Source organism: Micromonospora sp. DT63, assembly GCF_049841615.1.
GTDB lineage: Bacteria > Actinomycetota > Actinomycetes > Mycobacteriales > Micromonosporaceae > Micromonospora.
This window is the reverse complement of sequence record NZ_JBNCKQ010000001.1, coordinates 732437-845466: the sequence shown is the minus strand read 5'-3', so window position 1 is coordinate 845466 and position 113030 is coordinate 732437. Positions and strand designations below refer to the sequence as shown.

Below are 113030 nucleotides of genomic sequence, written 5' to 3'. Positions count from 1 at the left end.
TGGTGCACGAGCACCAGGTGCCCGGAGCGTGGCCGCACCCCGACCCGGCCGCGCTCGCCGCGCTGGCCCGGCTGCTCGCCGCCGCGCCGGACGACGCAGTGGTGCTCGTCGACGGCCTGATCGCCTCGGCCGTGCCGGACCTGCTCGCCCCGCACGCGACACGGCTGCGCCTCGTCCTTCTGGTGCACATGCCCCTGGACGACGAGGCCGAGGGCCGGGCGCTGGCCACCGCGCGAGCCGTCGTCGCCACCAGCGAGTGGACCCGCCGTCGCCTGCTGGCCCGCCACCGGTTGCCGGCCGACCGGGTCCGGGTCGCGCCGCCGGGGGTGACGCCCGCACCGCCGGCGCCCCCCGGCTCGGCAGCCGGCCACCGGCTGCTCTGCGTCGCCGCGGTCACCCACCACAAGGGCCACGACGTGCTCGTCGACGCCCTGTGCGTGCTGGCCGAGATGCCCTGGACGCTGGTCTGCGCCGGCACGCTGGCCCGGGAACCCGAACTGGTGCACCGGCTGCGCGACCGGCTCGCCGGCGCCGGCCTGTCGGAACGGGTCCGGCTGGCCGGCCCGCTGACCGGCCCGGCGCTCGACGCCGCGTACGCCGCCGCCGACCTGCTGGTGCTGCCGTCGCGGGGCGAGACGTACGGGATGGTCGTCACCGAGGCGCTGGCCCGCGGCGTGCCGGTGCTGGCCACCGAGGTGGGGGGCCTGCCCGAGGCGCTGGGCCGCGCCCCCGACGGTGACCTGCCCGGGCTGCTCGTGCCGCCGGACGACCCGGCCGCCCTGGCCGGGGCGCTGAGCTGGTGGTGGGGGGACGACGAGCTGCGGGCGCGGCTGCGCCGGGCCGCGCTCGCCCGGCGCGACACCCTGACCGACTGGCCGGTGACGACCGCGCGCCTGGCCGCTGTGCTGGAGGAGGTGGCGGGATGACCGTCGAGGAGACCCTGCCGTTCGCCGACTGGCTGCGTCTGCGCGAGCCGGCCGACGCGGCGGCCCGCGCCGAGGACCTGGTGGACGCCGTGCGGCCCCGACTGGCCGGCGGCGATCGGATCGTGATCCACGACCTGGGCAGCGGCACCGGCTCGATGAGCCGCTGGCTCGCGGCCCGATTGACCGGGCCGCAGCACTGGGTGCTGCACGACCGGGACGCCGACCTGCTGTCCCGGGCCGCCGACGGCATGGCCGGGGTGACCGCCGCCGACGGAGCGCCGGTCACCGTCGACACCCGCTGCGGCGACCTCACCCGGCTCAGCGCCGCCGACCTGTCCGACGGCGCGCTGGTCACCGCGTCCGCGCTGCTGGACATGCTGACCGCCGAGGAGGTCGAACGGGTGGTCGCCGCCTGCGTCGACGCCGGCCGTCCCGCCCTGTTCGCGGTCTCGGTGACGGGCCGGGTCCGGCTCACCCCGCCCGACCCGCTCGACGCCATCGTCGAGGAGGCGTTCAACGCGCACCAGCGGCGTACCGTCGACGGCCGCCGGCTGCTCGGCCCGGACGCGGCCGACGCCACCGCCGCCGCGTTCGCCCGCCGGGGCGTGCCGGTGCGGGAGCGGCCCAGCCCGTGGCGGCTCGGCCCGGAGCAGGCCGACCTGGCCGCCGAGTGGTTCCGCGGCTGGCTGGACGCGGCCTGCGAGCACCGCCCGGAACTGACCGGCGCAACCCGGGCGTACGCCCAGCGCCGGCTCGCCGACGCCGCCGCCGGCCGGCTCGGCGTGCTGGTCGAGCATCGGGACCTTCTGGCCGGCGGATGAACCGTCGACGCCCTGGGTACGTGCACTAGAGAGAGTGAACGATCTTCAGGGAGGACCGGCGTCGATGGTGTGGGCCTGGGCACGAGTGGTCGGCGGGGTGGGCCTGCTCGCCGCCCTGCTGTGGCAGGTGGGCGGCGGCCCGTTCCTCGCCGGCGTACGGCTGATCAACGCGCCGGCGCTGGCCGCGGCCCTGCTCATCGGTGTGCTCACCACTGTCTGCGCGGCCTGGCGGTGGAGCCTCGTCGCCGGCGGCCTCGGCGTACGACTGCCGCTGGCGACAGCGGTGGCGCACTGCTACCGGGCGGTGTTCCTCAACGCCACGTTGCCCGGCGGGGTGCTCGGGGACGTGCACCGGGCGGTACGCCACGGCCGCGACGCCGGCGACGTCAGCCGGGGCATCCGCGCGGTGGTCTGGGAGCGTACCGCCGGTCAGGTGGTCCTGGTGGCTGTCGCGCTGGTGGTGCTGGCGGCGTTCCCGTCGCCGGTGCGGCCGTACCTGCCGGCCGCCGCCGGCCTGCTGCTCGCGCTCGGGCTGGCCGTCGTGCTGCTGGCGCGGCGCCTGCCCGACGCCGGCCGGTCCCGGTGGGCCCGCGGCGTCCGCACCGCGGTGGCCGACGTGCGGTCCGGGCTGCTGGCCCGGCGGACCTGGCTCGGCGTGCTGGTCGCCTCCGCAGTGATGGTCGCCGGGCACCTGGCCACCTTCCTGCTGGCGGCACGGACCGCCGGTTCGGACGCTCCGCTGACTAGGCTCCTGCCCCTGACCCTGCTCGCCCTGCTCGCCATGGGCCTGCCCCTGAACGTCGCCGGGTTCGGCCCCCGCGAGGGCGTGGCCGCGTGGGTGTTCGGCGCGGCCGGACTCAGCGCGGCCGAAGGTGTCGCCACCGCCACCGTCTACGGCGCACTCGTGCTGGTGGCCAGCCTGCCCGGCGCGGCCGTGCTGCTCGCCCGCCGGGCCCGCAATCCCACCACCACTCGGGAAGCCGCCTTGCGCGGTGGCTGTTGAGTCGTGGTGAGACGGTACGCGTCGCCGTCCCCCGACGGCGCCGGACAAAGGAGTCCCATGCCCGAAGCACTGCCGGTCGCCACGGTCCGTACGCAGGTCACGGTGCCGTTGGCGTTTCCCGACGGCTACACCACCACCGTCCGGGTGTTCACGTTCAAGGGCCTCATCGACGGTCGGGAACACCTCGCCCTCGGCCTGGGCGACTGGGCCGGGGCGCTGGACCGGCTCGCCGCCGGTGGCGAGCCGCCGCTGGTCCGCCCGCACAGCGAATGCCTCACCGGCGACGTGTTCGGCAGCCAGCGCTGCGACTGCGGGCCGCAGCTGCGCGAGGCGGTGCAGCGGATCGCCGAGACCGGCGGGTTCCTGCTCTACCTGCGTCAGGAGGGCCGGGGCATCGGCCTGTACGCCAAGCTCGACGCGTACGCCCTGCAGGACGCCGGGCTGGACACCTACCAGGCCAACGTAGCGCTGGGCCGGGGCGAGGACGAGCGTGACTACAGCGCCGCCGCGCAGATGCTGGCCACCCTCGGCGTGCCGCGCGTGCGCCTGCTCAGCAGCAACCCGGACAAGGCCGAGCAGTTGACCCGGCTCGGCGTGGACGTCGTCGAACGCGTCCCCACCAGCATCTTCCTGTCCCCGGCCAACGCCGAGTACCTCGCGGCGAAGGCCGCCAAGGCGGCGCAGGTCGAGGCGGCGGAGGCTGAGGCGGCGGAGGCCGAGGCGGCGCAGGTCGAGGCGGCGCAGGCGCCGGCGCCGGCGGGTCGTACCCCTGACGGGCCCGTCTCCCGATGAGCTGCCGGCCGGCGTCGCCACGGCCGTACGTGCTGCTGAGCTGTGCCACCAGTATCGACGGGTACATCGACGACGCGTCCGAGCAGCGGTTGCTGCTGTCCAACGAGGATGATCTCGACCGCGTCGACGCGGTCCGGGCCAGTTGCGACGCGATCCTGGTCGGTGCCGCCACGGTCCGCCGGGACGATCCCCGCCTGCTGGTGCGGTCCGCGTCCCGCCGGGCCGAGCGGGTGGCGTGTGGGCGGCCCGCCTCGCCCACGAAGGTGACCCTGACCGCCCGGGGAGACCTCGACCCGACCGCCCGGTTCTTCACCGCCGGCGATCCCGACCGGCTGGTCTACTGCGCCAGCGGAGTACTGGACAAGACCCGCGAGCGGGTCGGTCGGCTGGCCACCGTCGTCGACGGAGGCGACCCGGTCGACCTCGCCTGGATCCTCGCCGACCTGGCGGCGCGGGGCGTGCGCCGGCTGATGGTCGAGGGGGGCGGGACGGTGCACGCCCAGTTCCTCACCGCCGGTCTCGCCGACGAGCTGCACCTGGTGGTCGCCCCGTTCTTCGTCGGCGACCGCCGGGCGCCCCGGTTCGTCGGGGAGGGGAGCTTCCCCTGGCACCCGGGACGCCGCGCCCGACTGGCCGAGGCCCGCCAGATCGGCGACGTGGTGCTGCTGCGCTACGCGCTCTCCGACCGGTGCCGCGATGCCTGACGGCGGCGCAGCAGGTACACGATCGCGCTGAGCAGGAAGAGCGCCGCGCTGAGCACCAACCAGCGCACCAGGTACGGGCGCTGGGTCTGGCCGGTGGCCGCCTCGTGGGTCGTCTCGCCCCAGCGCAGGATGCCGGGGGAGTAGACGACGAACAGCAGCGCCGTGCCGAGCGCCGGCACCCGCAGGTGGTTGAGCAGCGTGACCCGGTCGCGTACCACCGCGCGCAGCACCCGGTCGACGCTCGCGTACACCGGGAACAGCACCAGGTCGTGGGCGATGACCGCGCCGACGAACCAGAGCAGCATCCGGCCGAACGTCGCCTCCTGCGCCAGCCGCAGCGCCACCCAGCCGGCGAGCACGATGACCGCCGTGACCAGGACGAAATGCCACGGCGCGGCGCCGTAGGCGGCGCGCAGTCGGCCGGCCCGTCCCGCGGTCGGCCTGTCTCGTCCCGTGGTCGGCCCGTCCCGCTCAGCCATCGGCCTGACCCCGGAAGTCGATCTCGGCGACCCACTTCGTGCAGTGCACCCCGGGCAGGGCCGGCACGATGACCCGAGCCGGGTAGCCGTGGTCGGGGGCGAGGTCGACGCCGTTGACCCGCAGGGCGAGCAACGAATCCGGATCGAGGATCTGGTTGGGGGCGAGCACCGCCGTGCGGAACAGCCCGGCCTTCTCCAGCGACGACACGCGCGCCGAGGCCGGGTCCGCGACACCGGCGAGCGCGGCCAGGTCACGAAGACGGACGCCGGTCCAGGTCTGCCGGGTCGACCAACCCTCCACGCAGGAGATGGGTAGGTCGGCGGTGTGCTGCGCCATGGCCAGCAGGCCGGGCCGGTCCAGGGTCACGGTCCGGCCGCCGCCCCGCAGCGTCAGCCGCCAGGACGCGTCGGTCTGCTCGGGGCGTACGCCAGCGGCGGCGACGGTGCGGTTGACCGGGAAGCCGTTCGGCCCGGTGCCGGGCTGTCGGCCGCGGGGCAGCAGCAGCGCGGTGCGCCGCAGGGGACCGTCCAGGCTCTGCCCGATGGTGACGACGGCCAGCAGCAGTGCCCCTCCGCCGACCAGTCCGACCGCGCCGCGCCGGCTGACCGTCGCCGGCGCGGGTTCGGCGGCGACCAGGCCGTCCGGGTCGGGCGGTTCGGGTCGGGTCGCGGCGCGCGGGGTGCGCAGCTCCGTGCCCAGCGGGCGGGACCGCAGCGCGGTCACCAGCCGGGGAAACTTGATGATCACGTGCGCCACGAAGGCGCCCGTGAAGATCCACGCTCCGAAGTAGTGGGCGGTGTAGAAGTCGAAACCGAACACGTACGAGTACTGGATGTTGAGCAGGCCGGTGGCGATCTGGAACAGGATCCCGCCGACCAGCAACAGCAGCGTCAGCCGTTCCAACACCTGGGCCAGGGAGCGGGCCGGCGGCCAGTCGAACAGCTTCGGCAGCACCGACCACAGCTTGCCCAGCACCACCGGGACGAGCACGATGCCGAGCGTCACGTGCAGCCCCTGGGTGACCCGGAACAGCCACGACGGCCGCGTCGGCCAGTCGAACGCGGGCAGCCGCAGCCAGCCCACGTTCGTCGGGAACGCCTGGTCGAACTGCGGGCCGTAGGCGGCGTAGTCGAGCAGGCCGGTGATGATCACCAGCGGCAGCGCCACCAGCAGCACCGAGCCGTAGACGGCGGTGAGCCAGGGGCCGCGCAACGGGCTGCGCCAGCTTCGTTCGACGGCGTCCACACCCGGTGGGGCGTGCTGCGCCAGGCCCCGCCAGAACCGGCGCGGAGCGCCGTAGCCGTCCGCGTCCGTTGCCCGGGTCCCGCTGCCGCTCGGGCCGGGTCTGCTAACCGGCACCCGCTGCCCCTTCCTCGCCGTCACACGCCTTGTCGTCCACACCGCTCGGCCCGGCCGGGCGCGTGGGGCGGCGGCGGGCACTGCCGGCAGGTTAGACCGCAGGGGTACGGCCGGGCCGGGTTTACCGCATTACCGAACGCTTACCGGGGCGCGGGGACCCGCCGAGCTGTTGCGAACTCCTTACGGGTCCGCCGAACCGGCCCGCCGGGCGTCCCGTCCGCCCTAGCGTGACCGGCATGCGCGTACTGGTCACCGGCGCGGCCGGGTTCATCGGGTCGCAGGTCGTCGACCTGCTCGTCGAGCAGGGCCACGAGGTGGTGGCGCTGGACGCGCTGCTGCCCCAGGCGCACGGCGGTGAACTGCCCACCTGGTCACGCGGGCACCACGTGGTCCACGGCGACGTCCGCGACGGCCCCCTGCTGGACCGGCTGCTCGTCGGCGTGGACGCGGTCTGTCACCAGGCGGCGATGGTCGGCCACGGCCTCGACCCGTCGGACGCCCCCGACTACGTCACGCACAACGACTACGGCACGGCGGTGCTGTTGGCGGCGCTGCACCGGGCGGGCATCGGCCGGTTGGTGCTGGCCAGCTCGATGGTGGTCTACGGCGAGGGGCGCTACGCCTGCCCCGAGCACGCCACGGTGCGCCCCGCGCCCCGCCGGTCCGAGGACGTGACAGCCGGCCGGTACGACCCGACCTGCCCACACTGCGGCCGAGGACTCGATCCGGTGCTCGTGCCGGAGGACGCGCCGCTGGAACCCCGCAGCACGTACGCCGCCAGCAAGCTCGCCCAGGAGCACCTGGCCGCAGCCTGGGCCCGGCAGACCGGCGGCGCGGTGTGGGCGCTGCGGTACCACAACGTGTACGGCCCCCGTATGCCCCGCGACACCCCGTACGCCGGGGTGGCATCGATCTTCCGGTCGGCGCTGGCGGCCGGCGTGGCGCCCCGCGTGTTGGAGGACGGCCGGCAACGGCGGGACTTCGTGCACGTCACCGACGTGGCGCGGGCCAACCTGCTGGCCCTGGACAGCAGCGCGCCGCCCGCCACGCTGGTGCCGGTGAACGTCTGCTCGGGCGAGCCGCACACGGTCGGGGAGCTGGCCGTCACCCTGGCCGAGGCGATGGGCGGGCCCGCCCCGCAGGTGGTGGGCGGGGCCCGCGCGGCCGACGTGCGGCACGTCGTCGCCGACCCTCGCCGGGCCGTGGAACTGCTCGGCTACACGGCGCGCGTCGGCTTCGCCGAGGGTGTGGCCGGCTTCGCCACCGACCCGCTCCGGGAACCAGCCGCAGTCGCAGGCTGACCGACCGCCGCCGCTGGCGCCGCCCTTCACCGCCGCTGACTGACCGCCTTCGGCCGCACCCCTCCGCTGCCCGCCGCCGCTGACTGATCGCCCTCGGCCGCACCCCTCCGCTGCCCGCCGCCGCTGACTGATCGCCCTCCGCCGCCCCGCCGCCGTCCGTCGTCCGTCGTCCGTCGTCCGCCGTCCGCCGTCGAATGATGCGCGCGGTGGTGGTGGTGCTTGCGGCGATCGGCGCGCGCCGAGGCGGGACCGACAATGAGCGTGATGCCTGTGAGTCATCTTGATGACTCACAGGCATCACGCTCAGCCGGGTGGCCGGGTGGCCGGGCGCGGTGTGGCCGGACGGCGGCGCTGGCTGCCGGGTGGCGGGGTGGCGGGGTGGCGGGGTGGTTGGGCGCGGTGTGGCCGGGCCGCGGCGCTGGCTGCCGGGTGGCCGGCGTGGCGGGATTGCCGCGTGGCGGGACGGTGGTCTGGTGGTGGGGTGGTGGGGCGCGGTGTGGCCGGGCGGCGGCGCTGGCTGCCGGGTGGCCGGCGTGGCGGGATTGCCGCGTGGCGGGACGGTGGTCTGGTGGTGGGGCGCGGTGTGGCCGGGCCGCAGCGCTGGCTGCCGGGTGGCCGGGCAGCAGGATGGCGGGCTGGTGGGGCGTGGCGCGGCCGGGCCGCGGGGCTGGCGGTCGGGTGGCCGGCGTGGCCGAGTGGCGGGCGTGGCTGGGTGGTCGGGGTGGCCGGGTGGTCAGGAGACCGTCCAGACCAGGTGGTTGACGGCCAGGGCGGTGAGCGCCTGCGCGGCCAGCCACCAGCGCCGGGACCCCGTCTCCAGGTGGGCGGTGGCCACCAGCAGCCACACCACGAACGGCAGCCAGATCCGCTCCACCTCGGCCTTGCTCAGCCCGGACAGGTCCGCACCGAGGACCGCCACCAGGGCGGCCAGCGGTAGCAGCACAGTGGGCCCGGCTGCGCGTACCGCTGCTGCCGCAGGCATGGCCAGCCGGCCGACGGCCCGCCACCCGCTCGCGGCCGCGCCCGGCCCGAAGCGCGGCCCACCCGGCGCCGGCCCGCCCGCCGGGGTGGGGGCGGCAGCCGGCAGCGCCGCGCGCAGCCCCGGCCACGGCGACCGTGCGCCCGACAGCACGCGGCGCAGCGCCGGCCCGAGCACGGGCCCGGCGCTGAGCAGCAGCGCGGCCAGGTTGGCCCACACCCAGTAGGCGTACGGACGGTCGGCGGCCCAGCCCTGGTAGTACCGCTCGACGACCAGCTGGTAGCCGACCCACCAGTGAAAACCCGCCGCGCTGAAGGTCGCGATCACCGCCGCGACCCCGACGGCGGCGGCGAGCAGCGCGCCCCAACGGTGCGTACGGCGCAGCGTCACCACGGCCAGCGCGAGCACACCGACCAGGAGAAACCCGTACGACAGGTACAGCGCGAACCCGAGCAGTACCCCGCCGGCCAGAGCGGCGACGCGGCCACGGACCGCCAGCAGCGCCAGGCCGGCCGCGACCACGGCGGCGAAGATGCCGTCGGCCGAGGCGCCCACCCAGACCGCCCCCGGCAGCAGCACCAGGAACGGGAGCACCGCTCGGGCCGCGTCGGGTGCGCCGAGCGCCCGCAGGGTCACCGGCACCGACACCGCGACAGTGGCGCCGAGCAGTACGCAGGCCAGCGCGGCGGCGGCGCCTCCGCCGAGGCCGATGCGGTCCAGCCAGACGAAGATGAGCAGCGCGCCCGGCGGGTGCCCGGCGGTGTGGGTGGACCACGCGTCGGGTTGGAAGTCGACGATCCGCCCGGCGAAGCCGGCCAGCATCGCCGGGATGTCGGTCACCCCGGGGACCTCGTGCAGGTACTCGGCCTGCGGGGTGAGCCGCCGGGTCAGCCCCGCCGTCCAGCCGTCCACCAGGGCCAACGACAACGTCCAGACGACAGCGGTCGACCACGCGGCAGCCAGCAGGACACCCCACCGGGCGGTGCGCGCCCACCGGGCTCCCCAGCCCACCACCGCGACGGCCAGGGCCAGTGCGGCGGGGCTGCCCCAGCCGACGTGCGGCCGCCACGTCGCGTACAGGGGGGCGGCGTCGGCGTGCAGCCCGGCGCCACGCGCGTTGAGCAGGGCACCCACCAGCACGGCGGCGGCGAGCAGCGCCGCCTCCACGCCCAGCACCAGAAAGTCCCCGGCCCGGCGGCGGGGCGGGGTCCGCCCAGGGGCGGCGGCGAGAGCGGTGGTCGAGGCCATGACCACCGGACGGTACGGCGACAGCCCGCCTCCGCGCTCGCCAATCGGCGGCCCGTCACCGGACGGTAAGAAATGCCCAGGTGGTAAGGGTTCGGTAAGCACATTTGCGCCTCCACCGCGGGCTTGCCGTCCTAGCGTCGGCGGTATGCCGACTGAGATCGACGTGGTGCTGCCCTGCCTGGACGAGGCGGCCGCCCTGCCCGGCGTGCTCACCGCGCTGCCGCCCGGCTACCGGGCCATCGTGGTGGACAACGGCTCGCGCGACGGCTCGCCCGAGGTGGCCGCCCGGCACGGCGCCCGGGTGGTGCACGAGCCCCGGCGCGGCTACGGCGCGGCGGTGCACGCCGGCCTGGAGGCCGCCGATGCCGAGGTGGTGTGCGTCCTCGACGCCGACGGGTCGTTCGACCCCACCGAGCTGCCGGCCCTGGTGGCGCCGGTGCTGGCGGGCACCGCCGACCTCAGCGTGGGCCGGCGACGCCCGGTCGGGGCCGGGGTGTGGCCGTGGCACGCCCGCGCCGGTACGGCGCTGGTCGCCGCGCTGCTGCGCCGTCGGGGCGTACCGCTGCGGGACCTCAGCCCGATCCGGGTGGCCCGCCGCGAGGCGCTGCTCGACCTCGGCGTCACCGACCGGGCCTTCGGCTACCCCCTCGAACTGCTGATCCGGGCCGCCGCCGCCGGCTGGCGGATCCACGAGCTGGACGTCACCTACGCGCCCCGGGCCGTCGGCACCCGCTCCAAGGTGTCCGGTTCGGTGCGGGGCACCCTGCGAGCGACCCGTGACTTCGCCGGCGTGCTGCGCACCGTGGAGGGCCCCCGGTGACCGTTCTGCTGGTGGTCGCCAAGGCGCCCGTCGCGGGGGCGGTGAAGACGCGGCTCTGCCCGCCGGCCACCCCGGCGCAGGCGGCCCGGATCGCCGCCGCAGCGCTGCGCGACACCCTCGACGCCGTCCGCGCCACCCCCGGTGTCACGCCGGTGCTGGCCTGGACGGGCCGGCTGACCGAGGCGGAGGACGCCGACGCGTTGACCGCCGCGCTGGCCGGCTGGTCGGTCCTCGACCAGCGCGGCGTCGGCCTGGGCGAGCGGCTCGCCAACGCGTACGCCGAGGTCGCGGCGGCGTACCCGGGACGGCAGGTACTCCAGATCGGGATGGACACCCCGCAGGTGACGCCGACCGGGCTGGCCGCGGCGGTCGTGCGGCTGGGTGCCACCGACGCGGTGCTCGGCCGGGCGCGCGACGGCGGCTGGTGGTCGCTCGGGCTGCGCGATCCCCGGCACGCCCGGGTGTTGCGCGACGTGCCGATGTCGACGCCGGACACCGGCCACGACACGTGGGCGGCCCTGACCGCACGCGGCCTGCGTACCGCGCCGCTGCCGGTGCTGCGCGACGTCGACGAGTGGTCCGACGCCCTCGCGGTGGCCGTCGAGGCGCCCGAGGGCCGGTTCGCCCGACAGGTCGCGGCGGTCCGCTTCGCCCTGCTGCCGGGAGGTCGTCGGTGAACCCCGTCGACACCGCCCCGATCGAGACGACGTCGACGAGATCGCCGGCGCGGGGGCACGACGGGTCGGCGGCGGGCACGGTGGCGGATCCGTTCGCTGCCGCCCTCGCCGACCGTGCGGCCCGAGGACGGTGGCTGGTGCACGGCGACGGTGTCCGCAGCCGGCTACCGGTGGACCGCTGGCACGGACCGGCCGAGCCGGCGGTCGTCGGCTTGGTCGACCGGTGTGCCGGGCCGACCCTCGACCTCGGTTGCGGGCCCGGGCGGCTGACCGTGGCGCTGACCAGGGCCGGCCGGACGGCGGTCGGTGTGGACGTCTCCGCGACGGCGGTACGGCTGACGCGGGCCCGGGGCGCGGTGGCGGTGCACGGTGACCTGTTCGAACCGCTGCCCGGCGAGGGCCGGTGGGCACACGCGGTGCTGATCGACGGGAACGTCGGCATCGGCGGCGAGCCGGTGGCGCTGCTGCGCCGCTGCCGGGAACTGCTCGCTCCAGGCGGCACGGTGCTGGTCGAGCTGGAGCCGCCCGGCGCGGGGCTGTGGCAGGGCCTGGCCCGGGTGGCCGCCGAGCAGCGCGCCGGCCGGATGCTGCTCGGCCCGGCCTTCCGCTGGGCCCGGCTGGACGCGCGCGCCGTGCACCCGGTCGCCGACGCCGCCGGGCTGGCGGTGCGGGACGTGTTCCGGCGGGGGCGACGCTGGTTCGGTGAACTGGCAACGGGCCGCTGACGCCGCGGGCGTCAGGCCGCCGGGAGGCGGACCACGAATCGGCAGCCGCCGACGACGTTCTGCACGTCCACCCGGCCGCCGTGGGCCTCGACCAGCCCGCGCACGATCGCCAGCCCCAGCCCGCCGGAGCCCTCCCCACCGGAGCGCGGCGTACGGGCCGGCTCACCCCGGAACGCCACGTCGAACAGCCGGGGCAGGTCGTCCTCCGGAATGCCACCGCAGGTGTCGGCGATCGCCAGCCAGGCGGCGTCGCTCTCACACCCGGCGTCCACCCGCACCGTGCCGTCGCTCGGCGTGTAGTGCACCGCGTTGAGCAGCAGGTTGCCCACGACCCGGGCCAGCTCGGGCTCGCTGGCCAGCACCGTGGGCCAACCCGACTCGGCGGCCACCAGCCGGATGCGGCGGGCCTTTGCCAGCGGCGCGGTGCCGGCCAACGCGTCGGAGACCACCTCACCGAGCGGCACCGCCGACAGGGTCAGGCGCAGCGCCCCGGCGTTGATCCGGGACAGCTCGAACAGGTCGTCGACGAGGCGGGTCATCCGGTCGGTCTGCAGGCGGATCCGCCGGTGGTACTCGGCGACCGTCGCCGGGTCGTCGACCACCCGGTCCTCCAGCGCCTCGGCCATCGCCCGCAGGCCGGCCAGCGGCGTCCGCAGGTCGTGTGACACCCAGGCCACCAGGTCCCGGCGGCCCTTCTCGACCCGCCGTTCCCGCTCCCGGGCCTGGGCCGCCCAGACCGCGGCCACGGCCAGTCGACGCCCGAAGTACCAGCCCACGCCGAGGCTCACGACCGCCGCCGCGGCGACCGTGAGCAGCACCACCTGGAGGTCGTGCGGAGACAGGAACATCGCCTGGGCGACCACCACCACCCCGGCCACCACGGCGGCCACGGTGACGGTGAGCAGGACACAGACGTGCACGGTGATCGACCTGTGGCGCAGCATCCGCAGGGCTGCCGCGCCCAGCAGGCCCACGCCGAGCGCGGCCGTGAGCGCCGCCCCGAAGATCAGCGCCAGGTCACGCATCGGCCGGCTCGTACCGGTAGCCGACGCCCCAGACCGTGACGATCCGTCGGGGTTCGGCCGGGTCGTCCTCGATCTTCTCCCGCAGCCGCCGCACGTGCACGGTCACCGTGGACTGGTCGCCGAAGTTCCACCCCCACACCCGTTCCAGCAGCTCGGTGCGTTTGAACGCTCGCGTCGGGTGCCGCATCAGGTGTGCCAGCAGGTCGAACTCGCGCAGAGTCAGGGCCAGCTCGCGGCCGTGCAGCCGGGCGATCCGTGGCCCGGTGGCCACCTCCAGCCCCGCGTCGGCCAGCAGTTCGGCCGCCGGCGCGGCCGGCTCACCGGCGCGGCGCAGCACCGAACCGACCCGCAGCACCAGCTCCCGCGGCGAGAACGGCTTGCCCAGGTAGTCGTCGGCGCCCAGTTGCAGGCCGAGCACCCGGTCCGCCTCGTCGCCGCGCGCGGTCAACATGATGATGGGTACGCCGTCCGGCCGCTCCCGCAGCCGCCGGCACACCTGCAACCCGTCCAGCCCGGGGAGCATCAGGTCCAGCACGACCAGGTGCGGCGGCCGGTCCTGGACGGCCTCCAGAGCGGCCAGACCGTCCCCGACGTGGCTCACCTCGTACCCGGCGTGTTCCAGGTAGCGGCACACCACGTCGCTGACGGTGCGATCGTCGTCGACCACGAGCACCCGCTGCGCCACCGGCCACCTCCCGGGCCAGCCTAGCCAGCGGAGCCGACGGCCCCGAGCCGGGAGATCTTGCGGTTCGATTACGTCCCGGCCGCCCCACCACGGCCGATCTGTCGGTGCGACGCGGCGACCGCACCGACCGATCGGGCCGGCGGCATGGACTGCGTACGATGCGGGGCTGAGTTTCCCTCGTCGCGGCGGAGGTATCGGCAGATGGCAGGCCAGCACGAGGGCTACGCCCTCGGTGTCGACCTCGGTACGTCCAACACGGTCGCCGTGCTGCGGTGGCCGGACGGGCGGACCCGTCCGCTGCTGATGGACGGTCAGCCGGTCAGCCCGTCCGCCGTGTACGCCGACCCGGACGGCACCCTGCACGTCGGGATGGACGCCCGGCGGTTGGCGCAGGCCGACCCGGCCCGGTTCGAGGCGAACCCGAAGCGGCGGGTGGACGAGCCGACCGTGCAGCTCGGTGACCGCGCGTACGCGCCGGCGGAGCTGCTCGCCGCGGTGCTGACGGCTGTCGGTCGGGCCGCGGTGGACGCCGTCGGCTTCCTGCCTCCGGCCGTGCTCACCTGCCCCGCTGCCTGGGACGACACGCGCCGGCAGGTGCTGGCCGACGCGCTGCTGCGGGCGGGTTGGCCGCAGGCTGCCGAGCACACCCTCGCCGGGCCGACGCCGCCGGGCACCCGGCTGCTGCGCGAGCCGGTGGCCGCCGCCCGCTACTACACGCAGGTGCTGCACCGGCCGGTGCCGGTCGGCGGCGCGATCGCGGTGTTCGACTTCGGCGGCGGCACGCTCGACGTCGCGGTGCTGCGCAACGAGGGCGCCGACCCGTGGGGTGACTCCGGCTTCCGCGTGGTCGCCGACGGCGGCCTGCCCGACCTGGGTGGACTCGATCTGGACGCGGCGCTGGTGCGGCGGGTGGGCGAGCTGCTCGGCGAGCGGCACGCCCGACGGTGGGCCCGGCTGGTCCGGCCGTCGGATGCGGCGCAGCGCCGCGACCAGGTCCGGCTGTGGGACGAGGTGCGCGGTGCGAAGGAGACGCTGTCGCGTTCAGCAGTGGCCCCGGTCGCGGTGCCGGGGGTGGCCGAGGCGGTGCGGTTGACGCGGGAGGACGTCGAGCGGGTGGCCGCGCCGCTGCTGCACCGGGCGGTGCAGCGGGCCCGGGAGGTCATCGCCGCGGCCGGCCTGCGCCCCGACCAGCTCGCCGGGTTGTTCCTGGTGGGCGGCTCGTCGCGGATTCCGCTCGTCGCTCGGATGCTGCACGCCGAGCTGGGGGTGGCGCCGACGGTGCTGGACCAGCCGGAGCTGCCGGTGGCCGAGGGCGCGCTGACGGACCTGCCGCTGCGCCGAGCGCTGCCGGCGTACGCGGGACCGCAGGCAGCTGCGCCCGCGCTGCCCGTACCGTCATCGGCCGGCCCGCCCGCCCCGGCCGCGCCGGCCTTCGCGGGTCCGCCTGCGCCGGCTGCGGCGTCGAGCGCGCCGACCGTACCGTCGCAACCCGGGCCGGCGGCGGCCCGGCCGGGCGGCCCCGGCTGGCCGCCGGCGCTCGCGCCGACCGTGCCGGAGCCGCCGGGCGCCGGGGGCACGCTGGTCGGCGCGGCGAATGCCACGCCGACGCCCACCCCGCCCGGCGGTACGACCTGGCGGCGGGCCCGGTGGGTGGTGCTCGGGGCGGTGCTCGCCCTGGCCGGGGTGGCCACCGCGGCCACGCTCTACCTGCTGCGGGACCGCTACCCGGACCTGGAGTTCGGAACGCTGCGCGAGCTGTCGAGGGTGCCGGCCGGCGCCGAGCGGCCCGGCGGCATGTGGACAGCGGTGCTCGGCGACCGGGCCTACCTCGGGTACCCGCTGCCGGACGACCGGCTGGAGGTGATCGCCGTCGACACCGGCACCGGCGACGAGCTGTGGCGCCGGCAGACCGGTGTCACCGCCGACGACTGGGCCGGCCTGGTGGCCGTACCGGGGGCGGTCGCGGTCCTCGCCGACGCGCCGGGCGACAGCACGCCGCGTGAACTGGCCGTCCTGGACGCCCGCTCCGGCGCCCAGCGCTGGCACCGGGCGGTCCGCGGTGACGACGACGTCTACTTCTCCGACGACACCGCAGTGCTGGTGGACCGGGCCGCCGGGCGACTGGTCGGCCTGAAGCTGGGCGACGGCACCGACAAGTGGAACAGGCCCAACCCGCGTGACCAGTACGGCGGCGCGCGTACCGTCGTCCGGCCGGTGGGCACCGACGAGGCGGCGGGTGGGCCGGCGTACCTCGACGGCGGCGCCCGCGACCCGTGGACGGGCAAGGGGCGACGGCTCGTGCAGATCGGGGCGGACCGGTCGGCGCGGCTGCTCGACATGTCCTCCGGCTCGGTGCTGCGCGAGTGGGGCAACGTCGCCGACCTCGACGACCTGGTGGTGGCGCACGAGGACCGCCTGTACGTGGCCCCAACCGACGGCGGGTACCAGGTGCTGGCGTACGACCTGGGTTCCGACGCGGCGCCGGTGGTCCTCTACCGGGCCGGGAACGCGGAGTACCGGCCGAAGGCGCTGGTGGCCTGCGGCGAGCGGCGGGCCTGCCTGGTGCAGGTGCGCAACAGCGAGGCCGAGCGCACCGAGGTGGTCGCGGCGACCGAGGGGAAGCCGGCGATCTCCTGGTCGGCGCCGGGCGCGACAGGTCTGGTCCCGGTCGGCGAGCAGGTGCTGACCCAACGGGAGTACCCGAAGGCGACAGTCACCCTCTTCGACGCCGCCGGCAAGGCGGTGCTGACCGACCGACCCGGCGTGGCGGCCCGACTGGACGCCGGCAACCTGCTCGTCTTCGCCGAGCCGACCAGCACGGTGGCGGACAACCGCAGCGTGGCCGGCGTGTGGGCCGAGTCGGGCGACGTCGACGAGTTGGGCCAGCTCGTCGACGTGCGCAGCGCGTCCTGCTCGTGGAACACCCGGGTGATCGCGTGCGGGGCGGACAAGGACTTCGTGCTGTACCGGTTCACCGACGACTGACCGCCCGCGGGACGGCGGTCAGGCGCGGACGATGTCGGTGCCGTCGACCCGTACGGGGATCTCGGTGAGCCCCCGGCTGGCGGGCCCGCCCAGGCGGGAGCCGTCGCCGACCGCGAACGTGGAGTTGTGCGCCGGGCAGGTGATCACTCCGTCGCGCGGTGCGCCGACCCGTACGCCCTGGTGGGGGCAGGTCGCGTCGTACGCGGTGAAGGTGCCGGCCTCGGCCTGGACGACCAGGACCCCGTCGACGACAGTGCCGCCGCCGACCGGCACGTCGCCGGTGCGGGCCAGGACGGTGCCCGGGGCGGCAGCCGCCCGGTCGGCCGAGCTGTCGCCGGCACCGCAGGCGCTCAGCAGCCCCGCCGCGCCGAGTGCGCCGGCTCCGGTCAGCAGCGTCCGCCTGCTCAGGCACCAGCGCTTGTCGCGGAGGAACTCCTGTCCGTCGTACACCCTCGTCACCTCTCTCGTCGGCGGCCCGGACGCCCGGGCGGCGTCGCCGGTGGTCGGCGGCGGTGTGGCCGGGCGGGTCCGATGGTCGCGGGCCCAGCCTGCCGCACGCGCCTGAACGTGCGGTGGGACGAACCTGGATGGTGACTGGGTGCACAGCGGGCCGTCGACGACGGCCCTTAGGATGCTCCGGTGATTCTTCGGGGTACGGTCCGCGCCGATCGTCCGCTGGTGGTGCTCGCGGTGGGGGAGGAGGCCCGCTACCTGCCGCCCGACCTGCCGGTGCTGCTCACCGGCATGGGCAAGGTCAACGCCGCCAGCGCGGTCGCGGCGATGCTGGCCGCGGGCCCGCGTCCCAGCCTGCTGCTCAATCTGGGCACGGCCGGGGCGCTGCGCCAGGGGTGGGCGGGCATCCACGAGGTCGCCACCGTGCTGCAACACGACCTGGACACCGACCTGCTGCGCACGCTCACCGGCGAGACCTACGGGGCGCCGCTGGCCCTGGCCGCCGAGGGGGCGGTGCTGGCCACCGGCGACACGTTCGTGGCCGACGACGACGCGCGGGACCGGTTGGCCCAGCGTGCCGATTTGGTCGACATGGAGGGGTACGCGGTGGCCTGGGCCGCCGCCCAGGCCGGTGTGCCCTGCCGGCTGATCAAGCAGGTCAGCGACGAGGCGGGCGACGGCGCTGCCCGCACGTGGCGGGAGTCGGTGGACGCCTGCGCCCGGGACCTCGCCGACTGGGCCGGTCGGCACCTCGCCTGACCGACGAGGGTCGTCCGGCCCGGCGGGTCATCGTGGTCGGAGCCCGCGCGTGGTTTCCCGGTCGCCGGCACCGGGGATCAGGACGTGCCCGGCCAGCGCGAGGGCCACGATCGCGGTGACCAGCACCGGTGGCCAGCCGCCGGCCCAGGGCAGCAGCAACAGGGGCAGCAGTTGCGTCGCCACTCGCCGCCACGGCACGTGTGAGGACAGCAGGTAGGTGAACAGCGCGCGGCCGAGCACGAACACCAGCGGTCCGCCGATGATCAGCATCAGCCACCGTGCCGGGGTCGGTCCGGTCGGCCGGTCGACGACCAGGTCGAAGGAGGCCGCCGTGACGGCCACGCCGACCAGCAGCACCAGATGGGTGTACGGAGCGATCCGGGTGGACCTGCCGGGCACCGACGCGGCAGCGGTCTCGAGCAACTCGCCGGCTCGGAAGACGTAGATCTGCCAGAGCAGCAGCATGATGGCGAACGCGCAGAGCAGCGAGGTGACCCGGAGGCGGTCGAATTCGCTGCGACTGACCTCCAGGGTGGGCACCAGGATGATGTCGCCGAGGGCCAGGATGACGAACTGCTGGTACCGCTCGCCCAGGTGTGCCGTGGTCCGGTTGTACTGGTCGAGCGGCACCCGGCCGAGCCGCGGTGTGGGATAGCGCGCCGCCGCGGAGAGCAGGTCGATCGCGATCGCGATGATCCAGATCCACCACCGCGCGGTTTCCGCCAGCGCGCCGATGATCCAGAGGACACCGGACACCAGGAACCAGAACAGGAACCGGGTGGCGCGCGCCATGGCCGCGTGGTGCTGCTGCCGGTACAACGTGCTGACCAGGACGATGCCGCGTACCACGTGGGTGCCGACGTAGGCGAGCGCGAAGACCATCGCCTGCCCGGTGGTGATCATCGGCAGCGATGCCGCCATCCCCACCGAGCCGACCATGGCGATCATCAGGATGGCCTGGATGGGGCGCTGCTGCGGGTCGTAGAACTCGGTGGTGGTGGTGGTGACCGACCAGGTCCACCAGATGGCCGTCAGCATCAGCAACGCCGCGCCGCTGTGGGCCCAGGACTCCTGGTCGGCGAGGAGCTTCGAGGTCTGCGCGAGCGCGGCCACGAAGACCACGTCGAAGAGCAGTTCCAGCAGCGTGGCCCGGGTCGACCCGTCCAGCCGGCGTACCAGCGCCCCGGTGCCTCCGGTGGTCATGCCCGGCCTCCCGCCGTGTCTTCGAGGATTATCGGCGGCCTTGGCGCGGGTCGTCCCGGGATCGGCGATTCCCACCGGTCGGGGAAGAGGACGACCGGAGGTTGCCTCGGCGTCGGACGCCGGGCGATGCTTTACCGCATCCATCAATCTCGATCTCTTCGGAGGTTCGGATGCGCCGCTCCCCGTTGGTCGCCCTCGTCCTGACCGTCCTGCTGCTCGTCGCGCCCGGCGCGGCGCAGGCTGCCGTCCCCGACCGGGCCGCCGCGCCCGCCGCCGACCCGGCCGCCCTGCTGACCGGGGTACGCACCGCGGGCACCGCCTGGGGCCTCGACCCCGCAACCGGCCGGATGACAGTCACCGTCGACGACACCGTGGCCCCCGGCGAGCTGACCGTGCTGCGGGCGGTGGCCGACCGGGCCGGTGCGCTGCTGCGCCACGAGCCCGGAACGCTGCGTCCCCTGATCGCCGGTGGGCAGGGCATCTACGGCGGCGGCGCGCGCTGCTCGCTCGGCGCGAACGCGCGCAGCGGCAGCACCTACTACGTGATCACCGCCGGCCACTGCACCACCGCCGCCGCCACCTGGTACGCCGACAGCGCGCAGACCACGGTCCTCGGCACCCGTACCGCCACCAGCTATCCCGGCGACGACTACGGGCTGATCCGCTACACCGGCCGGATCGCCCACCCGAGCGCCGTCTACACCTATCCCGGGCTGCTCACCATCAACGGCCCCGGCACCGCGTACGTCGGTCAGGCGGTGTGCCGCAGCGGCGTCACGACCGGGGTCCGCTGCGGCAGCGTCACCGGCCTCAACCAGACCGTCAACTACGCCACCGGCGTGATCTACGGCCTGATCCGCACGAACATCTGCGCCGAGGCGGGGGACAGCGGCGGCCCGCTGTACGTGGCGTCCACCGGCACCATCCTCGGCATCCTCTCCGGGGGCAGCGGCAACTGCACCTCCGGCGGCACCACCTACTACCAGCCCATCGCCGAGGTGCTGGCCGCGTACGGGCTGACCCTGCCCTGACCTGCGTTGCGCTCAGCGCAACGGGTTGCTCGGCTGGCACAACGCGCCTAGGCTCGGCGGCGCCCCGGACCCTTCCCCGAGGACGTGTGCCGCCATGTCGAGCAAGCCCCGACCCGACCCCGCTGCCGCCCCGGCCGGCTCCCCGCCGGCCGAGGTCGTCACGGTGGGGGAGACCATGGTCGTGCTGTGCCCACCGCCGGGCGAGCCGCTGGAGCACGCCGGGCGGGTCGCCGTCTCGGTCGGCGGCGCGGAGTCCAACGTGGCCGGTTACCTGGCCCGCCTCGACCACCGGACGACCTGGGTGAGCCGCGTCGGCGACGACCCCTTCGGCCGAGCCGTCGTCCGACACGTCGCCGACGCCGGCGTCCGCGTCGACCTGGTGGGTGTGGACCCGGCCGCCCCGACCGGCCTCTACCTCAAGGATCCGGGCCCGACGAGCACCGCCGTGCACTACTACCGGGCGGGCTCGGCCGCGTCCCGGATGGACGCGAGCGCGCTGGCCGACCCACGGCTGGCCGGCGCGCGGGTGCTGCACCTGTCCGGGATCACCCCGGCGCTCTCCGCCTCCTCCCGGGCGCTGGTCGAGCACGCGGTGACCGACCGGCCGCTGCCGGGCGCGCTGGTCAGCTTCGACGTCAACCACCGGGCGCGGCTCTGGCCCGCCGAGCGGGCCGCGCCGGTGCTGCGTGACCTCGCCGACCGCAGCGACCTGGTCTTCGTCGGCCAGGACGAGGCGTACGCCCTCTGGGGCGCCGCCGACGCCGCCGCGGTACGCCGGCTGCTGCCCGGCCCACGGACGGTGGTCGTCAAGGACGGCGCGGTGTGCGCCACCGCCCTGTCCCGCGACGCCGCACCGGTGATCGTCGCGGCGCCCCGCGTGTCGGTGGTGGAACCGGTCGGCGCCGGAGACGCGTTCGCCGCCGGCTACCTGGCCGGGCTGCTGCGCCACCTCGACCCGGAGCGGCGCCTGCGCCTCGGCCACCTCGTCGCCGCGCAGGCGCTGGGCAGTGCCGGCGACAACGCGCCGTTGCCACAGTGGTCCTGGTTTCAGCGGCTGCTCGACGGCCCCTGGTCACCACCCGACCTGACCCGCGTGCCGGCGGAGGGCTGAGGTGTCCGAGGGCGTCGACCGGGCGATGCGCGTGCTCGAACTGCTGGCGCGCGAGCCCGCGCAGCTCGGTGGTGTGGCCGCCGACCTGGGCGTGCACAAGTCCACCGCGCTGCGACTGTTGCAGACCCTCGAGTCGGGCGGCTTCGCCCGCCGCACCGACGGCGGCTGGACTGTGGGCCTGCGACTGATCGACCTCGCGCAGCAGGCACTGGACTCCCTGGACGTACGCGCGGTGGCGCGTCCCCACCTGGCGGCGCTCGGCCGGGACTGCGGGCACACCATCCACCTGGCACAGCTGGTCGACGACGACCTCGTCTACGTGGACAAGATCGAGGCCCGTGGTCAGGTGCGGATGTACTCCCGGATCGGCCGCACCGCGCCCCTGCACGCCAGCGGGGTCGGCAAGGTGGTCCTCGCCTATCGCCCGCAGCTGACCCGGCTGGTCGAGGGCGCCGCGCTGCGGGTGTACACCCCGGCCACCATCTGCGACCCGGCCGCCCTGCGCGCGGAGCTGGCGGCCGTCGCCGAGCAGGGCTGGGCCGCCGACGACGGCGAGTTCGAGCCACTGATCACCTGTGTGGCCGCGCCGGTGCGCCAGGCCGACGGATCGGTCAGCGCGGCGGTGTCGGTGACCGCCCCGACGGTGGTGGCCACCCTCGCCGACCTGCGCCGCCTGCTACCCCGACTGCTGGCCACCACCCAGCAGATCTCCCGTGACCTCGGATGGAGTGGACCATGACCACAGCGGACTTCGCGCACATCTTCGGCGGTGCCCGGGTGATGGCGATCCTGCGCGGCCTGCCGGTCGCCGAGACCGTCCGGCTCGCCGAGCGCGCCTGGGACCTCGGCATCCTCGTGGTGGAGGTGCCGGTGGCCACCCCGGACGCGGTGCCCGCCCTGCGCGCCGCCGTCGAGGCGGGCGCGGCGCGGGGCCGGATCGTCGGCGCCGGCACCGTGCTCGACGCCGAGCAGGTCGCGGCGGCGGCCGACGCGGGCGCAGGCTTCACCGTCGCGCCCGGTCTGGACCTCACGGTCGCCGACGCCGCCGCCGCCCGGGGCCTGCCGCACCTGCCCGGCGTGGCCACCCCCACCGAGGCGCAGCAGGCGCTGCGGCACGGCCTGACCTGGCTCAAGGCGTTCCCCGCGATCTCCCTCGGGCCGGCCTGGTTCCGGGCCATGGCCGGCCCCCTGCCGCAGCTGCGCTTCGTCGCCACGGGCGGCCTGGACGCGGGCAACGCCGCCGCGTTCCTCGACGCGGGCGTACGCGTGGCAGCCGTCGGATCAGCCCTGGCAGACCCGACCCAGCTGGACCAACTGGCCAAACTGACCACCCACCACCCCTGACCCCCACCCCTCTCCCCGCGCCGATCTTGCACTTTCTGTCCCCACGAAAGCCGTGAATCGGGATAGATCGACGACAGTAAGTGCAAGATCGGCGGGGGAAGGCGCGGAGGGAGGGGCGCGGAGGGGGTGGCGGGGTTGCGTCATGGCGTCAACGCGCCTGGGGGCGGCGGGGTACGGGGGGTGGGCGTTGCCGTGATGCTGTGCTGCGTACCGCTCCTCGACACAAAGAGGTCATCGTGGCTCTGTCTTCCAGGCGCCGCCGATCCGGGCTGATCGCCCTCGGTGCCGCCCTCACACTGGCCGGCGGGTTCACCCCACCCGGCACGGGGGCGTCGGCCGCCCCGCCGAACAACCCGGCCCGCCCCGTCGGCCAGCCGCCGGCAGCGCCGGGCCGGGCGTCCACCGTCACCCTGATCACCGGCGACGTCGTCACCGTCACGACCGCGGCCGACGGCAGCACCGTCTCGACCGTCCGCCGGCCGGACGGCAGCACGCCGACCTTCCACCGTACGGTGCTCGACGGCGACACCTACGTCTACCCGGACGCCGCGCTGCCGTACGTCACCGGCGGTCTGCTGGACCGCAAACTGTTCAACGTCACCGACCTCATCGCCGACGGGTACGACGACGCGCACTCGGACGCGTTGCCGCTGATCGTGACGCTCACCGACGCCGCGGCCCGCGCCCGCACCCGGCCCACCGTGGACGGTGCCGAGCTGGTCCGGCCGCTGGACAGTGTGCGGGGCGCCGCGCTGACCCGCCCGCGTGGCACCGCCGAGAAGTTCTGGGGCGCGCTCACCACCGGCACGGCCCGCCGCGCCGGTGCCGCCCCGACGCTCGCGGGCGGCATCGCCAAGGTCTGGCTGGACGGCCGGGTGCACGCCGACCTCGCCGAGTCCACCGCGCAGATCGGTGCGCCGGCCGTCTGGGCCGGGGGCAACACCGCCGCCGGTGTCGACGTCGCGGTGCTCGACTCCGGCGCGGACGCCGAGCACCCGGACCTGGCCGGGCAGATCACCGCGTCGAGCAGCTTCGTGCCCGAGGAGCCCGACATCCTCGACTACAAGGGACACGGGACGCACGTCGCGTCGACGATCGCCGGGACCGGCGCCGCGTCCGGTGGTGTCGAGCGGGGCGTCGCTCCCGGCGCCCGGCTGCACGTCGGCAAGGTGCTCAACAGCGAGGGCAGCGGGCAGGACTCGTGGATCATCGCCGGCATGGAGTGGGCCGCCCGTGAGCAGAAGGCCCGGGTCGTCAGCATGAGCCTGGGCGGTGAGGCCACCGACGGCAGCGACCCGATGAGCCAGGCGGTCGACCGCCTCAGCGCCGAGACCGGCGCGCTCTTCGTGATCGCCGCCGGCAACAGCGGCCCGGCGAGCATCGGCAGCCCGGGCGCGGCGAACTCCGCGCTCACCGTGGGCGCCGTCGACTCCACCGACCACCTCGCCGACTTCTCCAGCCAGGGTCCGCGCGCCGGTGACGGTGGGCTCAAGCCCGAGATCACCGCGCCCGGCGTGGACATCCTGGCCGCCCGCTCCCACCAGGTACGCGGGTCCGGGGACTACACGCTGATGAGCGGCACGTCGATGGCGACGCCGCACGTGGCGGGCACGGCCGCGCTGGTCGCCGCCGCGCACCCCGACTGGACCGGTCAGCGCATCAAGGAGGCGCTGGTCAGCACCGTCAAGGCCACCCCGGACTACACCCCGTACCAGGCCGGCGCGGGCCGGGTGGACGCGGTCGCCGCCGTGCACGCCACCGTCTTCGCCACGCCGAGCGCCTACTCCGGCTTCCAGGCGTGGCCGCAGCAGCCCGGCGGGACTGTCGACCGGACGGTCACCTACACCAACACCGCCAGCACGCCGATCACGCTGACGTTGTCCGTCGACGCGCCGACCGCGCCGGCCGGCCTCTTCGCCCTGTCGGCCGACACGGTCACCGTGCCCGCCGCCGGCACCGCGACGGTGACGCTCACCGCGGCGTACGACCGGCTGCCGGTCGAGAAGCAGGTCAGTGGCGCGATCATCGCCACCGACGGCGCCGGTACGGTGCGCGGTCGCACCCTGATCGGGGCGGGCAAGGAGGGCCAGCGGCAGAACCTGACGCTTGTCGCGAAGGACCGGGACGGCAAGCCGCTCGCCGGCAAGGTCATCCTCACCACCGACGGCCTGTTCACCGCCGTTGACCTGCCCGAGAGCGGCACCGCGACGCTGCGGCTGCCGGTGGCGAACTGGTCCGGTTGGCTCACCACCGACGTGCGCGGTGTGCACGGGCCGCGCTCCAAGGGCATGGCGATGCTCGGCTTCACCGACGTCAACCTGAACACCGACCGCACCGTCACCCTGGACGCGCGGGCCGCCCGCCAGGTGCGCGCCGAGGTGCCGCAGGAGGCCACCGCCACCGCGCTGCGGATGGACATCCACCGGTCCACCGCGAACGGCCTCACCGAGAGCCAGGTGCTGCCCGACGACTCGTACGACAGCATGTGGGCGCTGCCGACGGGCCGCGCCGTCACCGACGGCGAGTTCGAGTTCGGCGCCCGGTGGCGGCTGGAACAGCCGGCGCTGACCGTGGCGGCCGGCGGCCGGTCGTACGACGATCTGCTGGTCAAGCGGGCGACCCCCGCACTGCCGGCGGGTCGCCGCCAGATGGACGCGGTGTACGTCGCCGACGCGTCGGCGGCCGGGCTGGCGAAGCACCCCGTCCGGGACCGGGCGGTGGTTGTCCGGCGCAGCGACACCGTGGACATCGCCGCCCGGGCGCAGGCCGCCGCGGCGGCCGGGGCGACGCTGCTGCTGGTGGTCAACGACGGCGTCGGCCGGCTCCAACCGTGGGACGAGGCGGCGTGGAGCCCGGAGAGCCCGGCCCCGGTGACCGTGGCGACGCTCGGCGCCGACGAGGGCGACCAGCTCATCGCGGCGCTGGAGCGCGGCCCGGTGCGGCTGACCGTCGACTCGCACCCGGAGACGACCTACCTGTACGACGTGGCGCACCACTGGAGCGGCGCGGCGCCGGCCGACCCCACCTACCGGCCGACGAAGCGGCAACTGGCCCGGGTCGACGTGGAGTTCCGCAACTACCGGCAGGGCAAGGCGCTGGAGTTCCGCACCGACGTCTGGCGGGGTTGGGCGTCGAGCAACCAGGAGCCCGCCCCGGCGCAGGGCCGGCGGACCGACTGGGTGAGCGCCGACCAGCGGTGGGTCGACGACGCGTTCATCGCCGGTGAGACCGGCCAGCACCTGATGGCGGTGGCCACCTACCCGGCGGACCGGTCGAGTCGGGTCGAGTGGTTCGGGCCGATCCAGCGGCCCCGGATGGGCGGGGGTTACGTGCCGGTCCGGTACCTGGACACCGTCTACCTGCCCGCGCCCGGCTGGGGCGACGGTGGTGGGCACATCGGTGAGGCGTACGCCAACTTCGACATGGTCAACCGGACCACCCTCTACCAGGGCGACAAGGAGCTGAACTGGGGTAACGCCGAGTACCTGCAGGTGGGCGGTCTGCCCGCGCAGCGGCTGCCGTACCGGTTGGTGGTGGAGAACGACAGGGCGGCGTGGACCAACCCGTACTCCCGGCAGACCCGCACCGAGTGGGGCTTTCGCTCGGCGGCCACCGGCGCGGAGTCCTCGGAGGTGCTGCCGATGATCCAGCTGGACTACCAGGTGGCCATCGACCGCGACGGTACGGCGTCGCGGCGGGTGCCGCTCACCGTGGTCGCCTCCCACCTGCCCGGAGTGTCGGGCACGGTGGGCCCGGTGACCGTCGAGGTGTCCTACGACGACGGCAGGACCTGGCAGAAGCCGCGGCTCACCCGCCACGGCGACGGTTGGCGTACCACCCTGGACGCCCCGGCGAAGGCCCGCTTCGTGAGCCTGCGGACCAGCGCGCGGGACACGGCCGGCAACACCGTGAGCCAGAGCATCACCCGGGCGTTCGGTCTGCGGTGAGGGCGGCCGGCCGCCGGTCGGGGTGCCGCACGCATCCCGGTCGGCGGCCGGCGTCGTCGCGGGCTCAGTCGGCGGTGTGGCTCAGTCGGCGGCGGTGTGGCTCAGCCGGTGCCCTCCGGGCGGTCGAGGAAGTGCAGCCGCGCCTGCTTCTCGGGCAGGTCGATCACCGGGCCGGCCCGGAACCCGCTGCGCAGGAGCCGCCGCAGCATCCGGTCGTTGCGGACGTCCGGTTCCATCACGACCCGCAGTCGGGTCGGGTCGGTGAAGACGAACTCCAGGATCGCGCCGAACAACGCGCCGGTGAAACCCCGCTCGACGCTTCCCGGGGGCCCGACGAGCAGGTGGACGCCGATGTCTCCGGGGCGCACCTCGTAGCACCCGCCGACCGGATCGGCTCCCGGCTCGTACGTCTGCACCAGCGCCGCCGGCACGCCGTCGCGGTGCGCCAGGTACGCGTGGTGCGTGGTGAGCGAATCCAGGTACGCGTAGATCTCCCGCACCCGCTCGCGGCTGGCCTCGCGCATTCCCCAGAACCGGGCCCGCTCGGTCGTGACCCAGCCGTGCAGCAGGTCGGCGTCCTCGTCCGGGCGCACCGGGCGGATGGTGACCACCCCGAACCCGGGGACGTCGCGCCGGTGGTGCTGACCGTCAGTGCTCATCGGTCTCCTCGGTGAGGCGGTCCCAGTCCGTGGTGACCGGCAGCAGTTCGCCGGCCAGCCACGCGGGCTGCTGGTCGTCGTGGTGCGGATCGCCGGGCACGCCGCTGGCGCCCAGCGGGACCACCCAGCGGCTGTCCTGGCGGCGGGCCAGGTCCCAGACGAACCGCGCGGCCGGCCCCCGGAAGCACGCGTGGGTGACCCCGGGCACGCTGGAGGTGGCCAGCACGCAGTCGTGGTCGCCGTCGAGGCGGGGACCGGGTGTCGCGTCCGGGTCGGGCAGCGCCCGCCAGGCCGCCAGCCGGTGCAGGTCACCCCAGGGCACCGGGCCGGCCGCCGCGGCGGCGACCTCCTCGGCCGCCGCGCGTACCTCCGCCGCCGGGTCCACGCCGGGCAGCGACCTGCCGGCGAGCAGGTGCTCCAGCGCGTAGCCGACCCGCGGCGTCAGCGCCAACCAGGGCGCGAACACCTCGGGGTACGCGGGCGGCTCGGCCAGCGTGGCCAGGGCCGGGTGGGCGGCGATCCGCCGGACGACAGCGGCCCGCAGGAGGGCGAAGTCCGCCGCGTCGGTGCTGTCGGCGCTCATCCGGCGGTCCCAGCGCAGCAGCCGGTCGCGCAGCGCGGCGGCGGCGGGGCCGAGCCCTCCCAGCCCGTCGAGCACCGCGAGCAGCGGTCCGGCCGAGCCGAGGTGCGTGTCGGTGTGCACGGCGGGCATCTGCGTGGCCGTCCAGTCCCGGCCCGCGTCGAGCAGCTCGGTGATCCGGCGCGCGCGGTGCCCGGCGGCGAACTCGACGCCGAGCGGCGCCGCCAGCCCCCGCTCGTTGGCCATCACCGCCCGGCCGGTCACCTCGGCGCGGGGCATCGGCGCGTGCCAGCCGCGCCAGGCGTACGCGGCCTCCCAGGCCGGGACCACCCGGCGGCAGTTGTCCGGGTGCCGCAGCGGCACCACCCCGGCGACCCGGTGCAGCAGCCCGCCGGCGGTGTCCGCCGCCTGCACCACGTTGACCGGCTCCACCCAGTGCCGCAGGGCGTTGTCCACATCGGACACGGTGCGGGCACGCAGGAGCTCCGGTAGCGCCGCGAACCCCAGCTCGCCGCGCACCCGGGGCGGGTAGCGCAGGCTCACCGCCGTCTCGTCGTCCGGCCCGCCGGCGATCACCGGCCCCCGGTCGGTCTCCACCACCTCCACCTGGACCGGGTCCGCGCCGGCCACCTCGATCGTCTCGACGTGGACGTGCGCCTCGCGCCAGCCGTCCGGGCCGAACGCCTGCACCCCGGTGTCGTGCCGGCGCAGCCGCTCGGCGTAGACGTCCTGGTAGTCGGCCATGGCGTTGGTGATCGCCCACGCCACCGCCTGGGTGTGGCCGAAGTGCGCGATGCCCGGGACGCCGGGCACGGCCAGGCCGACAACGTCGTACTCCGGGCAGGCCAGCCGGATCTGCTGGTAGACGCCCGGGTCCTCCAGAATCCGGTGTGGGTCGCCGGCGAGCAGCGCGGCGCCGGTAGCGGTGCGGGAACCGGCGAGCAGCCAGCCGTTGCTGCCGGCGACGGCCGGCCCGTCGGTGGCGAACACCTCGACCGCCGCCGGGCCGAGGCACCGTGCGACGTGCTCGCGCCAGAGCTTGCCGGGGAACCCCGCGAACAGGATGTGGTGCCCCAGCCACACCGCGAGCGGCGTCCACGGGTCCCACCGCCCCGGGGTCAGGCCGGTGGCGGCGAACTCCGGCGCGCGGGCCGCCCCGGCGGCGAGGCCGGCGTTCACCCCGTCCACGTACGCGCCCACCCATTCGGCGGTCGCCGCGTCCAGGTTGGCGTGGCAGCGGCGGGCGGTGTCGTCGAGCCGGACCTGGCGGGCGAACCGGTCCCAGGCGAGCGCGTCGACGCCGAGGAAGGCCGCGCTGGTGCCCGCCGACCGGTGCCGCTCCACCTCGATCTGCCACGCCCGGTCGTACGCGGTCACCCGACCCTGTGCCGTCGCGAGGGCGAGCGGGTCGTCGGCGCGTACGTGCGGCACGCCCCACCTGTCGCGAAAGAGCCGCGTGCTCATGCCGGCTCGGTCGCGCGTCGACGGGCTGCGGGGACGACAAGCGGGGTGCCCGTCTCCGGGTCGTCGATGACCCGGCAGGGCAGCCCGAACACGTCGGCCACCAGATCGGCGGTGACCACCTCGCGGGGATCACCGGCGGCCACCACCCGCCCGTCACGCATCGCGATGAGGTGGGTGGCGTACCGGGCGGCGTGGTTGAGGTCGTGCAGCACCGCGACCAGCGTACGGCCCTGCTCCTCGTGCAGCCGGGCGCACAGGTCCAGGATCTCGATCTGGTGGGCGATGTCGAGGTACGTGGTCGGCTCGTCGAGCAGCAGCAGTGGTGTCTGCTGGGCCAGTGCCATGGCGATCCAGACGCGCTGGCGTTGGCCGCCGGACAGCTCGTCCACCGGCCGGTCGGCGAGGTCGGCGACCCCGGTGGCGGCCATCGACTCGTCGACGATCCGTTCGTCCTCGCGCGACCACTGCCGCAGCAGACCCTGGTGGGGGTAGCGGCCCCGGGCGACCAGTTCGGCGACGCCGATCCCGTCCGGCGCGATCGACGACTGCGGCAGCAGGCCGAGGGTGCGGGCGACAGTGCGGGCGGGCTGGTCGTGGATGTCCCGACCGTCCAGCAGCACCGCGCCGGCGCTCGGGCGCAGCATCCGCGACAGCGCGCGCAGCAGCGTCGACTTGCCGCACGCGTTCGGTCCGATGATCACCGTGAACGACCGGTCGGGCACCGCCACGGTCAGATCCTCGGAGATGGTGCGCCGGTCGTAGGCGAGGGTCAGCGCGGTGCCGCCGAGGCGGGATGTCATGGGGGCTCCTTCGAAAGGGGTGTTCACAGCCGGCCCGCCCGGCGTTCGACGGCCAACAGCCAGACCAGGTAGCCGCCGCCGAGCACTCCGGTCACCACGCCGACCGGCAGTTGGTGTCCGCTGAACGCGCGTTGGGCCAGCAGGTCGGCGCCGACCAGCAGGGCCGAGCCGACCGCCATCGAGGGCAGCAGGTTCGGGCCGGGCGCCCGGGTCAGCCGCTTGGCCACGTGCGGCGCGACGAGCGCCACGAACGACACCGGGCCGGCGGCCGCCGCCGCGAACGAGACCAGCAGCACTGCCGCGGCGAGCAGCACCAGGCGCAGCCGGCGGACCGGCACGCCGAGCGCGTTGGCCGTGTCGTCGCCCAGCTCCATCATCCGTAGCGCCGGGGCGCAGGCGACGAGCAGCAGCGGCGCCAGCACTGCGGTGACGGCGAGCAGCGGCCCGGCGTTGGCCCAGCCCCGCCCGTCCAGGCTGCCGGTGAGCCAGAGCACCGCGCGGGCGGCGTCCATCAGCGGGGCCCGGGTCAGCAGGTAGCCGTTGACGCCGGTGAGGATCGCTGCGACTCCGATGCCGACCAGGACGAGCCGGTAGCCGTGCACGCCGCGTCGCCAGGCGAGCGCGTAGATCAGCAGGCCGGTGGCGAGCCCGCCGACGACCGCGGCGCCGGCCAGGGCCAGGCTGCCGCCGCCCAGGACGACCACCACCAGCGCGCCGGTCGACGCGCCCTGGGTGAAGCCGAGGATGTCCGGGCTGCCCAGCGGGTTGCGGACCAGCGACTGGAAGACCGTGCCGCCCAGCGCCAGCGCGGCGCCGACCAGCAGGGCGGTGACCAGCCGGGGCAGGCGCAGCTCGGTCACGATGAACTGCTCCGCCGCGCTGCCGCCGCCGGTCAGGGTGCGCAGCACGTCGGTCGGGCCCATCGGATAGTCGCCGCTGCCTATCGCGACCAGACCGAGGCCGGCGGCGAGCACCGCCGCGCCGACACCGACGGCCAGGGCGCGGGGGCGGAACCGGACCGACAACCCACCGGGGGTACGGATCACCGTCACCTCGCGGCTCCCATTCGCCGTGCGCGACTGCTGGTGCGCGCGCTCACGGGTGCGCCACCCGTCCCCGGGTGACCAGCCACAGAAAGAGCGGGCCGCCCAGCACTGCGGTGACCATGCCGACCTGGAGTTCGCCGGGGCGGCCGAGCACCCGGCCCAGCACGTCGGCGCCGAGCAGCAGCACCGGCGCGAGCACCGCGCAGTACGGCAGCAGCCAGCGCAGGTCGGGCCCGGTCAGCGCGCGTACCAGGTGGGGCACCAGCAGGCCGACGAAGACGATCGGGCCGCAGGCCGCGGTCGCCGCGCCGCAGAGCAGGGTGACCGCGACGATCACTGCGGCCCGGATCAGGGCCGGTCGGGCGCCCAGGGCCCGGGCCGCGTCGTCGCCGAGCGCGAGGGCGTTCAGCGGACGGGCCGCGCCGAGCGCGACGAGCAGGCCGACCAGGATGAACGGCGCCACCCGGGTCACGGTCGCGGAGTCCGCGCTGGCCAGCGAACCGACCGTCCAGAACCGCAGCCGGTCCAGCGAGGCGGTGTCCAGCAGCATGACCGCGCTCACGAACGAGTACAGGGTGGCGTTGAGCGCCGCGCCGGCCAGCGCGAGGCGGGCCGGGGTGGCGCCGCGCCCGCCGCCCACGGCGTAGACCAGCGCGGTGACCACTGCGGCGCCGAGCAGCGCGAACCAGACGTACCCGCCGATGGCGGTGACGCCCAGGAAGGCGGCGGTGGCCACGGCGGCCGACGCGCCCGCGTTGATACCGAGCAGCCCGGGGTCGGCGAGGGGGTTGCGGGTGAGTGCCTGCATCACGGCGCCGGCCACTCCGAGCGCCGTGCCGGCGAGCAGCCCGAGCAGGGTGCGGGGCAGGCGCATCCGGTGCACCACCGCGTACTCGGCGGCGTCGCGGTGCAGCAACCCGGACCAGACGTCGGCGAGCGGCAACGACTTCGCGCCGACCGCGATGCTGAGCACCAGGATCACGCCGAGCAGCGCGACGGCGCCGAGCAGGCCGGCGGCGCGGGCCGCCCGGTGTCGCTTGGGGTGAGGAGCCGTCGACCGGTCCGGCACGGAGGGTGCCGGTGCGGTGACGGTGGGTGTGGCGTCCAGTGTGGGCTCCGGGGGTGTGGCGACACGGCGAACCGCTGTTGACAACAAGCGAGGTTAGGCTAACCTAACCCCGCAGTCCCGGTCGACCCCGACCTTCCCTTGATCGAAAGACGACACCATGCCCGATGCACTCTCCGCCCGTCGCCTCTCTCGTCGTGGCCTGCTGGCCGCCGGCGGTGCCGCCACGCTGGCCGCGCTGCTCGCCGGCTGCGGCAAGGATGACGCCGCCAAGCCCGCTGGCAACAGCAACGCTGGCGGCCCCTGGTCGTTCACCGACGACCGCAACAAGAAGATCGAGGCGGCGGCCCGCCCGACGCGCGTGGTGGCCTTCACGGGAGTGGCGGCAGCACTGGTCGACTTCGGTCTCGACAAGCAGCTTGTCGGGGTGTTCGGGGAGACCAAGCGGGCCAACGGCACCGCCGACCCGCAGGCCGGCGACCTGAACATCGAGGGCGTCGAGATCCTCGGCAACGTGTGGGGTGAGTTCAGCCTGGAGAAGTACGCGGCCCTGCGCCCCGACCTGCTCGTCACCCACATGTACGACCCGGACGCCCTCTGGTACGTGCCGGACGAGAGCAAGGACAAGATCCTGCCGCTCGCGCCCAGCGTGGCGGTCACCACCGCCCGGGTGCCGATGACCAAGCCCATCGAGCGGTACGCCGCCCTGGCGCAGTCGCTCGGCGCCGACCTCTCGGCCAAGAAGGTCACCGACGCGAAGACCCGCTTCGACGCCGCCGCCGACGCCGTCCGCCAGGCCGTCAAGGCCAACCCGGGCATCAAGGTGATGGCCTGCTCCGGCAGCCCCGACCTGTTCTACGTCTCCAACCCCAAGATCAGCACCGACCTCATGTACTTCGCCGAGCTGGGCGTCGACATCGTGGTCCCCACCAAGCTCGAGGCCGGCGACTACTTCGAGGCGCTCAGCTGGGAGAACGCCGGCAAGTTCCCCGCCGACCTGATCCTGCTGGACAACCGCAGCACCGCCCTGCAACCCAAGGACCTCACCGCCAAGCCGACCTGGCAGCAGCTGGCCGCCGTACGGGCCAACCAGGTGACCCCGTGGGACGCGGTGCCCCGCTTCTCGTACGCCGGCGCCGCGCCGCTGCTGGAGAACCTCGCCACCGCCATCCGGAACGCGAAGAAGGTCAGCTGACGCCATGAGTACCAGCACCGTCGAACCCGTCGCCCTGCAGTACCGCTTCTTCGCCGCGCACGTCGTGCGGGCCCGACAGGTCGGCGCCTCGCTGATCCGGGTCACCTTCGGCGGCGCGGAGCTGACCGGCTTCGCCGGCGGCGGCCGGGACCAGAGCGTCTCGCTGTTCCTGCCGCAACCCGGGCAGGACGCCCCGGTCGTCCCGGTCGAGCGGGGCGAGGACTGGTTCGGCGCGTGGCGGGCCCTCCCGCCGGACGTCCGGGCGGTCATGCGCTCGTACACCATCCGGGAGCACCGCCCGGCGGCCGGCGAGGTGGACATCGACTTCGTCGGCCACGGCGGCACCGGTCCCGCCTCCCGGTGGGCCAGCCTGGCGGGGTTCGGTGACCGGGTGCTGCTGCTCGGCCCGGCGGTGTACGACAACCGCAGCGTCTGCTTCCGCCCGCCGGACGACACCGACCTCGTGGTGCTGGCGGCCGACGAGACGGCGTTGCCGGCCACCGCCGGGATCCTGGCCTGGCTGCCCGCCGGCACCCGGGTGCGGGCCTGGATCGAGGTCCCGGACGCCGCGGACATCACCGACCTGCCCACCGAGGCCGCTGCGGAGATCCGCTGGATCGTGCGCGGCAGCACCGCACCCGGCAGTGACCTGCTGGTCAGCGCGCTGCGCGCCGCGCGGCTGCCCGCCGGCACCCCGTACGCCTGGATCGCCGGCGAGTCCGGCGCGGTGCGGGCGCTGCGCCGGCACCTGGTCGGCGAGCGCGGCTTCGACCGTCGACGGGTGACCTTCGCCGGCTACTGGCGGCGCGGGCGGTCCGAGGAGGACCTGCGCGCCGAGGCGCTGGCCGGCGCCACCGCCTGAGTAGCGACTCACCACACACGCAGCACGGCCCCCGGCGCGGACGCGCCGGGGGAGGGTTCCGGCTGCCCATCGTCGAGAACGTGGAGGACATCTTCGTGACCGTGCCGACGTACCCCGTCGAGACCGACCCGCCCGTGCCGGCCGGGGCGCAAGCCGCCGCACCACCGGTGCCGACCGGCGCGCTGCCCGCGGCCCGGGCGCAGCTGCTGCACGACGGCTCGGTCGAGCAGTACCGGCGGGCGATCGCCGACGGCGTCGACCGGGTCGCCCGCCGGGTCGCCACCGTGGACCGGCCCGTCACCGGCATCGCTCCGGCCGAGCTGGCCTCCCTCGTGAGCACCGTCGACCTGGACCGGCCCCTTGGCGACGCCGGCGCGGCCCTGGACGAGCTGGAGGACGTCTACCTGCGCGACGCCGTCTGGTTCCACCACCCGCGCTACCTGGCCCACCTCAACTGCCCGGTGGTCATCCCGGCGCTGCTCGGCGAGGCGGTGCTGAGCGCGGTGAACTCCTCCCTGGACACCTGGGACCAGAGCGCCGGCGCCACGCTCATCGAACGTCGACTGATCGACTGGACCGCCGCCCGGGTCGGCCTCGGCCCGGACGCCGACGGCGTGTTCACCAGCGGGGGCAGCCAGTCCAACCTCCAGGCGCTGCTGCTGGCCCGGGAGGAGGCGTGCGCCGGCGCGACCACCCCGGCGGCCCGCACGGAGCTGCTGCCCCGACTGCGTGTGCTCACGTCCGCCGCCGGGCACTTCAGCGTGCAGAAGTCGGCCAAGCTCCTCGGCCTCGCCCCGGACGCGGTGATCGCGGTGCCCACCGACGCGCAGCGGAGGATCCAGCCCGCCGCCGTCCACGACGAGATCGCCCGGTGCCGGCAGGCCGGACTCGTCGTGATGGCCGTCGTCGGCACCGCCGGCACCACCGACTTCGGCTCCATCGACCCCCTGGCCGAGCTGGCCGGGATCTGTTCGGCGGCCGGCGTCTGGCTGCACGTCGACGCCGCGTACGGCTGCGGGTTGCTCGTCTCGTCGACGCGCCGGCACCTGCTCGACGGCATCGAGCGGGCCGACTCGGTGACCGTCGACTACCACAAGTCGTTCTTCCAGCCCGTCAGCTCCAGCGCCCTGCTGGTCCGCGACCGGCGGGCGCTGCGGCACGCCACGTACCACGCCGACTACCTCAACCCGGCGCGGATGGTGCAGCAGCAGATCCCCAACCAGGTCGACAAGAGCCTGCAGACCACCCGGCGGTTCGACGCGCTCAAGCTCTGGCTGACCCTGCGGGTGATGGGCCCGGACGCGCTCGGCGCGCTCTTCGACGAGGTGGTCGACACCGCGGCCGTGGCGTGGCAGCTCGTCAGCGAGGACCCGCGTTTCGAGGTGGAGACCCCCTCGCAGTTGAGCACCGTGGTCTTCCGCTACCTGCCCACCGGCCCGGGCCGCGAGCTGGCCGACGCCGCCAACCTGTACGCCCGGGAGGCGCTGGCCGCCTCCGGCCTCGCCGTGGTCGCCGGCACCCGGGTTGACGGCCGGCACTTCCTCAAGTTCACGCTGCTCAACCCGGCCACGACAGTCGACGACGTCGGCCAGGTGCTCGAACTGATCGCCGGCCACGCCACCCGGTACGTGCGCGACACCCTCGCCGCCGACCTGACCTGCCCCGTCGGCTGACCCCTAACCCGCGCCTGGAGAAGAAGATGTCCACCCACGACTTCGTCGCCATCGGGCTCGGCCCGTACAACCTGGGCCTGGCCTGCCTCACCGCGCCGATCGACGAGCTGGACGGGGTGTTCCTGGAGGCCCGTCCGAGCCTCGCCTGGCACCCGGGCATGCTGCTGGAGTCGGCCCGGTTGCAGACCCCGTTCATCGCCGACCTGGTCAGCCTCGCCGACCCGACCTCGCCGTACTCGTTCCTCAACTACCTCAAGGGGATCGGCCGGCTCTACCCGTTCTACATCCGGGAGAGCTTCTACCCGCTGCGCAGCGAGTACGACGCGTACTGCCGGTGGGCGGCGGCGAAGCTGCCGAACCTGCGCTTCGGTCAGACGGTGACCACAGTGGAGTACGACAGCGCCGACGAGCGGTACGTGGTGCGGGCCACCACTGGCGGGTCCGAGACCGTCACCTACCGCGCCCGGCACCTGGTGCTCGGCACCGGCACTCCGCCGCACCTGCCGGCCGCCGTCGCCGGGCTGAGCGGGGACGCCGTGCACAACTCGCGCTACCTGGAGCACCGGGACGCGCTGCGTACCAAGCGCAGCATCACCGTGGTAGGCAGCGGGCAGAGCGCCGCCGAGATCTATCACGACCTGCTCGGCGACCTCGACCGGTACGGCTACCAGCTGAACTGGGTCACCCGCTCGCCCCGGTTCTTCCCGCTCGAATACACCAAGCTGACGCTGGAGATGACCTCACCGGACTACGTGGACTACTTTCACGCGCTGCCCGAGGCGACCCGCTACCGGCTGGAGGCCGAGCAGAAGGGTCTGTTCAAGGGGATCAACGCCGACCTGATCAACGACATCTTCGACCTGCTCTACGCGCACAGCGTCGACGGGCCGGCGCGCACCCGGCTGCTGACCAACACCGAACTGGTCGACGCCGCCCACCGCGACGGGGAGTACACGCTCGGGTTGCGGCACGTGGAGCAGGAGCGGGACTTCACCCTGCGTACCGAGGGGCTCGTGCTGGCCACCGGCTACCACTACCGGGTGCCGAAGTTCCTGGCCCCGGTGCGCGAGCGGATCCGCTGGGACGCGCACGGCCGCTTCGACGTGGCCCGCAACTACAGCATCGACCACAGCGGGCGGGGCATCTTCCTGCAGAACGCGGGCACCCACACGCACAGCATCACCTCACCGGATCTGGGCATGGGCGCGTACCGCAACTCCTGGATCATCCGCGAGCTGCTCGGCCGGGAGCACTACCCGATCGAGAAGAGCATCACCTTCCAGGAATTCGGGGTGATCTCGTGAGCGTGGTCTTCACCCGCGTCGACGACCGGCTCGGCGCGTTCGCCCTGCGTACCCTCGATCCGGAGGCCGACGCCCCGCTGCTGCACGGCTGGGTGACCCACCCGAAGGCGGCGTTCTGGCTGATGCAGGACGCCGACGAGGCGCAGGTGATCGAGGAGTACCGGCGCATCGCCGCGCACCCGCACCACGACGCGTACCTCGGCCTGTGGCGGGGGAGCCCGGCCTTTCTGGCCGAGCGCTACGACCCGGCCCACGTCGAACTGGTCGGCCTGTACGACCACCAGCCCGGCGACGTGGGCATGCACTTCCTGTGCGCACCCGCCGGCGCTCCCGTGCACGGTTTCACCCGCGCCGTGATCCGCACCGTCATGGCGTGGCTCTTCGCCGACCCGGCGACCCGGCGGGTGGTGGTCGAGCCGGACGTCCGCAACACCGCAGTGCACGCCCTCAACGCCGCCGTCGGCTTCGAGGTGGTCGGCCCGATCGCCAAGCCGGAGAAGGACGCGCTGCTCAGCGTCTGCACCCGCGCCCGGTTCGAGGCCGCCGCCGGCCACGCCGGGCCCACCACCGCCGCCGATCCTGCTGCCGCCACCCGAGAAGAAGGAGCCCCGGCGTGACCACCACCGCCGTCCCCACCCCGCCGACCGTCGCCGGCCACGCCGCCCCCGGCGACCCGGTCGCGCACCTCACCCCGCAGCGCTGGGCGCGGGCCAACCGGATGCTGGTCCGCAAGGCGCTCGCCGAGTTCGCCCACGAACGGCTGCTCACCCCGGAGCCGGTGCCGGGCCCCGACGACAGGCAGTGGTACGAGGTCCGCAGCGACGACGGCGCCGTCACGTACCGGTTCGTCGCCCGGGTGCTCGCCCTGGCCCACTGGCAGGTCGACGCCGACAGCATCACCCGGCACCGGGACGGCGCCGCGCTGGCGCCGGACGCCGTGGACCTGATCGTCGAGCTGCGCGGCACCCTCGGCCTGTCCGCGCGGGTGCTCCCGGTCTATCTGGAGGAGATCACCTCCACCCTCGCCGGTACGGCGTACAAGCTGGCCCGGTCTCTGCCGAGCGCCGCCCAGCTGGCCGGGGCGGACTTCCAGACCATCGAGACGTCGATGACCGAGGGGCATCCCTGCTTCGTGGCCAACAACGGCCGGCTCGGCTTCGGCGTCGACGAGTACCACAGGTACGCCCCCGAGGCCGCCGCGCCGGTACGCCTGGAGTGGCTGGCCGCGCACCGGGACCACTCGACGTTCAGCAGCGCCGCCGACCTGGACTACGACACGCTCATCGCCGGTGAGCTGGACGCGCAGACCCGGGCCCGGTTCGCCGCCACGATGGCCGATCTCGGCCTGGACCTCGCCGACTACCACCTCATCCCGGCGCACCCGTGGCAGTGGTGGAACAAGCTGGCCGTGACGTTCGCGGGGGAGTTGGCCCAACGTCGGCTGGTGCACCTCGGTCCCGGGCCGGACTCGTACCTGGCGCAGCAGTCCATCCGCACCTTCTTCAACGTCACCGAGCCGCGCCGGCACTACGTCAAGACGGCGCTGTCGGTGCTGAACATGGGCTTCATGCGCGGGCTGTCGGCCGCGTACATGGCCGCCACCCCCGCCATCAACGACTGGCTGGCCGACCTGATCGCCGGCGACGAGGTGTTGACCGGGTCGGGCCTGACCGTCATCCGGGAGCGGGCCGCGGTCGGCTACCGGCACCTGCAGTACGAGGCGGCCACCGAGCGGACCTCCCCGTACCGCAAGATGCTTGCCGCGTTGTGGCGCGAGAGCCCGGTGCCCGGCCTGGCACCGGGGCAGCGGCTGTCCACGATGGCCTCGTTGCTGCACGTCGACGACGACGGCGGCTCGTTGGCGGCGGCGCTGATCGACAGGTCCCCCCTGGCGCCCGAGGTGTGGCTGCGCCGCTACCTGGACGCCTACCTGACCCCGCTGCTGCACAGCTTCTACGCCCACGACCTGGCCTTCATGCCGCACGGCGAGAACGTCATCCTGGTCCTCGACGAGCACGACACCGTCCAGCGGGTGATCTTCAAGGACATCGCCGAGGAGATCGCGGTGCTCAGCGCCGACGTCGAGCTTCCGCCGGAGGTGGAGCGGATCCGGGTCGACGTGCCCGACGACACCAAGCTGCTGACCATCTTCACCGACGTCGTCGACTGCTTCCTGCGGCACCTCGGCGCGGTGCTGGTCGAGGCCGGCGCGCTCACCGAGGACGCCTTCTGGGGCACCGTCGCGACCTGCGCCGCCGACTACTTCGAGCGGGTGCCGCACCTGGCCGAACGGGTCCGCCACTACGACCTGTTCGCCCCCGAGTTCGCGCTGTCCTGCCTCAACCGCCTCCAGTTGCGCGACAACCAGCAGATGATCGACCTGACGGACCCGTCGGCCGCCCTCCAGTTCGTCGGCACCCTCACGAATCCGCTGGCCGCCCACGCCCCGGGCCGCTGACGCGTGGCCCCCGCCCCGGGCCGCTGACGCGTCGCCCACGCCCCGGGCCGCTGACGCGTCATCCGCGTCCCGGCCGGCTCTAGGGGTCCGTCCGTCGGTCGGGACGCGTCATCGGTAGTCGGCGACGATCCGACGCTCCACACCGTCGACGGTGATCGGGCCGCCGTGGGGCAGGATCCACTGCGGCCTGGTGTGGCCGAACGGGACGCCGACGCAGACGACCGCGTCCGGGTTGTAGCGGCTCACCACGTCGACGACCGTGTCGCGCTGCTCCTCGCGTAGGCGCGTCCGCTGTTCGGCGGCGGGCCGGCGGGTGTGGTCGGAGACCGGGGGACGGGCGACCAGGACCGCGTCGACGGCGCCGAGGAGACCGCGTTCACCCATCGCGCGGACGATCCAACCGACCTCGCGGGCGGGAAGGAGTTCCTCCGACGTCTCGATGATCAGCACACCGCCGCGCAGGACCTCCGGAGGAAACGGGAAGCGTCCCGCCGTGAGGGTCCACTGGAGGACCTCCAGGCAGCCACCCCAGGCGGGGCCGGTGGCCGTGCGGCGCGGCCCGTACCAGCTCCACGGCTCCGTCGGTTCGCGCTCGCCGAACGACTGCAACGCCCGTGGGTCGGCCCAGTCGATTCCGATGTCCTCGGACTCACCCGGATCGGTGATCTCCAACCGCTCGCCGGTGAGGAGCGCGGCCCGCAGCGACCGGGCGTGGATGTCGTCCACGGCGGGACCGGCGCCGAGGTGCACCTGGGAGGACCCGCCGTAGAAGCTCGCGATGCCGAGCCCCCAGAGCCACTGGTGCAGGTTGGTGTTGTCGCTGGTGCCCAGGAACGGCTTCGGGTCGGCGCGGGCGAGATCGACGTCCAGGTGGGGGATGACAGTGATCTGGTCCTCGCCGCCGATGACGGCGAGAATGGCGCGTACCCGGGGATCGGCGAATGCGGCGTTGATGTCCGCCGCGCGTGCCTGCGCGCTCGCGCCGACCGTGCGGGTGGTCGGGTACTCGACCGGGACGAGGCCGGTCAGGTCGGCGAGCCGTCGCATGGCCTGCTCGTGGATCTCGGGATAGGCGCCGGCAGCGGCGAAGGACGGCGACAGGACCGCGATGCGGTCACCCGGTCGTGCCTTCGGGGGACTCACAAGATCATGCTTCATCCCGAGATTCCACCAGCGACGCCACCGGCGCGCATCCCGTTTTGGGTGCGCCGACCCGGGGACACCGGCCTCGCCGTCTTCGCTGGGTGTTATCGATAACACGAGGTGGCACGCCCTACCGTATCCCCTTCACGGCACCCGCCCTCCCGGCTTCGTACAGAGGTGTACGGCGTACGACTACAGTCATCATCTTGAATTCCTGGGTCGGTGGGCCGTAACATGCCGGACACGGATGTGAACGCTAACGTTCGGACCCCTGCATCCCACCGAGCCCGTCCCGCCCGGTTGTCGCCCCGTCGCCGGTAGCGCTCATCTGGAGGTCCCATGTCGTCCCTGCCCCTCAGCCGACGCCGCGTGCTGCAGGCCGCCGGCGCCACCGCCGTGCTCTCCGCCACCGGAGCCACGACGCTCGGCGCGGGCCCCGCCGCCGCTGCCGAGGTCCCGCCAGCGCGGTCGGACATCGGCGTCGGCGCCTACCCCTTCGAGTTCGGTCAGGTGCGACTGACCGCCGGCCGCTGGCTCGACAACCAGACCCGCACCCTGAACTACCTGCGCTTCGTCGACGTCGACCGGATGCTCTACAACTTCCGCGCCAACCACCGGCTCTCCACCAACGGCGCCGCCACCAACGGTGGCTGGGATGCGCCGAACTTCCCGTTCCGGACCCACATGCAGGGGCACTTCCTGACCGCGTGGGCGCAGGCCTACGCGGTGCTGGGCGACACCACCTGCCGGGACAAGGCGAACTACATGGTCGCCGAGATGGCCAAGTGCCAGGCGAACAACGGCGCGGCCGGGTTCGGCTCGGGATACCTCTCCGGCTTCCCGGAGTCCGACTTCACCGCGCTCGAAGCGCGCACGCTGTCCAACGGCAACGTGCCCTACTACTGCATCCACAAGACGCTCGCCGGCCTGCTCGACGTCTGGCGCTACACCGGCAACACGCAGGCCCGTACGGTGCTGCTGGCCCTCGCCGGCTGGGTCGACACCCGCACGTCCCGGCTCAGCTCCAGCCAGATGCAGTCGATGCTCGGCACCGAGTTCGGTGGCATGAACGAGGTGCTCACCGACATCTACCAGCAGACCGGTGACAGCCGGTGGCTCACCACCGCCCAGCGGTTCGACCACGCCGCCGTGTTCAACCCCCTGGCCTCCAACTCCGACCAGCTCAACGGACTGCACGCCAACACGCAGGTGCCCAAGTGGGTGGGCGCGGCCCGCGAGTTCAAGGCCACCGGGACGACCCGCTACCGGGACATCGCCAGCAACGCGTGGAACATCACCGTCCGGGCGCACTCCTATGTCATCGGCGGCAACAGCCAGGCCGAGCACTTCCGGGCGCCCAACGCGATCGCCGGATACCTCAGCAACGACACCTGCGAGCAGTGCAACACCTACAACATGCTCAAGCTGACGCGGGAGCTGTGGCTGCTCGACCCGAACCGGACCGACTACTTCGACTACTACGAGCGCGCCACGATCAACCACCTGATCGGCGCGCAGAACCCGGCCGACAGCCACGGTCACATCACCTACTTCACCCCGCTCAAGCCGGGCGGCCGGCGGGGTGTGGGCCCGGCGTGGGGTGGCGGCACCTGGAGCACCGACTACAACTCGTTCTGGTGCTGCCAGGGCACCGGCGTGGAGATCAACACGAAGTTGATGGACTCCATCTACTTCTACAGCGGCACGACGCTCACCGTGAACCTGTTCGTGCCCTCGGAGCTGGACTGGTCGCAGCGAGGGATCACGGTCACGCAGAGCACCACGTACCCGGTGAGCGACACCACCACGCTCACCCTCGGCGGCACGATGAGCGGCTCGTGGAGCGTCCGCGTCCGCATTCCGGCGTGGACCAGCGGCGCGACGATCAGCGTCAACGGTGTGGCGCAGTCCGTCACCACGACGCCCGGCAGCTACGCCACCGTCACGCGTACCTGGGCCGCCGGTGACACCATCACGGTGCGTCTGCCGATGCGTGTCGTCGTGCAGCCGACCAACGACAACCCCAGCATCGCCGCCGTCACCTACGGCCCGAGCGTGCTCAGTGGCAACTACGGCAACACCACGCTGAGCGCGCCGCCGGCACTCAACGTCTCGTCCATCGCGCGGACCAGCACCAGCTCGTTGGCGTTCACCGCCACCGCGAACGGGTCCACCGTCAACCTCGGGCCGTTCCAGGACGCCCACGGCTTCAACTACACCGTCTACTGGAACACCAGTGGCAGCAGTGGTGGGGGCAGCCACCGGCTGGTCAACGTCGGCAGCGGGATGGTGCTCGGCATCCAGAACATGTCCACCGCGGACGGTGGGCTGGCTCTGCAGTGGGACGACAGCGGCACCGCCGACCACAACTGGGTGGTGGTGACCGACGGCAACGCCGTCCGGTTCCGCAACGTCAACAGCGGCAAGGTCCTCGGCGTGGAGAACATGTCCACCGCCGACAACGCCCGCGTCCTGCAGTGGGCCGACAACGGCACCGCCGACCACCGGTGGACCCTGGTGGACAACGGCGACGGCACCTACAAGATCCGCAACGTCAACAGCGGCAAGCTGCTCGGCATCCTCAACGGGTCCACCGCGCGTGGCGCGCAGGCCGTCCAGGACTCCGACAACGGCAGCGCGGACAACCGCTGGCGGCTGGTGGCCAACGCCTAGACCGTCACGTCGGCGGCTCGGCCTGTCCGGGGCGTGTGTCGAAATCCTGAACCGGGGACTTCGACACACGCCCTCGGTGCTGTCTGGGCACGGTTCGGGAGATGTTGGAGCACTCTCTTGCGCGGACAGGTCTGTAATGCAAAGCTAACTTCATGACACACGAATCCGCTCCGCAGGCAGACGGTCCTCGCGAGCTGTTGGCGGCCGTGCGCGACCTGACCCGCCAGGTCCATGTCGCCCAGCGCGGCACCTGGTTTCCGCTGCTGGTCCTCGCGGCGGTCACCCTGGTCGCGATACCCGTCTACCGGTACGCCCCCTACCTCGACCTGTTCGGCACCTGCCGGTCCCGTCAAGGGCAGACGGTCTGCATGGAGCCCAGTCCGACGCAGCTCGGATACTGGACCGTCGCGCTGGTGCTCGCGTACGTGGCGATCGCCGGCTTCTACGTCAAGCAGTCCCGACGACGTGGCGTGGGCACCCCGATCCGCCCCTACGTCGTCGTCGGCGTCGCGCTGGCCGCTCTGATGGCCGCCGTGTCGATCTGGCTGACGTACCACCCGCTCGTCCCCGTCCCCGCCGACCCCTTCTCCGTCGACCCGGTCGAGATCGAGGTCGGGCCGACGGCGTGGCTCGTCAACGGGCTGGCCAGTCCCATCGCGGTCATCGCGCTGGCGCTGCTGGTGCTCGCGTGGGTCGAACGCAACCGGGCACTGCTGGCGTACACCCTCGTCTACCTGGCGATCGTGCTGGTGCAGGGCAGCCAGGTCATCCACTCGACCTCGCGGTGGTTCTTCCTGCCGCACCTGCTCGTCCCGGCGGCGCTGCTGCTGCTCGGCAGTGCCGCGTTCGCCCTGTTCAAGCCGAGCACCGAGGTTCCGGCGCGATGACCGACCATCCCACCAACGGTCTCGACGACGTGGTCCACCAGCGCGTCCGGCTGGGCATCCTGGCCATCGCGCACCAGGCTCGCCAGGTCGAGTTCGGCTTCCTGCGCACCACTCTGCAGTTGACCGCAGGCAACCTCGGGCAGCACCTGACCGTCCTGGAGAAGGCCGAGCTGATCCAGATCGAGAAGGGCTACGAGGGCAAGCGCCCGCGCACCTGGGTGACGCTCACCGCTGCCGGTCGGGCGGCCCTGCGCGTCGAGATCGCCCACCTCAAGCAACTCATTCAGGAGGTCGAGCAGGGGGAGGCGGCGCCGGCCGCCGACCGGTGACCGGCGGGCTGAATCACCTCGACGAACCAGCTAGTCGACTGCTCCCGCGCGCCCGAACGCGCGGGCCAGCTGGGCCAGGTCGAGGCCCTCGAAGTGGCGCAGGAACCGCCGGCGTACGGCGGCGAGGTGGCTGGGCCAGGACTCCTGGAGCCGGGCGAAGCCCGCGTCGGTGAGCACCGCGTTCCAGCCGCGCGCATCCTCCTCGCACCGCTCCCGCCTGACCAGGCCCTGCGTCTCCAGCCGGATGATCGTCCGGGTCATGCCGCTCAGGGAGAGGTAGCAGGCCGCCGCCAGCTCGTGCATGCGCATCCGCCGGTCCGGCGCCTCGGAGAGGTTCATCAGGGCGGTGTACTCGGTGAGCGGCAGCTGCCGGTCGTTGACCATGTCGGCGTCGATCGTGCGGGGCATCACGTACATCACCCGGCCCAGGGCGCGGACGAGCGCCTCCTCGTCGGAGTCGAGGGGCCGCAGCGGCTCTGCGGTGGGGTCGGTCATGGTCCCAGCGTAGTTGCTTGATTGAGCAATTGCTTACCCAGCGTGTGATCACGCCCATAGGTCCGTCATTTGCTTGACCAAGCAAGGACCGGCTAGCGTTCCGGCGCCAGGTTCGGACCACTGAAAGGCGCAGCCATGACCAGGATCGGGATCATCCTCGGAAGCACCCGCCCGGGGCGCAACGGCGAAGCCGTCGCCCGTTGGGTCCAAGAGATCGCCCAGCAGCGCACCGACGCGCAGTTCGAGCTGATCGACCTGCTCGACTACAAGCTGCCGCACCTCGACGAGGCGTACCCGCCCGCGATGGGTCAGTACAGCCAGCCGCACACGCTGCGCTGGGCCGAGACCATCGCGTCGTTCGACGGATTCGTGATGGTGACGCCCGAATACAACCACTCGACCTCGGGTGCGCTGAAGAACGCCATCGACTTCCTCTACGCGGAGTGGAACAACAAGGCGGTCGGCTTCGTCAGCTACGGCTCGGTCGGCGGCGCCCGGGCCGTCGAGCACCTGCGCCTGATCGCCGGTGAGCTGCAGATGGCCGACGTGCGCTCGCAGGTCGCGCTGTCCCTCTTCACCGACTTCGAAAACTTCAGCGTCTTCAAGCCCAACGACCACCAGCGGGACGCGCTCAACGTGACCCTCGACCAGGTCGTGGCCTGGAGCGCCGCGCTCGCGCCGCTGCGCCAGGGCTGACCCGCTGCGCGTACGCCCCTGAAACGGCCCCGGGAGTCCCTCCCGGGGCCGTTTCAGGACGACCAGACGTCGTGGGCGGCGCCGGTGGCGACGGCCCGCAGCTTGTCGGGATTGGCGACGTTGTGGATGGCGGCGACCCGACCGTCGGCGTCGACATCGAGGGTGACGGTGGCGATCACCCGGCCCGCGCCGCGGAACACCACGCCCGGCCCGCCGTTGATCTCGGCCAACGCGACTGTCCTGTCGGCGGGCTGGACACCCTGGTAGGGCACCGTGCCGATGGCGGCGAACCAGGTGGCCACCGTGCGGGCGCCCACGATCGGCCGCAGGGCCTGGCGGACCTTGCCTCCGCCGTCGGTCCACAGCGTGACGTCCGGGGACAGCAACTCCAGGAGGGTGTTGATGTCCCCACCGGTGGCGGCGGCGACGAACCGTTCGGTGACCCCGCGCTGGCGGGCGCGATCCGCCGGGAAGCGGGGACGTCGGGCCCGGACGTGCTCGCGGGCGCGGTGCGCGGCCTGGCGCACCGCGGCCTCGGAGCGCTCCACCGCCTCCGCGATCTCGGCGTGGCTGAAGTCGAAGACCTCCCGCAGGACGAACACCGCTCGCTCCAGTGGGCTGAGTGTCTCCAGCACGACCAGCATGGCCATCGACACCGACTCGACGTCCGTGACGGCGTCGGCGGTGTCACCGCTGGTGAGGATCGGCTCCGGCAACCACGGCCCCACGTAGGTCTCGCGTTGACGCTGGGCCGAGCGCAGACGCTGCAACGCCACGTTCGACACGATCCGCGCCAGGTACGCCCTCGGGTCGGCGACCTGCGAACGGTCGGCCGCCGACCAGGCGATCCAGGCGTCCTGCACCGCGTCCTCGGCGTCGGCCGCACTACCGAGGACGCGGTAGGCCACCGCGAACAGCAGGTTGCGGTGGAGGTGGAACACCTGCTGGTCGGCGCCGTCGCCGGGCCGGGTCACCGCGCGTCCCGCAGGCGGGTGAAGCGGCCACCGCGCGGCCAGAACGCGCCGGACGCCGGCATCCGCGACATGCGACGGTACGTCGGCCAGGGGGAGGCACTCACCGTCTCCTTGTACCAGACGGCGGTACGGCCGGTGAGGCACAGCCGGCGCGGACTGTCGTCGGGATGGGTGAACTGCACGAGGGCTTCACGCCGTCCCAGGCTCACCGGTGTGTGGTAGTAGCCGAAGCGGAACGGCTGCGGCTGTCGACCCCGCACGCTGCGGGCGATCGACACCCCGACGTGCACACCTGTCGGCATGCCGCTCTGGCACGTGCCGTGCAGGACGCCGTAGCCCTGCCGGACCGCCGCGGCGTCGCCCACCGCGTACACGTCCGGATGTGAGACCGAGCGCAGCGTCGCGTCGGTGACGACGCGACCGCGATCGTCGACGGTCAGCCCCGCGGCTGCTGCCAGCGGCGACACCCGCGTGCCGCCGGTCCAGAGCACGACCGCGGCGGCCACCGTCCGCCCGTCGGCCAGTTCGACCCCGTCCGGCAGCACCCGCGTCACCGCCGCGCCGGTGTGCACCTGGACGCCCAGGCGCGTGAGGGCGTTACGCAGGTAGGCCCGTGCCTTCGCGTTCATGCCCGCCCCGGGCTCCCGCTGGCCGACGAGCACGACAGTCAGTTCCGGGTGCCGCTCGGCGATCTCGGCCGCCGCCTCGACGCCCGTCAGCCCGCTGCCGGCGACGACGACGGTGCCCGCGCCGAGCCGCGCCAGCCGGTCGGCGAGCGCCGCCGCGTCCGCCGGGCTGTCCAGGGTGTACGCGTGCTCCTGCGCGCCCGGCACCGCTGCCGTGTCGGCGACGCTGCCCAGCCCGTAGACGAGGGTGTCGTAGTGCAGCATCTGGCTGTCGTCGACCCGGACGGTCCGCGCGTGCGCGTCCACAGCCGTCACCCAGCCGCGGACGAACCTCGCGCCGGTTTCCGCCAGCAGGGTGGGGATGGTCAGCTCGGCGACGTCCTGTCCGGTCGCCGTCATGTGCAGCCGCAACCGCTCGGTGAACCGTTCCTGCGCGTTCACCACGGTCACCCGCACGTCGGAGCGTCGCCGGGTGCGCGCCGCGAGTTGGATCGCCGTGGCCATGCCCGCGTAGCCCGCGCCCAGGATCACGACCCGGTGCGGGGTCTGTGCTGTGCTCATCGTGGTGCCTCTCCGCTCGCCGTCCCTCGCCGATCGAGGTGACGACCACGAGATGCGGTACGCCGACCGGTTCGTGACATCGGCCCGGTGTGACGGTCGGCACGGCGCTGCGAGGGCCACTACCCTCGACGGGATGAGCCGAGCTGCCAGCCCTCGGCGGGCTCCGCTGTGGCGGGACCGCTCCTTCGGCACGTACTGGATCGCGCAGTCGCTCTCCGCGGCCGGTGACGCGTTCGCCTACCTGGCGGTGCCGCTGCTGGTGTTGCAGGCGACCGGGTCGGTGGCGCAGATGGGCCTGCTCACCGCAGTCGCCGGCGCGGCGTCGGTGGTCGCCGGGATCTTCGGCGGGGTGCTGGTCGACAGGTACGACCGCCGTACGCTGATGATCGTCGCGGACCTGGCCCGTCTGGTCCTCTACGCCCTGGTGCCGCTGGCCTGGCTCGCGGGCCCGCAGGTCTGGCTGCTCTTCGTCGTGCTGCCGATCTGCGAGGCGGCCGGCATGCTGTTCCAGGTCGCGGCGGTGACCGCGGTGCGCAACCTCGTCGACTCCGACCGGCTCACCGAGGCCAACGGCCGCCTCCAGGCGACGTTCGCGGCGGCCGCCGTCCTCGGACCGCTGCTCGCCGGCGTGGTGTCGGCCCGCTTCGGTCCGGCGGTCGCCATCGCCGTCAACGCGGCGAGCTTCGCGCTCTCGGCGGCCGGCCTGCGGCTCATCCGCTTGCGCAGCGCTCCGGCCGCCGACGTCGCGGTGCCGCGGGAGCGCCCGCTGGCCGAGTTCCTGGCCGGGGCGCGGTTCCTGTGGCGACAGCCCGTGCTCCGCGCGCTGACCGTCCTGCTGTCGGTGTTCATCTTCCTGACCTACGGCTTCACCGATGTGCTGATCTACCACGTCACGCACGACCTCGGCGGCACCGAACGCACGGTCGGCGCGGTGCTCGGCCTGGCGGCGCTGGGCACTGTCGCCGGGGCGCTGCTGGTGGCCCCGCTGCGCCGTCGGCGTGGCTTCGGCGCCACCTGGATCGGCGCGCACGCCGTCTGCGGGTTCGCGGTGGCGGGCGCCGGCATGGCGACGACAGTGCCGGCGGTCACCACGCTCACCGCCGTCTACCTGTGCTGTCTCAGCGTCGGCGGGATCTGCTCGATGTCGCTGCGCCAGGAGATCACCCCCGACCATCTGCTCGGCCGGGTCACCTCGGCGTTCTGGAGCACGCACTACGCCCTCGGGCCGGCCGGCGCCGCCATCCTGACCTGGGCCGCCGGCCGGTACGGCGTCGCGGCTGTCGCGTTCGCGGCCGGAGCGGGCTGCCTGCTGGTCGCCGTCGGCGGGCTGTTCACCCCGATCCGCCGCGCTGGCGCGCAGACACATCTGTCGCCTCCGGCCGTCCCGGTGGGTCAGGCCGGCTGACCACCGGCGGGGGCGGTCAGAACTCCTGGTACATGACGTGCAGACCGACCCGGCCGAGGGTGGGGTGGCAGAAGGCGCCCGGCACGGTGCCGACCACGTCGAAGCCCTCCCTGCGGTACAACTCGACCGCCACCCGGTTGGTCTGCACCACTGCGTTGAACTGCATGCCTGCGTACCCCCGGCGCCGTGCCCAGGTCAGGGCGTCGCGGCACAGCGCGGTGCCCACACCCCGGCCCCGCGCGTCGGCGGCGACCAGGAAACTGGCGGTGGACACGTGCGCGCCCGGCCCGGGCCGGTTGGTGCCCATCTTCGCCGTGCCGAGCACCCGCTCGCCGTCGACCGCGACGACGGTCCGGCCGGGCGGGGCCTCCACCCAGACGCGGTACGCCGTGTCCGCTGTCATGTCCGGGTCGTAGGGGAAGGTCTCCTGCGCCCGGACCACGTCCTCGATCATTGGCCACACCTGCGACCAGTCCTGGTCGTCGAACTCACGGATCAGCACCGGCGCAGGCTACGCGGGGCGCCCGGGCGGGGACAGCGGATTTCGGCTGCCGAACTTTCCCGGCGACGGCTGCATCCGGGCGGTGTGCCGGCCGCGAAGCATGTGTCGTGACGAGACGTCACGGATCCGTCGCTTCGACGAAAGGCCCGCTGATGAAGATCGCACGATTCGCCGCCCGGATGGCGGTGGGCGCCGTGGCCACCGCGCTCGCCACCACCGCAGTGGCCGTGCCGGCCCAGGCGACCGGTAAGGCCAAGCCGCTCGGCACGACGTCGCTCGCCCAGGTGCTCACGAAGGACACGAGCGGCTTCGACCGCAACTCGCGGGACTTCGACGTCCTGACCGCGGCCGTGCTGGCGGTGCTCGAGGCCAAGCCGGACTCGCCGGTGAAGGTCCTCACCGACGGCACCGTCGCACTGACCGCGTTCCTGCCCAACGACGCCGCGTTCCAGCAACTGGTGCAGGAGCTGACCAAGGCCAGGAAGCTGCCCGGGGAGAGCGCCGCGTTCGCCGCGGTCGCCGGGCTGGGTATAGACACCGTGGAGACGGTGCTGCTCTACCACGTCGTGCCGGGCTCGACGATCGACCGCAGGGCGGCCCTCAAGGCCGACGGCGCGGAGCTGACCACCGCCCTCGGCCCGAGCGTCAAGGTCGACGTCCGCACCTACTGGTTCATCTTCCGCCAGCTGCGACTGGTCGACGCCGACACCAACGACCGTGACGCCCGCGTGGTCACGTTCGACGTCAACAAGGGCAACCGGCAGATCGCGCACACCGTGGACCGGGTGCTGCGCCCGATCGACCTGCCCTGACCCACCCCGGTGGCGGCCGACCCCGCGTCGGCCGCCACCCGCACGGGCCGCGCCGTGCGCCGTGATCTGCTCGTTCGCGCGACGCCGCCGGGAGGACGTACCGCAGCCGGTTCGTCCTCGATCCGCAACCCAGCTACGCCGTCCGTCCTGACCGGACTCCGCGGGGCCGAGCCCGGTCAGGAGGCGGCGTCGGCTCGCCGGGCGCGGGGCGCCGACGCGGTCGCCTCGCGCCGCTGGGTCGGCGCCGGCCCGGACGTGTCCCGGCGGATCAGCTCGGCGGACAGCACCTCGACCCGGGGAGCCGGCGCCTCCGCGCCGAGCACCAGGGACATCGCCCGGACTCCCATGTCGACGAGCGGCAGCCGCACGGTGGTCAGTGCGGGCGTCACGTCCCGGGCGATCGGCATGTCGTCGAAGCCGACCACGGAGACCTGCCGCGGCACCGCCAGCGAGCGGGCCCGCAGGGTGGCCAGGGCGCCGATGGCCATCGAGTCGTTGAGGGCCACGATCGCGGTCAGCCCGGGGTCGGCGTCGAGCAGCCGGGCGGTGGCCTCGGCGCCGCCGTCGCGGTCGAACTCGGCGTACCGGATGCGGTGCTCGGGCAGCTCGCGGCCCTGCTCGGCGAGGGCCTGGCGGAGCCCGGCCAGCCGATCGGTGGTGGTGGTGAGGATGCGGGGGCCGGCGACCACGCCGATCGCCCGGTGCCCCAGCTCGCACAGTTCGCGACCGGCGAGGTGACCACCGGCCCGGTTGTCCGGCATGACGGCGTCGCCGGAGTGCTCGTGGCGACCGATGACCGCGACCCGCCCGCCGGTCGCCTCGTACGCGGCGAGCTTCTCGTTGAGCTGCCGGGTGAACGCCTCGTCGTGGTAGCCGGAGCCGGCCAGGATCAGCGCCGCCACCTGGTGGCCGCGCAGCAGCTCCACGTACTCCAGTTCGCGGTCCGGGTCGCGGTAGCTGTTGCAGATCATCAGCAGCCGACCCTGGTCCGTGGCGACCCGTTGGAGCCCTCGGGTGATCTCGGCGAAGTACGGGTCGGAGACGTCGTGCACGATCACGCCTACCGCGCTGCGGTGCGAGCGGGCCAGCAGTTGGGCGTGCGCGTTGGGCACGTACTGCAACTCGGCGACGGCGGCGAGCACCCGCTCGCGCAGCTCGTCGGTGACCGGTTTGCTGCTGCCGTTGATGACGCGGGAGGCGGTGGCGGGTGAGACGCCCGCGCGTCGCGCCACGTCGGACAGGGTCGCCATGGCCCGCCCCCTCGGTCTGTTGACGGCGTTTCGCCGCGCCGGCTAGCGTCACCGTACCGCAGAGAAAGCCCTTTCCCGCAGGGAGGCCCGGCCATGTCCGATCGCTTCGCGGCGCTTCCCGGCGGGATCGGCGTCTCCCGGCTGCGCGTCTACGACACGGGCGCCCCGGACGGCGTCGTCGGTGGCACCCCGCACGTGCACCTGTGCTGCACCGAGGGGTACGTGGTGACCGACGGCGAGGGCGCGGTGCAGACCCTGACCACTGCCGGGTTCCGGGAGACGCCGCTGCGGCCGGGGGCGGTGGTCTGGTTCGAACCGGGCACCGTGCACCGCCTGGTGAACACCGGTGGGCTGAGCATCGTGGTGCTCATGCAGAACAGCGGCCTGCCCGAGGCCGGCGACGCGGTGCTGACCTTCCCACCCGAGGTGCTGGCCGACCCGGCGGCGTACGCCGCGGCGGCGGCGCTGCCCGACGGGGGAGCGCCGGGCGCGGACGTGCGTGCCGCGTACCGCCGGCGGGATCTGGCGGTGACCGGCTTCTCGGCGCTGCGGTCCGGCGGGCCGGCGGCGCTGGCCGCGTTCCACGCCGCCGCGATCGCGCTGCGCCAGCCGTTGCTCAGGCGGTGGCGGCAGCGGTGGGAAGCCGGCGCCGGCCGCGCCGCCGCCGACACCGCCGTGCAGCTCGACGCCCTCGGGCGGGGGGATCCCGGACACCTGGGCGACGCCGGGGTGTACGCGGTGGCCGAGCCGGTCGAGCGGGGTCGGCTCGGCATGTGCGGCCTCCTCGACACCTACCCGGCCGGCGACTGACGGCGCTCGTCGCGTCGTCCGTCCGGAGTGGAGGGTCCCGATCCGCCGCTGTCTCGCTGACGGCGGGGTGTGCGCGGGCCGCCGGTGGCCCGGCGCGTGCGGGGCCGGGCCGATCGACGAATAGATCGAGGAAAGGCCTTGCCCGGCGTGAGGGGGCCGCCTACGCTCCAGGAAAGCGTTTGCCTGATCCGCCGACCGGCCCGCTCCACGAGTGCCGTGCCGGGCCCCGAGGAGGTTCCGCGTGACCGAGAACTCTTTGGACACGGCGGGCCGGTCGGCCGCCGCCGACCAGGCGAGCGGTGCGCGGGCAGCCGCCTCCGCGCCAGGAAAAGTCGGTGCGACAGTCGTCGACGGTCCGTCCAGGGTGGCGCAACCGCCGTCCGGTGGTGGCCGTGCACCACGCCCCACGCTCGGTCGGCGCGCGGCGGCCCTCGCCGACTCGCTGTGGCGACCGGCCCTGGTGCTGGTCGCCTTCTTCGTCGCCTGGTGGTTCGTCGCCGCCCGGGAGTACGTGCCCAACTACCTGGTGCCCACTCCCGGCCAGGTCTGGACCACGATGACCGGCCAGTGGTCCGAGCTGGCCCGGCACACCATGGTCACGCTGTACGAGACGGTGCTCGGCTTCGTGCTGGCCGCCGCCCTGGGGCTGGCCACCGCTGTCGCCATCGCCTACTCGCGCACCCTGGACAAGGCGCTCTACCCGATCGTCCTGTTCGCACAGGTCATCCCGAAGATCGCCATCGCGCCGCTGCTGGTGGTCTGGTTCGGTCTCGGCCTCACCCCGAAGATCATCCTGGCCGTGCTCATCGCGTTCTTCCCGGTGGTCATCTCCGGGGTGGCCGGCCTGCGGTCCACCGACCCGGAACTGCTCGACCTCTCCGCCACCATGGGCGCCGGGCCGTGGCGCACCTTCCGCAAGATCCGTTTCCCGAACGCGTTGCCGCACCTGATGGCCGGCCTCAAGGTGGCCGTCACCCTCGCCGTGGTCGGCGCCGTGGTCGGCGAGTTCGTCGGGGCCAGCGAAGGGCTCGGCTACGTCCTGTTGCTGGCCAACGGCAACCTCGACGCCCCGCTGCTGTTCGCCGACCTGATCCTGATGTCCGCCATCGGCATCGTCCTGTTCGTCCTGGTCGAGATCGCCGAGGCACTGCTCATCCCGTGGCACGCCAGCCGCCGTGCCGGCGTGTCCCTCACCACCTCCTGACCGGCCCCATCACGGAGGCACCGATGAAACGCACCGCCACCACCATCCTGGCCACCACCGCCCTGCTCCTCGCCGCCACCGGCTGCGGTGCCGACGACACCACGGGCAAGACCGGCGCCGACGGGAAGAAGCAGGTCACCCTCACCCTCAACTGGGTGCCGTACGGCGAACACGCCCCCTTCTACTACGGCCTGCAGAAGGGCTACTACTCGGCCGAGGGCATCGACCTGAAGATCCTGCCCGGCAACGGCTCCGGCAACACGGTCAAGCAGGTCGCCCAGAAACAGACCGACTTCGGCTGGGCCGACAGCCCTGTGCTGCTCAAGTCCGTGGCCAGCGGGATGCCGGTGCGCAGCCTCGGCGCGTACCTGGAGAAGGGGCCCTCCTCGGTCGAGTTCTTCACCGAGGAGAACATCAAGACACCGGCGGACCTGAAGGGCAAGACCGTCGGCGGTACGCCCGGCGACGCCCTCTACGCGACCTTCCCGGCCTGGCTGGAGAAGAACGGCGTCAACAAGAACGACGTCAAGGTGGTCAACGTCGACGCGGCCGGCAAGATCGCCGCGCTCGCCGAGGGCAAGGTCGACGCCATCATGGGCTTCTTCCACGACCAGGCCCCGACCATCGAGAGCAAGACCGGCAAGAAGGTCGACGTGCTGCTCTTCGCCGACTACGGGATGAACCTGCTCGGCACCGGCCTGATCGCCAACACGCAGACCCTGCAGAAGGACCCGGAGCTTGCCCGCAAGTTCGTCCGGGCCACCCAGAAGTCCTGGGCCGACGCCGCCCGCGACCCCGCCGGCGCGGTGAGCGCCATGGCGGCCCTCGCCGAGAACGAGCCCGCCCCCGAGGTGCTCACCAAACAGCTCACCCTCAACCTGCCGCTGCTCGGCGGGGACGGCCCGCCCGGAGTCAACACCGAGGCCCAGTGGTCCGAGACCATCGACCTGATGTCGCGCTACGCCGAGCTGAAGGACCCGGGGGCGCCCAACGCGTACTGGGACTCCTCGTACGCGGCGCAGGGGTGACCCGGTGAGCGCCGCGCCGGCAGCTACCGGCACCGCCATCGGAATGTCCGGGGTGACCGTCCGGTTCACCACCCGACGGTCGCAGACCACAGCCCTCGACGACGTGTCGCTCGACATCGAGCCGGGGGAGTTCGTCACCATCGTCGGCCCGTCCGGCTGCGGCAAGTCCACCCTGCTGAAGATCGTCGCCGGGCTGGTCAAGCCCACCAGCGGCGAGGTGTCGTTGCTGGAGCGCCCGGTACGCGGCCCGCAGAAGGAGATCGGCTTCGTCTTTCAGAAGGCCGCGCTGCTCGAGTGGCGCGGCGCGCGGGCCAACATCCTGCTCCAGGCCGAGATGCGCGGCATGGACCGGGCGCAGGCGGCCCGCCGCGCCGACGAGCTGATCGAGATGACCGGCCTGACCGGTTTCGAGAAGGCGTTACCGCACGAGCTGTCCGGCGGCATGCAGCAGCGGGTGGCGCTGTGCCGCGCGCTGCTGCACGCCCCGCCGGTGCTGCTCATGGACGAGCCGTTCGGCGCCCTGGACGCGCTGACCCGGGAGCAGATGAACGCCGAGCTGCACCGCATCTGGCGGGAGACCGGCACCACCGTCGTGCTGGTCACCCACTCCATCGCCGAGGCGGTCTTCCTCGGCACCCGGGTCGTGGTGATGAGCGCCCGGCCCGGCCGGATCATCCGCACCTTCGCGGTCGAACTGCCGGCGCACCGCGACTACGCGCAGGTGATGTCGGACCCCCGCTTCGACCGCCTCGCCACCGAACTACGCGGGTTGCTCGGCAGCGCGGCCGCCAACCACTGAACGCGGATCGGCACCACCCAGCACGACGGAAGGAACACCATGACCCGCAGGTCCATCGGCATCATCGTCAACGGCGTGACCGGACGGATGGGCTACCGCCAGCACCTCGTCCGGTCCCTGCTGGCCATCCGCGAGTCCGGCGGCGTGCCGGTGGCCGACGGCACGACCATCTGGCCGGAACCGGTCCTGGTCGGGCGCAACGAGACGAAGCTCCGCGAGCTCGCCGAACGGCACGGCCTCACCGACTGGACCACCGACCTGACCTCGGCGCTGGCCCGGGACGACGTCGAGATCTACTTCGACGCCCAGGTCACCCAGCAGCGGGAGAAGGCGATCCGTCAGGCGATCGAGGCCGGCAAGCACATCTACACCGAGAAGCCCCTGGCCGAGGACACCGCCGGCGCGCTCGACCTGGCCCGGGCCGCCGCCGCGGCCGGCATCCGCACCGGCGTCGTGCAGGACAAGCTGTTCCTGCCCGGTCTGCGCAAGCTCAAGCGGCTCATCGACGGCGGCTTCTTCGGCCGGATCCTCTCGGTGCGGGGGGAGTTCGGCTACTGGGTCTTCGAGGGCGACTGGCAGCCGGCCCAGCGCCCGTCCTGGAACTACCGGGCCGAGGACGGCGGCGGGATCACGTCCGACATGTTCCCGCACTGGCATTACGTCCTGGAGGAGCTGTTCGGCCGGGTCAACGCGGTCTCCTGCGTGACAGCCACCCACGTGCCCGAGCGCGTCGACGAGGACGGCCGCACCTACGCGGCCACCGCCGACGACGCCGCGTACGCCATCTTCGAACTCGACGGCGGGATCATCGCGCAGATCAACTCGTCCTGGGGCGTGCGGGTGTACCGCGACGAGCTGGTGGAGTTCCAGGTCGACGGCACCGAGGGCAGCGCCGTCGCCGGGTTGCGCAACTGTCGGGTGCAGCACCGGGCGGTCACTCCGAAGCCGGTGTGGAACCCGGACCTGCCGGTCACCGAGGACTTCCGCGCCCAGTGGAGCGAGGTGCCCGACAACGAGGAGTTCGACAACGGCTTCCGGGTGCAGTGGGAGGCGTTCCTGCGGCACGTCGTGGCCGGCGAGCCGTTCCAGTGGGACTTCCTGGCCGGCGCGCGCGGCGTGCAGCTCGCCGAGCTGGGGCTGCGCGCGGCCCGCGAGGGCGTCCGCGTCCAGGTTCCGGAGCTGCGCGCGTGAGCGCCGCCGACGTGGTGCTGCCGGGCGGGCGGCGACACCGGCTGGCCGGGGGGACCGGCTTCGCCCGCCCGGCCGCCCCGGCGACCGGCCGGATCGCGTACGCCGCCGCGCACGTGGTCGCCGACCCGGGCGCGGAGAACGTGCCGGGGGCCCCGGCGGCCGTGGACTGGGACACCACACTCGCGTTCCGGCGGCACCTGTGGTCGTACGGGCTGGGGGTCGCCGAGGCGATGGACACCGCCCAGCGGGGGATGGGCCTGGACTACCCGGCCACCCGGGAGCTGATCCGGCGCAGCGCCGCCGAGGCTCGTGCCGTGGGCGGCCGGATCGTCGCGGGCGTCGGTACCGACCAGCTGCCGCCCGGCCCGGCCACCCTGTCGGCGGTCGCCGCCGCGTACCGCGAACAGCTCGACGACGTCCGCGCGGCCGGCGCCCGGCCGGTGCTGATGTGCAGCCGGCACCTGGCCGCCGCCGCCCGCGGCCCCGAGGACTACCTCCGGGTGTACGACGAGCTGCTGACCGCCGCCGACGAGCCGGTGGTGCTGCACTGGCTGGGCCCGATGTTCGACCCGGCGTTGACCGGCTACTGGGGATCCGCCGATCTGGACCTGGCCGCCGACACGGTCGTCGAGCTGATCAAGGCGCATCAGTCCACCGTGGATGGCATCAAGGTGTCACTGCTGGACGCCGGCCGGGAGGTCGCGTTGCGCCGCCGGCTACCGGCGGGGGTACGCCTCTACACCGGCGACGACTTCCACTACCCGGAGCTGATCCGGGGTGACGAGGTGGGCCACTCGGACGCGCTGCTCGGGGTGTTCGCGGCGATCGCACCGGCCGCCGCCGCCGCGCTGGCCGCCCTCGACCGGGGCGACCTGGCGACGTACGACGAGATCTTCGCGCCGACCGTGCCGCTGGCCCGGCACCTGTTCGCGGCACCGACCTGGCACTACAAGACGGGGATCGTGTTCCTGGCCTGGCTGGCCGGTCACCAGGACCACTTCACCATGGTCGGCGGCGCGCAGTCCGGGCGGTCCCCGGCGCACCTGGCGACGCTGCTCACCCTGGCCGACGCGGCCGGACTGCTGCCCGACGCCGACCTGGCCGCCGCCCGAGCGCGGGCGTTCTTCACCGTCGCGGGTGTCGTCCAGTGAGCGCGAGGAGTGAGCCGGGTTTGCGAGCCCCGCAGTCGCGAACGAAGAACAGCCCAGTGAGCGCGAGGAGTGAGCCGGGTTTGCGAGCCCCGCAGTCGCGAACGAAGAACAGCCCTGTGAGCCTCACGCGCTTCTCGTTCAACCAGGCCACCGCCCAGCACTGGGCGCTGCCCGACGTGGTCGCCGGTTGCGTGGCGGCCGGCGTGCCGGGCATCGGGTTGTGGCGGGAGCCGGTGGCCGGGTACGGGCTGGCCCGCTCGGCGAAACTGGTCCGCGACGCCGGCCTCGTCGTCACGTCCCTGTGCCGGGGCGGCTTCTTCGCCGCCGACGACTGGCGTACGGAGAACCTGCGAGCCATCGAGGAGGCCGCCGCGCTGGGCGCACCCGAGCTGGTGCTGGTCTCCGGCGGTCTGCAGCCCGGCAGCCGGGACATCGACGGCGCCCGCCGTCGGGTCGCCGACGCGATCGGCGAGCTGGCCCCGCACGCGGCGGCGGCCGGCGTCCGGTTGGCCATCGAGCCGCTGCACCCGATGTTCGCCGCCGACCGGTGCGTGATCGCCACCCTCGGCCAGGCGCTGGACATCGCCGAGCGGTTCGACCCGGCGGTGGTCGGCGTGGTCGTCGACGCGTACCACGTGTGGTGGGACGACACGGTGTACGCGCAGATCGCGCGGGCCGGCGCGCGAATCGCCGCGTTCCAGGTCTGCGACTGGGTGACCCCGCTGCCCGAGGGGGTGCTGCTCGGCCGGGCGCTGCCCGGCGACGGGTGCATCGAGTTGCGCCGGCTGCGCGAGGCGGTCGACGCGGCCGGCTACCGCGGGCCGATCGAGGTGGAGGTCTTCTCCGCCGAGGTGTGGGCGCGTCCCGGCGCACAGGTGCTGGACGAGGCGATCGCCGGTTACCTGCGCCACGTTGTCTGAGCGACTGCCCGACGGCGGGTTGGCCGGCGCGCGGACGTCGTCCCGGGATGACCCACCCGGACGGCGCTGGCCGTCGGCGGCCGGCGCCTGGCTGGGCATCGGCACCGCGCCGGCCACCCTGGTGCTCGGCGCGGCGATGGCCGCCCGGCACGGCGGCGCGGTGCCGGTGACCGGGCTGCTGGTCGGCGGGGCGCTGATGGCGGCGCTGCTCTGGGGGCAGGGCCGGATCGGCCTGCGCCGGCCGCTCGGTGACGGCGGGACGTTGACGGCGGTGCTGCCCGCGTACCTGGGCGACACCTCACGGCTGTTGTTGGCGGCCGTGCTGACCGTGTCGATGATCGGCTGGAACGGGTTCAACGTCGGGCTCGGCGGCGCGTCCCTCGCGGCGTTGGCGCACCTGCCGGGCTGGGCCGGGCCGGCGCTGCTGGAGGTGGCGGTCCTCGCCGTCTCCTGGGCGCCGGCCCGGTACGGCAACCGGGTCGCGGTGCTCACCACGCTCAGCGCGGTGGTGCTTGTCGGCTGGTGCCTGACCGTGCTGCCGCCGCCCGGTGCCCCGGTGCGTCTCGCCGCCGGTGGGCTGGCCGACGGTGCCGCGCTGATCGGCTACGCGGCGGTGTTCGCGTTGCGGGCGCCGGACTTCAGCGTGGGTCTCGCCCGGCGGCGGGACCTGGCCTGGTGTGTGGGGCTGCTGATCGGGCCGGCGTTGCTGGGTGTGCTCGCGGGTGCCGGCCTGTGGCTGCGTACCGGCTCGGCGGACGTGGTCGCGCTCCTCGCCGCCGGGTCGGGGCTGGCCGCGTACGCCAATCTGTTCGTCGCGGTGGCCGTCTTCGCCGCGGCGTTGACCACCACCTACTCCGGGGCGCTGGCGGTGCGCGGCCTGACGCCGCGGGTGCCGGCGCGGCCCGCGATGGTCGCCGTCGCGGTGCTCGGCGGGCTGCTGGCGGTGGCGCGCTTCGACCGTCTCGTGCTGCCCTGGTTGACGCTGCTGGCCGCCGCGCTGCCGGTGCTTGTGGTGCCGATGGCTACCGAGGCGGCGGCCCGCCGCCGCGGCCGGACCGCGCGGAGGGTGCCCGCCTGGTGCTGGATGCCGCCGGCGCTTGTCGCGGTCGCCTGCACGCTCGCCGGGATCGGCGTCGCCCCGCTGCTCGGCCTGGGCCTCGCCGCACTGCTCACAGTGCTCTGGAGGCGTCTCGCGTGACGCTGGCGAGAAGATGCCGGCCGCGCGGGAACGCCGGCCGGCGGTAGAGTCGCCCGGTGGACGTGGACGACACCGCCGCCCGGCTCGGGGTGCCCGTCGAGGCGGTCGAGCGTGTGCACCGCCTCGCCGGAGACCGGCCGTCGGCCCCGCTGCCCGCCAAGGCCGACGCGCTCGCGATGCTCGACCGGCTCGCGGTCCGCCCGGACGACGCCGCCGAGATCATGGCCGGCTGGCCCCACCCCGACTCGCCACTGTGGACTCCGGAGCTGCGCTGGCTCCTGGACCGCTCGATCGCCCTGGTCCGCGCCGATCTCGGCGGCTACGTCTGGCTGCCGCCGGGCCCGGAGCTGCCGCGCGAACGGGGCCCGGCGTGGCAACACCTCTACGTGTACGCGTACCTCGCCCTCGTCGGTGTCGTTCGGGACTACCACCGCGACCACGGGGTTCCCGACGCCGTGTCCTGGGCGACCCTCGCGGACCTGGGTCGCAACCTCGCCGTCGACCGGCGGATGCGCCGCGAGGGGTGGCCGGTCATGCAGAGCTGGTTGACGCTGCACGTGCGGGGCGCCGTCTACGAGCTGGGCCGGTTGCAGCACCACCGTGGTGACGGCGCCATCGGCCTGCACATCCCCGACTCGGGGCCGCTGACCCCGCAAGCGGTCTCGGCGTCGCTCGACGAGGCCCGCGCCTTCTTCCCGCGCCACTTTCCCGACGAGCGTTACACGGCGTTCTCCTGCGGCTCGTGGCTGCTCGACCCGCAGCTGCGGGACTACCTTCCCGAGGATTCCAACATCGTCCGCTTCCAGCGACGATTCGAGCTGGAGCCCTACGAGGAGCCCGAAGGGCTGGACGCCGACGTCGAGGTGCGGCGCTTCGTGTTCCGCACCCTGAGCACGCCGCTCGACCAACTGCCGCGCCGCACCGCCCTGCAACGGGCGATCGTCGACCACCTGACGGCCGGCCGTCACTGGCAGTGGCGTCAGGGCCGCTTCGCGATCTGAGCGGGCCCGTCGTTCCGGCTGGTGCCGTGGGTGCTTCTGGTGCGCCACGTTGTGCTGCCCGCGATCGTCATCGCCGTGGTGTGGTTCGGGCCGCAGCAGGGGTGACCTGCGACCGGAAAACATGATCTAGGCACGGCTGACGCATCGTGATCTTATGTGCACCAGCGATCCGTAACACCGAGCAAACCCTCGATTAACCGTCGCGGGCTTAGGTGGGGGAGCGCTCCCATGAGCGGGTCGCGATCGATGAGGCAGCTCCACAAGGGAGCGATGGAAAGGAGTCTCGTGTCTTCACGCACGAGCGGGAACAGGCTGCGAAGGCTGGCGATACCGACGCTGGTCGTCGCGATGATCACCGGCACAACCGGTGTAGCGGGATCGGCGTCGGCGGCCCCGGGGGACCGGCCAGCCAGCAGCGGGCCGGGTTACTTCTCCACCGGATCCGACCGGCGCACCACCCTGACCGACGGGGCGGACCGTCGCCCCGGCAACAGTGAGACCAGCCCGAAGGCCGCCGTGGACGCGTCCGGCTCCGGCGTCTACATCGTCGAACTGGCCGAGGCCCCGCTGACCACGTACGTCGGTGGGACCTCGGGGCTGGCGCGAACCCGCCCGACGCCGGGTGGCCGGCTGGACGTGACGTCCGCGCCGTCGCAGGCGTACCGCCGGCACCTCGACACGCAGCGGGCCGCCGTCGCCGCCGCGGCCGGTGTCCAGGTCAAGGCGGCCTACACCGCCGCCTTCAACGGCTTCTCGGCGAAGCTGACCGCTCAGCAGGCGACCGCGTTGCGGGCGGACAAGCGCGTTCGCGCCGTCACCGCCGCACGCGCGCTCGGCACCCGATCGACGTCGCCACTCGCGACCACCACGACGGCCCCCACCCCGACCGCCGCCACCCCGGGTGAGGCCGAGCGGTCCGCGGCCGAGCGCACCACCACCAAGCCGGTCAAGCCCGGTCCCGCGACCGGCGCGGGCACGGTGATCGGCGTCCTGGACACCGGCATCTGGCCGGAGAGCGCCTCGTTCGCCAAGAAGATGCCCGCACCCCCGACCTGGCACGGCACGTGCCAGACCGGCGTGGCCTTCGTGGCCGAGCACTGCAACGGCAAGATCGTGGGTGCCCGGTACTTCGCCGACACGTGGCTCGCGGGCGGCGGCTCGGTGCCCGAGGGTGAGCTGCTCTCTCCCCGCGACATGGAGGGGCACGGCACGCACACCGCCTCGACTGCCGCCGGTCTGCCGATCTCGGACGTCACCATCGACGGTCGGCGCTTCGGCCCGATCTCCGGGGTGGCGCCGGACGCCCAGATCGCCGTCTACAAGGTGCTCTGGGCCGGGATGGGCTTCGACGCCGACATCATCGCCGGCATCGACGCGGCCGTCGCCGACGGCGTGCAGGTTTTGAACTTCTCGATCGGCTCGCAGCTGGGCGACTGGGAGGCCAACACCCCGATCGGTGTCGCCTTCCTCAACGCCACCCTGTCCGGGGTCTTCGTGGCGGCGTCGGCGGGAAACACCGGCATCGTGAGTGGCGCCATCAGCAACGCGGCGCCCTGGGTGACCACTGTCGGCGCGGCGGTGACAAATCTCGACGAGGCGACGCTCAAGCTGGGCGACGGCACGAAGCTCGTCGGCGGCTCGCTGGACGCGCTGCCCGGTGGCACCGCGCGGGCGATGGTCTTCGGCGACCAGGCCGGATCGCCGGAGCTGGGCGCCGTCTACTGCGAACCGGGCAGCCTGGACCCCGCCAAGATCAAGGGCAAGGTCGTCGCCTGCGCGCTGTCCGACACGTTCGCCTCCGCCGCCGAGGTCAAGACCAAGGGCGGGGCAGCGATGGTGCTGTTCGACCCGGTCGGCAACTACCGGGTCAACTCGATCTACAACTTCCCGGTGGTGTACCTGCCGACCGAGAAGCAGGCCGGCACGCTGTTCAACTACCTGATGCGGCACCCCACCGACGCGACGGTGTCCCTGCGCACCGGCGGTGACGGCTCCAGCGTTCCGGGCGTCCCCAGCGTCGCAGACTTCTCCTCCACCGGCCCCGACAAGGTGACCTTCGGCGTCTTCAAGCCGGACCTGGTCGCCCCGGGGTCGGACATCATCGCCGCCGTCTCACCGGCGGGCAACTTCGGACGGGACTTCGACGCGTACTCGGGCACCTCGATGGCGTCGCCGTACGTGGCCGGCGCGGCGGCGGTCCTGCGTGCCACCCACCCGGACTGGACGCCGGGCCGGGTCGCCTCGGCGCTGCGGACCACCGCGACCGACACCGTCGGCACCACCAGCCCGCTGGACCAGGGCAGCGGCTTCATCAACCTGAACCGGGCCACCGACCCGGGCCTGGTCATCGAGCCGACCGCCGCGGAGCTGGTCGCCTTCAGCCAGACGGCCCAGCCCGACGGCAAGGAACTCAACCTGCCGGCCATCTCGCTGCGCGAGTACGACGGCACCCACCCGGTGACCGTCACGCGCACGCTGACCAACGTGGGCAAGGCGCGCGAGACCTACCGGTCGTCGGTGTCCGGCCTGCCCGGCATGAAGGTCACCGTCACCCCGGCGTCGGTGACGCTGGCGCCGGGCAAGTCCGCGACGGTGACCATCACGCTGCGCCGGGGCAACGCCCCCTGGGACCGGTACGTGACCGGGTCGATCACCTGGAAGGGCAAGGGGCACAGCGCCCGCATCCCGGTCGCCGCCCGCCCGTGGGGGATCAGCGCCCGGCCGTACGGTGACGACGGCGAGGAGTTCGGTCGGATGACCAGCGGCTCCTTCGGCTTCGTCCAGCCGGGCTTCACCGGGCCGCTCGCCGGTCGCAGCACCGGTTACACGCCGATGCTGCGCAAGTCGTACTCGATGCCGGCCGGCGTCTACGGCGGCGTCTTCGACCCGAGCGCCTCCGGCGTGAAGGCTGTCGACTTCACCGTGCCGGCGAACACCGCGGGCATCATCGTCGAAGCCAACACCGAAGACCCGAACACCAACCTCGACCTGTACCTGTACAAGGGCGACACCCTGGTCTACAGCAGTGACAGGTACTGGACCAGCTTGGAGCAGGCGTACAAGTTCCTGCCCGAGCCGGGGCGCTACACCGCGTACGTGTTCGCGCAGGTGCCCGGTGGCCCGGTCGTCGACTTCGAACTGCGGCACGCCATCATCGGTCGTAACGCCAAGTATTCGCCCGCCACGCTCACGCTGCCGTCGACGACGGAGCGCGGTCAGAGCGTCAACTTCACGTTGAAGCCCAACGGGCCGCTGCCCGAGGGCGACTTCTGGGCGTACACCGAGTACAACACCAACGGCACGATCATCCCCGGCAATCTCGTCTCCACCCAGCAGAGTGCCTGGCAGTAGTTCCTGACGGAGCGTGGGGCGGTGCCGTCGGCGCCGCCCCACCTTCCGTTATCGCTGCCAGGCGTCGATGGCCCGCACACCGTCGCGCACGGTCCGGTCCAGGATGGTCGGGTTGCCGCTGCTGCCCTCCCAGCCCTGGTCATGGAACACGGTCACCGCCCCGTCGACCCGGGCCACGGCGATCTGGGCGGAGGATTCGCCCTCGCCGGTACGCTCGCCGCTCAGACTCGTGGTGGCCCACGTACGGGTCACCAGCAACGCCTCGTCCCCGACGCCGGGCAACGCCTTGCTCGTGACCGTGACGGGGTTGCCGCCCTGGTCGTACGAGGGGCACGCCTGCACCGCGTCGCGCAGGCGTCGCAGGTAGTTCGAAGCGCCGTCACCCTCGAAGGTGAAGATGGTCTGGTGGATCATGCCCTGCGGCGTGTTGCTGTCGGCCTCGCCGGCCTTCTTGTAGGTCACCGTCATCGCCGCGCTCGCGGTGACCTGCCGGCCCCCGGTGCCGAACTCGTTGCCACACAGCGTCGGTAGGGCCTCGGTGACGGGCGTCGTGCGGCGGGGGGACTTTCGCAGCTCGGCAGGCAGCTCGACGAACGCCGACGTGGGGATGGTGACCGGCCCACTGGCGCTCGCGGATGGTTGCCCTGTCGGGCTCGGGGTGGCGACCGCGCTCGTCGACGACCCGGTCGACGACGCCGCGTCGGGCGTGTCCCCACCCGTCGTGCAGGCGGTGGCCAGCGCGACGGTGGCCAGCAACGGCAGGATCAGCGCCCGGGTGGTCGGCGACAGTACGTACCGGCTCATCTTTTCCCCTCACCTCTACCCCGAGCAGTTCCCCGCGCCGAGCCGGCGGAAACGGTCAGCGCTCCAGCGCGCGCACCGCTGTCGACGAGACGGCGGCCAGTTCGGGCTGCGCGGGCAGGAACACCGTAGGAACACCCAGCGCCTGGTTCATCGCGGCGAGTTGGTGCTCGTACCGGAGATCGGTGGTGTTGCGCACGCCTCGAACGATCACTCCCACGTCGTGCCGGTGGCAGTACGTGGAGGTCAACCCGTTCCAGGCCACAACGGTGACGGACGTCCACTCGACCGGCAGGACGGCCCGTACGGCGGCCGCCCGCCGCACCTCGTCGGTGCCCGGACGCTTGCTGCTGTTGACCGCGACGAGCACGACCACTTCGTCGAAGAGCTCGCGTGCCCGGTTCACCACGTTCACATGCCCCGGGGGTGAAGGGATCGAAGGTGCCGGGGTAGACGGCTCGCACGCGTCCGGGTGTCACGCCCCCAGGACCCGCTGCGCGTCGTGAATGACCGGTGCGGAGGCCGCCGGAGCCCAGGAGGCGAACAGTTCCCGGAAGTAGGCGCCGTGCCGCTCGGCCACCGCGCGATCGTGCTCGATGACGTCCAGTTCGTTGACGATGCTCAGGTCGATGAGCGACCGACGTCGATCCCCACCCGTCGTTCTCACCTGACCGACGAACCTGTCGAACACCTGGCCGGTCGTGGCCAGCTCCGGCCAACTGCGTTCCCGGTCGCAGGCGCCGTACAGATAGACGAGTTCCTCGGCGTCCGCGCCGATCAGATCCCGCAGGACCGCACGATCGGCCCGGTCGAGCAGGGTGCGGTCGAACCCGTCGGTGCCGTAGACGGCGTGGGTGAGGCCCGCAACCTGTACGTCGCCGTCGCAGCCGAGCGCGGCGAGTCGTTCGCTGACGCGACAGAGGTGGGCGTACAGATTGCCGCCGGGATGTGCGATCTGCTCAGCGCCCCGGTCGCGGAGCCAGACCCGCACGGCGGTGTCGGTGCTCATGGCCCGACTGTAGGTACCGACTGCCGGAACCCGCTGCCCCCGGACGGGGGCAATATGTCACAGCGCCTGGGTGGATCTCTGCCGGCAGCGGCTCCGCGCGGCCGTCTCGCCGGTGGCGGACGGGGTGTGGCCCGTCCGCCACCGACCTGTGATCAGCTGACCGTGACGGTCAGGTTGAGTGAGCGGGTCTCCCCGCTGGTGTACGTGACCGTCACCCGGGCGGTGAAGGTCCCCCTGCGCGCGTAGCTGTGACTCGTCGACCGCACTGTCGCGCCGTGCGAGACGGCGCTGTTGTCGCCGAAGTCCCACGCGTAGTCGGTGATGCTCTGCCCCGACGGTGCCGTCGCGGTGGCGGTCAGCGTGGTGGTCAGCGGCGCGGTGCCGCTGGCCGGGTTGGCCGCGAGCGACAGCGTTCCGCCCGGTTCCTGTTTGACGCCGGCCCCGTTGAACCGCAGCCAGTCCAGCGACATCAGGTCCGGTGTGCCGCCGACCTGTGCGGCGTTGACGAACTTCACGTACAGGACCGTGGTGCCGGCGGGTTTGTTGGTCAGCGTGACGGTGGGCGAGACCAGGTTGTCCCACCCGCCGGTCGAGCCGATGGTGGCCGAGCCGATCAGGGTGCCGGTGGGGGAGCCGGTGCGCAGCTCGATGACGCCGCCGAGGCCGCCGTTGGTCACCCCGAGCGTCACCGAGCCGACGTTGCGCAGGTCCACCGGCCCGTACGCCGCCCAGTCGTTGTGGTCCACGTCGCCGAGCCGCTTGCCGGCGCGGGCGGTGGTCCGGTCGTTCACGACGAGGCCGGACTGGCCGCTGACGTGCTCGGCCTCCTTGCTCTTGGGTTGCAGCTGCGCCCGGGTCGAGCCGGTCAGCGCCGGTACGCCGCCGGCCGCGCCGCCGTCGGTGTACTGCGCGGTGACAACTGTGTAGAGGTTCTGCCCCGGCCCGTGGCCGTCACCCGCGTCCGCCTCGGTGGCGAGCAGGCCCGAGCAGCCGGTGTAGACGTCCAGCGGGTGGGCGTGCGTGTCGTGGCCGAGCTGGGTCTGGACTGTCACCTTGGCGCAGTCGATGGTGGCGTCCTCCGGGTCGGTGACCGTCACCGTGTAGGGGATCTTGTCGCCGAAGTCGAAGAACCCGCCGTCGGGCACGGTGATGGTCACCGTGGGCCGGGTGTTGCCGACCACCACGTCGGTGACGGCGCTGGCGGTCAGGCCGTTGCCGCTGTTGCGTACGGTCAGCCGGGCGGTGAACTTGCCGGCCGCCGAGTAGGTGAAGCTCGGGTTGGCGGCCGTGGAGTCGGTGGTGCCGTCGTTGGTGAAGTCCCAGGCGTAGCTGAGCGCCGAGCCGTCACCGGCCGCCGTACCGGCCGAGGAGAAGCTGACCGCGAGCGGCGCGCGTCCGCTGTCCGGCGTGGCGGCGATCTTCGCGGTCGGCGGTCGGCCGTTGGCCACGTAGTCGATCCGGTAGATGCCGGCGCCGGCGTTGCTGCCGCCACGACCGCTGCCGGTGCCCTCGCCGAAGTCGATGACGTAGAGCGAGCCGTCCGGGCCGAACTCCGCCTCGAAGGGCTGGATCCAGCTCATGTTGTCGAAGATTCCGTTGATGGACTGGAGGTCGCCGACGGCTGTGGGACCGAAACGCGAGTTGGTGAAGGTCTGCGCGGTCCGGTGGATCGAGAGCGTCTTGAACCACTTGCGGGTGAACTCGTACGTGATCCACTTGCCGTCGAAGTACTCCGGGAACTTCGTCGTGCGGGGATTGGCCGGGTCGTAGTCGTAGACCGGCCCGCTCATCGGGCCGCCGCCTCCGGTGCCCACCTCCGGGAACTGGCTGGAGGCGGAGTACGCGTACCAGACAAGCGCCGGCTTCGCCGCCGGCAGAGTGGTCAGGCCGGTGTTGTTGGGGGAGTTGTTCGTCGGCGCCGCGCAGGTGAACTTCGCCCCGGAGGTGCTGGTGGCGAAGTTGTAGTCGGTGAACGGGATGTTGTTGCCCACGCAGTACGGCCAGCCGTAGTTGCCGGCGGCGGTGATGCGGTTGAACTCGACAGTCCCCTCCGGGCCACGGTTGGGGTCGGCGGCGCGGGCGTCCGGGCCGTAGTCACCGACCAGCACCGCGTTCGTCTGCGGCTCGATGGTGATCCGGAACGGATTGCGCATGCCCATCGCGTAGATCTCCGGCCGGGTCTTCGCCGTGCCGGCCGGGAAGAGGTTGCCGCTCGGCACGGTGTACGTACCGTCGGCCTGCGGGGTGATGCGCAGGATCTTGCCGCGCAGGTCGTTGGTGTTGCCGGCGGTGCCCTGCGCGTCCCAGGCGGCCCGACCGGCCTGCTCGTCGATGGGGGTGTAACCGCTGGAGGCGAACGGGTCGGTGTTGTCACCGATCGCGGCGTACAGGCGACCGGCCGCGTCCATGGCCAGCGAGCCGCCCATGTGCGAGTTGGCGCGACCCACACCGCGGTACGTCGGAACGGTCAGCAGCCGCTTCTCGGAGGACAGCGCGACGCTGTTGTTCGCCACAGTGAACCGCGACAGGTTGAGCTGTTTGAGGGTCTTGTCCGACCAGAGCAGGTAGACCCAGCCGTTGCTGGCGAAGTTGCGGTCCAGGGTCATCCCGATCAGCCCGTCGGACTGGTCGGTCATCGCCGAGGTGTAGGCGAAGTCGAGCAGCGTGGTGACCTGGAGGGTGTCCGAGTTGACCACCTTGAGCGCGCCGGTGCGCTGGATGTAGTAGACCTTCCGGTCCGGGCCGACGGCCAGCTCGAAGGGGTCGGCCAGGTTCTCGGTGACCAGGCCCACCCGCTCGAAGTTTCCGGTTCTGGTGGCGGAGCAGTCGCCGGCGACCGCGCCGGCGGCCCACTCGATGCCGTAGCGCAGATGCTCCAGGAACGCCGGCTCGCTGAACCGGGAGCTGGCGTGCCCGCCGGCGGTGAACCACGACCGGCCGCCGTCGTAGCGCTGACACCAGGAGTACGCGTGGTCGACGCCCTCGTCCAGGCCGCTGATCCCGTCGCGCACCTTGATCTGCGCGAGGGTGTGCACGTTGCCGGTGGGGTTGGTCCGCCAGTTGTACCACTCCTCGCTCTGCTCCCACAGCTCCGGCAGGTTGCGGGTGGAGGGGTGGGCACGGTCGAGGACCTTGACTCGGCCCGGGTACGTGCCGCCGGTGGCCGAGAAGTCCGGGTGGTAGTCGAAGATGGTGCCGACCAGGCCCTCGTACCACGGCCAGTCGCGTTCGCTTGCCGAGGCTGCGTGCAGGCCGGCCCAGCCGCCGCCGTTGCGGATGAACGTCTGCAACGCCGCGCGCTGGCTGGTGTTGAGCAGGTCACCCGAGGCGGGGGTGGAGTTGGTGTTGTTGAAGACCAGTGCGTCGAAGGTGGCGAGGTTGGCGTCGGTGAAGGCGGCCGCGTCGGTGGTGGCGACGACGTCGAAGTTGTGCGTGGCGCCGAGCTGCTGGATCGCGGCGACGCCGGCCGGTATCGAGTCGTGGTAGTAGTTGGTGATCTTCGAGAAGACCAGCACCCGGAAGCGCGGCGCGGCCTGGGCGGGCAGGGCGGTGGTGGTGCTCAGCACGGTGGCGATGGTGAGCAGGGCGAGGCAGATCGCGCGCAGGTGTTTGGGCATGGGGGCGCTCCCTGTCGGACGGTGAGGGTCGGAAAGCGCTTTCTCGCTGCCCGCATCACGGTACTGAGAGCCAACGATGACCGTCAATAGCCGCTGGGTAAGCGGTTTCCTGCGGTAATGGCCGCGCCCGCGAACCCTGGTCGGGTCTCGGACAGATCACCCGCGTGCCGTCGGGTCGAGGGGACAGCGGGCGTCCGCCGGTCGATGGCAGGATCGGCCGATGCGCGTTCTCTTCGACGGCCCGGCGCCGGTCGCCTACGGGCAGATCTACGTGACGAGTCGTGAGCTGCCGGACATGAGCGGGGCGTTCGCCGGGCAGGCGAACGGCCTCTGCGGGGCCGGCCAGGCGGGCGCGCTGTTCCTGATGACCGGCACGCACACCGGGCGGGTCCACTTCCGAGTCGAGGTGTACGACGGTGAGCCGTCGGCCGCGGCGCAGGAGTGGGAGGAGGTGGTGGAGGCGTCGTTTCTGCCCAGGGCCCCGGTGGTCGACCTGGTCCCCTGGGGCGAGGGGTCACTCGCCCCGTTGCCGCTGACCCCCGAGGGGCAGGACGCCGGCCGGCTGCCGGTCTACCGCGTGCGGTACTGCGCCACGGGCATGGACGAGGGGCGGGACCCGTTCGGCGGGTTCGACCCCGACGAGCTGGACGAGGACGACTACACGTACATGGATCAGCGGCCGGACCGCTACCTGCTGTGCCTGTGGCCGGAGGGCTCGACGGGCGAGGGTTCCCGAGCCGCCGTGCCGCGCGCCGACGCGATCGTGCGCCAGACCAGCCGGGCCGCCGCGTACTGGCACGGCTGGGCGGCCGGGTTGCCGCCCCCGCCGACCCTGTGGGAGCAGGTCGAGGCCGAGATGCTCAGGCGGGTGGAGCGGGAGCGCCGCGATCAGGAGTACCGACGGCGGGATGAGCTGCGGCGCTGGGGCGGTCGTGCGCCAAGTGATCGGCTCCGGCAGGTGCGCGGCAACGTCTACGGCATCGCCGTGCTGGACCGCGACCTGGTCGACGGGGTGGCGGCGGCCGGCGCCGAGATTCAGCGCCAGATCGCGATCTGGGCCGCACGGCGGGCGTTCACCGTCGCCGGCATCGCGGACCTGGACTGGATGACACCGGCGTGGACGGCCCTGGATCGGGGCGAGCCGCCACCCGCCGAGTTCACCGATCACACAGCACTGTGGACACGGATCCGGGGCGAGCCGCCCGTCATGTTCTCCACCGTCTCGCTGCGCCCGGCGGGTCACGGCCCGGCCGATTCGCTCGGCGCGGTTCTCGACGCCCCGGTGGACCCGGTCCCGATGGCGCTTCCGGCACTGATGGCCGCCGGTGAGTCGGACCCGCTGCAGGCCGCACTGGAGGCGCTGTGGGCGGCGGTCAGCACGTACGCCGCGCGGCGGGACGAGCTCCTGGCGGAGGTGCGGCGGGCCTTTCCGATCGTCAACGAGCCAGAGCGGCACTGACCCGGTCAGGTGTCCTGCTCAGCCTGGCTCGGCAGTGGGAGGATGGCTCGATGGAGGACAACGGCGAAGCCGCCGAGACGTGGCGGAATCTCGTGCACGGCGCACCGAATTGGTGGTCCGGCGATCCGGTGGTGACCGCCGCCTACGAGCACCCGACGCTGCGAACGCTCTTCCCGCTTCCCACGCACGGAACGCTGAAGTTCTTCCGGACCGCCCGGCCACCGTACCCCGCTGTCCGCACCGACGACCTGCCCTTCATCGTGTGTGGCGGCCCTCCCTACCAGGTCTACACCCCGGGCTATGGACGGCTGCTCGGTGAGGCCACGACAGCGGCGGAGGCCGTCGAGCTCGTCGTCACGAACCTTCCGGGGTCGACGTCCCCTGGCCCGAGGGACTGATTGCCGCTCATCGCGGCAGCCGCACCGTCTCGCGGCGAGGGTCACAGGTTCCCGGACTCCGGCCAGTGGGACCAGTGTGTGTTGGGTGGCAGGTCTGGCGCGTACCGTCTCACGTCTCCCGTCGCCAGCACGTCGGCGAGCTGGCGGAAGGTCGTTGAGCCGCTGGGAAGGGTGTCCTGGACAAGGTCCGGGTGATGCCATCGATCCAATCGCATGATCTCGGGGAGGTCGGCCGGGATCCGCCGCCGCAGCTCGACGTCGTCGGCCAGGAGCAGCTCCCGGTGTTCCGGAACGAGCCGGCGAAACACGTCGATGAGTTCCTCACCCGGCTCGGCTGCTACGGCGATCCGCCGGCCTCGTACCTCGATCGGGTTTCCGCAGTAGATCTCTGGCTCGTCGACATCCTCGATCTCGTCCCAGTTGTCGATCCGGCTGAGGAAATCTTCGTTGCCAAAGCCCGGCTGTCCCGTGGTGAGGCAGTTGCCGAAGACGTGCAGGACGTCGATGAGGTTGCCGGCCCTGGGCGAATATCCCAACGCCTCCACGATGAGCGCCCACCGGTGCGCGTCGCGATAGGCGTGCAGCCGTGCGTCGACCGCGTAGTAGTAGCCGTGGCCCAGGTCCGGGAACCGGAAGTCCTCGGCCGCGGCGTCGAGCTGGTCGAGGATCTCGGCGGAGAGCATGGTCGTGCAGTGTAGCCACGGGTTCACCGACACGATCATGCGCGAGTGTCTGCTGCGATCCGTGCCGCAGGGTATCCCGGATGGTTTACGACATAGATATATGTCAGTCTTAGTCTGGACCGAGTCAACTTTTGGTCCGCCCTCTGACCACCGTCCCGAAAGGACCACCCATGCGCACATCCGCCCGCCGGACCACCGCGAGTCTCGCCGCCGTCCTGATAGCCGCATCGGCCGTGACGCTGCCGGGGTCGCCTGCGGTGGCTGGCGAACCGTTCCAGAGCCCGGACCAGGGCCTGGTCTTCTACTCGAGCTACCCGACCGAGGTGGCCGGCAGGCTGGCCACGCCCGACGGCATCTGCCATCAGGTCCCGGCCGACGCGGCCTGGATGCTCACCTGGAGCGGTGGCTTCCGTTCGGTGCCCGGCTACCAGAGCACCGACTGCAGCGGCCCGGCAACCGAACTCAACAACTTCCACAGCTGGACAGAGGGCCGCTACCTCACCTACCGGGCCAGCTGACAGCCGGCCGGCCGTCGCGGCGTACGACGATCAGCCGGCGCCGTCGTCGTTCGGCCTGTCCCGCAGTGGTCGGTCTGCCCTCTGCGTTCCCGCCGGCGCCAGCCGACCGTTGGGCATGTGCACGACCCGCAGGAACGCGGGCAGCCGCCACGGCCGTGGCCCGCCGATGACGACGTCGCGCCGCAGCACCGCCTGCGCGATGCTGATCCGGCCGAACATCATCAGGTTGAACCGGGCGGGCCGGAACGTCACGCGCGCGTCGAACGGACCGTCGGGCGGCGCGATCCACACCCTGCGGTCACCCAGCGTCAGCGTCGTGGTCGACGTGAACTCCGACCGGAACTGCACCGACACGTGGTGGCGAGGCATCGGCAGCTCGGTGTTGAGCAGCACTCCGTACGAGTCACGCAGCATGTCGAACATGAAGAGGTCCCAGTAGAGCGCGGCGTGTTCGTCCGGCATCGGCCACGGTCGGCGCAGCGCCCGCGCGACGTCCCAGCCGTGCACGAGCAGCTCGTTGGTCAGATGGGCGAACAGGCCGCCGACCGTCACCCGCGCGTTACCCAGCCAACTCACCGTCGACAGTGAATCCGCGGTCGTGGCCAAAAGGCGGGCGATCGCGGTGTTCAACCGCGACAGCAGGACTTCCGGATCCCGCTCGGTGAAGTGGGCGAGCACGTGGCTGTTGACGTCGGCGACCGTGTCGACGTTCGTGACGGCGAGCATGTCCTCCAGGCCCGGCACCCGGATGGCGACCTCGGTGCCGTCCAGCCGGGAGACGTACAGCGCCGCGATCGACACCACGTGCGCGACGGTGTCGGCGAGGGTCCAGTCGTCGGTGACCATGGCCGTGGGCGACGGCGCGGCGGCCACCAGCTCGGTGAACCGGTCGGCAGCCGAGCGCAGTGCCGTGTTGGCCACATCCCAGCGGCCCGGGCCTGCCGTTTCACTCACGTCGAGCAGTATCGGGCTTTCGCGCCGACCGAACTTCTCCGAACGTGCGCTCATTCGCCACGTCAGCGGTCTGGACAACGTGGGAACCGCTCAGGTGGGTTCCTCGATGGCCTGATCGCCCGCACCGGCGCAGGGGGCGGCCGGCACGCCGCATCGGCGGTGACGCCGGAGGTGTGGCTATCGTTTCGACATGCTCCCCGACTCGTCACTCGCCGTCGGTGCCGCCTTCCTCGCGGACGGTCCGGCCGATGGCGTCGACCTCAGCCTGTTCGGACAGTTCACGGGTTCCTGGGCACTGGACTGCACCGAGTACGACCCCGACGGGTCCTCGTCCGTCCGGCGGGGCGAGTGGCACTTCGGGTACGCGTTGGGCGGCCGTGCGACCACCGACGTCTGGATCCTGCCCGGCGTCGAGCACGGCGTCAGCGTGCGCTTCCCCGATCCGACGGCAGGGCCGGGCATCTGGCGTTCGACGTGGGTGGGGCCGGGCCGGCATCGGACGCACACCTTCCGGGCCGCCCGCGTCGGCGAGCTGATCGTGCTCGACGGCGGTGATCTGCGGTGGACCTTCTCCGACATCGCCGCCGACGAGTTCCGCTGGCGCAACGAGGCGCGGCAGCCCGACGGCGCGTGGCGGGTGCAGCAGACGTTCCAGGTGTGGCGACAGGGCTGACCGTTCCCCGGCCACGCTCCGCCGCTGGCACGCCGGACCGCAGTTCGCCGCGACGATCCGGTCAGCCGGCGGTGGTGAAGGTGAGGAAGGTGTCGGGGGGCCGCGTCTCGGCGGCGGGACCATCGTGGACCTGCCACGCGTCCCCGACGACCTGGTCTGCCACCCGCGACCAGAACGCCTCGACGCCTGCGTTGTAACGCTGAAAGCCGATGCTCCACCTGCCGGGGAACAGCGAGATGACCTGCACGGCGGCGGTACGGCCGACGCCGGTGCGGCGCAGCGCGCGCACGACGAAGAAGCTGGTGACGGACGTGCCGCCGTCCTCGGTCGGCGTGGTCATTACGAACCCCGCCGTACGGCCGGCCGCGGTGATCAGCCAGGCCCGGCGCTGCGGATCGACGCCGGCGAGAAACCGGTCGAGTGGCCGGTCGTTGAATGTGCCGTCGTCGTTGGGCAGGTGACCGTACGCCTCGGACAGGTCATGGCGGTACAACTGACCCAGGTTGCCGAGCACCGCCCGGTGCGACCGGTCGACAGGTGTCAGCGCGACGGGGTGCGAGGGCGGGCGGGGCGGCGTCGTGGCTTCCCAGGGCACCGCGGCAGTCTCGCATGCCGACCGGTGCGCCCTGACGGCGCGCGACAGCTCTGCGGGCCGGTGCCAGCGGCGCCGACCCGCAGAGCTGGCCCACGTCAGCTTCCGGCGCAGGTGGCGGTCGTGCCGGTCCCGTTGCCGGTGCCCTGGAACCCGAAACTGGCGCTCTGGCCCGCCGCCAGTCGTCCGTTGTAGCTCTGGTTGGCCACGGTGATGGTGCCGCTGGTACCGCTGGCGACGCCGTTCCACAGCGAGCTGACCGACGCTCCGCTCGGCAGGGTGAGGGTGACCCGCCAGCCGGTGAGCGCGGCGGTCCCCGCGGTGACGGTCACGGTGGCGACGAATCCGCCGTGCCACTGGTCCTGCACGGCGTAGACCGCGGTGCAGGCCGGGGTGCCGGTGGGCGGCGGCGTGGTCGGCGGGGGTGTCGTGGGTGGTGGCGTGGTGGGCGGGGGCGTCGTGGGTGGCGGCGTGGTGGGTGGCGTGCCGCCGTCGAGCGTCAGGTTCTTCTGCTGGACGGTCCACTGGCTGCGGCACAGGCCGCAGTCGGGGCCGACGAAGTTGGCGCCGGCGGTGGTGTCGCCCTTCAGGCGCCACTTGAGGTAGAGCACCGCGACGCGGCCGAACTCGCCGCCGTTGGCCTGGTCGTAGGTGCCGCCATGACCGACGTTGAGGTTGCCCATGAAGGCGGGGAGCCCGGCGGGCAGCTTGCCCCAGTCGTCCATGGCGTTGGGGTAGGCGATGTCGCTGGGCCCGCCGATGAAGTAGGCGATCGGCTTGGTCAGCCGCCTGAGCTGGTAGTCGTCGGCGTCGTTCAGCAGTCCGCTGCTGAAGATGCCGGTCGTGGTGACGCGCGGGTCGGCCGAGACGGCGTACGCCTCCAGCCCTCCGCAGGAGAAGCCCGCGACGGCGACCTTGGTGGTGTCGAGCTTGTTGAAGTATTTGCTGCCCTGCCGGGAGTTCTCCGCGACGGCCCAGTCGATGGACTGGGTGAGCATCTGGGAGGTGGTGGAGCCGGATCCGTTCGGGGCGCCGTTGGCGATGGCGAGAAAGCCGTGGGAGGCGATTTCGCGCAGGAAGTTGCCCTGGGAGAGGCCGTTGGCCGAGCACCCGCCGTTGCCCCAGACAAAGATGGGGAGGCGTTCGGACGGGAGCGTCTGGGGCCGGAAGATGGTGTGGTTGGCCAGGCTGGCCGAGGTCTCGTAGTCGGCGGGATAGGGCCCGGAACCGCCGACGGCGGCGTCGGCAGGTGTCGCGCCGAGCATCACGATCACCGAGGCGACCGGGACGATGACGCTCACCAGCCCGGCGTAGATCTTCGATCTCCTTCTCATGCACCCCTCCAACGGATGTCACGGTGGGCTCCCTGCGGCGGCGGTGGCGGCTGTTCGTTCGCGCTGCGACCACAGCGGTCAGCGCAGGCCACGGGCCAGGTCGAGGCGCGATCGCGTCGACCACCCGGCGGGGTCCCCACAGGCGATCCGATGGGAGCGGTACGCAGTTACTATCACCGTCGTAACGAAAAGTGTCAATCGATGGGGGCGCGCTGCGCCGGTCCTGGGTCCGCTGACTCCGACGCCTTGCGCAGCAGCACCGAGCGTTCCCGCTGGTTGGCGCACAGCCGTGCGGCCAACTCCAGCTCGGCGCGCGCTTCCGCCCGCCGTCCGAGCCGGGCCAGCAGCTCTCCGCGTACGGTCGGGACCAGGTGCGACCCGGGGAGCCGGTTCGCGGCGATCAGCTCGTCCACGATGGCCAGGGCGTGCGCCGGGCCCGAGGCCATGGCCACGGCGACGGCCCGGTTGAGCTCGACCACCGGTGAGGGGGCGACCCGGCCGAGCGCCTCGTAGAGCACGACGATCCGGCCCCAGTCGGTCGCCTCGACAGACGGCGCCGTCGCGTGGGCGGCGGCGATCGCGGCCTGCAACCCGTACGGGCCGAGCCCGCGAGTCGACGCCCTGGCCAGCGCGGCCAGCCCGCGACGGATCGCGGAGACGTTCCACAGCCGTCGGTCCTGGTCCGCCAGCAGGACCGGGGAGCCGTCCGGGCCGGTCCGGGCCGGAAAACGCGCGGCCGTCAGCTCGCACAACGCGAGCAGGCCGTGCACCTCCGGCTCGTCCGGTGCAAGCGCGGCCAGCGTACGGGCCAGCCGGATCGCCTCGTACGCGACGTCGGGGCGCAGCAACCGGTCGCCCGACGTGGCGGTGGAGCCTTCGGTGAAGATCACGTACAGGACGCTGAGCACGCCGCCGAGCCGTTCCCGGCGCTCGCCGGCCGGCGGCAGCGCGAACGGCACCCGGGCCGCCGCGATCGTCTTCTTGGCGCGGGTGATGCGGGCCTGCACGGTCGGCACGGAGACGAGGAACGCGCGGGCGATCTCCTCGCTGGTCAGGCCGCCGACCACGCGCAGGGTCAGCGCCACCCGGGCCTCGGGGGAGAGCACCGGGTGGCAGCTGACGAACATCAGCGCCAGTACGTCGTCGTCGATCCGGTCGGGGTCGATGTCCTCGTCGACCACGAGCCCGGCCGCTGCGTCACCTGCCGCGTCGGCCGCCAGCAGGGCGTACCGTTCCTGGAGCGCTTGTCGGCGACGGATCGCGTCGATGGCCCGCCGTCGGGCCGTGGCCATCAGCCAACCGCCCGGATTGGCCGGGGAGGCACGCCGCCACGACACGAGCGCCTCGGCCACCGCCTCCTGGGCGGCGTCCTCGGCGAGCCCGAAGTCGCCGGTGAACCGGGTCAGCGCGGCGACGATCCGCGCCGACTCGATCCGCCAGACGGCCTCGACGTCGGCCGTAACCATCAGAGGTGGCCGCTGCCCGCGCTGTCCGCCGGGACCTCGTCGGCCCCGGCCACCCGCCGGACCTCGATCTTGGATCCGCGCACCGCGGGGAACCTCCTGGCCCACTCCACCGCCTCCTCCTTCGAGGCGACATCGAGCAGGAAGTAGCCCCCGAACAGTTCCTTGGTCTCGCCGTACGGCCCGTCCGTGACCACCGGGGCCTCGCCCGCGAAGTCGACCACGACGCCTCGGGCCGGGTCGTCCAGCCCCTCGGCCGCGAGGAGGACGCCGGCCCTGACCATCTCCTCGATGAACGTGCGGGTCGCGACCATCGCCTCGTCGATCGAGGCCATCATGGCGGCGTTCGACTCGTCGGTGCCTCGCATGATCAGCATGTACGTCGACATCGCGTTCTCCTCATCCGGCGGGCCGCCCCTCGGCCCTCACCCCACACGTCGAACGGGCGCACGGTGGATCGACGCGGCGCCGCAAGAATCTCGTCGCAGTCCACCTCGTGGCCTCGCGTTCCGTCCGTCGGACCAGCTCCGAGCGTCGACGGACACGGACGCTCGACAGATCACCCGCGCATTGTCACAGCTCCGCGAAGCGGCGACCCGCAACCGGATCGACAGGGCCGGCATCGACCGCGGGGCCGCCGGCTCCCGGTTGCTTGACAGGCAGACCACCCGGGGGGATTGTTGCATCGACAAATATCGTTCTTATCCGGCGTCGGGTCCAGCGTGTCGACGACCCACCGCCGCTCGGCGGTTGCGGGATCGTCGGTGTTTCCCACCGATGTCGGCCGCAGAGGACAGGAGTCGATGGTGAAGTTCTCCCGCACCGCCGCACGGATCGCCGCCGCCGCGCTGGCGACAACGCTGCTGGCCCTCGTCGGCGGCACGCCCGGTTCGGCAGCGCCCCCCACGACGACCACTGGCACCCCGTCGACCTGGACGCTCGTCGACCTGCCACAGCGGCTCTGCGCGACCCCCGACGACCCCCGCACCCTGTACTTCTTCGTCGTGCTCGACGGGACCTGGTCGGCGCAGCTCGCCGTCGGCTACACCGGCATGCCCGACGGCGTCGAGGTGTACAGCCCGCTGACCGTGCCGCCCGGCTCCGGGGACGGCCACCTCGTGCAGAGCCTGGCCGCGTTCCGCGTCAGTGGTGTCACGCCCGGCCGGTACGTCCCGCAACTCGGGGTCACGGACGGCGCCGTGACGCAGAGCGCTCCGGTCGTCCTCGACATCCGCTCATCCTGCTAGGTCGGGTCCGGTCGGCCGACGGGGTGGTGCCGGCTCCCGTCCGTCAGCTTCCGGAAGGCCGCCCGGCCCGCCGCCAACCGGCTTCGCTGCCCAGGACGGGCGCCACGTCGTCGCCGGGGCTGGCGCCAGGCTCGCGACGTGGTCGATGACCGCCTGGAGCCCCGGGTGCGCGTTCACGCGCAGCAGGATGAGCGAGAGCGGGTACGCGAGCGTCGGGCGCGCGATCGGGATGCGGCGCAGGTCGTGGTTCGTCGGCCAGAGGTACCTGTCGCGCGTGCCGACGAAGGTCGCCACGTCGGCGGAGTCCGCGAGGATGTCGAGCAGCACCTCGTCGCCGAAGTGCGGGCCGGCGGCGTCGATGCGCAGGTCGAATTCGGTGGCGAGCTGGTCGTAGAAGTCCGACCACTCGCTTTTCGGCGCGATGCCGGGGACCCAGATCCGGTGCCCGCCCAGCTGGGCCGGTGTCAGAGTGCGCGCGGAGGCGAGCGGGTGCCGCGGGCCGACGAGCAGTTCCAGGGGTGAGTCGAACGCGTGGATCATCCGCACGTCGCGCGGCAGCGTGGCCGGGTCGGTGACCGAGCGGAACGAGGCGTCGATGTCGCCCGCCTGGACGGCGGCGACGGCCGCGCGCGGGTCGTTGACCCGCAGGGTCACCACGTCGAGCTTGGTCTCCGGGTGGGACCGCCAGTAGTCGTGCAGCACGACTGCCTGCGCGGACCGCAGGCCGAGAACGTCGATCCGCAGGGCCCGCGAGCCCGGCCTGATCGCGGCGAGGGCGCGGTCCACCCCGGCCACGATGCCCCGGGCGTGCGGGAGGAACGCCTGGCCGTCGAGCGTCAGCTCGACCCCTCGGGGAGTACGGGTGAACAACCGCACGTCGAGGGCGCGCTCGAGGGCGGCGATCCGCTTCGACACGGCCTGCTGCGTCACGCCCAGCTCCTCGGCCGCGTGCTGCAACTGCCCGAATTCGGCCGCTCGGACGAACGACCGCACCGCCTCGGTATCCACCGGAACATCATCCACCCGCACAACAGATGGTTGTGACGCGCCTGGACGTCGGTTGTTTGCGCCGACGTCGGCGGCGCTGGTGTGCTGCCCGGACCCGAACGTCGGTTGTCACGAGGGGGGCGGATGCGCGCGCGGTTGGGGTCCAGTTTCGGTTGGCTGTGGTCGGCGTACGCCGTCAGCACGTACGGCACGTGGATCGCCTTCGGCGCGTTCCCGTTGATCGCGGTGCGCGTCCTGCACTCGCCGGCGTTCGCCGTGTCGATCCTGGCGGCGGTCGGGCCGGCCGTCGCGGCGGTCGTGGCGTTCTCGCTCGGGCCGTGGGTCGAGCGCCGGGCGAAGCGTCAGGTGCTGGTCGCCATGGACCTGCTCCGGTTCGTGGCCATGGCGAGCGTCCCGCTCGCGTACGCCTTCGGTCTGCTGTCGTACGGCCAGTTGCTTGTCGTCTCGGTCCTCTCCGGGGCCGCGGGCATCGCCTTCGCCGCGGCGTCCGGGGCGTACCTCAAGCATCTCGTCCAGGGTGATCACCTGGTGGTGGCGAACGGACGGTTCGAGGCCACGAACTGGGCGGCGGTCGCGGTGGGTCCGCCCCTCGGTGGCGCGCTCGTCGGGCTGCTCGGGCCGGTCGTCACCGTCGCCGCCGACGCCGTCAGCTATCTGCTGTCGGCGCTCGCGGTCCTGCGCATCCGCGGCGGCGACGTCGCGGCGCCCCCGGACCGGGCCGGCCGGCTGCGCGGTGCCGATCTTCTGGTCGGCTGGCGGTTCATCCGGCACGACCGCGTCGTGCGAGGGCTGTTCCTCAACTCCATCCTGGTCGGCGGTCTCATCATGGCGACCGCTCCGCTCCTGGCTGTCCTCCTGCTGGGCCAGTACCACCTGCCGGCCTGGCAGTATGGCCTCGCCTTCGGCGTCCCGGCGCTCGGCGGCCTGGTGGGCGCCCGCCTGTCGTCCCGCCTCGTGGCCCGCCACGGTCAGCACCGGGTCATGATCGTCTCCGGGTGGCTGCGCTCGGTCTTTCCCCTCGGTCTCGCGTTCGTCCAGCCGGGCATCCCCGGACTCGTCACCGTGATCGTCGTCGAGGGCCTGCTGATCACCTGCATGGGCGTCTTCAACCCGATCTACGCGACCGAGCGACTGCACCGCACCCCACTCGGCCACACCGCCCGCGTCCTCAGCACGTGGAGTGCCGCCAGCAGACTCGTCCAGGCGGCCCTGGTGGTGATCTGGGGAGTCCTCGCGACGCTCACCAGCCCTCTCGCGGCGATCACCATCTCCGGCGTTCTCCTGCTCGCGACCCCGCTCCTGCTGCCCAGGAGGACACCGTCGGTGGTCGCCGAACCCGCCGCCTCCGCGAGGGACGTTCGGGTCGGATGAACGGGTGGCTCACCCTCCGTGCCCGCCACCTTCATATTTCCAATCATCGATGTTAACGTTAACTTAACTCCGTCGTCCGCCGGTCGACATGATCTCCGGCGGAGGCCCGCTGAGATCGGAGAACGCTCATGACCACACCCGGCAGGGTTCTTCGCGTGCGCTCGGTGGCGGTGGTGACCGTGTGCGCTCTCGCAGCCGCAGTCCCGATGGCCTCCGCCGCGTCCGCCTCCGCCTCCATCACCGTGGCCGCCGACGGCAGCGGCAACTACACGACCGTGCAGGCGGCGATCGACAGTGTCGCGGCGAACAACAGCGTTCCGGTCACCATCACCATCAGACCCGGCACCTACCGGGGCGTGGTCACCATTCCCGCCAACAAGCCCTACCTCACCCTGGTCGGCGCGGGCAGCTCCGCCGCCCAGGTGGTGATCGTCGAGGGGCACGCATCCGGCCAGACCAAGCCCGGTGGCGGCACGTACGGCACGTCCGGCAGTGCCTCGGTCTTCGTCAACGCCAACGACACCACGATCAGCAATCTGACCATGTCGAACGACTTCAACGAGGCCGCCAACACCCTCGATGCCGAGCAGGCCGTCGCCGTCAACACCTCCGGCGACCGGGTGCAGTTCGACAACGTCCGCATCCTCGGCAACCAGGACACCCTCCTGGTCAACGCGCCGAGTGTCAGCTCGGTCCGGCGTCTCTACGTCCGTAACTCCTACGTGGAGGGTGACGTCGACTTCATCTTCGGGCGGGGCACCATGGTCTTCCAGAACGGCACCGTGCACTCGCTCACCCGGGGCTCGTCGTCGAACAACGGTTACATCACCGCGGCGGCCACCGACATCAACAACAAGTTCGGCTTCCTGTTCTGGGGCACCACCCTGACCAGCAACGCTCCCGCCAGGACCGTCTATCTGGGCCGACCCTGGCACCCCAGCGGCGACGTCAACGCCCGCGGTCAGGTCCTCTACCGGGGCGTCGCGATGGGCGCACACATCCGCACCGATCCCTGGACCGACATGTCCGGCTTCTCGTGGCGGACCGCCCGGTTCGCCGAGTACAGCAGCACCGGGGCCGGCGCCGGCGTCAACGCCAACCGCCCCCAGATGAGCGCCTCCACCGCCACCCAGTACACGCCCACCGCCTACCTGGCGGGTAACGACGGCTGGAACCCCATCCGATGACGAAGATCCGTTCCCTGCGTACCGCGGCCCTCATCGCAGTCGCCGCCGGCGTGCTCGCCGCAGGTCTGCCGGCCCTCAACGCCGAGGCCGCGGTCGGTGACGGCACACCTGCCGACTCGAACATCAGCTTCGTCGGCCGGTGGAACAAGACCAACGCCTCGGCCTACGTGCCGTACTGGGCCGGCGCGTACCTGCGGGTCGGGTTCACCGGTAAGACGGTGAAGCTCCGGCAGCGCAACACCATCCAGCTGTGGGCCAGCATCGACGGTAGGGCGTTCACGTCCTTCACCGGCTCCGGCACGATCAACCTGACGCCGACCGCGCTGGCGGCCGGCAACCACACGTTGATCGTCAGTTACCGGCAGGTGGCCGGCTCCTACACCGGTGACGCGGTCTTCCAGGGGCTGATCCTGGAGTCGGGCGCTGCCACCTTCGCGCCACCGGCCCGCCCCAAGCTTGTCGAGTTCGTCGGTGACTCGATCACCGCGGGCGCCACGAGCAGTCAGCTCGCCGTGACGGACTACGGCTTCAAGGTCGGTGAGAGGCTCGGCTACGACCACACCCAGATCGCGATCGGTGGCATGTGTCTGGCCGAGACGGCCGACGGGTGCTGGGCGCAGGAGACCCGCTACTGGATGTCGTCCGGTGGCCAGGCCGGCACCGACCCGTGGGACTTCTCCCGCTACACGGCCGACGGCGTGGTGATCAACCTGGGGACCAACGACAAGAGCCATGGCGTGAGCGCCACGGCCTTCCAGGCGACGTACACCACCTTCCTCACGCGGATCCGGGCCAGGTTCCCGAACGCCAAGCTCTTCGCCATGCGGACGTTCATCGGTCGTTATGCCGCGGAGACGGAGGCGGCGGTGCGGGCACGCAACGCCGCAGGCGACGCCAACGTGTTCTACGTGGACACAACCGGCTGGCTGCCGTCCGGTGGTCTGAGCGACTCGGTGCACCCGAACGACGCGGGCCACCAGGCCATCACCGACCGGCTGGCCCCGGTCCTCAGCGCACGATTGACCACAACCCCGGACCCCACGACTCCGGCCCCCACGAGCCCGGCCCCCACGACTGCGCCGACCACACCTGCGCCTACCGCTCCCGCGGGCGGGGCCTGCGCCCTCACCTACCGCAAGACCGGTGACTGGGGTACGGGTGCCCAGTTCGACGTGACGCTCAGCAACACCTCCACCGTGCCAGTCAACGGTTGGACGCTCACCTGGTCCCTGCCCGGCAGCCAGCGGATCACGCAGTCCTGGAATGCCACAGTCACCCAGTCCGGCAGTGCGGCCACCGCGGTGAACGCCGCCTGGAACGCGGTGATCCCGGCCGCCGGTTCGACGAGCTTCGGATTTGTCACCGACAGCCCGCTCGGCGGAGCGACCGGGTTCGCCCTCAACGGCTCCCCGTGCGCCGCCGCCACCTGACGGCGGGCATCTCCGATCGAGGCAGGAGTAACCCGATGAAGGTTGGCCGATCGCGTCTCGTGGTCCTGGCGGCAACGGTCCTGACCGTCGCGGCCGGCGGGCTCGGCATCGCCACCGCCCAGGCCGCCGCCCCGGCGTGCGGTGTCGCCTATCGGGTCACCAGCGAGTGGACCGGCGGATTCGGAGCCGATGTCGTCGTCACCAACCTCGGTGACGCGGTGACCAGTTGGACCCTGGGCTGGAGTCTCGCCCCCGGACAGGGTGTGACGCAGGCGTGGAACGCCACAGTCACGGTCACCGGCACGGCGGCGACCGCGACCAACGTGAGCTACAACGGTGCCGTCGGCTCCGGCGCATCGGTCAACTTCGGCTTCACCGGCTCGTGGAGCGGCAGCAACCCGGTGCCGTCGTCGTTCTCGTTCAACGGCGTCACCTGCGCCGGCCCACCGGCCGCGACCCCCACCGCACAGACGCCGACGCCGACACAGACGCCCGGGCCAACGCCCTGCCCCGAGCCGAGCACACCGCAGGCGACCCCATCCACGTCATCGCCACCCGCGCCGATCAGGGTGTGGATGGCCGGCGACTCCACGATGATGAATGCCAGCGCCTGTCCGATCGGCTGGGGCAGCCAGTTCGCGTCCTACCTCACCTCGAACGTCACCGTGCAGAACAGCGCCGTCGGCGGTCGCAGCATCCAGACGTGGCTGTACGAGGGCAACGTGACCTCCACCAAGAACTCGGCCGGCGAGTGCACGCTCAGCTCGACCGCCTACAGCGCGCGGTGGTCGGCGATGCTGGACACCGCCAACGGCTTCAAGACCGGTGACTATCTGATCGTCCAGTTCGGCATCAACGACGGCGACTCGGCCTGCCCGCGACACGTCGGCAGCAACCGCTTCAAGGAACTGCTCGGCGTCATGGCGACGGCCGCCAAAGCCAGAGGGGTGAAGCCGATCTTCGTCACCCCGGTCGCGGCGATCACGTGCAGCGGCGGCACCGCCGTCGGCAATCGCGGTTTCGTCACCGAGACGACGGCCGCGGCCGCCGCCAACGGCGTACCGGTCATCGACCTGCATGCCAGGAGCGTGGCGCTCTACAACACGCTCCGGCTGTGCCCGAACAACGGTGACTACTCGACGGGCGCGGTCGGCGCGTTCTTCTGCAACGACCACACCCACTTCGAGGCCGCCGGCGCCCGACAGATCGCCGGCCTGATCGCCACCGCCCTCAAGGCGCAGAACATCCCGCTCGCCGCCTACCTGAAGTGACGCCACACCTCCCGCAGCGCTAGCCGACGACGGGAGCCAGCCGACTCCAGGTAATCAATTCGTCAATTCGGGGCCTGACGTCACGCCGCCGCGATCGGATATCCAATCGCGGCGATGTCCTCGCGCAGCCGGCCAACTGTCACTTCCGGGTTGAGGGCTTGGACGACGGCGTCGGTGAGTGGACGGTACGTGACGACGTGCTCGACCACCCTCGGATCCACCTCGATCCGGTAGTAGTCCTCGGCGAACTCGACGTACCGGTCGACGATGTCGTCGAGCAGGATCTCGAGCAGGCCGGCGCCGTCCGGGTCGTTGTCGCCGTGCGGTCCACGGAGCGGGGGGAACGTGATGCCTTCGCCGGCGTGCCAGCGGTCATCACTGGAGAGCCGCCACAGCACAGCGGTGGCGACGAACAGGCCCTCTTCGTCGCCGAACGCCGGCTCCTCGATCAGCGGACGGAACGCCGACGGGATGCCGTCGAGGAGCCCGGTCCACAGGTCGTGGTGCGGATCGCGGTAGGGACTCATCGCCGACTCGTGGTCGAACACGCGGATGAACGCGCCCGCAGTGGTGAACACGACGGTCCACTCATCGCCGCTACCGTTGTCCATCAGCGCCGCTTCGTCGTCACCCCACCTGCGGGTGTAGGCGTAGTAGGGCTCGCCACCGTCGATGATGCGCTCCAGCACGGCGAGTGCCTTGCAGCGGTCCCGCAGCACCTCGATCGGGGGCAGTCTGGCGGCGATGTCGTACACGGTCACCCGGTGAACCTACGCCCAGTCAACGCCCGGGCTCGTCGGTGGAGTCCGACGCCGTCGCCAACGGAGCGCGACGACTCGGGCAACGCGCCGCAGCGCCGGATGAGAGAGGATGCGCCGGTGCGTCACCAGCATCACGTCTTCCACAACCCGCCGCCATCAACACCGGACGAGGTACGCGCCGCGCTCGACCGCGGCGACCTGTCGGCCGCGCTGGACGCCATGGTCGGCACCGCCCTGTACGGCGACGGGGACTGGCGGGAGCTGCAGGAACTGCACCTTCGGTTGCTCGAACACGACGATCGTCAGGTCAGTGCGCTCGCCGCGACGTGCCTGGGGCATCTCGCGAGGGTCCACCGTCAACTGGATGAGCGCCGGGTGGTCACCGCGCTGCGCCGAGCCCGGGCGCTGCCACACCTCGCCGGTACCGCCGGTAACGCGCTGGAGGACATCGAGGTCTTCCTCCACCCGCGGCGCGCACGGATGCGCGGACGGGTGTGGAGGGCGATCCGCCCCTGGACGTGGCTCTGAGTCGAACGCGGAGGCGCCACCGACCCGTGGTGGAACCCCATCGGGCCCTCAACTCTGCTGGTAGTTCACCGCCGCGAACCCGCACGGCTGGTGCAGGTGCAGGTAGTAGGCGCCCTCGCCGTATTCGTCCAGATCGGCGCCGGCGATCAGACCCACGTAGTCCATCGGTTCAGCGCAACCGGGGCAGTCGGCGTGCTCGGCGTCCTGGATCCACTCGGGCCGGCCGCCCAGTGTCGATCCACCCTGGTTCCAGGCGCTGACCTGGTACGGGCTCGCCAGGGCCAGACCGAGGACCGGCGTCAGCGTCGGAGGTTCCTCCGGTTCGTCGGCGTCCGGGAGGTAGCTCGGGCGGGCGTTCCCGGCCCACCAGGTGGCGCCACCGGCCGGAGTGACGTGGCTGTACAACGTCGTGTAGCAGGCGCAGAAGTGGCAGGTCTCGATCACCAACCGCCCGGACCAGCCGGTGTGGGCCAGCGCCGCGGCGATGGCGGCATCGGTGGTGTCGAGGTCTGCGGCAACCCACAGCGGCGAGGCGCACCAGGGGCAGCCGGGCCGATCGGGGCCGGTCGCTGTTTCGCGCAGGAGCCACCGGTACGCGGTGTCCCCGCACAGGTCCCGTCGCCGGCCGTCCGAGCCGACCGCCCAGCCGCCCTCGTGAGCGTAGCTGAGCGCATCGACGTGCAGCTCGCCCGAACCCGCGGGAGGCTGCGCCGTCCAGCGGCGTAGTGCGCTCTCGGCGTACGGGTGAGCACTGTGCGCCAGGACCATGAGCAGGTGGTTGAGCCGATCGGGCGTGCGGCCGCTGTCGACCTGCTCGACGACCCGACGGACCACGTCGGCGTCCGCAGCGCGGTACAACTTCGCCGGGTACAGCACATCGAGGTCGAGCAGGAGACCCAGGTGCGGGGTCAGCCTTCGGGGGTCGGTGTCCGCGATCGCGCACAACTCCTCGATCGCGTCGTCGTCCTCGGCGGCAGCACGTCTGATCAACTCCTCGATCACGACAGGATGGTAGCCACGTTGATCCGTCCGCCATCCAACGGATCGATCTCTCTCCGGTGTCGCAGATCAATGGCAGACCGATCATGAGACACCGTCCACATCGGCTTCGTTCGGCGACGGTCCGACTGCTACCGTCCAGCACCGGAGTGACGATCATGATGAATGCTGGGGGAGTTGACGTGGATGCGTAGGAAGCCGAGTACGCGGTTGGCGGGTGCCCTGGTCATGGTGCCGACGACAGTGGCCCTCGTGCTGGTCGGAACCGCCTCGGCGGCGTCGGCGGCCACGGGCACGCCGAGCGGTGCGCCGCCGGCGGCCAACGGTGTCGACGTGTGGTGCGTGTCGACGACCGGCGCCAAGGCATGCTTCGCCGCGTACGGGGACCGGGTCTGGGTGAAGGACACCAAGGCGAACGGCGCGTCGGCCGCCGGCACGATCCAGGGACCGGACTGGAGTCGGCAGTGCTTCAACGGCAGCGGAGCTGACGCCGGCTGGGTCATGTGCAACTTCGACGTGCCGGAGTACGACGAGGGCCTGCTGTGGGCCGTCAACAACCCGTTCATCGGCAACGAGAGCAGCACGAGGATCTACACCAGCGGCCCGATCTGACGCTGGCGTTCGCCTAACGGGCCCCGGTCCGTCAGACCAGGGGCGCCTGCGCGGATCGGCCGCCGTCGTCGGCTGCGCGGACGCCCCCGGGAGCGGCGATCGGGGCGGTGACGATCCGGCGCGGCAGCACCGGCGCGTCGCGGCCGGTGCCCCGCCGACCGTTTCCGGTCGACTGCTCGTGGTAGTCCTGCTCCACGTTGACCGACCAGACGTCGTGGGTTGCGCCGGTGGCGATGTTCTCGACGGTCAGCATCGCGGTGAGCATCGAGTGGTCCTGATTGTTGTAGCGGTGCATGCCGTTGCGCCCCACCGGGTGCACGTTCGGCACGGCCTCCGCCAGCCAGGCCCGGATCACGTCCACGTTGTGCTGGTAGCGCTCGTCGTACACCGGGTAGGCCTTGGGCATCCGCACCACGTGCCCGGCCTCGACCACCCCCGGGCGGACCAGGCCCAACCGTTCCAGCTCCGCGGTGGCCAGGGCCACGAGGTCGGCGTCCGGGGTACGCCACATCTCGTCGTCCTCGAACACGAAGTACTCCAGGCCCAGGCAGGTGCGCCCGTCCTTGACCAGGTAGGGCGACCACGAGCCGAAGTTCTGGATCCGGCCCACCCGCACCGCCGGGTCGTGTACGTAGATCCAGTTGTCCGGGAACGAGAACTCGGCCGTCACCACCAGGGCGACCGTCAGGAAGTCGCGGTAGCGCAGGTCGGCGGCGCAGGCCAGCACCTCCGGGGGCGCCGGCGGACGCAGCGCGGCGACCAGCTCCGAGATCGGCATCGACGAGATCACGTCGTCGGCCGGCTCGGTGCGCTGCCCGCCCGCGCCGTTGAGCGTCACGCTGATCGCCCGTCGTCGTTTCGGGTCGCGGTGCACGGCGGTCACCCAGGTGCCCGTCGACACCTCCCCGCCGCGCCGACGCACCTCCTCGGCGCAGCGCTCCCACATCATCCCCGGCCCGTACTTCGGGTACTGGAACTCCTCGATCAGGCTTGTCACGTCGGTGCGGCGGCGGCGGGGCAGCACCGCGTTGCGGATCGCCGTGGCCAGCGACAGGTTCTTGATCCGCTGCGCGGCCCAGTCGGCCTGCAACCGGTCCGCCGGCATGCCCCAGACCTTCTCGGTGTACGTCTTGAAGAAGATCGAGTACAGCCGCCAGCCGAACCGCGCCGACACCCAGCCCTCGAAGTGCGACTGGTCCTTCGGCGGGCGCAGGCGGGCCCGGGCGTACGAGCCCAGGCAGCGCACCGCCTCGGGCAGCCCCAGGTTGCGCAGGGCGTTCGTCGCGCTCAGCGGGTAGTTGAACAGGGCGCCCCGGTAGAAGATCCGGCTCATCCGGGGTCGGGTCAGGAAGTCCTCGTCGGGCAGGATCTCGTGCCAGAACGCCTCCACCCGGGGCACCTTGGTGAAGAACCGGTGCCCGCCGATGTCGAAGCGCCACCCGTCGCGCTCCACGGTCCGGCTGATCCCGCCGACCACCTCGTCGGCCTCGAAGACCCGGACGGACCGCCCGTGTCGAAGCAACTCGTACGCCGCGGTGAGCCCCGCGGGCCCCGCGCCGATGACCACCGTGCCGTGCTGCTCGCTCATGCCGCCCGTACTCCCTGCCGATGGTTGAGGCGCGGCGCGTACCCGTTATGCCCGGGATGTCACCTGCTGGTCGTGGTCGTTTCGCTCCGGCGGGGCGCATCGGGGCGTACAACGAAAGGGGCGGCACCGCCACGCGGCGGGTGGGTCGGCGGACCGGGGGAGCGGGGCGGATGCACCGGTGGCGAAGCGGCCGGCGGCACGCAGCGATGCTGGCTGCCCGGCCCGCCGGAGTGGCGTGGACGGCCCGGCTGGCCGGTACGGCCGGGGCGGGCGCGCGGCTGGCCCGGCGCGTGCCGGCGCCCTGGCCGTACCTCATCGGGCTCTTTCTCGGCGCGAAGCTGCTGCTGACCCTGCTCGGCCTGCTGGTCCTGCATGCCTGGGACGGCATCGGAGGTGCGCCGCCGCCGGACGAGGCGATGATGTGGGCGCAGCAGCGGGAGGTCTCCGGCCATCGGTGGATCTCCTTCTGGTTCGCCTGGGACGCGCTGCTCTACCTGCGGCTGAGCGAGCTGCCGCTGACCGGACGGCCGTGGGGGGACTTCGGCTTCCCGCTGCTCTACCCCTTCCTCGCCCGGCCGGTCGGCGCGCTGCTCGGCGGCGACAACGCGCTGGCCCTGCTGCTGATCAGCAACGTCGCGTTCCTGGGCGCCCTGGTGTACGGCTACCGGCTGGCCGAGCTGCTGCTCGGCGACCCGGACGCGGCCCGTCGGTTCACCCGCTACCTGGTGCTGCTGCCGACGGCTTTTCTGTTCCAGGCCGCGCTGACCGAGTCGCTGTTCGTCTGCCTCGCGCTGGCCGCGTTCTACTACGCCGAGCGACGGCGGTGGCTGCTGGTCGGCGTGCTCGGCTACTTCCTGGCGATGAGCCGGTCCCTCGGGCTGCTCGTCGCGTTGCCGCTGGCGCTGGTGCTGCTGCGCCAGCACGACTGGCGGCTGGGCCCACGCGCCCTGCTCGGATACCTGCGGATCGGCTGGCCGTTGCTGCTGCTGCCCGCCGGGTGGTTCACCTTCATGGCGTTCTGCCGGTGGCGCGGCGGGGACTGGTTCGCCTACCAGCACGCCCAACGGGTCGGCTGGGGGATCACGATGCAGAACCCGGTGCCGGTGGTGGTGGACGCTCTGGCCGGCGAGCCGCGCGACGCCGGACGGGTCCTCTTCGCCCTGGTCGTGCTGGCCGTGCTGGTCGCCGGGTTCCGTCGCCGGGAGCTGCCGTATCTGGTCTACGGCGTGCTCATGATCCTGGTGCCGCTGTCGATGGGCCCGGCGGTCTACAAGAGCCTGTTGCGTTACCTGCTGGCCGTGTTCCCGGTGGCCCTGGTGCTGGCCCGCTGGGCCCGTTCCGCCGGCGTCGACGTGTGGCTGACGGCGGCCCTCGCCGTGGTGCAGGGTGCGCTGTTCGTGCTCTGGCTCACCTACTGGACCCACATGATCATCTGATTGGAGGGCCGCCGGCCGGGGCAGGATGAGGCGATGACCGAGCCACGGGTGCGCCTCGACGATCTCGGCGCCTGGCTGATCAAGGGCAACGCCGACACGGTCGACCTCACCGCCCGGTTCGCCCGCGAACCGCTGGTGACGAGCTGGTGCGTACGCCCCGGCTACCGTGCCCGGCTGATGCGCGCCGGGCAGCCGGTGGTCTTCTGGGCCAGCGGCAGCCGCGCCCGACTGCCGTACGGGGTGTGGGGCGTCGGGCGGGTCACCGGGGTGGCCGAGCCGGGGCCACCGGAGCGACAGTGGTCGGTGCCCCTGGAGTTGCCCATCCTCCCCGAGCGCGAGCGGGTGCCCCGGCAGGCGTTGCGCGCCGACGACCGGCTCGCCGCCCTGGAGGTGTTCCGGCAGCCGCAGGCGGCCAACCCCTCATACCTGACCGTGGCCCAGTTCGCCGCCCTGCGGACGTACCTGCCGGTCTGAGGCCCGGTCGGGGCGAGCCGGCGGACCTGTGCGAGCCTGCTACCCGTCGTCGTGCACCCAACTGTCCCGGGAGGCCCGGTGTTCGCCCTGCCGCTGACCGACGAGGTCGAACTGCGCCCGCTGGAGCCGTGGCGGGCCGAGGAGTTCCTCGCCCACCTGGACCGGGCCCGCGAGCACATCCGCCCCTGGGTGTCGCCGACCTTCGTCGCCACCGACCTGCCGTCGGCCCGCGCGGTGCTGCAGCGCTACGCCGACCGCTGGGCCAGTGACAGCGGAGGCATCTGGGGACTGTGGCGGCACGGGACCCTGGTCGGCGGGGTCATGTTCGTGTCGTTCGACGTCACGCTTGGCGTCTGCGAGGTCGGCTGCTGGCTGGAGCCGGACGCGCAGGGGCGGGGCCTGATGGCTCCCGCGATCCGCCGCATCGTCGACTGGGCGGTCCGCGAGCGCGGCATCCAGCGGGTCGAGTGGCGCACCGACGCGGCCAACACCCGCAGCATCGCCCTGGCCCGGCGCCTCGGCCTGCGCCACGACGGCACCCTGCGCCAGGTCCACCCGAGCCCACGCGGGTGCATCGACCTGGAAATCTGGTCGGTGCCGGCCGACGAGTGGCTGGCCCGGCCCACAACGCTGCCGCCCACCGTCCACTGACGACTGCGGATTTCTGTCGTACCCGGGCGGCACCATGCATTCATGGCCGTCCCTGCGCTCACCCCTGGATCCGACCCGCCGCGTTCCGTGCCGCTGCGTGAGGCGCGCACCCGGTTCAGCCAGCTCGTCGCGTTGGCCGAGCTGACCGACGCCGTCACCGTCGTCACCCGCGACGGCGATCCCCGCCCGGTCGCCGCGATCGTTCCCGCAGTCGCCGCCCGCAGCGGCGCGCAGGCCCGCGCCGACGGCGACCGGCTCGCCGCGGTCACCGCCGGTTGGGCCCGCCGGCTCGACGAGCAGCACCGTCGCAGCAGCCAGCGGCACGCCGCCGAGCTGGGGGCGGTCCGCGCGGCGCTGGCCGAGGTGTGGGCCGAGCTGGACCGCCGCGTCGTCCCGGGCAGCGACCCGGCGCTGTCCCGGCTACGCGCCGCGCACGCCGACCTGCTCACCGACTGACCGCCGCTCGTCGCGGGCCGTCGCCGACCCCGGCAGCATGCAGCGCGGGTGTCAGGTCGTGGCCGGGTAGGCGTGGGTCTCGGTGGCCTTGACCGCGACCCAGACCCGCTGGCCGGGGATCAGCCGCAGGTACGCCGCGGCCGCCGGCGTGACGTCGGCGGCCACGCCGATCGGCCCGTCCACCTGCACGCGCACGTTGTCGCCGTGGCGCTGCACGCCCGCCACGGTGCCCGCCCAGGTGTTGCGGGGGCTGCCGTCGGGCCGGGCCGGGTGCAGGGCCACCGCCGCCGGGCGGAATGCGACGAACGCGTCCCCGTCGAGCCGGTCGGCCACGCTGAGGGTCAGCTCCGGCGTGACACGTACCGCGTGACCCTGTGCCCGGCCCCGGTAGAGGTTCAACCCGACCAGCCGTGCCACGTAGTCGGTGCGCGGGCGGGCGGTGACGCTCGGGCCGTCGCCCTCCTGCACCACGCGCCCACCCTCGACGATGACCAGGCGGTCGGCCAGCGCCAACGCGTCGAGCGGGTCGTGGGTGACCAGCACCGTGGCGCCCGGGTGCGCGGCCAGGTGGCGGTGCAGCTCCGCGCGGGTGTCCAGGCGGGTGCGGGCGTCCAGGGCGGCGAGCGGCTCGTCGAGCAGCAGCAGCGACGGCCCGACGGCCAGTGCGCGGGCCAGCGCCACCCGCTGCGCCTGCCCGCCGGAGAGCTGCCGGGGCCGGCGGTGCGCCTGGCCGGCCAGGCCCACCCGGTCGAGCCAGTCCCGGGCCGTGGCCCGCGCCGTCCGCCGGTCGACGCCGTGCCGGCGCGGCCCGAAGGCCACGTTGTCCAGCGCGTCGAGGTGCGGAAAGAGCAGGTAGTCCTGGAAGACCACCCCGACCGGGCGGCGTTCGGTGGGCACCCAACCCCGGTTCGCCGGCCGATCCAGGTCGACGCCGCCGAGGGAGACGTGCCCGGCCGTGAGCGGATGCAGCCCGGCCAGCGCGCGCAACGCGGTGGTCTTGCCGGCGCCGTTCGGCCCGAGCAGCGCGACGACCTCGCCCGACGCGACCCGCAACGGCACGTCCAACCGGAAGGCGCCCCGGTCGACGACGAGCCGGGCGTCGAGCAGCGGTGCGGGCCCAGCCTCGTCGTCCCGCGGCGCGGGTCCGGCAGCGTCCAGCGGCGCGGTTCTGGTCTCGTCCATCGGCGCGGTCACGGGCTGGCCAGCCAGCGGTCCCGCAGCGCGGCCAGGATGCCCACCGAGACGATCAGCAGCACCAGACTGAGCACGATCGCGGACTCCAGGTCGGTCTCCAACGCCAGGTAGACGGCCAGCGGCATCGTCTGCGTACGCCCGGGATAGTTGCCGGCGAAGGTGATGGTGGCGCCGAACTCGCCGAGCGCCCGCGCCCAGCACAGCACCGCGCCGGCGGCCAGACCCGGTGCCACCAGGGGCAGCGTGACGTGGGTGAAGGTGGTCCACCGTCCGGCGCCGAGCGTCGCGGCCGCCTCCTCGTAGCGGTGGTCAGCGGCGCGCAGCGCACCCTCGACGGCGATGACGAGGAACGGCATGGCGACGAACGCCTCGGCCAGCACCACGCCCGCTGTCGTGAACGGCAGGGTGACGCCGAACGTCGCGTCGAGCCAGCCGCCGAGCAGTCCGCGCCGGCCGAAGACCAGCAGCAGCGCCACGCCGCCGACGACCGGTGGCAGCACCAGTGGCACGGTGACCAGGGCGCGGACCAGCCGGCGGCCGGGAAACTCGACCCGGGCCAGCAGCCAGGCCAGCGGCACCCCGAGGAGTAGGCAGAGCAGGGTGGCCAGGGTCGCGGTCTGCACCGACAGCCGCAGCGCGGTCAGCGCCCCCGGCGCGGTGAGCCGCTGCGGCAGCGTCGTCCACGGCGCTCGGACCACCAGCCCGGCCAGCGGCAGGACGAGGAAGAGCAGGCCCAGCCCCGCGGGGATCAGCAGCGCCGCCGGCACCCGCCCCCGTCGGCGCGGCACGACGCGGGCAAGGGCCTGACTCACGGCGCCTGGAAACCGGCCCCGGCGAGGACCGCCTGTGCCGGCGCCGAGCGGACGTACGCGACGAAGGCCCGCGCGCCGGCCGGATTCGGCGCGTCCTTCAGCGCGACGATCGGATAGTCGTTGACCGCCCGCGCCGACTCGGGAAACTCGACGCCGGCCACGTCGGCGCTCGCCGCACGGGCGTCCGTGCGGTAGACCAGGGCCGCGTCGACCTCGCCGAGCTTCACCTTGGCGAGCGCCCCCTTGACATCCTGCTCCAACGTGACCGGGGTCAACGCGACGCCGGCCGCGGTCAGGGCGGTACGTGCCGCCGCGCCGCACGGCACCTGGTCGGCGCAGAGCGCCACCTTCACCCCCGGACGGGCCAGATCCGCCAGCCCGGTCACGCCCCGCGGATTACCGCCGGGCACCGCGATCACCAACTGGTTGCGGGCGAAGACGCTCGGTGTGCCCTCGGCGTTACCGGCCTCGGTCACCGTCGCCATGTTCTTCTGCGCGGCCGAGGCGAAGACGTCCGCCGGGGCGCCCTGGTTGATCTGGTTGGCCAGGGCCGAGCTGCCGGCGAGGTTGAGGGTGACGGTGACGCCCGGGTTGGCGGCCTCGAAGTCGCTGGCGATCCGGGTGAACGACTCGGTCAGCGAGGCGGCGGCGAACACGGTCACCGTGCCGGTGACCCGGCCGTCGGCGTCGTCGCCCGCCGGGTCGTCGCCTCCGCCGCAGCCGGTCAGCGCCAGTACGGCGATCGCCGTCAGCGTCGCCAGCACGCTCCGGCCGCTCATCCGCCGACCCTCGTCCGGGTGGGCGTGGCCCGCTCCACCACCACTGTCGTCGACTTGATCACCGCGACGGCCATCGACCCGACCTGGAGGTCGAGATCGTCCACCGCCTCCCGGCTCATCAGCGACACGACCCGGAACGGGCCGGCCTGGATGTCCACCTGAGCCATCACCGTGTCCTTGCGGACGTCGACGACGATGCCGCGCAGCCGGTTGCGGGCGGAGGAGAACTCCGCTCCCGCGTCCGGGTCGGCGGCGTGCGAGCGGGCGAACGCCGCGAGGTCGACGCCGTCGATGACGCGGTGGCCGTGCTCGTCGCGCCCGGCGGTCAACCGCCCGGCGTCCACCCAGCGGCGGATCGTGTCGGCGCTGACGCCGAGCAGGTCGGCGGCCTCGCCGATACGGAACATCGTCACCGGGTCACCCTAGCCCTCGCATCTGCGAGCGCGAAAGGGTGCCGTGGGCCGCTTGTGCGCTGATATTGCGATCGCAGGGCCGCAGGTGCGGTCAGGGGCGTCGGGGGTGGCCCTTCAGGTGCCGGCCCAGCTCCCGGGCGATCTCTCGGTTGGCGTCCCGTTCGGCGAGGGTCTGGCGCTTGTCGTACGCGCGCTTGCCCTTGGCCAGGGCCAGCTCGACCTTGGCCCAGCCGTTGTCGAAGTACAGCGACAACGGCACCAGCGTCACCCCGCCCTCGCGAACCTTCTCCAAGATCCGGCTGATCTCGGAGCGGTGCAGCAGCAGCTTGCGGTTGCGGCGCGGCGCGTGGTTGGTCCACGTGCCGTAGGTGTACTCGGCGATGTGCAGCCCGTACAGCACGATCTCGCCGTCGCGTTCGTGGGCGAACGCGTCGACAAGCGACGCCCGCCCCTCGCGCAGCGACTTCACCTCGGTGCCGACCAGCACGATGCCCGCCTCGTACGTGCGCAGCACGGTGTACTCGTGCCGGGCCTTCTTGTTCGAGGCGATCAGTCGACGCTCGGGCTGCTTGGACGGGCTCACCCGGCGACGATATCCGGCCGCCGCCTCAGTCCGTCGTCCGGCGCTGAGCGCGCAGCCGCCCGGCCAGGTCCCGCACCGCCTGCGTGAACTCCTCCTGTGACTCGCACGGCCAGTGACCCAGGATCGGCGGCGGCACGCTGTCGCTGGGCGGCGGCATCACGCCCTGCGGGTCGGTCAACCGGCGGTCCACCGCCGCCTCCGGCCCGGTGAGCGTTCCGGTGTCCCCGGGCCGGTGCGGAGCGAACATCCACCCGCCGATCGGGTCGGTGTCGCGCCACAGGTTCACCCAGCGCCAGCCGACGCGCTCGCCGATCTCCCGCAGCGACGACTCGTCGACGTAGGCGGGGAACAGACGCGAGTACAGCCGGCTCAGCGGCGACCCGTAGGTGAGCAGGGCGACCCGGTCGGTGACCCGCGGCGGCAGTTGCAGCAGCGTGGCCGCGAGCAGCACCGAGCCGTGGCTGTGCCCCGCCAGCAGCACCCCCGCGCCCTGGTCCACGAGGTAGGTGATCCGCTTGGTCAGCTCCGGCACGGCCCGCTCGGCGTAGCAGGGTGGGGCGAAGGGGTGCGCCCCCCGGGGCCAGAAGGTGCCCAGGTCCCACAGGACGCCCACGTACCGGCGGAACCCGGCCGTCCGGTACGCGAAGATGCCGCCGATCACGAGCCCGACCAGGATCGCGGCGATCGTGTAGCTGCCCGCCCCGATGAGGAAGTTGACGAAGCTGTCGGGCACACCGACGTACTGCTCGAACACGTCCCCGGGGTAGATCTGGAGCAGGCCGAGGAAACTGGTGGCCAGTCCGAGCGCGGCGGAGCCGGCGTAGACGACGGTGAGGGGCTCCAGCCGTTCGGTGAACCGGGCCCGCGCCACCGCCTGCTCGACCCGGCGCAGCCGCGCCCCCGCCTCCGGCGGTGCGTCCGGGAAGTCGGCGGCCACGATCGCCCGCGCGGCCCGCCACCGGCTGGGACGGGTCGCCACGGTTGCCACCACGCCCACCAGCAGCGCGGCCAGCACTGCCAGGAAAAACCCGAAGATCGCCCACTTGTACGCCAGTGGCGGGCTGAAGGCTTCCGGCGCGGTGGGCCCGCCGCCGCGGTCCAACACGTCGGCAACCCGGTAGACCAACTCGGCGGAGAACGCCACCGCGAGCCCGGCGGCGATCGTGACGAACACCGGAGAGCCCAGCGCGCGCAGCCGGGAAAGCCGCTTTCCGTCGGCGCGTCGCCCACTGCCGCGCACCCAGATCACCACCGCCGCGAGGATCACCAGCAGGACGGTCTGGCTGACGAACAACCAGGCCACGGTGGCGCTGTAGCCGGGCAGCATCCTGCTCTGCGGCCACGGCTCGCGGCTGGTCAGGGTGTACGCGATCACCAGGATCGTCAGGCCGCACGCGATCGTGCGCAGCCCGCGCGTGGCCGCCTCCAGCCGGGGCACCGGGCTGGGTCGGTCCATGCCCCGCACCCTCGTCAGCAGCACCACGCAGGTGAGCAGAACGGCCCCGGTCGCCACCGCCAGCGCCGCCCGCACCAACGACTCGTTCTCGCTGTCCCAGGCGGCGAGCAGGCTGCCGTCCAGCGTCGCGAACGCGGCCGCGACGTGCACCGAGCGCAGCCGTCCCACCACCGGGGTCCCGTCCCACTGGCCGACCGCGCTCAACTGCTGGACGGACGTCTCCTGGGTCGCCCCGGTGCGAAAGGCGTCGAACGAGTGGCTCGGGCGCGCGCCGAGCCACCACACGATCCCGATCGCGGCGACCGGCGCCAGGGCCGCCACGCCCAGCCGTACCCCTGGCGGACGCCCGCCGAGCCAGGACAGCCAGCTCCGTCCGGCCGTGCAGGCCGGCGTGCCCATGCAGCGCCAGGCGATGAGGTCCACCGCCATCCCGACGATGGAGAGCACGTAGAGCATCGTCAGGGTGAGCGCGAGCACCCGACACAGCGCGACGATGACGTGTTTGCCCGGCAGGCTCTCCGGGCGCATCCAGAGCGCCACGTTGCAGAGCATGAACGGCAACAGGAACACCAGCGACAGCGTCCGTACGGCCGTGCCGGACGGCAGGTCGCTCCAGCGGTACGCCTCCAGCGTCACCCCGTCCGTGCCGGTCGAGTCCGGGTAGCCGGGTCGGGGGCGGTAGAACCCGCCGCTGCGGTCCCCGGCGACCTGGTGCACGTACGGCCGGTTGAGGACCTGGTCGGCGCCCGCCCCGGAGACGCCGTGCACCCGCAGCTCCACGACTCGACCCGACGTCGTCGGTTCGGTCGGCGACGCGTCCGTCATCAGCCCCCCGAGGTGTGCGACCGCCGGCGGGTCGGCGGTCGCACACCGCCCGCGGCGGTGCCGCTTACCCGTCCCGGACCTTCTCACGCCTGCGTCGGTGCCCACGCGGTGGTGCGACCGGGCCCTGCGGGGTGGTTCTATTGGCGCCATGGCAAACCCGGTGATCCTGACCGTCGACGACGATCCCGCGGTGTCCCGCGCGGTGGCCCGGGACATCCGGCGCCGCTACGGCGACCGTTACCGGGTGCTGCGGGCCGCCTCCGGGCCGGAGGCGCTGGACGCGCTGCGGGAGGTCAAGCTGCGCGGCGAGCAGGTGGCGCTGCTGCTGGCCGACCACCGGATGCCGGAGATGACAGGCGTCGAGTTCCTCGAAGCCGCGATGGACATCTTCCCCGCCGCGCGCCGGGTGCTGCTCACCGCGTACGCCGACACCGACGCGGCGATCGAGGCGATCAACGTGGTCGACCTGGACCACTACCTGCTCAAGCCGTGGCACCCGCCGGAGGAGAAGCTGTACCCGGTGGTCGACGGCCTGCTGGAGGCGTGGTCGGTCACCCCGGACGCGACGAGCGTCGAGATCCGGGTCGTCGGGCACCGCTGGTCGGCGCCGTCGTTCAAGGTCCGTGACTTCCTGGCCCGCAACCTCGTGCCGTACCGCTGGTTGTTGTCCGACGACCCGGAGGGCGCCCGCCTGCTCGACGCGGCCGGGGCCACCGAGGCGGACGTACCCCTCGTGGTGACCGCCGAGGGCAAGGCCCTGGTGGCCCCCAACGAGACCGAGCTGGCCGCGCTGGCCGGGTTGACAGTGGTGCCGGCGTCCGACTTCTACGACCTGGTGGTGATCGGCGGCGGTCCGGCGGGCCTGGGCTCGGCCGTGTACGGCGCGTCGGAGGGGCTGCGCACCGTGCTCGTGGAGCGGCGGGCGACCGGCGGGCAGGCCGGGCAGAGCAGCCGGATCGAGAACTACCTGGGTTTCCCGGACGGCGTCTCCGGCGCGCAGTTGACCGACCGGGCCCGACGGCAGGCGGTGAAGTTCGGCGCCGAGCTGCTCAGCGCCCGGGAGGTGGTCGGCCTGAGCGAGGCCGGCGGGGCCCGGCTGCTGCGTTTCGGCGACGGCAGCGAGATCGCCGCGCACACGGTGGTACTGGCCACCGGGGTCTCCTACCGGGTGCTCGACGCGCCCGGTCTGGCCGACTTCACCGGCCGGGGGGTGTTCTACGGCGCCGCCGCCACCGAGGCGCCCAGCTGTGTCGACCAGGACGTCTACATCGTGGGCGGGGCCAACTCGGCCGGCCAGGCCGCCGTGCACTTCTCCCGGTACGCCGCCCGCGTCCACCTGCTGATCCGCGGCGCGGACCTCACGGCGTCGATGTCGCGGTACCTGATCGACCAGCTGGAGCGCATCGACCGGATCACCGTGCACCCGCACACGGCGGTCGTCGGCGCAGGCGGGCAGGGCCACCTGCAACAGCTCAACCTCTGCGACACCCGCACCGGGCAGGCCCGCACGGTCGAAACCTCCTGGCTGTTCATCTTCATCGGCGCCGAGCCCCGCACGGACTGGCTCGACGGCGTGCTCGTCCGCGACGGGCGTGGCTTCATCGTCACCGGCCCGGACCTGCTGAGCGGTGGCCGGCGCCCAGCCGGGTGGTCGCTGTCGCGTGACCCGTACCACCTGGAGACCAGCGTGCCGGGGGTGTTCGCCGCCGGAGACGTCCGTGCCGAGTCGGTCAAGCGGGTCGCCTCGGCCGTCGGCGAGGGCGCGATGGCCGTCTCGCTCGTGCACCGTTACCTGGAGGCGCAATGACCACCCCGTCGGAGCGGGCGACGCCCGCGCAGCTGCGTGCCCTGTTCCTGTTCGAGGCGCTCGACGACGAACAGCTCGACTGGCTGGTCGAGCACGGCCGGGTGGAGCAGCGGGCCGGCGGCACCCTCGTGTACGGCGAGGGGGAGGCCGCGACCTGCTTCTTCGTGCTGCTGCGCGGCGCGGTGGCGTTGAGCCGTCAGGTCCGTGGCGACGACGTCGAGGTCAGCCGGACCGACCAGCCCGGGGTGTACGGCGGCGCCACCCAGGCGTACCTGGGCGACCAGGTCGAGCAGACGTACCGCAACAGTCTGCGGGCGGTTGTCGACTCGGACTTCTTCGTGCTGCCGGCGGAGGATTTCGCGTACGCCCTGCGGTCCTGGTTCCCGATGCCGATGCACCTGCTGGAGGGGCTGTTCTTCGGCATGCGGGACAGCCAGACCATCGTCGGCGAGCGGGAGCGGCTGCTGGCGCTCGGCTCGCTCTCGGCGGGGTTGACCCACGAGCTGAACAATCCGGCCGCGGCGGCGGTGCGGGCCACGTCGGTGCTGCGCGACCGGGTCGCGGGGATGCGGCACAAGCTCGCGATGATCGCCGACGGTCGGCTCGACGGCCGGGCGCTGCACGGGCTCGTCGCGTTGCAGGAGGAGGCGGTGGCCCGGGTGGCGACCGCGCCGAAGTTGAGCCCGGTGGCCACCGCCGACGCCGAGGACGTCCTCACCGACTGGCTGGAGGAGCACGGCGTGGGTGGCGCCTGGGACCTGGCGCCCATCCTGGTCGGCGGGGGTCTCGACGCGGCCTGGCTCGCTCAGGTGAAGGCGGCCGTCGGCCCGGCGGATCTGGAGGCCGCGGTGCGGTGGCTGTCCTACACCGTCGACACCGAGCTGCTGATGCGGGAGATCGGCGACGCGGTGACCCGGATCTCGGGTCTGGTGGGCGCCGCCAAGCAGTACTCCCAGTTGGACCGCGCCCCGCACCGGGTGGTGGACGTGCACGACCTGCTCGACGCCACGCTTGTCATGTTCAAGGGCAAGGTCCCCGCCGAGGTCAAGCTCGTCCGGGAGTACGACAGGTCGCTCCCGCCGATCCCGGCGTACGCGGCCGAGCTGAACCAGGTGTGGACGAACCTGATCGACAACGCGTTGGGCGCGATGGGGGAGAAGGGCGTGCTGACCGTCCGCACCGGCCGGGTCGGCGAGCTGCTGGCGGTGGAGATCACGGACACCGGTCCCGGTATCCCGCCCGAGGTGCGTCCGCGCATCTTCGAGCCGTTCTTCACCACCAAGCCGGTCGGTGCCGGCACGGGTCTGGGGCTGGACATCTCGTACCGGATCGTGGTCAAGAAGCACCACGGCGACATCCGCGTGGAGACCGAGCCCGGGATCACCACGTTCCGGGTGCTGCTGCCGATCACCGAGGACGTCGCGCCGACTGTGTGAAACACCCGTACGACGCGCCGACTACCTAAAGACATCAGGCGGTCGCTGGCAGTAGTCTCGGGCGGCGTTCGTGCTTCCCGCCCCCCGAGGAGCGTCCGTGGACTCGATGGCCCGCCCGCGCACCGCGCCCCACGACGACGACCAGCCGATCGACCCGCCCACTGACGGCTCCATGCTTCCGGAGCTGGAGGACGCCGCCTGGATGCACCACGCGAACACGTTCGCGCACACCAGTTTCTGGGCGGTGGCCCGCCGCCTGCCGAGGTTGGTGCGGGAGGCGGTGGCGCTGGCCTGGGCCACCAACCGCATGGACGCGGTCGCCTCCATCGGCCTGAACGTCGCCGCCGGCGTGATGACCACCTTCGGCCTGCTCGCCACGACAAGCGTGCTGCGGGAACTCTTCGCCGCCGGTCCCACCCCGGACCGGGTGCGCTCCGCCCTGCCGGCGCTGATCGTGGCCGCGGCGGCGGTCTCGGCGCGCGGCGGCCTGACGATCGCGGCCGGTTGGGCCCAGGCGCGGCTCACCCCGCAGATCAACTACCAGGTGGAGTTGCGGCTGTTCGAGGCCACCACAGCCGTGGATCTGGCCGCGTTCGACGACGCCGGGTTCGCCGAGGAGATGGATCGGGTCCGCGACCGGGGGATGGGCGAGGCGGCGTGGATCGTCGACCACACCGTCAACCTGGTCACCGGCGTCGTCGGGATGCTCGCCACCGCCGTGGCGGTCACCGTCATCCAGCCGCTGCTGCTGCCATGCCTGCTGCTCGCGGCCGTGCCCCAGGCGATCACGGCGGTGCGGATGGCCCGCCGGGAGTACCTGGCGATGCTGGCCCGGATCACCCGCCGCCGGCGGATGTGGATGCTCGCCCACCTGATGGCCAACCGGCACACCGCAGCCGAGGTGCGCGCCTACCAGATGCGCGACTTCCTGCTCGCCGAGTACCGCGCTGTGATGGCTGTCGAGACCCGCGCCCAACTGCGGCTGGTGCGCTCGCAGGCCGGCACACGCGTGGCCGGCGCCAGCGTGGCGGGGCTGGCCACCTTCGGGGTGTACGCCGTGCTCGGCGGCCTGCTGCTGGCCGGCATGGTCGCCCTCGCCGCCGCGGCGACCGCCCTGCTCGCCCTGCAGTCCGCCCGGACCAGCCTGGGCGTCGCGGTCGTCGCCACCAACTCGCTGTACGAGGACGCGCTCTACTACCAGGACTACCGGGATTTCCTGACCCGGGCGCAGGGCCGGGTGCCCGTCGGCGGCGACCAGGTGGTCGACGGCGTCGAGACGATCGACCTGCACGAGGTGAGCCTGCGCTACCCCGACACCGACACGCCCGCGGTGGACCGGGTCAGCCTGACGATCCGACGCGGTGAGGTGATCGCGCTGGTCGGCGAGAACGGCTCCGGCAAGACCACCCTGGCCAAGTTGATCGCCGGGCTCTACCAGCCGACCGGCGGGACGATCCGCTGGGACGACGTCGACGCCGCCGAACTGGATCCGCGGACGCTCGGCGCGCAGGTGGCCGTGATGACGCAGGAGTACTGGAAGTTCCCGTTCACCGCGGGGCAGAACATCCGCGTGGGCCGGCACGACCGTACGCCCGACCAACCCGGCCCCGACGTGCAGGCCGCCGCCGCGGCGGCCGCCGCCCACGACATGATCGTCGGTCTGCCGCACGGCTACGACACCCTGCTGGACCGGGAGTTCAAGAACGGTCACGAGCTGTCCGGCGGGCAGTGGCAGCGGCTCGTCGCCGCCCGTGGGCTCTACCGCGACGCCGCCCTGCTGATCTGCGACGAGCCGTCGGCGGCTCTGGACGCCCGCGCGGAACATGCCCTGTTCCAGCACCTGCGCCGCCGGCCCGACCGGGCGGTCGTCCTGATCACGCATCGGCTGGCCAACGTCCGGCACGCCGACCGGATCTTCGTCATGGACCGCGGTCGCCTCGTCCAGCAGGGCAACCACGACGAGCTGATGACGGCCGGCGGCCTCTACCGCGAGCTGTTCGAGTTGCAGGCCAGCGGCTACCGCGCCGGCGCCGCAAACCACTGACCGCCCGTCCCGCACGGCACCACTTGCGTCGATCTTGCACTTTCGGTCGCCGAGATGAACCGAGATGCCCCTTGTGTCGCGACAGAAAGTGCAAGATCGCGGGGTCAGGGGGTGAGGAAATCCTTGAGGACCCGCGTGTGGGTGGAGAACGCCAGCTCGACCGGGTCGGTGAGCACCAGCCACTCGGTGGCCTCCTCCGTGGGCGCCGACGGCGGCAGGTCCTCGACGGCCCGCTCGGGCAGCACTCCGAAGACCATCATGGTGCCGCCCGCCGGGGCGCCGTGCACGGCGAAGAGTCGGGCGTCCTCGGCCGCCGCGACCAGACCGGTCTCCTCCCGCAGCTCACGCACGAGCGCGTCGGACCACTCCTCGCCGTACTCGATGAAGCCGCCGGGCAGCGCGAGCAGCCCGCGGGCCGGTTCGATGTCCCGGCGCACGACCACCACGCCGAGGCCGTCGGCGGTGCGGACCGGGAGCACCGCTACCGCGACGGGCAGCGGGTTGCGCCAGACGGTCTCGCCGCAGACCGCGCAGACCCGCGGCCAGCCGGCCGCCGCCGGGTAGGCGGCGCCGCAGTAGGAGCAGTGCGAGTACGGCGGACCGGTCATGTCGCAGCACGTTACCCGCGCCCGATCGGATCGACCCGCCGCCCGAGGTTCAGTCCTCGCGGTCGAGCAACGGGCGCAGTTGGTCGAGCAGCTGCGCCCGGCTCACGTTGCGGGGCAGCTCGATGGTGAGATCCAGGCCCGGGCCTCGCGCGGTGAGCGTCACCGTCGGGCGGGGATCGCGCAGCCGCCAACCTCGGATGGCGGAGACCAGCGCCTCGGCCTGCGGTTGCAGGGTGGCCAGCGTGGCCAGGTTCGCCAGGACGCTGATTCCCTCGATGGCCAGCGTCAGGGCGCCCGCGTCCCGAACGCCCTCGTGCGGCAGGCGCAGCTCGGCGACAACCTCGGGCGGCAACAACAGTCGAACGCTAGTCATCCTCACCTCTCACCATCGCGGCGATCCGCTCCCGGACGCTCTGCCCGAGCGGACGCAGCGACGTCGACGCGGTCTCCCCGCAGATGAAGCCCTGTACGTGCCGGATCCGCAGGTCGTAGATCTGCTTGAGGGTCACCGGCGCCTGCTCGTCGAACCCCTCCACGATGACGGCGCGGGGGTTCGGCGCGTGGCCGAGGTCGCTGGCGTAGCGGGCGACCCGGGTCACCAGGTCCAGTTCCTCGACGGCCAGCGGGTGGTGCAGGACGGCCCGGTCCACTTTGATCTGGGTCAACGGAAGCTCCGCCATCCGGGCGAGCGAGGAGTAACCGACCCCGAAGTCGTCCACCGCGAAGCTGATCTCCAGGTCACGCGCCAGGCTGGTCAGCCGACGGTGAAAGTACGTCAGCGGCTCCTGCGGCCACACCTCGCCGGGAGCGGGCCGGATCGGGTCCTGCTCGGAGATCTCCAGCGTGACGGTGCGCGGATCGAGGTTGGCCTCCATGATCGCCGTGCGCACCTGGGCGATGTACGCGTCGCTGAGCAGGGAGCGCACCGCGACGTTGACCGAGATCGGCTTGGTGACGTCGAAGACGGACGCGACGTCGGCCTCGGCGTACGAGTCGATCGCCTTGGCCAGCAGCAGCGCGTCGCGTTCGATGACGAAGCGGTCACCCCAGGCGTACGCCATCTGAAGGGCCGCTACCGGCGCGCGTACGTCGGTCTCCAGTCGCCTCGCCAGTGCCTCGTAGCTGTGGATGCCCACCCCGGCGGGCCGCCGGTCCAACGACATCACCGGCTGGAACACCATGATCAGCGACTCGATCAGCTTCTGGTACAGGCTGAAGGCGTGCGAGTACAGATCCACCGGCAGCCGGCCGTAGGCCGAGCGCAGGGCGGTGAGCACCTGCATCTCGGCGTGCACCGGATCGTCGCGGACATCGGAATTCCAGATGGCGCGCAGCATGGTGGCCAACGGCTCGCCCATGTCCAGCGCGGCGAGGGCGGGATCGACCACCGCGAGGGTGAGGTTGCGGCTGTTCTCCTGGGACAGGGGGACGCAGAGGATCCGTCGGCCGGCGTCGTCGGCCACCACGTGCCCGGGGGAGGAGGTGCGGACCAGGGTCGTGTCCGCGGCGCTCAGTTCGAGCAGTGGCCGCAGCTCCTCCTTGTTGAACCGGGCCGTGGAGGTGACCTGGCCGATACCCGTGGGGCCGGATTCCACCACCGCCACCGAATCCGCCTCCAGGGCGTACCGGATCACCTCGACCCGTTCGGCGTGCCCCGCCTGCTGGGCGGAACGCGGTGGACGGGACTGCGAGCGGAACACCCGTCCGAGCAGCTGCGTGATCGAGCTGGACAGGTCGTCGAGCGGGTTCTTGCAGGGCCGGATCGTGCCGGAGTTGACCGGGGCCGTCAATGACTGCCGCTCGTGCCGGGACACCGGCGGCTGGGTGAGCACAGTGGTCGGACCCCACATGTGGACGAGCTGCCCGGGCGCGGGGTGGATGCCCTGCTCGGCGACGAAGGTGGCCATCTGGGCGAAGGAGACCCGGCCGCCGGGGTCGGCGGCCTCGCCGCGCAACGCCCGCAGCAGCTGGTGGGTGAGCACGCCCTGCCGGTGTTCCTCGCTCTCCCGGGCAGCGGCGCCACTCGGGCACGCCAGCAGGGCGCTGTGCCTGTCGACCTGGGTGCGGTACGTCTGCATCGCCTCGGTGTGCCGCAGCTCCGAGTCCAGGTAGACGCCCGCGTGGCAGCAGTCGAGGATCAGGAACGAGGTGCCGGCGAACGCCTCGAAGACGTCCCGCTTGAGGAACGCCATCCGCAGTCCGTTGTCCGGCTCGCGGCGCAGCCCGTCGGCCTCCAGGTCGGCAGTCACCAGATACGCGTCGGACTGCGTGCCCCATTCCGGCACGAGGGCGTGGCCGGCGAAGTAGACCAGCAGCACGTCGGAGGGGCGCGACTCCAGCACCCGCTCGCGCAGCCGGGCCTTGATCTCGCGCCAGCTGGCGCCGTCGCCGATGAACAGGTCGACGTCGCCGTCGTCGAACGTGCCGATCCGCTCGTCCAGCAGCACCGCCCGCACCGCCCGCGCATCGTCCTCGGCGTAGCGCAGGCTGGGCAGGTTGACGTCATACCCGCAAGCGTTGGCTCCGATCAGGATCGCCCACCGTCGGCTCATCGCGGCACCCCCAGGTGATCCAGTGGGCAATCACGTTGCGACAGCACGGCAACGCTTTGCGTGACCCTACCGGATCTAGGACAGGGCGCTGATCCAACCGATGAGTCGGATTCACGTCAGGCTCGAATCCGAGCCGGGTACGCCGGACGACGGCGGCGGCAGGTCGGCAGCCGCCGTCGTCGGCGCCGCTCAGGCCTGGGGGGCGCCCGTGTAGAAGGCGGTGGTGCGCTCGGCGGCGGCCTTGGCCTCGTCGGCGTCGGTGCCGGCGGCGATGCTCGCCTCGCACCACAGCTGGCTGCTCAGCTCCATGGCGCGTCGTCCCTCGGCGGAGGCGACCCACTCGGCGCTGTCCTCCGGCCGGACGCCGCTGCCGTCGCCGGAGAGGTAGGTGGCGAGACCGAGCAGGCCCAGGTCCCAGCCGACGCCGACGGCGCCCGGCCCGAACTGTGCCCACCGGTCCTGGTCGACGTGCGCGATGTGGTCCAGGTCGAGGCGGGCCTGTTCGTCGCCGACCGGCGTGACCCGCACCTCGATCCAGCTCACCTCGCCGCCCATCTCCCAGGTGGCGGTGAAGCGGTGCGGAGGCTCGCAGCTCTCGACGGTGCCGTGGGCGTTGCCCTCGAGCTGGTACGTGCCGTGCAGCCGCAGGTCGCCGCTGATCGGCAGGAACCAGCGGGGGATGCGCTCGGCGTTGGTGCAGGCGTCCCACAGGTCCTCGGCCGTCGCCTGGTAGGTCTGGCTGATCGTGGTCACCCGGGCCTCGCCCGCGGCCAGGGTGCGGCTGCCGACCTGCCGCTGGACGGCGTTGATCTGCTCGGTCGCGTCGAACATCAGGTGTTCCTCTCCTCGGGTGGGTCGGCGGGCCCGCGCAGGCGACGGTCGCGTCGGCCCCGGGCCAGCTCGGTGGCGAGTGCCGCCAGGGGTGGCGTCCAGAACCGGCGGAAGTGCTCCAACCAGCCGTCGACCTCGCGCAACGGGCGTGGGTCGACCGCGTACAGCCGCCGGGCGCCCTCCGGCCGCACGGTGGCGAAGCCGTTGTCCCGCAACACCTTGAGGTGCTGTGACACGGCGGGCTGGGAGATGCCGAACTCGTCGCGGATGAGCGCGCTGACCGCGCCCGCGGTCTGCTCGCCGTCGGCGAGCAGTTCCAGGATGCGGCGCCGGACCGGGTCGCCCAGCACGTCGAAGGCGTGCACGGCGACAGTTATATCACCGTCGGCTTATTTAAGCCAAGCCTGAAACCCCGATGAGCTTGTCCAACCGGATCGGCAGGTCCCGGATGCGGACGCCGGTGGCGTGGTGGACGGCGTTGGCGACCGCCGCCGCGGTGCCGACGATGCCGATCTCGCCGATGCCCTTCACCCCGGCCGGGTTCAGCTCGTCGTCCCGCTCATCCAGCCAGTACGCCTCGACGGCCTCGACGTCCGCGCAGCCGGTGATGTGGTATGTGGCCAGGTCGTGGTTGACCCAGTCGCCGTAACGCTCGTCGAGCAGGCCCTCCTCGTGCAGCGCCATCGACAGCCCCATCGTCATGCCGCCGATCAGCTGACTGCGCGCCGTCGTCGGGTTCACCACCCGACCGGCGGCGAACACCCCGAGCAGCCGGTTCACCCGCACCTCGCCGGTGTCCGCGTCCACCCGTACCTCGACGAACTGCGCCCCGTACGCGTACCGGGGTCGGGCGGGTTGCGCACCCACCTCGTCGGTGGTGTCCGCCTCGGCGCTGACCTCGGTGCCCGGCGACGCACCCTCGCGCAGCTTGGCGCGCAACGCCTCGCAGGCCCGGATCACGGCCCAGCTCCACGAGGCGGTACCCATCGAGCCCCCGGCCACCGGAGCCACCGGCAGGTCGCTGTCGCCGATGCGGATCTCGACCCGCTCGGGCGGCACCCCCAGCGCGTCGGCGGCCACCTGCCAGAGCGCCGTCCGGGCGCCCGTGCCGATGTCGGTGGCGTCGATCCGTACCAGAAAGGTGCCGTCGGGCCGGGCGGTGGCCGCCGCCGACGACGGTCTCGCCCGGGCCGGGTAGCTCGATCCGGCCACGCCGGTACCGATCAGCCACCGCCCGTCGCGCCGGGCCCGGGGCGTGGGATCCCGGCCCGTCCAGCCGAACCGCTGCGCCCCCTCGCGCAGGCAGGCCACCAGGTTGCGGCTGGTGAACGGCTCGCCCTGGTCGGGGTCGACCTGGGCGTCGTTGCGGATCCGCAGCTCCACCGGGTCGACCCCCACGGCGATGGCCAGCTCGTCCATCGCCGACTCCAGGGCGTACGCGCCGGGGCACTCGCCGGGGGCGCGCATCCAGAACGGCGTGGGCACGTCGAGGCGGACCAGCCGGTGGGTGGTGCGTCGGTGCGGGGCCGCGTACATGCTGCGGGTGTAGACGGCGATCTGTTCGGCGAACTCCCGGACCGTCGAGGTCTGGCTGATCGCGTCGTGACAGACAGCGGTGAGCCGACCGTCGGTGTCGGCGGCGAGGCGGACCCGTTGGATGCTGGGCGTGCGGTAGCCGATCGGCCCGAACAGCTGCTGGCGGGTCAGCGCGAGCTTGACCGGGCGGTCCACGTGCCGGGCGGCGAGCGCGGCGAGCACCACCGCCGCCTTGGCGTAGCCCTTGCTGCCGAAGCCGCCGCCGACATGCTCGGCGATGACCCGGACGGACTCCTGGGGCAGTTCGAACAGCTCGGCCAGCGCGCTCTGCACCGGCACCGCGCCCTGGGTCGAGTCGTGCACCAGCAACCGCCCGTCGTGCCACAGCGCCGTCGTGGCGTGCGGCTCCATCGGATTGTTGTGGTACGCCGGTGTCCGGTAGGTGGCGTCCACCCGCACCGGCGCGGCGGCGTACCCGGCGTCGAAGTCCCCCTCGGCGGTGTCCGTCGGATAGCTGGGGTTGACGTGCTCCGGCTTGTACAGGCCCGGGTGGTCGGCGGCGAGCACAGTGCTGTGCGGGCCGGCGTCGTAGTCGATCCGGACCAGCCGGGCGCCCTCGCGGGCGGCCTCCAGGCTGGTGGCGACCACCACCGCGACGAACTGCCCCCGGTAGTGCACCGCCGGCTCCTGCAACAACCAGAGCTCCGGCTGCGGCCCGGGTGCGAGCCGGGGCGCGTTGCCGTGGTGCACCACGGCCAGCACGCTCGGGGACGCGAGCGCGTCCGTCGTGTCGATCCGGGTGATCCGGCCCCGGACCACCGTCGCCGGCACCGCCCAGCCGTACGTGACACCGTCCACCGGGTACTCGACCGCGTACCGGGCCGTGCCGGTGACCTTCTCCCGGCCCTCCAGCCGGGGATGCGCCCTACCGACCGCGCCGGTGCTCACGAGGCCGCCAGCTCGCTGAGCACCCGCACCGTGATGGCCCGGGTCAGTGGCAGCTTGAAGCCGTTGTGCCGCAGCGGCCGGGCCTCGGTCAACTCGGCGTCGGCGGCCCGCGCGGCCAGCTCGGGGCTGAACAGCCGACCGCGCAGCTCCTCCTCGGCCCGGTACGCCCGCCACGGCCGGTGCGCCACCGCGCCGTACGCCAGGCGGACGTCGCGGACCACGTCGCCGTCGAGGTCGAGGACCGCGGCCACCGAGCCGGCGGCGAAGGCGAACGACGCCCGGTCGCGCACCTTGAGGTACGCCGAGCGGCGCGCGGCCGGCAGCGGCGGTAGCCGGACGGCGGTGATCAGCGCACCCCGGGCCAGGGTGGTCTCCCGTTCCGGGTGCGCGCCGGGGGAGCGGTACAGCGCGGCGAGCGGGACGTCCCGGGGGCCGTCGGACTCGTGCACCTGCACCACGGCGTCCAGCGCGGCGAGGGCGACCGCCAGGTCCGCCGGGTGGGTGGCCACGCACTGTTCGGACCAGTCCAGCACGGCCAGGTCGCGGTTCTGCCCGTGCAGGGCGGCGCAGCCGCTGCCCGGGTCGCGCTTGTTGCACGCCTTGCCGGTGTCCTGGAAGTAGACGCAGCGGGTGCGCTGCAACAGGTTGCCGCCGGTCGTGGCCAGGTTGCGCAGTTGACCGGACGCCGCGGCGAGCAGGGCGCGGGCCAGCACCGGGTAGTCGCGGCGAACCGCGGGGTGGGCGGCGAGGTCGCTGTTGCGCACTGTCGCGCCGATCCGCAGCCCGCCGTCGGGCAGCTCCTCGACCGTGTCCAGCGGCAGTCGGGTCACGTCCACCAGCAGCTCGGGCCGCTGCACCCCGAGCTTCATGAGGTCCACCAGGTTGGTCCCGCCGCCCAGGTACGCCGCGTGCGGCTCGCCGGCCAGCACGGCGACGGCGTCGGCCACGTCGGCCGGCCGGTGGTAGCGGAACGGCCTCACGGCGCGGTCGCCGTCTCGCGGATGGCCGCGACGATGTGCGGGTACGCGGCGCAGCGGCAGAGGTTGCCCGCCATCCGCTCGCGGATCTCGGCGTCGGTCAGCTCGGGCGGCGAGTCGAGGTCGTCCGTGACCGCGCTGGGCCAGCCCCGGGCGACCTCGTCGAGCATGCCCCGGGCCGAGCAGAGCTGCCCGGGGGTGCAGTAGCCGCACTGGAACGCGTCGTGCGCGACGAATGCGGCCTGCAACGGGGACAGGTCGTCCGGACCGGCGAGCCCCTCGACTGTCACCACCGACCGGCCGTCCACCGTGACCGTGAAGACGAGGCAGCTCTTGGCCCGGCGGCCGTCCAGCAGCACGGTGCAGGAGCCGCACTGGCCGTGGTCGCAGCCCTTCTTCGCCCCGGTCAGGCCCAGGTGTTCGCGCAGCGCGTCGAGCAGTGTGGTGCGGTTGTCCAGCGTCAGCTCACGGCGGTCGCCGTTGACCTCGAACGCCACCCGGGACGAGTGACGCTCGTCCGTCGTCGTCTCGTTCTCCGGTCCGTCCCGCACCGGCCCAGACTAGCGGCAGTGGCACATAAGCGGGCGAATTACGCACAGAGCCCACCGTGGTGCGGCCCGGGCGCCGCCGGCCGCGGCGCCCGGGACCGGCGGCCTCAGGCCACCGGCGCGGCGGCGTCGGTGGCGCGGGCGAGGTGGCGGTGGGCGCGGATCAGCTCGGCGTAGCGCAGGCCGCTCGCCTTCACCGTCCGCCGCTGCGTGGCGTAGTCGACGTGCACCAGCCCGAAGCGCTTGTCGTAGCCGTACGCCCACTCGAAGTTGTCCAGCAGCGACCACACGAAGTAGCCGTCCAGCGGCACCCCCCGGTCCACCGCCGACGCGCACGCCGCCAGGTGCTGCTCCAGGTGGTCGGTGCGCTCCTTGTCCTCGACGGTGCCGTCGGCGGTGACCTCGTCCGGCCACGCCGAGCCGCTCTCGGTGACGATGATCCGGCCCGGCCGGTACTCCTCGTGCACGTCGACGAGCAGCCGCTCCAGGCCCGCCGGGTACATCTCCCAGCCCATGGCCGTCTCCACCGAACCGGGCACCGGCACCTGCTTCGCGTACGGCGCCGGGCCGGTCGGATCGTCGACCACCAGCTGGCGGAAGTAGTAGTTCACACCCAGGAAGTCGGTGGGCGTGGCGATCACCGCCAGGTCGTCACCGCGTACCGGCGGCT

At 72.9% G+C, this 113030-nt stretch carries 103 protein-coding genes (2 of these 103 running past the window's edge); 56 read left to right on the top strand and 47 right to left on the bottom strand.

The features are described from left to right. From ACLQ27_RS03970 to ACLQ27_RS03950, 5 genes are all read left to right on the top strand, one after another. A protein-coding gene (locus tag ACLQ27_RS03970; RefSeq protein ID WP_425865938.1) for a glycosyltransferase family 4 protein crosses the window boundary here: on the top strand, positions 1-926 show its 3' portion. 103 nt of this gene lie to the left of the window's left edge; only the last 926 of its 1029 coding nucleotides appear in the window; the start codon falls outside the window, past its left edge; the stop codon is at positions 924-926. Beyond that, positions 923-1747, top strand: a complete 825-nt coding sequence (locus ACLQ27_RS03965; protein WP_425865616.1) for a class I SAM-dependent methyltransferase — start codon at positions 923-925, stop codon at positions 1745-1747. Before ACLQ27_RS03970 ends, ACLQ27_RS03965 begins: the two co-directional genes overlap by 4 nt. A gap of 64 nt (positions 1748-1811) precedes the next feature. Beyond that, on the top strand, positions 1812-2750 hold the full coding sequence (locus ACLQ27_RS03960) for a lysylphosphatidylglycerol synthase transmembrane domain-containing protein (RefSeq protein WP_425865937.1): 939 nt from the start codon (positions 1812-1814) through the stop codon (positions 2748-2750). Between the two features lie 57 nt (positions 2751-2807). Further along, a complete protein-coding gene (locus ACLQ27_RS03955; RefSeq protein WP_357492139.1) occupies positions 2808-3542 on the top strand; it encodes a GTP cyclohydrolase II in 735 nt (244 codons plus the stop codon). After that, on the top strand, positions 3539-4246 hold the full coding sequence (locus ACLQ27_RS03950; protein WP_425865615.1) for a RibD family protein: 708 nt from the start codon (positions 3539-3541) through the stop codon (positions 4244-4246). The genes ACLQ27_RS03955 and ACLQ27_RS03950 overlap by 4 nt, the downstream gene beginning before the upstream one ends. On the opposite strand, the gene ACLQ27_RS03945 is transcribed toward ACLQ27_RS03950, so the two are convergent. Both ACLQ27_RS03945 and ACLQ27_RS03940 read right to left on the bottom strand, forming a co-directional pair. Next, positions 4213-4725, bottom strand: coding sequence for a hypothetical protein (locus tag ACLQ27_RS03945; RefSeq protein WP_425865614.1), 513 nt, complete (start codon positions 4723-4725; stop codon positions 4213-4215). The genes ACLQ27_RS03950 and ACLQ27_RS03945 overlap by 34 nt on opposite strands. Further along, a complete protein-coding gene (locus ACLQ27_RS03940; protein ID WP_425865613.1) occupies positions 4718-6085 on the bottom strand; it encodes a molybdopterin-dependent oxidoreductase in 1368 nt (455 codons plus the stop codon). The genes ACLQ27_RS03945 and ACLQ27_RS03940 overlap by 8 nt, the downstream gene beginning before the upstream one ends. A 236-nt stretch (positions 6086-6321) precedes the next feature. Between ACLQ27_RS03940 and ACLQ27_RS03935 the strand changes: the two genes are divergently transcribed. Then, positions 6322-7386, top strand: a complete 1065-nt coding sequence (locus ACLQ27_RS03935; RefSeq protein ID WP_234586679.1) for an NAD-dependent epimerase/dehydratase family protein — start codon at positions 6322-6324, stop codon at positions 7384-7386. Positions 7387-8119: 733 nt separating this feature from the next. Here ACLQ27_RS03935 and ACLQ27_RS03930 read toward each other — a convergent pair. After that, a complete protein-coding gene (locus ACLQ27_RS03930; RefSeq protein WP_425865612.1) occupies positions 8120-9613 on the bottom strand; it encodes a hypothetical protein in 1494 nt (497 codons plus the stop codon). 145 nt (positions 9614-9758) lie between these two features. Between ACLQ27_RS03930 and ACLQ27_RS03925 the strand changes: the two genes are divergently transcribed. From ACLQ27_RS03925 to ACLQ27_RS03915, 3 genes are read left to right on the top strand one after another with little or no spacing between them, the layout of a single operon-like run. Continuing rightward, on the top strand, positions 9759-10433 hold the full coding sequence (locus tag ACLQ27_RS03925; RefSeq protein WP_234591555.1) for a glycosyltransferase family 2 protein: 675 nt from the start codon (positions 9759-9761) through the stop codon (positions 10431-10433). After that, positions 10430-11110 (top strand): TIGR04282 family arsenosugar biosynthesis glycosyltransferase, encoded by a 681-nt coding sequence (locus ACLQ27_RS03920; RefSeq protein WP_357492127.1) that lies wholly within the window; start codon positions 10430-10432, stop codon positions 11108-11110. Before ACLQ27_RS03925 ends, ACLQ27_RS03920 begins: the two co-directional genes overlap by 4 nt. After that, positions 11107-11835 carry a class I SAM-dependent methyltransferase gene (locus tag ACLQ27_RS03915; RefSeq protein ID WP_425865611.1) on the top strand — a complete coding sequence of 243 codons (729 nt, stop codon included), beginning with the start codon at positions 11107-11109 and terminating at the stop codon, positions 11833-11835. The genes ACLQ27_RS03920 and ACLQ27_RS03915 overlap by 4 nt, the downstream gene beginning before the upstream one ends. Before the next feature lie 11 nt (positions 11836-11846). Here the strand turns inward: ACLQ27_RS03915 and ACLQ27_RS03910 are convergent, their stop codons facing one another. Together ACLQ27_RS03910 and ACLQ27_RS03905 are read right to left on the bottom strand one after the other, a co-directional pair. Next, a complete protein-coding gene (locus tag ACLQ27_RS03910; protein WP_357492125.1) occupies positions 11847-12860 on the bottom strand; it encodes a sensor histidine kinase in 1014 nt (337 codons plus the stop codon). Further along, complete coding sequence (locus ACLQ27_RS03905; protein ID WP_007461060.1) at positions 12853-13545, bottom strand: response regulator transcription factor; 693 nt, start codon at positions 13543-13545, stop codon at positions 12853-12855. The genes ACLQ27_RS03910 and ACLQ27_RS03905 overlap by 8 nt, the downstream gene beginning before the upstream one ends. Before the next feature lie 201 nt (positions 13546-13746). Between ACLQ27_RS03905 and ACLQ27_RS03900 the strand changes: the two genes are divergently transcribed. Beyond that, a complete protein-coding gene (locus ACLQ27_RS03900; RefSeq protein ID WP_425865610.1) occupies positions 13747-16530 on the top strand; it encodes an Hsp70 family protein in 2784 nt (927 codons plus the stop codon). Between the two features lie 18 nt (positions 16531-16548). Here ACLQ27_RS03900 and ACLQ27_RS03895 read toward each other — a convergent pair whose 3' ends face one another. Continuing rightward, the gene (locus ACLQ27_RS03895; protein WP_357497330.1) at positions 16549-16980 is read right to left on the bottom strand and encodes a Rieske (2Fe-2S) protein; all 432 of its coding nucleotides are present in this window, start codon (positions 16978-16980) and stop codon (positions 16549-16551) included. A 189-nt stretch (positions 16981-17169) separates the two neighbouring features. Between ACLQ27_RS03895 and ACLQ27_RS03890 the strand changes: the two genes are divergently transcribed. Then, entirely contained in the window at positions 17170-17742 is a 573-nt protein-coding gene (locus ACLQ27_RS03890) for a nucleosidase (RefSeq protein WP_357497328.1), read from the top strand. A gap of 27 nt (positions 17743-17769) precedes the next feature. Here the strand turns inward: ACLQ27_RS03890 and ACLQ27_RS03885 are convergent, their stop codons facing one another. Further along, positions 17770-18945 carry a low temperature requirement protein A gene (locus tag ACLQ27_RS03885; protein WP_357497326.1) on the bottom strand — a complete coding sequence of 392 codons (1176 nt, stop codon included), beginning with the start codon at positions 18943-18945 and terminating at the stop codon, positions 17770-17772. Positions 18946-19115: 170 nt separating this feature from the next. Between ACLQ27_RS03885 and ACLQ27_RS03880 the strand changes: the two genes are divergently transcribed. The 5 genes from ACLQ27_RS03880 (at position 19116) to ACLQ27_RS03860 (ending at position 26378) form a co-directional block, all read left to right on the top strand. Next, complete coding sequence (locus tag ACLQ27_RS03880; RefSeq protein ID WP_357497324.1) at positions 19116-19976, top strand: S1 family peptidase; 861 nt, start codon at positions 19116-19118, stop codon at positions 19974-19976. Between the two features lie 94 nt (positions 19977-20070). Further along, a complete protein-coding gene (locus tag ACLQ27_RS03875) occupies positions 20071-21087 on the top strand; it encodes a sugar kinase (protein ID WP_357497322.1) in 1017 nt (338 codons plus the stop codon). Position 21088: 1 nt separating this feature from the next. Beyond that, positions 21089-21826, top strand: coding sequence for an IclR family transcriptional regulator (locus ACLQ27_RS03870; RefSeq protein WP_357497320.1), 738 nt, complete (start codon positions 21089-21091; stop codon positions 21824-21826). Then, positions 21823-22431 carry a bifunctional 4-hydroxy-2-oxoglutarate aldolase/2-dehydro-3-deoxy-phosphogluconate aldolase gene (locus tag ACLQ27_RS03865; protein WP_357497318.1) on the top strand — a complete coding sequence of 203 codons (609 nt, stop codon included), beginning with the start codon at positions 21823-21825 and terminating at the stop codon, positions 22429-22431. The genes ACLQ27_RS03870 and ACLQ27_RS03865 overlap by 4 nt, the downstream gene beginning before the upstream one ends. A gap of 236 nt (positions 22432-22667) precedes the next feature. Beyond that, positions 22668-26378 (top strand): S8 family serine peptidase, encoded by a 3711-nt coding sequence (locus tag ACLQ27_RS03860; protein ID WP_425865609.1) that lies wholly within the window; start codon positions 22668-22670, stop codon positions 26376-26378. 101 nt (positions 26379-26479) lie between these two features. Here ACLQ27_RS03860 and ACLQ27_RS03855 read toward each other — a convergent pair whose 3' ends face one another. From ACLQ27_RS03855 to ACLQ27_RS03835, 5 genes are read right to left on the bottom strand one after another with little or no spacing between them, the layout of a single operon-like run. Further along, positions 26480-27037: a GNAT family N-acetyltransferase gene (locus tag ACLQ27_RS03855; RefSeq protein ID WP_357497314.1), complete on the bottom strand. Its 558-nt coding sequence runs from the start codon at positions 27035-27037 to the stop codon at positions 26480-26482. Then, the gene (locus ACLQ27_RS03850) at positions 27027-29081 is read right to left on the bottom strand and encodes a penicillin acylase family protein (RefSeq protein WP_425865608.1); all 2055 of its coding nucleotides are present in this window, start codon (positions 29079-29081) and stop codon (positions 27027-27029) included. The genes ACLQ27_RS03855 and ACLQ27_RS03850 overlap by 11 nt, the downstream gene beginning before the upstream one ends. Continuing rightward, complete coding sequence (locus ACLQ27_RS03845; RefSeq protein WP_357497310.1) at positions 29078-29881, bottom strand: ABC transporter ATP-binding protein; 804 nt, start codon at positions 29879-29881, stop codon at positions 29078-29080. The genes ACLQ27_RS03850 and ACLQ27_RS03845 overlap by 4 nt, the downstream gene beginning before the upstream one ends. Positions 29882-29904: 23 nt before the next feature. Next, a complete protein-coding gene (locus ACLQ27_RS03840; protein ID WP_357497308.1) occupies positions 29905-30933 on the bottom strand; it encodes a FecCD family ABC transporter permease in 1029 nt (342 codons plus the stop codon). A gap of 43 nt (positions 30934-30976) precedes the next feature. Continuing rightward, positions 30977-31996, bottom strand: a complete 1020-nt coding sequence (locus ACLQ27_RS03835; protein WP_425865936.1) for a FecCD family ABC transporter permease — start codon at positions 31994-31996, stop codon at positions 30977-30979. Positions 31997-32153: 157 nt separating this feature from the next. Here ACLQ27_RS03835 and ACLQ27_RS03830 point away from each other — a divergent pair, with 157 nt between their 5' ends. From ACLQ27_RS03830 to ACLQ27_RS03805, 6 genes are all read left to right on the top strand, one after another. Beyond that, entirely contained in the window at positions 32154-33188 is a 1035-nt protein-coding gene (locus ACLQ27_RS03830) for an ABC transporter substrate-binding protein (RefSeq protein ID WP_425865607.1), read from the top strand. Positions 33189-33192: 4 nt separating this feature from the next. Continuing rightward, entirely contained in the window at positions 33193-34050 is an 858-nt protein-coding gene (locus ACLQ27_RS03825) for a siderophore-interacting protein (protein WP_357497302.1), read from the top strand. Between the two features lie 95 nt (positions 34051-34145). Further along, entirely contained in the window at positions 34146-35723 is a 1578-nt protein-coding gene (locus ACLQ27_RS03820) for a pyridoxal phosphate-dependent decarboxylase family protein (protein WP_425865935.1), read from the top strand. 26 nt (positions 35724-35749) lie between these two features. Further along, positions 35750-37027 carry a lysine N(6)-hydroxylase/L-ornithine N(5)-oxygenase family protein gene (locus tag ACLQ27_RS03815; protein WP_425865606.1) on the top strand — a complete coding sequence of 426 codons (1278 nt, stop codon included), beginning with the start codon at positions 35750-35752 and terminating at the stop codon, positions 37025-37027. Then, on the top strand, positions 37024-37644 hold the full coding sequence (locus tag ACLQ27_RS03810; RefSeq protein WP_425865605.1) for a GNAT family N-acetyltransferase: 621 nt from the start codon (positions 37024-37026) through the stop codon (positions 37642-37644). Before ACLQ27_RS03815 ends, ACLQ27_RS03810 begins: the two co-directional genes overlap by 4 nt. Before the next feature lie 101 nt (positions 37645-37745). Next, entirely contained in the window at positions 37746-39485 is a 1740-nt protein-coding gene (locus ACLQ27_RS03805; protein WP_425865934.1) for an IucA/IucC family protein, read from the top strand. 108 nt (positions 39486-39593) lie between these two features. On the opposite strand, the gene ACLQ27_RS03800 is transcribed toward ACLQ27_RS03805, so the two are convergent. Then, positions 39594-40643: a S66 family peptidase gene (locus ACLQ27_RS03800; protein WP_425865604.1), complete on the bottom strand. Its 1050-nt coding sequence runs from the start codon at positions 40641-40643 to the stop codon at positions 39594-39596. A 324-nt stretch (positions 40644-40967) separates the two neighbouring features. On the opposite strand from ACLQ27_RS03800, the gene ACLQ27_RS03795 reads away from it, so the two are divergent. The 3 genes from ACLQ27_RS03795 (at position 40968) to ACLQ27_RS03785 (ending at position 44517) form a co-directional block, all read left to right on the top strand. Continuing rightward, complete coding sequence (locus tag ACLQ27_RS03795) at positions 40968-43301, top strand: beta-L-arabinofuranosidase domain-containing protein (RefSeq protein WP_357497294.1); 2334 nt, start codon at positions 40968-40970, stop codon at positions 43299-43301. A 152-nt stretch (positions 43302-43453) separates the two neighbouring features. Then, positions 43454-44188: a hypothetical protein gene (locus ACLQ27_RS03790; RefSeq protein WP_357497292.1), complete on the top strand. Its 735-nt coding sequence runs from the start codon at positions 43454-43456 to the stop codon at positions 44186-44188. Further along, on the top strand, positions 44185-44517 hold the full coding sequence (locus ACLQ27_RS03785; RefSeq protein WP_234582541.1) for a winged helix-turn-helix domain-containing protein: 333 nt from the start codon (positions 44185-44187) through the stop codon (positions 44515-44517). Before ACLQ27_RS03790 ends, ACLQ27_RS03785 begins: the two co-directional genes overlap by 4 nt. A gap of 30 nt (positions 44518-44547) precedes the next feature. On the opposite strand, the gene ACLQ27_RS03780 is transcribed toward ACLQ27_RS03785, so the two are convergent. After that, a complete protein-coding gene (locus ACLQ27_RS03780) occupies positions 44548-45012 on the bottom strand; it encodes a MarR family winged helix-turn-helix transcriptional regulator (RefSeq protein WP_234582540.1) in 465 nt (154 codons plus the stop codon). Between the two features lie 135 nt (positions 45013-45147). Between ACLQ27_RS03780 and ACLQ27_RS03775 the strand changes: the two genes are divergently transcribed. Beyond that, positions 45148-45708: an NADPH-dependent FMN reductase gene (locus tag ACLQ27_RS03775; protein WP_425865602.1), complete on the top strand. Its 561-nt coding sequence runs from the start codon at positions 45148-45150 to the stop codon at positions 45706-45708. Between the two features lie 53 nt (positions 45709-45761). Here ACLQ27_RS03775 and ACLQ27_RS03770 read toward each other — a convergent pair whose 3' ends face one another. Both ACLQ27_RS03770 and ACLQ27_RS03765 read right to left on the bottom strand, forming a co-directional pair. Next, positions 45762-46682 carry an RNA polymerase sigma-70 factor gene (locus ACLQ27_RS03770; protein WP_357497289.1) on the bottom strand — a complete coding sequence of 307 codons (921 nt, stop codon included), beginning with the start codon at positions 46680-46682 and terminating at the stop codon, positions 45762-45764. Continuing rightward, positions 46679-47869, bottom strand: a complete 1191-nt coding sequence (locus tag ACLQ27_RS03765) for an NAD(P)/FAD-dependent oxidoreductase (protein ID WP_357497288.1) — start codon at positions 47867-47869, stop codon at positions 46679-46681. The genes ACLQ27_RS03770 and ACLQ27_RS03765 overlap by 4 nt, the downstream gene beginning before the upstream one ends. Before the next feature lie 133 nt (positions 47870-48002). On the opposite strand from ACLQ27_RS03765, the gene ACLQ27_RS03760 reads away from it, so the two are divergent. Next, a complete protein-coding gene (locus ACLQ27_RS03760; protein ID WP_357497287.1) occupies positions 48003-49274 on the top strand; it encodes an MFS transporter in 1272 nt (423 codons plus the stop codon). 16 nt (positions 49275-49290) lie between these two features. Here the strand turns inward: ACLQ27_RS03760 and ACLQ27_RS03755 are convergent, their stop codons facing one another. Then, a complete protein-coding gene (locus tag ACLQ27_RS03755) occupies positions 49291-49776 on the bottom strand; it encodes a GNAT family N-acetyltransferase (protein ID WP_357497285.1) in 486 nt (161 codons plus the stop codon). Positions 49777-49928: 152 nt separating this feature from the next. On the opposite strand from ACLQ27_RS03755, the gene ACLQ27_RS03750 reads away from it, so the two are divergent. Further along, positions 49929-50588 carry a fasciclin domain-containing protein gene (locus ACLQ27_RS03750; protein WP_357497283.1) on the top strand — a complete coding sequence of 220 codons (660 nt, stop codon included), beginning with the start codon at positions 49929-49931 and terminating at the stop codon, positions 50586-50588. A 176-nt stretch (positions 50589-50764) separates the two neighbouring features. On the opposite strand, the gene ACLQ27_RS03745 is transcribed toward ACLQ27_RS03750, so the two are convergent. Beyond that, positions 50765-51838 (bottom strand): LacI family DNA-binding transcriptional regulator, encoded by a 1074-nt coding sequence (locus ACLQ27_RS03745; RefSeq protein WP_357497281.1) that lies wholly within the window; start codon positions 51836-51838, stop codon positions 50765-50767. A 93-nt stretch (positions 51839-51931) separates the two neighbouring features. On the opposite strand from ACLQ27_RS03745, the gene ACLQ27_RS03740 reads away from it, so the two are divergent. From ACLQ27_RS03740 to ACLQ27_RS03695, 10 genes are all read left to right on the top strand, one after another. After that, entirely contained in the window at positions 51932-52648 is a 717-nt protein-coding gene (locus ACLQ27_RS03740; RefSeq protein WP_425865601.1) for a cupin domain-containing protein, read from the top strand. Between the two features lie 241 nt (positions 52649-52889). After that, complete coding sequence (locus tag ACLQ27_RS03735; RefSeq protein WP_357497277.1) at positions 52890-53852, top strand: ABC transporter permease; 963 nt, start codon at positions 52890-52892, stop codon at positions 53850-53852. A 23-nt stretch (positions 53853-53875) separates the two neighbouring features. Then, on the top strand, positions 53876-54880 hold the full coding sequence (locus tag ACLQ27_RS03730; protein ID WP_425865600.1) for an ABC transporter substrate-binding protein: 1005 nt from the start codon (positions 53876-53878) through the stop codon (positions 54878-54880). Positions 54881-54923: 43 nt separating this feature from the next. Then, positions 54924-55679 carry an ABC transporter ATP-binding protein gene (locus ACLQ27_RS03725; protein ID WP_255786628.1) on the top strand — a complete coding sequence of 252 codons (756 nt, stop codon included), beginning with the start codon at positions 54924-54926 and terminating at the stop codon, positions 55677-55679. Positions 55680-55718: 39 nt separating this feature from the next. Continuing rightward, a complete protein-coding gene (locus ACLQ27_RS03720; RefSeq protein ID WP_357497274.1) occupies positions 55719-56870 on the top strand; it encodes a Gfo/Idh/MocA family protein in 1152 nt (383 codons plus the stop codon). Further along, the gene (locus ACLQ27_RS03715) at positions 56867-58021 is read left to right on the top strand and encodes a dihydrodipicolinate synthase family protein (RefSeq protein ID WP_425865599.1); all 1155 of its coding nucleotides are present in this window, start codon (positions 56867-56869) and stop codon (positions 58019-58021) included. Before ACLQ27_RS03720 ends, ACLQ27_RS03715 begins: the two co-directional genes overlap by 4 nt. 116 nt (positions 58022-58137) lie before the next feature. Further along, positions 58138-58941: a sugar phosphate isomerase/epimerase family protein gene (locus ACLQ27_RS03710; protein ID WP_425865598.1), complete on the top strand. Its 804-nt coding sequence runs from the start codon at positions 58138-58140 to the stop codon at positions 58939-58941. Continuing rightward, positions 58934-60139 (top strand): hypothetical protein, encoded by a 1206-nt coding sequence (locus tag ACLQ27_RS03705; protein ID WP_425865597.1) that lies wholly within the window; start codon positions 58934-58936, stop codon positions 60137-60139. The genes ACLQ27_RS03710 and ACLQ27_RS03705 overlap by 8 nt, the downstream gene beginning before the upstream one ends. Before the next feature lie 56 nt (positions 60140-60195). Then, the gene (locus ACLQ27_RS03700; RefSeq protein WP_425865595.1) at positions 60196-61140 is read left to right on the top strand and encodes an acyltransferase domain-containing protein; all 945 of its coding nucleotides are present in this window, start codon (positions 60196-60198) and stop codon (positions 61138-61140) included. A gap of 348 nt (positions 61141-61488) precedes the next feature. After that, the gene (locus ACLQ27_RS03695) at positions 61489-64491 is read left to right on the top strand and encodes a S8 family serine peptidase (protein WP_425865593.1); all 3003 of its coding nucleotides are present in this window, start codon (positions 61489-61491) and stop codon (positions 64489-64491) included. Between the two features lie 48 nt (positions 64492-64539). Here the strand turns inward: ACLQ27_RS03695 and ACLQ27_RS03690 are convergent, their stop codons facing one another. The 4 genes from ACLQ27_RS03690 to ACLQ27_RS03675 form a co-directional block, all read right to left on the bottom strand. Continuing rightward, positions 64540-65295, bottom strand: coding sequence for a hypothetical protein (locus tag ACLQ27_RS03690; RefSeq protein ID WP_425865592.1), 756 nt, complete (start codon positions 65293-65295; stop codon positions 64540-64542). A 55-nt stretch (positions 65296-65350) separates the two neighbouring features. After that, positions 65351-65698 carry a pantetheine-phosphate adenylyltransferase gene (locus ACLQ27_RS03685; RefSeq protein WP_425865590.1) on the bottom strand — a complete coding sequence of 116 codons (348 nt, stop codon included), beginning with the start codon at positions 65696-65698 and terminating at the stop codon, positions 65351-65353. A 69-nt stretch (positions 65699-65767) separates the two neighbouring features. Continuing rightward, positions 65768-66301, bottom strand: a complete 534-nt coding sequence (locus ACLQ27_RS03680) for a DUF6817 domain-containing protein (RefSeq protein ID WP_425865589.1) — start codon at positions 66299-66301, stop codon at positions 65768-65770. 152 nt (positions 66302-66453) lie between these two features. Further along, positions 66454-69918, bottom strand: a complete 3465-nt coding sequence (locus ACLQ27_RS03675; protein WP_425865588.1) for a ThuA domain-containing protein — start codon at positions 69916-69918, stop codon at positions 66454-66456. A 220-nt stretch (positions 69919-70138) separates the two neighbouring features. Here ACLQ27_RS03675 and ACLQ27_RS03670 point away from each other — a divergent pair, with 220 nt between their 5' ends. Together ACLQ27_RS03670 and ACLQ27_RS03665 are read left to right on the top strand one after the other, a co-directional pair. Continuing rightward, positions 70139-71377, top strand: a complete 1239-nt coding sequence (locus ACLQ27_RS03670; RefSeq protein WP_425865587.1) for a hypothetical protein — start codon at positions 70139-70141, stop codon at positions 71375-71377. A gap of 50 nt (positions 71378-71427) precedes the next feature. Next, on the top strand, positions 71428-71775 hold the full coding sequence (locus ACLQ27_RS03665; RefSeq protein WP_425865586.1) for a DUF6193 family natural product biosynthesis protein: 348 nt from the start codon (positions 71428-71430) through the stop codon (positions 71773-71775). 41 nt (positions 71776-71816) lie between these two features. Here ACLQ27_RS03665 and ACLQ27_RS03660 read toward each other — a convergent pair whose 3' ends face one another. After that, on the bottom strand, positions 71817-72485 hold the full coding sequence (locus ACLQ27_RS03660) for a DUF7003 family protein (protein ID WP_425865585.1): 669 nt from the start codon (positions 72483-72485) through the stop codon (positions 71817-71819). A 143-nt stretch (positions 72486-72628) separates the two neighbouring features. On the opposite strand from ACLQ27_RS03660, the gene ACLQ27_RS03655 reads away from it, so the two are divergent. After that, positions 72629-72976 (top strand): hypothetical protein, encoded by a 348-nt coding sequence (locus tag ACLQ27_RS03655; protein ID WP_357573936.1) that lies wholly within the window; start codon positions 72629-72631, stop codon positions 72974-72976. Between the two features lie 30 nt (positions 72977-73006). Here the strand turns inward: ACLQ27_RS03655 and ACLQ27_RS03650 are convergent, their stop codons facing one another. Then, positions 73007-73930: a maleylpyruvate isomerase N-terminal domain-containing protein gene (locus ACLQ27_RS03650; protein WP_425865584.1), complete on the bottom strand. Its 924-nt coding sequence runs from the start codon at positions 73928-73930 to the stop codon at positions 73007-73009. A gap of 190 nt (positions 73931-74120) precedes the next feature. On the opposite strand from ACLQ27_RS03650, the gene ACLQ27_RS03645 reads away from it, so the two are divergent. After that, positions 74121-74603 (top strand): hypothetical protein, encoded by a 483-nt coding sequence (locus ACLQ27_RS03645; protein ID WP_357497247.1) that lies wholly within the window; start codon positions 74121-74123, stop codon positions 74601-74603. A 61-nt stretch (positions 74604-74664) separates the two neighbouring features. Here ACLQ27_RS03645 and ACLQ27_RS03640 read toward each other — a convergent pair whose 3' ends face one another. The 4 genes from ACLQ27_RS03640 to ACLQ27_RS03625 all read right to left on the bottom strand — a co-directional run bounded on the left by ACLQ27_RS03640 (position 74665) and on the right by ACLQ27_RS03625 (position 78381). Continuing rightward, on the bottom strand, positions 74665-75198 hold the full coding sequence (locus ACLQ27_RS03640; RefSeq protein ID WP_425865583.1) for a GNAT family N-acetyltransferase: 534 nt from the start codon (positions 75196-75198) through the stop codon (positions 74665-74667). 95 nt (positions 75199-75293) lie between these two features. Next, positions 75294-76529: a cellulose binding domain-containing protein gene (locus tag ACLQ27_RS03635; protein ID WP_425865582.1), complete on the bottom strand. Its 1236-nt coding sequence runs from the start codon at positions 76527-76529 to the stop codon at positions 75294-75296. 194 nt (positions 76530-76723) lie between these two features. Beyond that, the gene (locus ACLQ27_RS03630; protein ID WP_425865580.1) at positions 76724-77995 is read right to left on the bottom strand and encodes an RNA polymerase sigma factor; all 1272 of its coding nucleotides are present in this window, start codon (positions 77993-77995) and stop codon (positions 76724-76726) included. Further along, entirely contained in the window at positions 77995-78381 is a 387-nt protein-coding gene (locus ACLQ27_RS03625; protein ID WP_425865579.1) for a YciI family protein, read from the bottom strand. The genes ACLQ27_RS03630 and ACLQ27_RS03625 overlap by 1 nt, the downstream gene beginning before the upstream one ends. A gap of 414 nt (positions 78382-78795) precedes the next feature. Between ACLQ27_RS03625 and ACLQ27_RS03620 the strand changes: the two genes are divergently transcribed. Continuing rightward, positions 78796-79239: a DUF5980 family protein gene (locus ACLQ27_RS03620; protein ID WP_425865578.1), complete on the top strand. Its 444-nt coding sequence runs from the start codon at positions 78796-78798 to the stop codon at positions 79237-79239. On the opposite strand, the gene ACLQ27_RS03615 is transcribed toward ACLQ27_RS03620, so the two are convergent. Further along, complete coding sequence (locus tag ACLQ27_RS03615) at positions 79228-80247, bottom strand: LysR family transcriptional regulator (RefSeq protein ID WP_425865577.1); 1020 nt, start codon at positions 80245-80247, stop codon at positions 79228-79230. The genes ACLQ27_RS03620 and ACLQ27_RS03615 overlap by 12 nt on opposite strands. A 123-nt stretch (positions 80248-80370) precedes the next feature. On the opposite strand from ACLQ27_RS03615, the gene ACLQ27_RS03610 reads away from it, so the two are divergent. The 4 genes from ACLQ27_RS03610 (at position 80371) to ACLQ27_RS03595 (ending at position 85506) form a co-directional block, all read left to right on the top strand. Beyond that, positions 80371-81618, top strand: coding sequence for an MFS transporter (locus ACLQ27_RS03610; RefSeq protein ID WP_357573928.1), 1248 nt, complete (start codon positions 80371-80373; stop codon positions 81616-81618). A gap of 155 nt (positions 81619-81773) precedes the next feature. Next, positions 81774-82805 carry a pectinesterase family protein gene (locus tag ACLQ27_RS03605; RefSeq protein WP_425865575.1) on the top strand — a complete coding sequence of 344 codons (1032 nt, stop codon included), beginning with the start codon at positions 81774-81776 and terminating at the stop codon, positions 82803-82805. Continuing rightward, entirely contained in the window at positions 82802-84235 is a 1434-nt protein-coding gene (locus ACLQ27_RS03600) for a cellulose binding domain-containing protein (RefSeq protein WP_425865573.1), read from the top strand. The genes ACLQ27_RS03605 and ACLQ27_RS03600 overlap by 4 nt, the downstream gene beginning before the upstream one ends. A 35-nt stretch (positions 84236-84270) precedes the next feature. After that, positions 84271-85506 (top strand): cellulose binding domain-containing protein, encoded by a 1236-nt coding sequence (locus ACLQ27_RS03595; RefSeq protein WP_425865572.1) that lies wholly within the window; start codon positions 84271-84273, stop codon positions 85504-85506. 80 nt (positions 85507-85586) lie between these two features. Here ACLQ27_RS03595 and ACLQ27_RS03590 read toward each other — a convergent pair whose 3' ends face one another. Further along, complete coding sequence (locus ACLQ27_RS03590; protein WP_357573924.1) at positions 85587-86267, bottom strand: hypothetical protein; 681 nt, start codon at positions 86265-86267, stop codon at positions 85587-85589. 117 nt (positions 86268-86384) lie between these two features. Here ACLQ27_RS03590 and ACLQ27_RS03585 point away from each other — a divergent pair, with 117 nt between their 5' ends. After that, positions 86385-86795 (top strand): hypothetical protein, encoded by a 411-nt coding sequence (locus tag ACLQ27_RS03585; protein ID WP_357573923.1) that lies wholly within the window; start codon positions 86385-86387, stop codon positions 86793-86795. Between the two features lie 48 nt (positions 86796-86843). On the opposite strand, the gene ACLQ27_RS03580 is transcribed toward ACLQ27_RS03585, so the two are convergent. Then, positions 86844-87797 carry a hypothetical protein gene (locus ACLQ27_RS03580; protein ID WP_357573922.1) on the bottom strand — a complete coding sequence of 318 codons (954 nt, stop codon included), beginning with the start codon at positions 87795-87797 and terminating at the stop codon, positions 86844-86846. 183 nt (positions 87798-87980) lie between these two features. Here ACLQ27_RS03580 and ACLQ27_RS03575 point away from each other — a divergent pair, with 183 nt between their 5' ends. Further along, the gene (locus ACLQ27_RS03575; RefSeq protein ID WP_357573921.1) at positions 87981-88406 is read left to right on the top strand and encodes a hypothetical protein; all 426 of its coding nucleotides are present in this window, start codon (positions 87981-87983) and stop codon (positions 88404-88406) included. Between the two features lie 31 nt (positions 88407-88437). On the opposite strand, the gene ACLQ27_RS03570 is transcribed toward ACLQ27_RS03575, so the two are convergent. After that, the gene (locus ACLQ27_RS03570) at positions 88438-89994 is read right to left on the bottom strand and encodes an NAD(P)/FAD-dependent oxidoreductase (RefSeq protein WP_425865570.1); all 1557 of its coding nucleotides are present in this window, start codon (positions 89992-89994) and stop codon (positions 88438-88440) included. A gap of 170 nt (positions 89995-90164) precedes the next feature. Between ACLQ27_RS03570 and ACLQ27_RS03565 the strand changes: the two genes are divergently transcribed. The 4 genes from ACLQ27_RS03565 to ACLQ27_RS03550 all read left to right on the top strand — a co-directional run bounded on the left by ACLQ27_RS03565 (position 90165) and on the right by ACLQ27_RS03550 (position 93011). After that, positions 90165-91430, top strand: a complete 1266-nt coding sequence (locus ACLQ27_RS03565; protein WP_425865568.1) for a hypothetical protein — start codon at positions 90165-90167, stop codon at positions 91428-91430. 33 nt (positions 91431-91463) lie between these two features. Then, positions 91464-91904, top strand: coding sequence for a hypothetical protein (locus ACLQ27_RS03560; protein WP_357573918.1), 441 nt, complete (start codon positions 91464-91466; stop codon positions 91902-91904). 78 nt (positions 91905-91982) lie between these two features. Beyond that, the gene (locus ACLQ27_RS03555; protein WP_357497214.1) at positions 91983-92555 is read left to right on the top strand and encodes a GNAT family N-acetyltransferase; all 573 of its coding nucleotides are present in this window, start codon (positions 91983-91985) and stop codon (positions 92553-92555) included. A gap of 42 nt (positions 92556-92597) precedes the next feature. Continuing rightward, positions 92598-93011 (top strand): type II toxin-antitoxin system Phd/YefM family antitoxin, encoded by a 414-nt coding sequence (locus tag ACLQ27_RS03550; RefSeq protein WP_357497212.1) that lies wholly within the window; start codon positions 92598-92600, stop codon positions 93009-93011. 51 nt (positions 93012-93062) lie between these two features. Here the strand turns inward: ACLQ27_RS03550 and ACLQ27_RS03545 are convergent, their stop codons facing one another. The 6 genes from ACLQ27_RS03545 to ACLQ27_RS03520 form a co-directional block, all read right to left on the bottom strand. Then, positions 93063-94193, bottom strand: a complete 1131-nt coding sequence (locus ACLQ27_RS03545) for an ABC transporter ATP-binding protein (protein WP_425865566.1) — start codon at positions 94191-94193, stop codon at positions 93063-93065. A gap of 8 nt (positions 94194-94201) precedes the next feature. Further along, positions 94202-95017 carry an ABC transporter permease gene (locus ACLQ27_RS03540; RefSeq protein ID WP_425865565.1) on the bottom strand — a complete coding sequence of 272 codons (816 nt, stop codon included), beginning with the start codon at positions 95015-95017 and terminating at the stop codon, positions 94202-94204. Continuing rightward, the gene (modA, locus tag ACLQ27_RS03535) at positions 95014-95796 is read right to left on the bottom strand and encodes a molybdate ABC transporter substrate-binding protein (RefSeq protein ID WP_425865563.1); all 783 of its coding nucleotides are present in this window, start codon (positions 95794-95796) and stop codon (positions 95014-95016) included. The genes ACLQ27_RS03540 and modA overlap by 4 nt, the downstream gene beginning before the upstream one ends. Continuing rightward, positions 95793-96209, bottom strand: a complete 417-nt coding sequence (locus tag ACLQ27_RS03530; protein WP_357497206.1) for a TOBE domain-containing protein — start codon at positions 96207-96209, stop codon at positions 95793-95795. Before ACLQ27_RS03530 ends, modA begins: the two co-directional genes overlap by 4 nt. Before the next feature lie 91 nt (positions 96210-96300). Next, on the bottom strand, positions 96301-96792 hold the full coding sequence (gene smpB / locus ACLQ27_RS03525) for an SsrA-binding protein SmpB (protein ID WP_357573914.1): 492 nt from the start codon (positions 96790-96792) through the stop codon (positions 96301-96303). Positions 96793-96817: 25 nt separating this feature from the next. Then, a complete protein-coding gene (locus tag ACLQ27_RS03520) occupies positions 96818-99073 on the bottom strand; it encodes a hypothetical protein (protein WP_357573913.1) in 2256 nt (751 codons plus the stop codon). A gap of 148 nt (positions 99074-99221) precedes the next feature. Here ACLQ27_RS03520 and ACLQ27_RS03515 point away from each other — a divergent pair, with 148 nt between their 5' ends. From ACLQ27_RS03515 to ACLQ27_RS03505, 3 genes are all read left to right on the top strand, one after another. Then, complete coding sequence (locus ACLQ27_RS03515) at positions 99222-100880, top strand: FAD-dependent oxidoreductase (protein WP_357497200.1); 1659 nt, start codon at positions 99222-99224, stop codon at positions 100878-100880. After that, the gene (locus ACLQ27_RS03510; RefSeq protein WP_425865562.1) at positions 100877-102316 is read left to right on the top strand and encodes an ATP-binding protein; all 1440 of its coding nucleotides are present in this window, start codon (positions 100877-100879) and stop codon (positions 102314-102316) included. The genes ACLQ27_RS03515 and ACLQ27_RS03510 overlap by 4 nt, the downstream gene beginning before the upstream one ends. Before the next feature lie 106 nt (positions 102317-102422). Continuing rightward, the gene (locus ACLQ27_RS03505) at positions 102423-104360 is read left to right on the top strand and encodes an ABC transporter ATP-binding protein (protein ID WP_425865933.1); all 1938 of its coding nucleotides are present in this window, start codon (positions 102423-102425) and stop codon (positions 104358-104360) included. A 104-nt stretch (positions 104361-104464) separates the two neighbouring features. Here ACLQ27_RS03505 and ACLQ27_RS03500 read toward each other — a convergent pair whose 3' ends face one another. The 9 genes from ACLQ27_RS03500 to ACLQ27_RS03460 form a co-directional block, all read right to left on the bottom strand. Further along, complete coding sequence (locus ACLQ27_RS03500) at positions 104465-104968, bottom strand: NUDIX domain-containing protein (protein ID WP_234582483.1); 504 nt, start codon at positions 104966-104968, stop codon at positions 104465-104467. 49 nt (positions 104969-105017) lie between these two features. Then, positions 105018-105341 carry a hypothetical protein gene (locus ACLQ27_RS03495; RefSeq protein WP_357573911.1) on the bottom strand — a complete coding sequence of 108 codons (324 nt, stop codon included), beginning with the start codon at positions 105339-105341 and terminating at the stop codon, positions 105018-105020. Beyond that, the gene (locus tag ACLQ27_RS03490; RefSeq protein ID WP_357573910.1) at positions 105334-107520 is read right to left on the bottom strand and encodes an EAL domain-containing protein; all 2187 of its coding nucleotides are present in this window, start codon (positions 107518-107520) and stop codon (positions 105334-105336) included. Before ACLQ27_RS03490 ends, ACLQ27_RS03495 begins: the two co-directional genes overlap by 8 nt. A 189-nt stretch (positions 107521-107709) precedes the next feature. Continuing rightward, positions 107710-108351 carry an SRPBCC family protein gene (locus ACLQ27_RS03485; protein ID WP_234582480.1) on the bottom strand — a complete coding sequence of 214 codons (642 nt, stop codon included), beginning with the start codon at positions 108349-108351 and terminating at the stop codon, positions 107710-107712. Beyond that, the gene (locus tag ACLQ27_RS03480; protein ID WP_357497192.1) at positions 108351-108716 is read right to left on the bottom strand and encodes an ArsR/SmtB family transcription factor; all 366 of its coding nucleotides are present in this window, start codon (positions 108714-108716) and stop codon (positions 108351-108353) included. The genes ACLQ27_RS03485 and ACLQ27_RS03480 overlap by 1 nt, the downstream gene beginning before the upstream one ends. A gap of 28 nt (positions 108717-108744) precedes the next feature. After that, positions 108745-110835: a xanthine dehydrogenase family protein molybdopterin-binding subunit gene (locus ACLQ27_RS03475; protein WP_425865561.1), complete on the bottom strand. Its 2091-nt coding sequence runs from the start codon at positions 110833-110835 to the stop codon at positions 108745-108747. After that, on the bottom strand, positions 110832-111815 hold the full coding sequence (locus tag ACLQ27_RS03470) for an FAD binding domain-containing protein (RefSeq protein ID WP_425865559.1): 984 nt from the start codon (positions 111813-111815) through the stop codon (positions 110832-110834). Before ACLQ27_RS03470 ends, ACLQ27_RS03475 begins: the two co-directional genes overlap by 4 nt. Continuing rightward, complete coding sequence (locus ACLQ27_RS03465) at positions 111812-112309, bottom strand: 2Fe-2S iron-sulfur cluster-binding protein (protein WP_234582564.1); 498 nt, start codon at positions 112307-112309, stop codon at positions 111812-111814. The genes ACLQ27_RS03470 and ACLQ27_RS03465 overlap by 4 nt, the downstream gene beginning before the upstream one ends. A 158-nt stretch (positions 112310-112467) precedes the next feature. Continuing rightward, positions 112468-113030, bottom strand: the 3' portion of a protein-coding gene (locus ACLQ27_RS03460) for a GH1 family beta-glucosidase (RefSeq protein WP_425865558.1). It continues 814 nt past the right edge of the window; 563 of the gene's 1377 nt are visible here — the last part of the coding sequence; its start codon lies off the right edge, out of view; it ends in the stop codon at positions 112468-112470.

Excerpts from the sequence above, each read along its gene's own strand:
- ACLQ27_RS03965 (WP_425865616.1), top strand. The coding sequence starts at position 923 with ATGACCGTCGAGGAGACCCTGCCGTTCGCCGACTGGCTGCGTCTGCGC.
- ACLQ27_RS03960 (WP_425865937.1), top strand. The coding sequence starts at position 1,812 with ATGGTGTGGGCCTGGGCACGAGTGGTCGGCGGGGTGGGCCTGCTCGCC.
- ACLQ27_RS03955 (WP_357492139.1), top strand. The coding sequence starts at position 2,808 with ATGCCCGAAGCACTGCCGGTCGCCACGGTCCGTACGCAGGTCACGGTG.
- ACLQ27_RS03950 (WP_425865615.1), top strand. The coding sequence starts at position 3,539 with ATGAGCTGCCGGCCGGCGTCGCCACGGCCGTACGTGCTGCTGAGCTGT.
- ACLQ27_RS03945 (WP_425865614.1), bottom strand. The coding sequence starts at position 4,725 with ATGGCTGAGCGGGACGGGCCGACCACGGGACGAGACAGGCCGACCGCG.
- ACLQ27_RS03935 (WP_234586679.1), top strand. The coding sequence starts at position 6,322 with ATGCGCGTACTGGTCACCGGCGCGGCCGGGTTCATCGGGTCGCAGGTC.
- ACLQ27_RS03930 (WP_425865612.1), bottom strand. The coding sequence starts at position 9,613 with ATGGCCTCGACCACCGCTCTCGCCGCCGCCCCTGGGCGGACCCCGCCC.
- ACLQ27_RS03925 (WP_234591555.1), top strand. The coding sequence starts at position 9,759 with ATGCCGACTGAGATCGACGTGGTGCTGCCCTGCCTGGACGAGGCGGCC.
- ACLQ27_RS03910 (WP_357492125.1), bottom strand. The coding sequence starts at position 12,860 with ATGCGTGACCTGGCGCTGATCTTCGGGGCGGCGCTCACGGCCGCGCTC.
- ACLQ27_RS03900 (WP_425865610.1), top strand. The coding sequence starts at position 13,747 with ATGGCAGGCCAGCACGAGGGCTACGCCCTCGGTGTCGACCTCGGTACG.
- ACLQ27_RS03885 (WP_357497326.1), bottom strand. The coding sequence starts at position 18,945 with ATGACCACCGGAGGCACCGGGGCGCTGGTACGCCGGCTGGACGGGTCG.
- ACLQ27_RS03880 (WP_357497324.1), top strand. The coding sequence starts at position 19,116 with ATGCGCCGCTCCCCGTTGGTCGCCCTCGTCCTGACCGTCCTGCTGCTC.
- ACLQ27_RS03875 (WP_357497322.1), top strand. The coding sequence starts at position 20,071 with ATGTCGAGCAAGCCCCGACCCGACCCCGCTGCCGCCCCGGCCGGCTCC.
- ACLQ27_RS03865 (WP_357497318.1), top strand. The coding sequence starts at position 21,823 with ATGACCACAGCGGACTTCGCGCACATCTTCGGCGGTGCCCGGGTGATG.
- ACLQ27_RS03855 (WP_357497314.1), bottom strand. The coding sequence starts at position 27,037 with ATGAGCACTGACGGTCAGCACCACCGGCGCGACGTCCCCGGGTTCGGG.
- ACLQ27_RS03850 (WP_425865608.1), bottom strand. The coding sequence starts at position 29,081 with ATGAGCACGCGGCTCTTTCGCGACAGGTGGGGCGTGCCGCACGTACGC.
- ACLQ27_RS03845 (WP_357497310.1), bottom strand. The coding sequence starts at position 29,881 with ATGACATCCCGCCTCGGCGGCACCGCGCTGACCCTCGCCTACGACCGG.
- ACLQ27_RS03830 (WP_425865607.1), top strand. The coding sequence starts at position 32,154 with ATGCCCGATGCACTCTCCGCCCGTCGCCTCTCTCGTCGTGGCCTGCTG.
- ACLQ27_RS03825 (WP_357497302.1), top strand. The coding sequence starts at position 33,193 with ATGAGTACCAGCACCGTCGAACCCGTCGCCCTGCAGTACCGCTTCTTC.
- ACLQ27_RS03815 (WP_425865606.1), top strand. The coding sequence starts at position 35,750 with ATGTCCACCCACGACTTCGTCGCCATCGGGCTCGGCCCGTACAACCTG.
- ACLQ27_RS03805 (WP_425865934.1), top strand. The coding sequence starts at position 37,746 with ATGCTGGTCCGCAAGGCGCTCGCCGAGTTCGCCCACGAACGGCTGCTC.
- ACLQ27_RS03800 (WP_425865604.1), bottom strand. The coding sequence starts at position 40,643 with ATGAAGCATGATCTTGTGAGTCCCCCGAAGGCACGACCGGGTGACCGC.
- ACLQ27_RS03795 (WP_357497294.1), top strand. The coding sequence starts at position 40,968 with ATGTCGTCCCTGCCCCTCAGCCGACGCCGCGTGCTGCAGGCCGCCGGC.
- ACLQ27_RS03790 (WP_357497292.1), top strand. The coding sequence starts at position 43,454 with ATGACACACGAATCCGCTCCGCAGGCAGACGGTCCTCGCGAGCTGTTG.
- ACLQ27_RS03785 (WP_234582541.1), top strand. The coding sequence starts at position 44,185 with ATGACCGACCATCCCACCAACGGTCTCGACGACGTGGTCCACCAGCGC.
- ACLQ27_RS03780 (WP_234582540.1), bottom strand. The coding sequence starts at position 45,012 with ATGACCGACCCCACCGCAGAGCCGCTGCGGCCCCTCGACTCCGACGAG.
- ACLQ27_RS03775 (WP_425865602.1), top strand. The coding sequence starts at position 45,148 with ATGACCAGGATCGGGATCATCCTCGGAAGCACCCGCCCGGGGCGCAAC.
- ACLQ27_RS03765 (WP_357497288.1), bottom strand. The coding sequence starts at position 47,869 with ATGAGCACAGCACAGACCCCGCACCGGGTCGTGATCCTGGGCGCGGGC.
- ACLQ27_RS03760 (WP_357497287.1), top strand. The coding sequence starts at position 48,003 with ATGAGCCGAGCTGCCAGCCCTCGGCGGGCTCCGCTGTGGCGGGACCGC.
- ACLQ27_RS03750 (WP_357497283.1), top strand. The coding sequence starts at position 49,929 with ATGAAGATCGCACGATTCGCCGCCCGGATGGCGGTGGGCGCCGTGGCC.
- ACLQ27_RS03745 (WP_357497281.1), bottom strand. The coding sequence starts at position 51,838 with ATGGCGACCCTGTCCGACGTGGCGCGACGCGCGGGCGTCTCACCCGCC.
- ACLQ27_RS03740 (WP_425865601.1), top strand. The coding sequence starts at position 51,932 with ATGTCCGATCGCTTCGCGGCGCTTCCCGGCGGGATCGGCGTCTCCCGG.
- ACLQ27_RS03730 (WP_425865600.1), top strand. The coding sequence starts at position 53,876 with ATGAAACGCACCGCCACCACCATCCTGGCCACCACCGCCCTGCTCCTC.
- ACLQ27_RS03725 (WP_255786628.1), top strand. The coding sequence starts at position 54,924 with ATGTCCGGGGTGACCGTCCGGTTCACCACCCGACGGTCGCAGACCACA.
- ACLQ27_RS03720 (WP_357497274.1), top strand. The coding sequence starts at position 55,719 with ATGACCCGCAGGTCCATCGGCATCATCGTCAACGGCGTGACCGGACGG.
- ACLQ27_RS03695 (WP_425865593.1), top strand. The coding sequence starts at position 61,489 with ATGATCACCGGCACAACCGGTGTAGCGGGATCGGCGTCGGCGGCCCCG.
- ACLQ27_RS03690 (WP_425865592.1), bottom strand. The coding sequence starts at position 65,295 with ATGAGCCGGTACGTACTGTCGCCGACCACCCGGGCGCTGATCCTGCCG.
- ACLQ27_RS03680 (WP_425865589.1), bottom strand. The coding sequence starts at position 66,301 with ATGAGCACCGACACCGCCGTGCGGGTCTGGCTCCGCGACCGGGGCGCT.
- ACLQ27_RS03675 (WP_425865588.1), bottom strand. The coding sequence starts at position 69,918 with ATGCCCAAACACCTGCGCGCGATCTGCCTCGCCCTGCTCACCATCGCC.
- ACLQ27_RS03670 (WP_425865587.1), top strand. The coding sequence starts at position 70,139 with ATGCGCGTTCTCTTCGACGGCCCGGCGCCGGTCGCCTACGGGCAGATC.
- ACLQ27_RS03665 (WP_425865586.1), top strand. The coding sequence starts at position 71,428 with ATGGAGGACAACGGCGAAGCCGCCGAGACGTGGCGGAATCTCGTGCAC.
- ACLQ27_RS03655 (WP_357573936.1), top strand. The coding sequence starts at position 72,629 with ATGCGCACATCCGCCCGCCGGACCACCGCGAGTCTCGCCGCCGTCCTG.
- ACLQ27_RS03645 (WP_357497247.1), top strand. The coding sequence starts at position 74,121 with ATGCTCCCCGACTCGTCACTCGCCGTCGGTGCCGCCTTCCTCGCGGAC.
- ACLQ27_RS03635 (WP_425865582.1), bottom strand. The coding sequence starts at position 76,529 with ATGAGAAGGAGATCGAAGATCTACGCCGGGCTGGTGAGCGTCATCGTC.
- ACLQ27_RS03630 (WP_425865580.1), bottom strand. The coding sequence starts at position 77,995 with ATGGTTACGGCCGACGTCGAGGCCGTCTGGCGGATCGAGTCGGCGCGG.
- ACLQ27_RS03625 (WP_425865579.1), bottom strand. The coding sequence starts at position 78,381 with ATGTCGACGTACATGCTGATCATGCGAGGCACCGACGAGTCGAACGCC.
- ACLQ27_RS03620 (WP_425865578.1), top strand. The coding sequence starts at position 78,796 with ATGGTGAAGTTCTCCCGCACCGCCGCACGGATCGCCGCCGCCGCGCTG.
- ACLQ27_RS03610 (WP_357573928.1), top strand. The coding sequence starts at position 80,371 with ATGCGCGCGCGGTTGGGGTCCAGTTTCGGTTGGCTGTGGTCGGCGTAC.
- ACLQ27_RS03600 (WP_425865573.1), top strand. The coding sequence starts at position 82,802 with ATGACGAAGATCCGTTCCCTGCGTACCGCGGCCCTCATCGCAGTCGCC.
- ACLQ27_RS03595 (WP_425865572.1), top strand. The coding sequence starts at position 84,271 with ATGAAGGTTGGCCGATCGCGTCTCGTGGTCCTGGCGGCAACGGTCCTG.
- ACLQ27_RS03575 (WP_357573921.1), top strand. The coding sequence starts at position 87,981 with ATGCGTAGGAAGCCGAGTACGCGGTTGGCGGGTGCCCTGGTCATGGTG.
- ACLQ27_RS03570 (WP_425865570.1), bottom strand. The coding sequence starts at position 89,994 with ATGAGCGAGCAGCACGGCACGGTGGTCATCGGCGCGGGGCCCGCGGGG.
- ACLQ27_RS03565 (WP_425865568.1), top strand. The coding sequence starts at position 90,165 with ATGCACCGGTGGCGAAGCGGCCGGCGGCACGCAGCGATGCTGGCTGCC.
- ACLQ27_RS03560 (WP_357573918.1), top strand. The coding sequence starts at position 91,464 with ATGACCGAGCCACGGGTGCGCCTCGACGATCTCGGCGCCTGGCTGATC.
- ACLQ27_RS03550 (WP_357497212.1), top strand. The coding sequence starts at position 92,598 with ATGGCCGTCCCTGCGCTCACCCCTGGATCCGACCCGCCGCGTTCCGTG.
- ACLQ27_RS03545 (WP_425865566.1), bottom strand. The coding sequence starts at position 94,193 with ATGGACGAGACCAGAACCGCGCCGCTGGACGCTGCCGGACCCGCGCCG.
- modA (WP_425865563.1), bottom strand. The coding sequence starts at position 95,796 with ATGAGCGGCCGGAGCGTGCTGGCGACGCTGACGGCGATCGCCGTACTG.
- ACLQ27_RS03520 (WP_357573913.1), bottom strand. The coding sequence starts at position 99,073 with ATGACGGACGCGTCGCCGACCGAACCGACGACGTCGGGTCGAGTCGTG.
- ACLQ27_RS03515 (WP_357497200.1), top strand. The coding sequence starts at position 99,222 with ATGGCAAACCCGGTGATCCTGACCGTCGACGACGATCCCGCGGTGTCC.
- ACLQ27_RS03510 (WP_425865562.1), top strand. The coding sequence starts at position 100,877 with ATGACCACCCCGTCGGAGCGGGCGACGCCCGCGCAGCTGCGTGCCCTG.
- ACLQ27_RS03505 (WP_425865933.1), top strand. The coding sequence starts at position 102,423 with ATGGCCCGCCCGCGCACCGCGCCCCACGACGACGACCAGCCGATCGAC.
- ACLQ27_RS03500 (WP_234582483.1), bottom strand. The coding sequence starts at position 104,968 with ATGACCGGTCCGCCGTACTCGCACTGCTCCTACTGCGGCGCCGCCTAC.
- ACLQ27_RS03495 (WP_357573911.1), bottom strand. The coding sequence starts at position 105,341 with ATGACTAGCGTTCGACTGTTGTTGCCGCCCGAGGTTGTCGCCGAGCTG.
- ACLQ27_RS03490 (WP_357573910.1), bottom strand. The coding sequence starts at position 107,520 with ATGAGCCGACGGTGGGCGATCCTGATCGGAGCCAACGCTTGCGGGTAT.
- ACLQ27_RS03485 (WP_234582480.1), bottom strand. The coding sequence starts at position 108,351 with ATGTTCGACGCGACCGAGCAGATCAACGCCGTCCAGCGGCAGGTCGGC.